General features: G+C 37.4%; 87 protein-coding genes (1 of these 87 running past the window's edge). 59 read left to right on the top strand and 28 right to left on the bottom strand.

Features of this window, described 5'->3' with window-relative positions:
* The 4 genes from ACQ93I_RS10960 to ACQ93I_RS10945 form a co-directional block, all read left to right on the top strand.
* Positions 1-747, top strand: partial view of a 1,4-dihydroxy-2-naphthoyl-CoA synthase gene (locus tag ACQ93I_RS10960; RefSeq protein ID WP_431698566.1) — the 3' portion only. Its footprint begins 93 nt before the window's first position; only the last 747 of its 840 coding nucleotides appear in the window; its start codon lies beyond the left edge, outside the window; its stop codon occupies positions 745-747.
* Positions 735-1268 carry a PH domain-containing protein gene (locus tag ACQ93I_RS10955; RefSeq protein ID WP_266070589.1) on the top strand — a complete coding sequence of 178 codons (534 nt, stop codon included), beginning with the start codon at positions 735-737 and terminating at the stop codon, positions 1266-1268. The genes ACQ93I_RS10960 and ACQ93I_RS10955 overlap by 13 nt, the downstream gene beginning before the upstream one ends.
* On the top strand, positions 1261-2772 hold the full coding sequence (locus ACQ93I_RS10950; RefSeq protein ID WP_431698565.1) for a PH domain-containing protein: 1512 nt from the start codon (positions 1261-1263) through the stop codon (positions 2770-2772). The genes ACQ93I_RS10955 and ACQ93I_RS10950 overlap by 8 nt, the downstream gene beginning before the upstream one ends.
* 164 nt (positions 2773-2936) lie before the next feature.
* Positions 2937-3482: a hypothetical protein gene (locus tag ACQ93I_RS10945; RefSeq protein ID WP_431698564.1), complete on the top strand. Its 546-nt coding sequence runs from the start codon at positions 2937-2939 to the stop codon at positions 3480-3482.
* Positions 3483-3545: 63 nt separating this feature from the next.
* Here the strand turns inward: ACQ93I_RS10945 and ACQ93I_RS10940 are convergent, their stop codons facing one another.
* The 4 genes from ACQ93I_RS10940 to uvrA form a co-directional block, all read right to left on the bottom strand.
* Positions 3546-5960 (bottom strand): alpha-ketoacid dehydrogenase subunit alpha/beta, encoded by a 2415-nt coding sequence (locus ACQ93I_RS10940; protein ID WP_431698563.1) that lies wholly within the window; start codon positions 5958-5960, stop codon positions 3546-3548.
* A gap of 162 nt (positions 5961-6122) precedes the next feature.
* Positions 6123-8933, bottom strand: coding sequence for a metalloprotease (locus tag ACQ93I_RS10935; RefSeq protein ID WP_431698562.1), 2811 nt, complete (start codon positions 8931-8933; stop codon positions 6123-6125).
* A gap of 193 nt (positions 8934-9126) precedes the next feature.
* Positions 9127-9816 (bottom strand): TIGR00730 family Rossman fold protein, encoded by a 690-nt coding sequence (locus tag ACQ93I_RS10930; protein ID WP_266070595.1) that lies wholly within the window; start codon positions 9814-9816, stop codon positions 9127-9129.
* A gap of 19 nt (positions 9817-9835) precedes the next feature.
* Positions 9836-12667 (bottom strand): excinuclease ABC subunit UvrA, encoded by a 2832-nt coding sequence (gene uvrA / locus ACQ93I_RS10925; protein ID WP_431698561.1) that lies wholly within the window; start codon positions 12665-12667, stop codon positions 9836-9838.
* A 621-nt stretch (positions 12668-13288) separates the two neighbouring features.
* Between uvrA and ACQ93I_RS10920 the strand changes: the two genes are divergently transcribed.
* The 6 genes from ACQ93I_RS10920 to ACQ93I_RS10895 all read left to right on the top strand — a co-directional run bounded on the left by ACQ93I_RS10920 (position 13289) and on the right by ACQ93I_RS10895 (position 23011).
* The gene (locus tag ACQ93I_RS10920; protein ID WP_431698560.1) at positions 13289-14287 is read left to right on the top strand and encodes a response regulator transcription factor; all 999 of its coding nucleotides are present in this window, start codon (positions 13289-13291) and stop codon (positions 14285-14287) included.
* A 187-nt stretch (positions 14288-14474) separates the two neighbouring features.
* Positions 14475-16034 carry a hypothetical protein gene (locus ACQ93I_RS10915; RefSeq protein WP_431698559.1) on the top strand — a complete coding sequence of 520 codons (1560 nt, stop codon included), beginning with the start codon at positions 14475-14477 and terminating at the stop codon, positions 16032-16034.
* A 96-nt stretch (positions 16035-16130) separates the two neighbouring features.
* Positions 16131-17522: a hypothetical protein gene (locus ACQ93I_RS10910; RefSeq protein ID WP_431698558.1), complete on the top strand. Its 1392-nt coding sequence runs from the start codon at positions 16131-16133 to the stop codon at positions 17520-17522.
* 152 nt (positions 17523-17674) lie between these two features.
* Complete coding sequence (locus ACQ93I_RS10905) at positions 17675-19066, top strand: hypothetical protein (RefSeq protein ID WP_431698557.1); 1392 nt, start codon at positions 17675-17677, stop codon at positions 19064-19066.
* Between the two features lie 856 nt (positions 19067-19922).
* Positions 19923-20984 (top strand): M12 family metallopeptidase, encoded by a 1062-nt coding sequence (locus ACQ93I_RS10900; protein WP_431698556.1) that lies wholly within the window; start codon positions 19923-19925, stop codon positions 20982-20984.
* A gap of 506 nt (positions 20985-21490) precedes the next feature.
* The gene (locus ACQ93I_RS10895; protein ID WP_431698555.1) at positions 21491-23011 is read left to right on the top strand and encodes a hypothetical protein; all 1521 of its coding nucleotides are present in this window, start codon (positions 21491-21493) and stop codon (positions 23009-23011) included.
* 161 nt (positions 23012-23172) lie between these two features.
* On the opposite strand, the gene ACQ93I_RS10890 is transcribed toward ACQ93I_RS10895, so the two are convergent.
* Positions 23173-23757, bottom strand: a complete 585-nt coding sequence (locus ACQ93I_RS10890; RefSeq protein WP_431698554.1) for an ACP phosphodiesterase — start codon at positions 23755-23757, stop codon at positions 23173-23175.
* 150 nt (positions 23758-23907) lie between these two features.
* Here ACQ93I_RS10890 and glmM point away from each other — a divergent pair, with 150 nt between their 5' ends.
* Positions 23908-25296: a phosphoglucosamine mutase gene (glmM, locus tag ACQ93I_RS10885; RefSeq protein ID WP_431698553.1), complete on the top strand. Its 1389-nt coding sequence runs from the start codon at positions 23908-23910 to the stop codon at positions 25294-25296.
* On the opposite strand, the gene ACQ93I_RS10880 is transcribed toward glmM, so the two are convergent.
* Positions 25286-26194 (bottom strand): lysophospholipid acyltransferase family protein, encoded by a 909-nt coding sequence (locus ACQ93I_RS10880; protein WP_431698552.1) that lies wholly within the window; start codon positions 26192-26194, stop codon positions 25286-25288. The genes glmM and ACQ93I_RS10880 overlap by 11 nt on opposite strands.
* Positions 26195-26248: 54 nt before the next feature.
* Here ACQ93I_RS10880 and ACQ93I_RS10875 point away from each other — a divergent pair, with 54 nt between their 5' ends.
* Together ACQ93I_RS10875 and ACQ93I_RS10870 are read left to right on the top strand one after the other, a co-directional pair.
* Positions 26249-26899 carry a rhomboid family intramembrane serine protease gene (locus ACQ93I_RS10875; protein ID WP_345598365.1) on the top strand — a complete coding sequence of 217 codons (651 nt, stop codon included), beginning with the start codon at positions 26249-26251 and terminating at the stop codon, positions 26897-26899.
* Positions 26900-26943: 44 nt separating this feature from the next.
* On the top strand, positions 26944-27618 hold the full coding sequence (locus ACQ93I_RS10870) for an SIMPL domain-containing protein (RefSeq protein WP_431698551.1): 675 nt from the start codon (positions 26944-26946) through the stop codon (positions 27616-27618).
* Between the two features lie 69 nt (positions 27619-27687).
* On the opposite strand, the gene ACQ93I_RS10865 is transcribed toward ACQ93I_RS10870, so the two are convergent.
* Positions 27688-28824: a redoxin domain-containing protein gene (locus tag ACQ93I_RS10865; protein WP_431698550.1), complete on the bottom strand. Its 1137-nt coding sequence runs from the start codon at positions 28822-28824 to the stop codon at positions 27688-27690.
* Positions 28825-28946: 122 nt separating this feature from the next.
* Between ACQ93I_RS10865 and ACQ93I_RS10860 the strand changes: the two genes are divergently transcribed.
* The gene (locus ACQ93I_RS10860) at positions 28947-31397 is read left to right on the top strand and encodes a GAF domain-containing protein (protein ID WP_431698549.1); all 2451 of its coding nucleotides are present in this window, start codon (positions 28947-28949) and stop codon (positions 31395-31397) included.
* Here ACQ93I_RS10860 and ACQ93I_RS10855 read toward each other — a convergent pair.
* Positions 31314-32504, bottom strand: coding sequence for a Pycsar system effector family protein (locus ACQ93I_RS10855; RefSeq protein ID WP_431698548.1), 1191 nt, complete (start codon positions 32502-32504; stop codon positions 31314-31316). The two genes, ACQ93I_RS10860 and ACQ93I_RS10855, sit on opposite strands and share 84 nt — an antisense overlap.
* Positions 32505-32559: 55 nt before the next feature.
* Here ACQ93I_RS10855 and ACQ93I_RS10850 point away from each other — a divergent pair, with 55 nt between their 5' ends.
* Entirely contained in the window at positions 32560-36282 is a 3723-nt protein-coding gene (locus ACQ93I_RS10850; RefSeq protein WP_431698547.1) for a metallophosphoesterase, read from the top strand.
* A 382-nt stretch (positions 36283-36664) separates the two neighbouring features.
* Here the strand turns inward: ACQ93I_RS10850 and ACQ93I_RS10845 are convergent, their stop codons facing one another.
* From ACQ93I_RS10845 to ACQ93I_RS10830, 4 genes are all read right to left on the bottom strand, one after another.
* Entirely contained in the window at positions 36665-37564 is a 900-nt protein-coding gene (locus ACQ93I_RS10845; protein ID WP_431698546.1) for a mechanosensitive ion channel family protein, read from the bottom strand.
* Between the two features lie 6 nt (positions 37565-37570).
* A complete protein-coding gene (locus ACQ93I_RS10840) occupies positions 37571-38062 on the bottom strand; it encodes a Dps family protein (protein WP_266069187.1) in 492 nt (163 codons plus the stop codon).
* Between the two features lie 65 nt (positions 38063-38127).
* Positions 38128-38451 carry a phosphoribosylpyrophosphate synthetase gene (locus tag ACQ93I_RS10835; RefSeq protein ID WP_431698545.1) on the bottom strand — a complete coding sequence of 108 codons (324 nt, stop codon included), beginning with the start codon at positions 38449-38451 and terminating at the stop codon, positions 38128-38130.
* Positions 38452-38539: 88 nt separating this feature from the next.
* Positions 38540-38683 (bottom strand): hypothetical protein, encoded by a 144-nt coding sequence (locus ACQ93I_RS10830; RefSeq protein WP_431698544.1) that lies wholly within the window; start codon positions 38681-38683, stop codon positions 38540-38542.
* A 111-nt stretch (positions 38684-38794) separates the two neighbouring features.
* On the opposite strand from ACQ93I_RS10830, the gene ACQ93I_RS10825 reads away from it, so the two are divergent.
* From ACQ93I_RS10825 to ACQ93I_RS10780, 10 genes are all read left to right on the top strand, one after another.
* A complete protein-coding gene (locus ACQ93I_RS10825) occupies positions 38795-39799 on the top strand; it encodes a LacI family DNA-binding transcriptional regulator (protein ID WP_431698543.1) in 1005 nt (334 codons plus the stop codon).
* Between the two features lie 95 nt (positions 39800-39894).
* Entirely contained in the window at positions 39895-40890 is a 996-nt protein-coding gene (locus tag ACQ93I_RS10820) for an SDR family oxidoreductase (protein WP_431698542.1), read from the top strand.
* A gap of 8 nt (positions 40891-40898) precedes the next feature.
* A complete protein-coding gene (locus tag ACQ93I_RS10815) occupies positions 40899-42179 on the top strand; it encodes a nucleotide sugar dehydrogenase (RefSeq protein WP_431698541.1) in 1281 nt (426 codons plus the stop codon).
* A 173-nt stretch (positions 42180-42352) separates the two neighbouring features.
* The gene (locus ACQ93I_RS10810; protein WP_431698540.1) at positions 42353-42604 is read left to right on the top strand and encodes a four helix bundle protein; all 252 of its coding nucleotides are present in this window, start codon (positions 42353-42355) and stop codon (positions 42602-42604) included.
* A 189-nt stretch (positions 42605-42793) separates the two neighbouring features.
* On the top strand, positions 42794-44188 hold the full coding sequence (locus ACQ93I_RS10805) for a UDP-glucose 6-dehydrogenase (RefSeq protein WP_431698539.1): 1395 nt from the start codon (positions 42794-42796) through the stop codon (positions 44186-44188).
* Between the two features lie 102 nt (positions 44189-44290).
* Positions 44291-45091 carry a 3'(2'),5'-bisphosphate nucleotidase CysQ gene (gene cysQ, locus ACQ93I_RS10800; RefSeq protein WP_431698538.1) on the top strand — a complete coding sequence of 267 codons (801 nt, stop codon included), beginning with the start codon at positions 44291-44293 and terminating at the stop codon, positions 45089-45091.
* Complete coding sequence (locus ACQ93I_RS10795; protein WP_431698537.1) at positions 45081-45545, top strand: DUF2061 domain-containing protein; 465 nt, start codon at positions 45081-45083, stop codon at positions 45543-45545. Before cysQ ends, ACQ93I_RS10795 begins: the two co-directional genes overlap by 11 nt.
* A 14-nt stretch (positions 45546-45559) precedes the next feature.
* Complete coding sequence (gene cysC, locus ACQ93I_RS10790; protein WP_431698536.1) at positions 45560-46159, top strand: adenylyl-sulfate kinase; 600 nt, start codon at positions 45560-45562, stop codon at positions 46157-46159.
* On the top strand, positions 46152-47057 hold the full coding sequence (gene cysD, locus ACQ93I_RS10785) for a sulfate adenylyltransferase subunit CysD (RefSeq protein WP_431698535.1): 906 nt from the start codon (positions 46152-46154) through the stop codon (positions 47055-47057). The genes cysC and cysD overlap by 8 nt, the downstream gene beginning before the upstream one ends.
* Before the next feature lie 124 nt (positions 47058-47181).
* Positions 47182-48438, top strand: a complete 1257-nt coding sequence (locus ACQ93I_RS10780; protein WP_431698534.1) for a sulfate adenylyltransferase subunit 1 — start codon at positions 47182-47184, stop codon at positions 48436-48438.
* Between the two features lie 3 nt (positions 48439-48441).
* Here the strand turns inward: ACQ93I_RS10780 and ACQ93I_RS10775 are convergent, their stop codons facing one another.
* Together ACQ93I_RS10775 and ACQ93I_RS10770 are read right to left on the bottom strand one after the other, a co-directional pair.
* Positions 48442-49491: a glycosyltransferase family 10 domain-containing protein gene (locus ACQ93I_RS10775; protein ID WP_431698533.1), complete on the bottom strand. Its 1050-nt coding sequence runs from the start codon at positions 49489-49491 to the stop codon at positions 48442-48444.
* The gene (locus tag ACQ93I_RS10770) at positions 49491-50435 is read right to left on the bottom strand and encodes a hypothetical protein (protein WP_431698532.1); all 945 of its coding nucleotides are present in this window, start codon (positions 50433-50435) and stop codon (positions 49491-49493) included. The genes ACQ93I_RS10775 and ACQ93I_RS10770 overlap by 1 nt, the downstream gene beginning before the upstream one ends.
* A gap of 126 nt (positions 50436-50561) precedes the next feature.
* Between ACQ93I_RS10770 and ACQ93I_RS10765 the strand changes: the two genes are divergently transcribed.
* From ACQ93I_RS10765 to ACQ93I_RS10655, 23 genes are all read left to right on the top strand, one after another.
* Complete coding sequence (locus ACQ93I_RS10765) at positions 50562-52010, top strand: lipopolysaccharide biosynthesis protein (RefSeq protein WP_431698531.1); 1449 nt, start codon at positions 50562-50564, stop codon at positions 52008-52010.
* A 59-nt stretch (positions 52011-52069) separates the two neighbouring features.
* Positions 52070-53149 carry a DegT/DnrJ/EryC1/StrS family aminotransferase gene (locus tag ACQ93I_RS10760; RefSeq protein WP_431698530.1) on the top strand — a complete coding sequence of 360 codons (1080 nt, stop codon included), beginning with the start codon at positions 52070-52072 and terminating at the stop codon, positions 53147-53149.
* Positions 53150-53235: 86 nt separating this feature from the next.
* The gene (locus ACQ93I_RS10755) at positions 53236-54678 is read left to right on the top strand and encodes an MBOAT family O-acyltransferase (RefSeq protein ID WP_431698529.1); all 1443 of its coding nucleotides are present in this window, start codon (positions 53236-53238) and stop codon (positions 54676-54678) included.
* Between the two features lie 3 nt (positions 54679-54681).
* A complete protein-coding gene (locus ACQ93I_RS10750) occupies positions 54682-55629 on the top strand; it encodes a hypothetical protein (RefSeq protein WP_431698528.1) in 948 nt (315 codons plus the stop codon).
* 238 nt (positions 55630-55867) lie between these two features.
* On the top strand, positions 55868-56728 hold the full coding sequence (gene rfbA / locus ACQ93I_RS10745; protein WP_431698527.1) for a glucose-1-phosphate thymidylyltransferase RfbA: 861 nt from the start codon (positions 55868-55870) through the stop codon (positions 56726-56728).
* Between the two features lie 25 nt (positions 56729-56753).
* Positions 56754-58640, top strand: a complete 1887-nt coding sequence (locus ACQ93I_RS10740) for a DCC1-like thiol-disulfide oxidoreductase family protein (protein ID WP_431698526.1) — start codon at positions 56754-56756, stop codon at positions 58638-58640.
* Complete coding sequence (locus ACQ93I_RS10735; RefSeq protein WP_431698525.1) at positions 58640-59758, top strand: ATP-grasp domain-containing protein; 1119 nt, start codon at positions 58640-58642, stop codon at positions 59756-59758. The genes ACQ93I_RS10740 and ACQ93I_RS10735 overlap by 1 nt, the downstream gene beginning before the upstream one ends.
* Complete coding sequence (locus tag ACQ93I_RS10730; RefSeq protein ID WP_431698524.1) at positions 59755-60384, top strand: acetyltransferase; 630 nt, start codon at positions 59755-59757, stop codon at positions 60382-60384. Before ACQ93I_RS10735 ends, ACQ93I_RS10730 begins: the two co-directional genes overlap by 4 nt.
* A gap of 4 nt (positions 60385-60388) precedes the next feature.
* Positions 60389-61528: a dTDP-4-amino-4,6-dideoxygalactose transaminase gene (gene rffA, locus ACQ93I_RS10725; RefSeq protein WP_431698523.1), complete on the top strand. Its 1140-nt coding sequence runs from the start codon at positions 60389-60391 to the stop codon at positions 61526-61528.
* A gap of 7 nt (positions 61529-61535) precedes the next feature.
* A complete protein-coding gene (locus ACQ93I_RS10720; RefSeq protein WP_431698522.1) occupies positions 61536-62981 on the top strand; it encodes an MOP flippase family protein in 1446 nt (481 codons plus the stop codon).
* A complete protein-coding gene (locus tag ACQ93I_RS10715; RefSeq protein WP_431698521.1) occupies positions 62978-64066 on the top strand; it encodes a TDP-N-acetylfucosamine:lipid II N-acetylfucosaminyltransferase in 1089 nt (362 codons plus the stop codon). The genes ACQ93I_RS10720 and ACQ93I_RS10715 overlap by 4 nt, the downstream gene beginning before the upstream one ends.
* A 9-nt stretch (positions 64067-64075) precedes the next feature.
* Entirely contained in the window at positions 64076-64960 is an 885-nt protein-coding gene (locus tag ACQ93I_RS10710) for a glycosyltransferase family 2 protein (RefSeq protein WP_431698520.1), read from the top strand.
* On the top strand, positions 64957-66087 hold the full coding sequence (locus ACQ93I_RS10705) for a glycosyltransferase family 4 protein (RefSeq protein WP_431698519.1): 1131 nt from the start codon (positions 64957-64959) through the stop codon (positions 66085-66087). The genes ACQ93I_RS10710 and ACQ93I_RS10705 overlap by 4 nt, the downstream gene beginning before the upstream one ends.
* The gene (locus tag ACQ93I_RS10700) at positions 66077-66997 is read left to right on the top strand and encodes a glycosyltransferase family 2 protein (protein ID WP_431698518.1); all 921 of its coding nucleotides are present in this window, start codon (positions 66077-66079) and stop codon (positions 66995-66997) included. The genes ACQ93I_RS10705 and ACQ93I_RS10700 overlap by 11 nt, the downstream gene beginning before the upstream one ends.
* 20 nt (positions 66998-67017) lie before the next feature.
* Positions 67018-67860, top strand: a complete 843-nt coding sequence (locus ACQ93I_RS10695; protein WP_431698517.1) for a polysaccharide deacetylase family protein — start codon at positions 67018-67020, stop codon at positions 67858-67860.
* Entirely contained in the window at positions 67857-68963 is a 1107-nt protein-coding gene (locus ACQ93I_RS10690) for a glycosyltransferase family 4 protein (RefSeq protein WP_431698516.1), read from the top strand. Before ACQ93I_RS10695 ends, ACQ93I_RS10690 begins: the two co-directional genes overlap by 4 nt.
* Complete coding sequence (locus ACQ93I_RS10685; protein WP_431698515.1) at positions 68957-69814, top strand: GNAT family N-acetyltransferase; 858 nt, start codon at positions 68957-68959, stop codon at positions 69812-69814. The genes ACQ93I_RS10690 and ACQ93I_RS10685 overlap by 7 nt, the downstream gene beginning before the upstream one ends.
* A gap of 4 nt (positions 69815-69818) precedes the next feature.
* Positions 69819-72053 carry a glycosyltransferase gene (locus ACQ93I_RS10680; protein WP_431698514.1) on the top strand — a complete coding sequence of 745 codons (2235 nt, stop codon included), beginning with the start codon at positions 69819-69821 and terminating at the stop codon, positions 72051-72053.
* Positions 72054-72158: 105 nt separating this feature from the next.
* The gene (locus ACQ93I_RS10675; protein ID WP_431698513.1) at positions 72159-73283 is read left to right on the top strand and encodes a glycosyltransferase; all 1125 of its coding nucleotides are present in this window, start codon (positions 72159-72161) and stop codon (positions 73281-73283) included.
* Positions 73284-73552: 269 nt separating this feature from the next.
* Positions 73553-74476 (top strand): GNAT family N-acetyltransferase, encoded by a 924-nt coding sequence (locus ACQ93I_RS10670; RefSeq protein ID WP_431698512.1) that lies wholly within the window; start codon positions 73553-73555, stop codon positions 74474-74476.
* Between the two features lie 98 nt (positions 74477-74574).
* Positions 74575-75675, top strand: coding sequence for a hypothetical protein (locus ACQ93I_RS10665; protein WP_431698511.1), 1101 nt, complete (start codon positions 74575-74577; stop codon positions 75673-75675).
* Between the two features lie 197 nt (positions 75676-75872).
* The gene (locus tag ACQ93I_RS10660) at positions 75873-76832 is read left to right on the top strand and encodes a polysaccharide deacetylase family protein (protein ID WP_431698510.1); all 960 of its coding nucleotides are present in this window, start codon (positions 75873-75875) and stop codon (positions 76830-76832) included.
* 8 nt (positions 76833-76840) lie between these two features.
* Positions 76841-77695, top strand: a complete 855-nt coding sequence (locus tag ACQ93I_RS10655; RefSeq protein WP_431698509.1) for a glycosyltransferase — start codon at positions 76841-76843, stop codon at positions 77693-77695.
* Here the strand turns inward: ACQ93I_RS10655 and ACQ93I_RS10650 are convergent, their stop codons facing one another.
* Positions 77696-78643 (bottom strand): glycosyltransferase, encoded by a 948-nt coding sequence (locus tag ACQ93I_RS10650; protein WP_431698508.1) that lies wholly within the window; start codon positions 78641-78643, stop codon positions 77696-77698.
* Positions 78643-79305 (bottom strand): acetyltransferase, encoded by a 663-nt coding sequence (locus ACQ93I_RS10645; RefSeq protein WP_431698507.1) that lies wholly within the window; start codon positions 79303-79305, stop codon positions 78643-78645. Before ACQ93I_RS10645 ends, ACQ93I_RS10650 begins: the two co-directional genes overlap by 1 nt.
* Before the next feature lie 304 nt (positions 79306-79609).
* Between ACQ93I_RS10645 and ACQ93I_RS10640 the strand changes: the two genes are divergently transcribed.
* The 8 genes from ACQ93I_RS10640 (at position 79610) to ACQ93I_RS10605 (ending at position 90560) form a co-directional block, all read left to right on the top strand.
* On the top strand, positions 79610-80836 hold the full coding sequence (locus tag ACQ93I_RS10640; protein ID WP_431698506.1) for a hypothetical protein: 1227 nt from the start codon (positions 79610-79612) through the stop codon (positions 80834-80836).
* A gap of 267 nt (positions 80837-81103) precedes the next feature.
* Positions 81104-82324, top strand: a complete 1221-nt coding sequence (locus ACQ93I_RS10635; RefSeq protein ID WP_431698505.1) for a glycosyltransferase family 4 protein — start codon at positions 81104-81106, stop codon at positions 82322-82324.
* A 688-nt stretch (positions 82325-83012) separates the two neighbouring features.
* Positions 83013-83618, top strand: a complete 606-nt coding sequence (locus ACQ93I_RS10630; protein WP_431698504.1) for a sugar transferase — start codon at positions 83013-83015, stop codon at positions 83616-83618.
* Between the two features lies 1 nt (position 83619).
* Positions 83620-84231 (top strand): acetyltransferase, encoded by a 612-nt coding sequence (locus ACQ93I_RS10625; RefSeq protein ID WP_431698503.1) that lies wholly within the window; start codon positions 83620-83622, stop codon positions 84229-84231.
* On the top strand, positions 84224-85357 hold the full coding sequence (locus ACQ93I_RS10620; protein WP_431698502.1) for a DegT/DnrJ/EryC1/StrS family aminotransferase: 1134 nt from the start codon (positions 84224-84226) through the stop codon (positions 85355-85357). The genes ACQ93I_RS10625 and ACQ93I_RS10620 overlap by 8 nt, the downstream gene beginning before the upstream one ends.
* A gap of 23 nt (positions 85358-85380) precedes the next feature.
* Entirely contained in the window at positions 85381-87363 is a 1983-nt protein-coding gene (locus tag ACQ93I_RS10615; protein ID WP_431698501.1) for a nucleoside-diphosphate sugar epimerase/dehydratase, read from the top strand.
* A 5-nt stretch (positions 87364-87368) separates the two neighbouring features.
* Positions 87369-88175 carry a polysaccharide biosynthesis/export family protein gene (locus ACQ93I_RS10610; RefSeq protein WP_431698500.1) on the top strand — a complete coding sequence of 269 codons (807 nt, stop codon included), beginning with the start codon at positions 87369-87371 and terminating at the stop codon, positions 88173-88175.
* Between the two features lie 3 nt (positions 88176-88178).
* Entirely contained in the window at positions 88179-90560 is a 2382-nt protein-coding gene (locus ACQ93I_RS10605; RefSeq protein WP_431698499.1) for a GumC family protein, read from the top strand.
* 121 nt (positions 90561-90681) lie between these two features.
* Here ACQ93I_RS10605 and ACQ93I_RS10600 read toward each other — a convergent pair whose 3' ends face one another.
* The gene (locus ACQ93I_RS10600; RefSeq protein ID WP_431698498.1) at positions 90682-91443 is read right to left on the bottom strand and encodes a tyrosine-protein phosphatase; all 762 of its coding nucleotides are present in this window, start codon (positions 91441-91443) and stop codon (positions 90682-90684) included.
* 93 nt (positions 91444-91536) lie between these two features.
* Between ACQ93I_RS10600 and ACQ93I_RS10595 the strand changes: the two genes are divergently transcribed.
* Positions 91537-92883 carry a capsule assembly Wzi family protein gene (locus tag ACQ93I_RS10595; RefSeq protein WP_431698497.1) on the top strand — a complete coding sequence of 449 codons (1347 nt, stop codon included), beginning with the start codon at positions 91537-91539 and terminating at the stop codon, positions 92881-92883.
* Positions 92884-93542: 659 nt separating this feature from the next.
* Here ACQ93I_RS10595 and ACQ93I_RS10590 read toward each other — a convergent pair.
* The 11 genes from ACQ93I_RS10590 to ACQ93I_RS10540 form a co-directional block, all read right to left on the bottom strand.
* Entirely contained in the window at positions 93543-94358 is an 816-nt protein-coding gene (locus tag ACQ93I_RS10590) for a hypothetical protein (RefSeq protein WP_431698496.1), read from the bottom strand.
* Positions 94351-95871, bottom strand: coding sequence for an ATP-dependent nuclease (locus ACQ93I_RS10585; protein WP_431698495.1), 1521 nt, complete (start codon positions 95869-95871; stop codon positions 94351-94353). The genes ACQ93I_RS10590 and ACQ93I_RS10585 overlap by 8 nt, the downstream gene beginning before the upstream one ends.
* Before the next feature lie 132 nt (positions 95872-96003).
* Positions 96004-96747 (bottom strand): phospholipase D family protein, encoded by a 744-nt coding sequence (locus ACQ93I_RS10580; RefSeq protein ID WP_431698494.1) that lies wholly within the window; start codon positions 96745-96747, stop codon positions 96004-96006.
* A gap of 31 nt (positions 96748-96778) precedes the next feature.
* Positions 96779-99883: a type I restriction endonuclease subunit R gene (locus tag ACQ93I_RS10575; RefSeq protein ID WP_431698493.1), complete on the bottom strand. Its 3105-nt coding sequence runs from the start codon at positions 99881-99883 to the stop codon at positions 96779-96781.
* A 5-nt stretch (positions 99884-99888) separates the two neighbouring features.
* Complete coding sequence (locus ACQ93I_RS10570; RefSeq protein ID WP_431698492.1) at positions 99889-104376, bottom strand: sacsin N-terminal ATP-binding-like domain-containing protein; 4488 nt, start codon at positions 104374-104376, stop codon at positions 99889-99891.
* A gap of 47 nt (positions 104377-104423) precedes the next feature.
* Positions 104424-105380, bottom strand: a complete 957-nt coding sequence (locus tag ACQ93I_RS10565; RefSeq protein ID WP_431698491.1) for a hypothetical protein — start codon at positions 105378-105380, stop codon at positions 104424-104426.
* 74 nt (positions 105381-105454) lie between these two features.
* Positions 105455-106534 (bottom strand): DUF4917 family protein, encoded by a 1080-nt coding sequence (locus ACQ93I_RS10560; RefSeq protein ID WP_431698490.1) that lies wholly within the window; start codon positions 106532-106534, stop codon positions 105455-105457.
* A 5-nt stretch (positions 106535-106539) separates the two neighbouring features.
* Entirely contained in the window at positions 106540-107817 is a 1278-nt protein-coding gene (locus ACQ93I_RS10555; protein WP_431698489.1) for a restriction endonuclease subunit S, read from the bottom strand.
* Positions 107818-107820: 3 nt separating this feature from the next.
* A complete protein-coding gene (locus tag ACQ93I_RS10550; protein ID WP_431698488.1) occupies positions 107821-109611 on the bottom strand; it encodes a GmrSD restriction endonuclease domain-containing protein in 1791 nt (596 codons plus the stop codon).
* 16 nt (positions 109612-109627) lie between these two features.
* Entirely contained in the window at positions 109628-111997 is a 2370-nt protein-coding gene (locus ACQ93I_RS10545) for a type I restriction-modification system subunit M (RefSeq protein WP_431698487.1), read from the bottom strand.
* Between the two features lie 736 nt (positions 111998-112733).
* The gene (locus tag ACQ93I_RS10540) at positions 112734-113132 is read right to left on the bottom strand and encodes a helix-turn-helix domain-containing protein (protein WP_431698486.1); all 399 of its coding nucleotides are present in this window, start codon (positions 113130-113132) and stop codon (positions 112734-112736) included.
* 351 nt (positions 113133-113483) lie between these two features.
* Between ACQ93I_RS10540 and ACQ93I_RS10535 the strand changes: the two genes are divergently transcribed.
* Together ACQ93I_RS10535 and ACQ93I_RS10530 are read left to right on the top strand one after the other, a co-directional pair.
* On the top strand, positions 113484-114269 hold the full coding sequence (locus ACQ93I_RS10535) for an RNA polymerase sigma factor (RefSeq protein ID WP_431698485.1): 786 nt from the start codon (positions 113484-113486) through the stop codon (positions 114267-114269).
* 1 nt (position 114270) lies between these two features.
* Positions 114271-115343 (top strand): hypothetical protein (locus tag ACQ93I_RS10530; protein ID WP_431698484.1); only part of this gene is annotated, 1073 nt, incomplete at its 3' end.

The raw sequence follows: 115343 nt of genomic DNA, 5'->3' as shown, positions 1-115343 counted from the left end.
GAGGTTCGCAATGCCTTTCGTCCAAAAACTACCAGTGAACTCTATGATGCTTTTTATGATGCCCAGGAAGATACTTCAATAGGAGTGGTGCTGCTTTCTGCGGAAGGGCCTTCCCCTAAAGATGGCGTTTACAGCTTTTGCAGCGGGGGAGATCAAAAAGCCCGTGGTCACCAGGGCTACGTGGGAGAAGATGGAATGCACCGGCTTAATATACTGGAAGTACAAAGGTTAATTCGGTTTATGCCAAAGGCTGTGATTGCAGTTGTGCCGGGTTGGGCCGTTGGAGGAGGACATAGCCTGCACGTAGTTTGTGATCTTACCCTTGCAAGTAAGGAGCACGCGATCTTTAAGCAAACCGATGCAGATGTTACAAGTTTTGATGGCGGATATGGATCGGCTTACCTTGCCAAAATGGTTGGACAAAAGAAGGCACGCGAAATCTTCTTTTTAGGAAGGAATTATTCGGCACAGGAGGCTTTTGAAATGGGAATGGTGAATGCAGTAATTCCGCATGCAGAGCTGGAAGATACAGCTTATGAGTGGGCACAGGAGATACTTGCAAAATCACCTACTTCAATTAAAATGCTGAAGTTTGCCATGAACCTAACAGATGATGGAATGGTAGGGCAGCAGGTGTTTGCCGGAGAAGCTACCCGCCTTGCTTATATGACCGATGAGGCCAAGGAAGGTAGAAACGCTTTTCTGGAAAAAAGAAAACCTAATTTTGATAAGAAATGGATCCCGTAGCCTCTTCAGAATTTTCAAATTTTGAGTTGGAAGTAGCTTCCCTTCCCAGAGTTGAGGAAGTGAAGCTGCATCCCATTTCAAAAAAATATCTTGTGAAGTTGCAGGTGGGTACCAGCATATCCTTTATGTTCTTTGCTGTGGGATTGTTCCTGGGGTATACTTTTTTATCTGCTCAATTTCACACTTATCTTTTCTGGGCCGCAATCCTGCTGGTTCTGCTTTTTGGATGGTCTATTTTTAACAACGTGATGTATGTTAAGAAGAGCGGTTATGCCTTGCGGGAACAGGATATAATTTTTAAACGCGGCTTTTTGTTTGAAAAAACCACAGTTGTTCCTTTTAATAGAATTCAGCATGTGACTGTAGAGCGGTCTTTTCTTGATAAGATTCTGAATATTTCTTCTTTAAAAGTATTCACCGCCGGAGGATCGGGTAGCGATGTGAGTGTTCCCGGAATAAAACCTGAAACAGCTACCTCTCTAAAAGAGGAAATTTCAGGAAGAATTTATAACCATGCCTGATTATAATTTTTCGGAGCCACAACGGCAATCTGGCGTGGGGCTGGTATTGATCTTTGCGACCTCTCTTTATCATATAGGGAGAAACTTATGGGTGGTGGTTTTTTACTTTGCTTTTAAAGAAGTAGATCAGCGAATGCTGTTTTTTGCCGGCGCGGCACTTATGCTGGTATTATTGCTAAGTCTTGGCTACAGCATCCTTTATTTCCTGAATTTTAAGTTTCATCTTGACGAGAAGAATCAGGAGTTTGTGCTTCAAAAAGGGGTTTTTTCATCTGACGTTATTAATATTCCCTTTGAGAAGATTCAGCAGGTAAATTTCCGAAGGAATATTCTGCAACGCATCATTGGCGTGTACAGTGTGGTTGTAGAAACAGCAGGGAGCCAGGACAAGGAGGTCGAGATTAAAGCACTATCTGAAGAGAAGGCTAATCTCCTGGCCGAAAAACTCATGGCACGTGCCGAAGAGGAACGTACTGAAACTTCCGCAGAAGTTGAAGAAGATCCTGAAAAAATACCTGCAACTACAGCAAAGGCTGTACCTCAATGGGAACATAAGGTTCAATTATGGACGCTTGTAAAATTAGGGCTTACCTCCAACTATCTTCGTGGAGTTGGTATTATTGTGGCTTTTTATTTTACCCTAAGGGAGCAATTCATGTTTAACGATGAACTTGCGGCACAGCTTCAGGAACCGCAGGTGTATTTTTCTCAGGGTAAATACCTCTTCATTATTTTTCTATTGCTGGTGGGGATGCTGTTAACGGTGGGGGAGACAGTTGTAAAATATTTTGGACTTCATTTGCAGAAGTATAAGGACACCCTACAGGTTGAAATGGGGCTGCGTAACAATACAAAGGTTAATTTAAAGGCCAGCAGAATCCAATTGCTGCAAGTGCTCACAAATCCTATTCAGAAGAAAATGGATCTGTTTCAGGTAAAAATCTCTCTTGCCAGTAGTGAGAATGATCTTGAAAAGAATCAGGTGAAAATCGCCGGTTTACCGCCTAAAGTGGTGCAGCAGGTCAAAGATTATTTTTACCAGTTTGAAATACGGGAAAATTTTAGAGTTAAACCGAGTAAATATTTATTGATTAGAAGGATCTCCCGGGGATTAATTCCTTTAGTCATTCTATCAGTTTTTTTATTTTTTTATGCCCAACTTGTTATGCTTAGCTGGGTTGTGGGTATAGCTTCAGCATATGTTGTGCTCCTTTGTATTTATAACTTCTACTACTTTAGAAGGCTACAGCTGGGAATTTCAGAAGAGTTTTTAATAAGATATTCGGGAGTATGGGTGCAGAAGGAAGAATACCTTGAAGTTTTTAGGTTGCAGGCAGTTTCAGTTTCACAACCTTTATGGTATAAAAAAAGAGGTTTGGTAAACCTTACCTTCCATTCTGCAGGTGGAGATGTTGATTTTCCCATGGTGAAAATGGAGGAGGTGCAGCCTATTCTTAACTGTTTGATTTACAAGATCGAGGTGACCGAAAAAGCCTGGATGTAAAATTTTCTGAATTTCTTTTTTAAGTATTCAATTTCCAAAGTGCTGGATATCAAAAAATTATCATTTTCTCAGTTATTTGTCGTTGTAATGAGTTGAAAATTAATTGTTTAAATATTTGTATTTTCTGGTTGGTATGATTTAACTTTCAGGTAAAACTTTTGCCTATGAAAAAGCTATACTTGATTTTTGTACTATCGGTCACCTTTGTACTGGATTCCTGCAGCGTAAATACTATGCAGAGTAGACTTGATGTAGAGGGCGAACATGGATATGACTTCCGGGAAAGTAGAGCAGCCTGGAAAGATTTAAAACGGGAGCAGGGAAATTCCTATACTTATACTATCCTCGTACAATCCTGGACAGGGTATGGGAGTGAAACTACCATTGAAGTAGAGGGAGGAAAGGTTAAAAAACGGTATTATGTGGCTTTTATAATTTCAGAAGAAGATGGTTCGAGAACTGTTACCGAAACTTATGAGGAAAACACCAAAAAAGAACTTGGAAGTCACGCTGTAGGGGCACCTGCATATACTATTGATCATCTTTACACAACCTGCCTTTCCAAATATCTAACGGTTGATCACGAGACCAATAAAGTCTTTTTTGACACCAATGATGACGGGGTCATGATGCTTTGCGGATATATGCCTGCAGGTTGCCAGGATGATTGTTTTAGAGGAATAAAAATTTCAGAATTTAACTGGAAGTAATCAATGTAAAAAAGCCACGAGAGCATTGCAGTCGTGGCTTCTTATATTAAGTATGATTATGTTTTACTTTAACTGTGGAAACTGCGCAGGATCTACTTCATTCATGATCTCATATACCTTCTCAAAAATGTCTTCTACAGAAGGCTTTGAAAAATAATCACCGTCAGTTCCATATGCAGGGCGATGATCTTTTGCAGTGAGCGTTTGCGGCTTGCTGTCGAGATGTCTCCAGGCGTTTTGTTCTTCCATAACTTTTTGAACGATAAACGCTGAAGCTCCTCCTGGTACGTCTTCGTCTATAACCAGTAAACGGTTCGTTTTGGCCACACTTTTCACTATATCCTGATTTAGGTCAAAAGGGAGCAAAGACTGCACGTCAATAACTTCGGCATCAATACCCACTTGCTGTAGCTCTTTTGCTGCCTGTTCTACCAGTCTTAACGTAGAACCATAAGAAACAAGGGTAATGTCTGTTCCTTCCCTCATGGTTTCAACTACGCCCAGTGGTGTTTTGAACTCACCTAAATTAACGGGCATTTTTTCCTTTAAACGATAGCCATTAAGTGATTCCACAATGAGTGCAGGCTCATCACTCTCGAGTAAGGTGTTGTAGAAACCAGCTGCTTTGGTCATATTGCGGGGCACCAGGACGTGTATACCACGAATTAGATTTAAGATTCCGCCCATAGGGGAACCACTGTGCCAGATACCTTCCAGACGATGTCCCCGTGTCCTGATAATTAACGGTGCTTTTTGCTTACCACGCGTTCTGTATTGAAGGGTAGCGAGGTCATCACTCATTATTTGGAGTGCGTAGAGCAGGTAATCGAGGTACTGGATCTCGGCAATAGGGCGTAAGCCTCGCATGGCCATTCCAATTCCCTGTCCCAGGATTGTTGCTTCACGAATACCCGTATCGGCAACACGCAGTTTCCCATACTTTTCCTGAAGACCTTCCAGTCCCTGGTTAACATCTCCAATTTCTCCCGTGTCTTCTCCAAAGATGAGGGCTTCAGGATACTTATTGAAAATGCTGTCAAAATTTTCTCTTAAGACCAACCTTCCGTCTACTTCTTTAGAATCTTCTCCATAAGAAGGTGCGACGGGTTGTACATTAAGAGCATTATATTTTGAAGAGCTGTGTAAGTGGCTGCTGTATTGCGGCCGTACCTCCTCTGTGTACTTGTCTATAAACTGGATTAATTCCTGTTTTGCGGGAGAACTCTCTCCTCTCATATACCTTAAGGCCTTACGGGACGCAACAAGAATATCTTTTTTCAAGGCTTCTTTGTTCTCCTGAAGTTCCTTCTTTAACTGAAGAATAAAACTTTTATTCTGGCTGCTTTCGGCTGCTCTTTGGAGTACAGGGAGTACATCTTTAACCTTATTTTTTACAGGAGCCATATGCGCTTCCCAGGCGGCTTTCTTTCCATCACGGACCTGCTTCTTTATGTCTTTTTCTATTTCTTGAAGTTCCTGATCTGTTGCTATGTTTGTAGCAATCATCCATTCCCTCATCTTCACGTTACAGTCATGCTCCCGTTCCCACTGAAGCCTTGCTTCACTCTTGTAGCGTTCATGAGACCCTGAAGTAGAGTGCCCCTGAGGCTGGGTGAGCTGCTGAACGTGGATTAGTACAGGTGTGTGTTCTTCGCGTGCAATTCGACTGGCATTCTCGTATGTTTCTATGAGCGCCGGATAGTCCCAGCCATTTACTGCGAAGATCTCGTACCCATTGTTTTCTCCTTTGTCTCGTTGAAAACCTTTAAGTACTTCCGAAATATTCTGCTTGGTAGTTTGATGTCTCGCATGTACCGAAATTCCGTATTCATCATCCCATACATTCATTACCATAGGTACCTGAAGTACTCCTGCCGCATTGATGGTCTCCCAAAACAAGCCTTCGCTGGTACTTGCATTACCAATAGTTCCCCAGGCAATTTCATTTCCGTTTCTGGAAAATTTATTGGCATCAATACCTGCCACATTTCTGTAAATTTTAGACGCCTGCGCAAGACCTAAAAGCCTTGGCATTTGGCCTGCAGTAGGAGAGATGTCTGCACTTGAATTCTTCTGTTGGGTAAGATTCTTCCAGGTTCCGTCTTCTTCAAGACTATGGGTGGCAAAGTGCCCTCCCATTTGTCTACCTGCGGAATTGGGTTCGTGTTCAATATTTGTAGTGGCGTAAAGGCTTGCAAAGAACTGCTGAATATTAAGAGCCCCAATAGCCATCATAAAGGTTTGGTCACGATAGTAACCTGATCTAAAATCGCCATTTTGGAATACCTTAGCCCAAGCTAGTTGTGGTACTTCCTTTCCATCACCAAAAATTCCAAATTTAGCTTTACCCGTAAGCACTTCTCGTCTTCCGAGGAGACTGCATTCCCGGCTGGTTACAGCCAATTTGTAATCACTTACCACCTGCGCCCTAAAATCTTCAAAAGAAATTTCACTTTTTGAGGAAGTTTCACTCTGCATAACACGTTTTTAAAATTACCACAAATGTAACGAAAACAATGATTAATTACAATTCAAAAAAAATCAGTAAAAATTGTTTTTTAATAAAATAAGCGGCTTCTGATTATCATATTTTTAGGCAAACGTTAAAATAAAGAGATTCACTAAGAAAATCCTAATCATTTAGAACCATTTTCTCGTGATAAGCCTTCCCAGAGTTTTAATATCGAGAGTTGCAATAAACCTAATTTTCTGGTCATAATTACTCTCATTGAATTCCCAGCCTTCACTGGAATGTACAGGTAAGAAGATTTCAAAATAATTTTGCACCAGGCTAAGTCTTATTCCTGAATCGTATAAGAGTTTTGCCGATTGATTTTTGTTTTTTATCACCCCAACATCACTATAGGCGTAAATCCACTTCCAAATGGTGGTACTTCCGTTTACTGTAGTTATCCATTGGTTTGCAAACTGCGGCTCGAGGGTAGATTTAAATCCTCCTTCGGCCATGATTATTTGCTGACTAAAAATACCTGATGTTTCACTTCTTCCGTAGTAACTGTAATCAAAGAGGTAATCTGTAGGACGATCTAGTGCAAAACTAAAATAATCGCTGTTTGGCATATCGTTATAAAGGAAGGCTCCTCCAAAGAAGCGAAGATTTACCTGTCGGTCATTTTTCAGAAGTTTTCGGTATTCTACAGTTAAAGAAGATTTACTAAACTGCTGTGCGACCTGGAAATCTACTGAACCTGAAAAATGAGTAACCAAGCCCGGGTTGCTGTACAGGTAGTTTATATTGAATACACTATAATCGGGCACTTCAAGATCTGTAAGATCATTTTCGTCCCGATAAACGTTTACATTACGTATAAGAATTCTCTCCTTAGGGCTTTGCCTCATATAGGAGTCTCTAAAATACAGGGACAGGTATGGGTTGAGCCTTTGGTACATGAGATCATATCCATATGAGAACCTACTCCCCGATATCCCGTAGTTAATCATATACAAATCCTCATCAAAGAAAATTTTGTGGGAAAGACCCGCATTACCTACAAATGTTTTACTTCTTGAGGCATATAGAGGAGATAGGTAATACTCAAAATTTCGATCTAAAATGGTTTTATTGTATAGCTTTGCACCTACAGCGAGCCCGTCATACAGGTTATACTGGAACTGTGGCATAAAAAATACCTGTTGGTATCTTGGATCTTCAACATCTTTTAAAAGCCGGAATTGGAGAGGACGGTTCATTATGCCTCCCACTGTTCGGTAATTATTTCTCCGGTTTATTTCGGGCACAATACCTTCATGATTAACAGCGACCTGTTGTACTCTTGATGACGGAATGTATACAGTGCGAACTCCGGGAGAATGTTCTACCCATGTTTTGTAGACAATCTCGTTATTGTTAAGTCCATAAACCTGAATAGGAACGTCTGTTTCTGTTTTGTTACGTAAAGTGATTCGCAGTGAGTCACCCTCTTTGGAAAGGCTTCGTATTTTAAAATCAATCTTATCTTTGGTAGAGACGTAGTCATCAAAGAACCATTTTATGTCTTTGCCTGCATTTGCCGTGAGAATGCGCTGAAAATCTTCATCACCAACTGTTTTAAGTTTATATTCGTTAAACAGCTCTTTAATGGAATATGGCACGGTATTATCTTCAAGAAATTCATCTAGAAAGCTAAAGCCCACTCCCGCTTTAAAAGGATTTGCAATGTTTTTATTGAACTTTGTTAAAGAATCTTGTGGAGCGTTTAGGGGCTGGTCCATGTGCTTTCTCGCAGCGAACAGGTACATGAGAATATATTGATCATTGAAATCAAGAGTTGAGGCATGAAACCAGCGAATACCAATAACATCGCTTAAACTTCCCAACAACTTGAGGTCTGGATAATATTGATCCATATATTCCATCATGAGGTATATTTGAATACCATCAAAGATCCATTTGTCTTCCCTCGGGTTTAATAGTAAGGAATTTTCGAGATAGTTCTCGGTAAGGGTTTTTAATTGTTTGAGTTCATAACCAAATCCGTCGGGAAATGGTCGTAAAAATTTAGGTAATTGATTAAGACCATACACCGGGTTTGAAGCATAATCCTGCTGCGTAGAAAGTATAATAGGATGAGGATAAGAGCCGAGATTTGTCTGGAGAAAATCTATTATCCGGTTTACATACAAGGATTTCATCCCTGGATTGGCACCACTAGCTGTAATATTCGTTAGCACGTGAAGGCTATCTACTTTAATATCGTCAAAAATGACCTCTGTAGTGAGATGTAACTCAGTGTCAAATCTTTCCTGACCTGATAAAAAAACTGTTTTCTTTTCTTCCTGCGGAACAATTTTTTCTCTTTTTAGAGCAGAGATTGCAGCCAGGTTAGAAGGAAGGGTAAGTTCAACATCAAGATCGAGCTTTGGAAGGTACAGGTCGTTCATGTTTTTATGACTGTACACCTTCCAGTTATCCTTGTACATTGCCGGAGCAATAAACCAATATTTTAATTGATAATTCCCTTTATTTCCGTAGCCGTAACGCGTAAATTCATTGTGGGGAATTTTAATAACGTAGTCTAGATTTATAACGTATTTCTCGTGTGGAGCTATGGGTTTTTCAGGAATAATTTTAATGATGTCTGGATGTTCTTCAGGACGCTCCCATGTTAGGATATTAGAAGTATTTCCTGTGATGGAATTTATAGTTGTTCCTCCTCTTCTATCTTCACGGGCAAAATGGAAGTTACGATCGTAATCTTCAAAGAATCTGCGAGCCAGGGGAGTGCGAGTATCTGAAAACGCATTCATCCAGTCACTCATATAAATCTCTCGAAGGGTGTCATTGCTGGTATTCCTGTACTCCAGGGTTTGCTGGATATTCAGAGACTTCAGAGAATCATTGAGTTCTGCTTTAATGATTACATTATGTTGCCCAAAAAGACCTAGTGAAAGGAGGGCAAACAGAAAAAAGAGTGGAAATTTTTTATTCAAATTTTTTTGTAAACTGTAAGGTTAAAAATCATTAACGAGATGAGCTGCAATATATTATTTAAGGAAGTAAAACCTATATCTCGGGGAAGATTTCCTGAGTTAAAAAAAACCAAATTATTAGAGCAGCTGACAGGAGAATCTAAAAACAGCCTTGTCAAAAAGGCTGTTTTTAGATCAAATTTATTTTAAAGTCCTAGAAATTAGGACTTAGGTTATATTCTTCATAGAATTTATCTAAAATTTCTATGACTTCATCGGCAGTATCTACTACCTGGATGATATCGATATCACCGCTGCTTATGTTTTGAAAATTATCTAAAAGAGTGCTTCTAACCCAGTCGATTAAGCCACCCCAAAAATCTCTTCCTACCAATATGATGGGGAATTTGTCAATTTTGTTTGTCTGAATAAGGGTAATTGCTTCAAATAGTTCATCTAAAGTTCCAAACCCTCCAGGCATTACTACAAAGCCCTGAGAATACTTTACAAACATCACTTTTCTTACAAAGAAGTAATCAAAGTTAATATTCTTATCATTATCAATATAAGGATTGTCGTGTTGTTCAAATGGCAGATGGATGTTGAGCCCTACAGAAGTTCCTCCGGCAAGATGAGCACCTTTGTTCCCGGCTTCCATTACTCCCGGACCACCTCCTGTTATTATCCCGTAACCATGTTCCACGATTTTTTTAGCCACCTCTTCGGTCAGTTTATAAAACTTGTGCTCTGGCTTTGTACGTGCCGATCCAAAAATCGAAACACAGGGGCCTATTTGGCTTAGTTTTTCGTATCCGTTGACAAATTCTCCCATGATCTTAAAAATGGCCCAGGAGTCATTTGTTTTTATTTCATTCCAGCTTTTATTTCTTGTCTCTGTTCTCATAAAAAATTCAAATTGCGGACTAATTTAGTTCTTTTTGAAGAAAGCCGGCGGTGTAGCTTTTTTTGTTTTTGGCAACTTCTTCAGGTGTTCCTTTTGCTACTACTCTTCCTCCGTTTCTTCCACCTTCATAGCCAATGTCGATGATGTAGTCGGCCATTTTTATTACATCGAGGTTGTGCTCAATAATGAGTACGGTATTTCCTTTGTTTACCAGCCTGTTCAACACTTCCATCAAGACCCTGATATCTTCAAAATGTAAGCCTGTGGTGGGTTCGTCCAATATGTAAAAGGTGTTTCCGGTGTCTCTTTTAGAAAGTTCAGTAGCCAGTTTTATGCGCTGTGCCTCTCCTCCCGATAAAGTAGTGCTTTGTTGCCCCAAAGTAATATAACCAAGCCCAACATCTTTTATCGTTTTTACTTTTCGATAGATCTTCGGAATATTTTCAAAGAAAACCACAGCTTCATTAATGGTCATTTCGAGCACATCTGCAATCGATTTCCCCTTGTATCTTATTTCCAGAGTCTCACGATTAAAGCGCTTGCCCTGGCATGTTTCGCACTCTACGTAAACATCGGGTAAGAAATTCATTTCAATGACCCGCAGGCCTCCACCTTTACAGGTCTCACATCTACCTCCTTTAACATTGAAGCTAAAACGTCCCGGTTTATATCCCCTAATGAGGGCTTCGGGAGTTTTAGCAAAGATGTTCCTGATTTCAGAAAATACACCTGTGTACGTTGCCGGATTAGATCGTGGGGTGCGACCAATGGGCGTTTGGTTAATGTCTATCACTTTATCAATATGCTCCAGCCCTTTAATGCTTTTGTACGGCTTGGGTTTTTTTACTCCATTGAAATAGTGAGCATTCATGATGGGGTAAAGGGTTTCGTTGATCAAAGTTGATTTTCCACTTCCAGAAACCCCTGTTACAGCAATCATTTTTCCTAAAGGAAAACTAACCGAGACGTTTTGGAGATTATTTCCGGTTGCACCTTTAAGATCGATCTTTTTGCCATTACCTTCTCTTCTCACCTTTGGGACCTCGATTTTCATGCTCCCGTTTAGATAGTTTGCCGTGATCGTATTATGCTTCCTAATTTCGTCGGGTGTGCCCTGGCTTATAATTTCGCCGCCATGCCTACCGGCCTGGGGGCCAATATCTATAACATAATCGGCGCGTTCAATCATATCCTTATCATGTTCAACCACAATAACCGAGTTTCCAAGATCGCGAAGGGAGGTAAGAGAATTTATTAGTTTTTCATTGTCCCGTTGATGTAAACCTATACTCGGTTCGTCCAGGATATATAGTACGCCTACCAGTTGGGAGCCAATTTGAGTGGCCAGCCTTATTCTTTGAGCTTCTCCTCCCGAAAGGGTTTTGGAACCGCGGTTCAGGGAAAGGTAATTAAGACCAACATCAATTAGAAATTGGAGACGAACACTAATTTCCTTAATAACTTCAGCAGCGATCTTTTGTTGTTTTTCTGAAAGGTGTGCATTAAGATCATTAAACCAGTCGGCAAGATCTACAATATCTTTTTGAGCCAGTTCTGCAATACTTTTTCCGTTGACCCTGAAGTAGAGAGATTCCTTTTTTAGACGTGTGCCTTCACATTCGGGGCATGTTATTTTGTCCATATAATCCTTTGCCCAACGGCGGAGGGAAGAAGACTCGTTTTTTTCGTAAGTCTCTTCAATAAAAGTGGCAACGCCTTCAAAATCTATCTTATACTCACGTGTTATTCCAAGGGTCTTAGATTCTTTAGTAAACTTTTCCTTTCCTCCATGCAGGATCATGTTTAATGCATCTTTGGGAATTTTGTCTACGGGGTCCGAAAGGCTGAAGTCAAATCTTTCAGCTATTAACTGAAGTTGGTTGAAGATCCAGTTCTTTTTCTGAGGGCCATGAGGGGCAAGGGCTCCGTTTTTTATGCTTTTTGAAGGATCTGGAATGATCTTTTTTTCATTTACTTTATGAAGTGTACCTATGCCATTACAAACAGGACAGGCTCCTTTAGGAGAGTTAAATGAGAAATTATTAGGTTCAGGATTTGGGTACGAAATTCCGGAAGAAGGACACATTAAATTTCGACTGAAGTATTTTATGTCGCCATTGTCCTGATCCATCACCATTAAGACATCATCTCCATGATACATAGCGGTTTTAATGCTGTCAAACAACCTTTTGTTTAAATCGTCATTTGAAGAGATTTTTAAGCGATCAACTACTATTTCAATATCGTGAATCTTGTAGCGATCCAGCTTCATTCCCTTTATAATATCCCTAACTTCTCCATCTACCCTCACTTTAACAAAACCCTGTTTTGCTATTTGCTCAAAGAGTTCTCTGTAATGCCCTTTTCGGGACCTAATAACAGGAGCTAGTATATTCACTCTTTTTCCTTCAAAATTTTGAAGAATTAAGTTTGCGATTTGCTCGTCATTATAACTCACCATCTTTTCGCCGGTTTGATAACTGTAGGCATCACTGGCTCTGGCAAATAACAACCTTAAGAAGTCATAAATTTCGGTAATTGTTCCTACTGTACTTCTTGGACTTTTGCTGGTTGTTTTTTGCTCAATGGCTATAACGGGTGAAAGGCCTTCAATTTTATCTACATCTGGTCTTTCAAGGCCGCCGAGAAATTGCCGGGCGTAGGCAGAGAACGTCTCGATATACCTACGTTGCCCTTCAGCATAAATGGTGTCAAATGCGAGAGAAGATTTTCCCGAACCAGAAAGTCCGGTAATTACAACCAGTTTTTCCCTTGGAATCTTGAGATCGACGTTTTTTAAGTTGTGTACCCGTGCGCCAAGTATATCTATATATTCTTCTGTAACTGCCATGTGAGTTTTTTGCAAGGCTGCAAAGGTACTGAAACTGTAGCTATTGAGAAAAGAGTAAAGAAGTGCCGGATAAAGTCAGACCTGTCTATTATGTTAAAGTTATTCCTACAAATTACCTATTCAGCTGAGCCTTACTTATATCATATTCTTAATTAAATGCTAAGAGCTGTTGCAATTTGTTTAGGTATTTGTGGTATAAATATTAAAGTCTGCATTAAAGTCCTACTTCTTTTTTATATAGGAGTCAGATTTTTGGGGTATGGTAGATGTAATGAGTCAAATCAGGGTATAATGGAAAGCTGATTACTGATTGAGACAAAACAAAGATTGGGCATTCCCAGAATGCTAAAAGTGAGGTTTTTACATTAATCACTTTTTTCTTACGGGGGATTTAAACTATAAAATTATTCCGATTAAAAGTATCATAAAAAGAGCTTTTTACCGTAAAAAATTAAGTTAAATTGGTTAGTTTGTCTGTCAGCGAGGTTATTTTAATGTATTGATCGTCAGTTATTTACTACACAAGTTTAGGATTTATTTTAAAGTAGCTTATATATCTTTACTTCTGAAGATGATAGAGAATTTGATCTTAAAAATATCATTCAATTAAAAAGTAGGGGGATGGAAAAGAAAATATTACTACTCATTACAAAAAACCGGGATTTAGCTAATAATATTGAAAAAGAAGTAAGTCACAATTTTAACACTACCGAAGTTAGCAGTGTTCATTGCGGTTACTCCATGGCACTTAATTTATTGCCCGATGTTATTCTAATAGATTATTCTTCTCTTGGTCTTGAAAGCCTAAAGAATTTATCCAATTTTAAATCTACTCATTTCCTTAATAAAAGTTTACTTTTTCTCTTTGGTGATCTTGAGAACAAGAAGATTCTCGATAACAATTTTAAAGATGCCGTAGACGGAATCATTTACGATAGGGGATGCTACCGTTCTATTGTAGAGGAGATTGAAGAGTTGATAGCAACACAGGGTTGTCTTACGCAATACTGGAAGGATTCTTTTATGGGGCTGTTTAACTTATTGGAGTATCCGGTAATCCTTCTACAGGATGAAAAGATAATAGCAATGAACGATGCTTTTAAGAATGACTTCTTTATTACTGGAAGGCAACAAATCAAACTGACAGATCTGGTAGTTGGCAGGAACAAGCTTAAGGTGAGTGAAACCCTTAAAAAGTTTGTTAGGGGCAAGCACATGAAAGCTGTAACCAAAACTTCACTTATTATGAATGAAAAGATTAGGGAAGCGAGAATTACATTTTCGAAACTTGACAAGCAACTTTCAGGTCAAATGATTATGATGATCAATTTCACAGGGAATGATTTTCCTCTTAAGGAAGAAGTTGGCAGCAATTCTGTAGAAATTGAAAAGTATTTTTCCGACTACTGCAAGGAGGAAGAGCAGTATTTTACAAAGAGAGAAAAGGAGATCATTTCACTATTGTGTAAAGGATATAAAACCAGAGAGATCTCAGAAACCTTATGCATTTCAGCTAAGACAATTGAGAAACATAGAGCTAATATTATACGGCGTACTCATTCAGGTACCATCCTGGAGAGTATAGTATATGCTCTTAACCATAATATGATTAAAGTTTGAGGAAAAGGAGGGTTTTCCCCCATTGTTAGAGGTTAAGATAAATCCTACATTTAACAAACAATTTCCTTAGTTCCCCCCACCATTTTACTCCCCCCGTTTGATGTTTCGCCTGTGCGACTTGAAACCGTATTTATTGTTTAAATATTTATAACCATTCTAAACTTTATTAATCTAAAACCATTTAATTATGAAACACTTCAAATTATCCATGGCCTGTTTTGCGCTATTTGCATTGGTATTCACTTCGTGTAGTAAGGAGGAAGCTGATGTTATTGACGGCAAAGATACAGTGCAATTAACTTTTGGTGCCATGCTAGGGGCTTTTAACAGTCAGAATAAACAGGCAACGCCAGTAGAATGTAGAGAAAATGCTATACCTGCTTATGTAATGGTTGGAATATCTACAGATGAGGAGGGAACGGCCTACATTGATGGAGGAAATGCAGAAAACCTTATTGAAATTGGTCTAACCAATAATAATGGTTCTTGGGAAACAACTTATTCAGCAGATCTTGAACTTCCTGAAGATACTTATTATCTACAGCATTTTGCTGTCTATGATACGAATGATCAGGTACTGTGGGTTGCCCCCAGAGAAGGTGGGACTTTTGCCAGTGAAGTTAGTGATGCTTTGCCCCAGGCCATAGAATTAACTGGAGGTACTAAACCCTATATTGCTGTTGAAGTTCTATGCTTTATTCCCAGAGAAGAGGAAGCTTACGGTTATCCATTCTTTGATTTTGATGTTATTGAGGTAGAGAATAGCTATTGCATCTTTGTTAATTACTGTGATGATGCAACAGGCCGGGAGTATCCTGCACATTTCTCTGTAGAAGTATGGTCAGATGCATTTGACGGAACAGAGGTGATGTTAAGCAATAATATGAATACAGTAACTATGCAAGGAAATAATCCAGCTGCTTCTGTATTATGTCTTGCTTTACCCGATCTTGGAGATGATACTTATTATGCACGTGTAACAGTACTGAATCATAATCTTCTTCCATATGTTTCAGATCCAGATGCTGATTACTTTGAATTTACTTTCACTCAGGCTGATATTGAAGCCCAGGAACTTGCGGTACCTGCATATGAGCACGTAAGGTTCAATTGTGCACCGCCATATGGGGAGCCAACTTGTGAACCGGGAACAGTACTTGGAGATACCAACGGTGACTGTATCGTTGACTGTAGAGATACAGATTCCTGTGAGCCAGATGAATGCGTGGTGCCAGGAGATACAAATGGTGACTGTATTGTAGATTGTAGAGATACAAATACCTGTGATTCAAGTGGATGTGGAGATACTGCTTACATGTATGGAGACTATATTCTATCAGATCATTATAACAGCAACAACTGGGGATGGGGGCTTCTCATTGATGGTGTTGGTGTAGATGCAGATGAAGAATTTTATGATGAAGAAAATGAGCGTTGGATACTACCTTTCTGGGCAGGTGCAGGTCAAAATGATACCAGCAAGGCCTGGAGAGCAGGAGATGTCATTATTGAACTTGATGATGATGGAGAGCAAATTCATGTGACTATTGATTTGTATTACGGTGTTACTGTGGGAGATACTCACTTCTGGTTTAACGATGATAACGAGTGGCCAGAGAAGCGCTCTCCAGGGCAATTCGATCTCGATAAGGGTTCCGAACTTTTAAGCTATAGTTTCCCCGTAGATGGCGAAGGTCCATATACTTTAATCGTACATGCCGGGGAGGTGTGCCACCAAGACTTCTAGAAAGAATAAGATCCCTCCGGATCAACCGGTCCGGAGGAATTTCTTTATAAATTTTTATTAACCATTCTAATTTTTATTAATCAAACACAATTTATTATGAAAAATTTTAAAACTTCAATTGCCTGGTTGGCAATGTTGGCATTAGTTTTTACTTCCTGTAGTAAGGAAGAAGCAGGTGTTGTTTCAGATGATCCCGAAACGGTACAATTGACCTTTGGGGCCTTATTAAATTCCTTCAATCAACAAAACAGACAGGCTGATGTTGAATGTAGAGACGGGGTTGAGCCTGCATACGTAGTATTGGGAGGTACTACATCGGAGGCTGCCGAAATGGGCGACTATGAACTTTTCGAAGTAGGGATAGTGAACAACAACGGATCCTGGGAAACTACTTATTCTGAAGACTTAGCGCTTCCTGCCGGTACTTATTACCTGCAACATTTTGCAGTATATGACTCAAATGATCAGGTACTTTGGGTAGCACCACGTGAAGGAGGAGCCTTTGCTGATGAAGTAGGTGATGCGCTACCAATGCAGATTGACCTGGTAGCTGGAACAAAACCCTATATTGATGTAGATGTTCTATGTTACTACTCAAGAGAAGAAGCGGCTTACGGATATCCTTTCTTTGATTTTGATGTGATAGAAGTAGAAAACAGTTATTGTGTTTTCGTAAACTATTGTGATGATGAAACTGGAAGAGAATACCCAGCTTACTTTAGCATTGACGTATTTACCGATGCTGCAATGACAGATGAAGTTACGCTTAGTGCAGACACTAACACAATTACCATGGAAGGTGCTTGGCCAGCTGCTTCTGTTCTATGTTTTGCATTGCCAGATCTGGGAGATGATACATATTACGCCAGAGTAACTGTTATGAATCATGATGATCTTGATTACACAGCAGATGCAACTGACTACTATGACTTTGAAATTACCCAGGGAAGTATAAATGCATTGGCAGAACAAGTTCCTGCATACCACCACATAAGACTTAATTGTGATGAAGATCCAAATGGTGGAGGTGAAGACGAAGTATGTGATATCGATGCAGCTTGCGAACTTGAAATTGACGGTGAGTTAGATTCATTCTGTTATTTCACTGTACTTGAAGATAGTGATGATAACTGGTTACGGATAGACGATGCTCAGGATCTGGAAGATTTGAACCTTTGGGTTGATTTTCCAATAGATGGTCTAATTGAAGTTGTTGATGTTTCTATAGTAATGGATAATGGAAATCTTTCAGTTAGTCTTGATACACCTTTTTCAGATCAAGATAGAATCACAGGTTACGCCATTGAAGTTAGACCTTCTGTTGAAGGGGGAGCTATGAACTCAACCTGTTGGGAATCTGAATGTGCTAATGTGGTAGGTGAAGATCAGTATGGGGAAGTGTCAGAGTCTTTTGATGGTTTCGATTACTCTTATCCTTTCTACATTAAAATAGATGCTATTTTCTGTTCTATACCAGTTGAGAACTAATATATATATATGAGATTAACCACCTGTTTAACAATAGGTGGTTAATTTTTTTACTCTTAAAGTGAAATCCTCTATATGAACAGGGGAGAATCACTCTAAAAGGTCTTTTCTGAGACCAATTTTATCCTATCCTGCTTCTAAAAAATACTACTATGAAAACTAAATTACATAAAATCACCCTTTTATTACTTCTTCTGGTTGTAGGTGCTTCCTGTACTACAGAAGATCCAAACCCAGTGAATGAAGATGAACAAAAGGTACAGTTAACTTTTAAGACTGTTCTTGCAGAAATGGATCAGCAACAAAAAGATCCGGTAGTCTGCAGCGATAATGATCCAGGCTACGTGATGATTGGAGTCACAGATGCCATGGGCAATTACATTGGCGAAGATGGGGGAAGTAGTGAAATGAATCTTATAAGGGTTGAACTAAAATATAATACCAGCCTTGATACATGGGAAACTTTATATTCTGAAGAATTGGCATTACCTCCTGGAGATTACGATCTGCAACATTTTATTGTTTATGATACTAATGACAATGTTCTATGGGTAGCACCAAGATTAGAAGGAACTTTTTCTGAATATGTAGACAATCCTCTGCCACAGGAGATTGAACTTATTTCTGGTACCAAGCCTTATATTGATATAGATGTTTTGTGTTTCTATGCTCGAAATGAGGAAGCTTACGGCTATCCATTCTTTGATTTTGATCTTGTTGAGGTAGAAAATAGCTACTGCATATTTATAAATTATTGTGACGATGCAACTGGAAGAGAGTATCCAGCTTATTTCTCTTTGGAAGTATGGACCGATTCCTACGATGGAACTCCTTACCCATTAAGCAATAATACAAATACCATTACTATGGAAGGGGAATGGCCATCTGCTTCGGTGCTGTGTGTTGCTCTTCCCGATCTTGGAGACCAAACTTTCTATGCTCGTGTAACAGTTTTAAATCATGATGACCTTGATTACACTGCAGATGCATCTGATACTTTTCAATTTGAAATTACCCAGGCCAGTATTGAGGCTCAGGAAATCTTCATACCTGCGTACCATCATGTAAGGATAAACTGTGACAATAATAATAATCCGGGAGATCCAACTTGTGATACAGACGTGCGTTGTAGATTAAATTTGAGAAATGAACTCTCTCCTAACTGTGAGTTTACTCTACTTGAAGACGCTAACCCTGAAGGTTGGGTTCAAATCAACAGTGATGAAGATTTGCAACTTTTAGCCGATTTAGGATTGGAAGATTTGACAGCATTGGGTACAGCCAATATTTCTTTGATAAATAATGAAGTACAAATAATACTTGATACACCCTTTGACGACAGCGACCTTATTGCTGCTTATGCAATTGAGGTGCGGCCGACAAGCGGTGGAGCGATGAGTACCACTTGCTGGGAAAATTATTGTGCTAATATAGAGGGAGAAGATGGTGCTATTGCCAACACTTTTAATGGCTTTACCTATAATTATCCATTTTACGTGAGAATAGAAACCATTAACTGTTTTAATGTGAACCTTTTGGATTAATATATATCTGAAAGTAACAAGGGGCTGTTTTAGGCGATTAACCGTTTATTCTGATTTAATTCAGAATTCAAGAACCAGGAGAAAGGTTTATCGGAACGGAAATTAGTCATTAAAACAGCCTTTTTGTGTTTACTCAACAAACTTATTATCTATATCCTAATTCAAAAGCTTATACGAGAATCATTTTTGAAAGCTACTCCCAAAAACCATTTAATTTTGCAATAAAGAGGGTCAAAAATGGCATTTTGACCCTCTTTTATCTTTAAGATCACTCTAGAAGCTAAGGAATTTGGTTTTTAGCATCGGCCAAAAATAGGAGTGGAGTATCTTGAATTATATCTTCTAACCAGTAATTCAAATTATATCTCGATAATAGCAACATTTAATTTGCTGCAATTCCCTACAAAACTTTTGTTTTCTTCGCAGTTTTCTTCATAATCCTTACAAAACATCTGTAGCCTTTTAGCATTTTATTCACTGAATTTCACTATTAGAAATAATAAAGTTGTTGATTCACAGTGTGTTAAAATTTATTAAACAGTTCTTAATGAAATTATAATTTATAATTTTGCCCATGTTAATTTTTTTTATATGTGCAACCTTTTAAAATCGAATGTCATACGAAACAGATAACCCAATTCAACCTCCGACCTCGACGTATTTTATTGTTAAAAAGTATTAAATTTTTCTTGGCACAGTTATTACAAGTATTGATTCAAGTGAAGAATATTAAGATTCTTTTTTGTTTTTAAATGCTTTTAATTAACTAAAAATGAACGTCATTAAAAAATCAGTTAAAACAATTGGTCCTGTAAATCCCAAATCTACAGCACCCAAAAATCACAATTACCTACTTATGAAAAATTTGAAATTCGCTGTATTACTACCAGCATTAGCCTCCCTAATTTCCTGTAGTAAAGATAGTCCTGAAGAATTGGAAAATATTGGAAGTACTGATCTCTCTGAAAATCAGGAGATCATGACGGAATTTGCTAACCCTAATCCCGGCGCTTCAACAAATGTTTATTATGCAGGGCAACAATTTGCCGTTGAACAGTTTAATGGTGATTATATCTATGAAGGAGATATTCTTTTGCCCCCGTCTTTAGTGAGCCACCAGGAAGTGAAGGTGGTTTTTGAAGAAGGTGAAGTTGTTCCAGAAACTAAAAGTGTGGGGCGAACATCAGGCCGATGGCCAAACAATACTGTTTACTATGCTATAGAGAGTTCACTCGATAACAAAAACCGTGTTTATGATGCTATAAAGCACTGGGAAGCCAATACTAATATTGACTTTGTTGAGAGAACTACCCAATCTAATTATATTAATTTTGTAACCGGTTCTGGTTGTTCATCTTACGTGGGTATGATAGGAGGTAGACAAAATATTACTTTGTCTACAGCTTGCTCAACCGGAAATACAATTCACGAGATTGGCCATGCCATAGGGCTTTGGCACGAACAGAGTCGTGTAGATAGGAATAACTATATTACAGTACATTACGACAATATTCAAAGTGGAAGAGAATACAATTTCCAGACTTACGCTGAACAAGGTATGGATGGAGATGAGTTCACCAGTGCTCTTGATTTTGGATCTATTATGATGTATGGTCCATATTCTTTTTCAAGTAATGGAAAACCTACTATTACAACCAAAAGTGGTAACACATATAATGTACAAAGATCTGCTTTGTCTTCAGGTGATAAGACAGGTATAAATAATATGTATCCTTATACATCTGGTAAAGAAGAAACTACCAGCGGTACTAAAGAAGAGACTTATGTTAATGGTGAATATTACACAGTTTACGGAGTCTATCTTCTTAGAAAAAATGACTCCTGGTTTTACTATTCCAGAATCTATGGATGGAAAGAAGTATTTTCAAGAGGAGGATACTGGTACTATAAAGCATAAACTCCAATATATAGAATTTAAAACCCGGCTATTCAGCCGGGTTTTTTTATGGAATTCGTTTCCAAAGAAGTTAATTAAGAGCGGCTTCAACCTATAGAGATGGTTGTAGATTTTTTCCACAGATTTCTTTAATAAGTGTAGAAAATTTCTACTTACCAGGGCTGCCTTTTTCTCTTCTCTTTAAAGAACCAAGATTAAGATTTAAAATTACAAGAAGTAGGGTTTACCCTTATTCTTTTGACTGTCATATATTTATATATTTACATTGTTAGTTACCACTCCCTCAGGCAACTATATTTCCTCCACATTCCTCCATAGTTGAATTGTTAATTGAACACTAACCTTCAGTTGATATGGATTGTAGTATATACATCAGAATTAAAAATAATTTTTTCTTCTCAATAGATCGGGTACGTCCCTACCTTTCTTTTCGTACCGGAGTCCCTCCCTGAAGGCATAACCAGTTGAAATACATTTATTTATTAACCAAAAACCAATATATTATTATGAAAAATTTTAAACTTTCGGTTGTCTGTGTGGCAATTTTCGCAATGCTTTTCACCTCCTGTTCTAAAGATGAAGCAGAGATGTCTTCTACAGATCCAGAAACAGTTCAATTAACATTCAGGTCCTTACTTAATTCGTTTAATCAACAGAATAAACAATCTGAAATGCAGTGTAGAGAAGTTGAACCTGCTTACGTGATGCTCGGCTGGTCAACTGCTGAAGATGCAGAAGAAGGTGATTATGATTTAGTTGAAGTAGGTCTCGTGAATAACGGAGGCTCATGGGAGACTACCTACTCTGAAGAGTTGGCTGTACCTGCAGGTACTTATTATTTACAGCATTTTGCGGTATATGATGCCGGTGACCAGGTGCTTTGGGTGGCCCCCAGGGAAGGTGGAGCTTTTGAACCTGAAGTGGGTGATGCTCTTCCAATGACCATTGAATTGGCAGCAGGAACAAAACCTTACATTGATGTAGATGTTCTCTGCTATTATGCCAGGGAAGAAGCAGCTTATGGATATCCCTTCTTTGATTTTGACGTTATTGAAGTTGAAAACAGCTACTGCGTATTCATTAACTATTGTGATGATGAAACAGGAAGAGAGTATCCTGCTTACTTCAATATTGATGTCTATTCTGATGAAGCAATGACTGAAGAAGTGATACTAAATAACGATACAAATTCAATTACTATGGCAGGGGAATGGCCTTCGGCTTCTGTGTTATGTTTTGCACTACCAGATCTTGGAGATGATACATATTATGCAAGGGTAACGGTTATGGATCATGAAGATCTTGATTATTCTGCAGATGCAACCGACTATTATGATTTTGAGATAACTCAGGAAAGTATCATTGCCTTAGAAGGACAAGAACCCGGTTACCATCACATAAGAATAGGATGTGATTCTACTCCTGTAATTAATGCCGATACCAATATCTATATTTATTTTGATTCTTCCGGATCTATGGATAACACTTTACTTCCGCTGCAAGAAATGAGAAATACGCTTCTTAGAGCTGCATTAATTGGATTATACAATAATGATGATGCACTTTACGATGAAAAAGTTCAGGTAATTGCTGATGCTAGTGAAAGAACAATGCATTTCCTCAACTTGAGAGGGGAATCTCCCAGCGGGAATTCAATTGCTTTGATTTTCCAGGATGAAGCTGTTTTCAGTTATACAGACTGGGTAGGTACCTGGGATGAAAACACAGCCCGAACAACTACTTATTCCTCAGACATTGAGACGTTAAGAACGAGATTAGCCATTTGGCCATCAAATTCGTATAATGGAATTATATTCCAGGTAGCAACACCAAATTCGCCTGATGCAGAGAATTTTGCAAAATTCGTTTCTTATGTAGAGAATGGAACCGGAAATTATGCAGGAGCCTATGGCCTTTCTGATAGATCTGAATTTGGGTATGTGTATGATGTAAACCCCGGAGATTCTCCAGCATATTATGAAGGTCTAATTGTTTCAGCACTTCAAAACCTTGGATATACTCTCTAGAACAAGTTGATTTATAAATATTTAAATTAAAGCCGCTTTAATAGCGGCTTTTCTCATTTACGGGAATGAAGTTCTAAATTTCTTAAAGTAGTTTGCTTTTTTTGATGGAGCTTGTGTGCTTAGACGCTGAAGAAAGCATCTATAATACTATTTTTCAGCCTCTATAGATTGGCTATTTTAGCTTGAGAAAATTTTTGAAGCTCAGGAAAAAATTCTTGAAAATCGTTAGAAAAATCATTGTAATGTTCCTTTAGATCATTTACTGCTTTATCCATTTGAACGATATTTTTTGTTCTAATGTTCATTTGGTAAAGGATTCTTGCTATCCCTTCAACACTTGCATAGCTTAAAAGCCAGTTTTCTGAAACCATGTAAGGAAGAAAGTTTTGAATTGGAGCCGGTAGTAAATCAAATCTCTGTTGCAGGAGCTTATAAAAATTAGACACAAAATTTTCCAGAGGAACCGAAGAATAATCTTCCCAGCGGGATGCGAGAAAGTGATCATAAAATATATCTACGATTACTCCGCTATAATGACTGTAATTCTTGTGTAGTTTTGCAGTACTTCTTTTTACGAGGGGATGAGAATCGGTATACGAATCAATTTCCCGGTGAAGGAGGATGCCCTTTTGAACTCCAGGCGGGTACCGAAGGTACTTTCTTCCTTTAATAGAATCGGCTATAAAGTTTCCCAGGATGAGATCTTCATTATCTCCCGAGAGATATATATGGGCAAGAAAATTCATTCGGGCTAAGGTAATTAATCTTGATGTTTAAATTATGTTAAGGTTTGGGAAGGCTTCAGAAGGAGAGTATCTTTGTACGGCATTTTATAACTTCCGCAGAAAAAGAGGTTAAGAAAATGACATTTTTGACAACTATTTGAAAATATATTTATGACTTTAATAAAATCGATATCGGGAATTCGTGGAACTATTGGGGGTAAACCTTCAGAAAATTTAACGCCTATTGATGCGGTGAAGTTTGCTGCTGCTTATGGGAGCTGGCTTAAACAAAGGCATCAGGGCAAAAATACTACTGTGGTAGTGGGACGTGACGCGAGAATTTCGGGCCCTATGATTCAGCAACTTGTAATGAATACCCTCACAGGGCTTGGTATTGATGTTATTGATCTTGATCTTTCTACCACTCCTACTGTAGAGATTGCAGTTCCTTTAGAAAAGGCAAATGGAGGAATTATACTTACTGCCAGCCATAATCCCAAACAGTGGAACGCCTTAAAACTGCTTAATGAGAAAGGAGAATTCTTAAGTGGAGACGACGGCGCTGAAATTCTTGAAATGGCTGAAAAAGCTGACTTCTCTTTTGCTGAAGTCGATGAGCTCGGCAAAATAACCAGGGTAGACCATTACATTGATACTCATATTGAAGAGGTGGTAATGCTTCCATTGGTTGATGCTAAAAAAATTGCTGAAGCAGGATTTACTGTTGCCGTTGATGCAGTGAATTCTACAGGAGGAATTGCCATTCCCAAGCTTTTGAAGAGGTTGGGAGTAGAGGTGGTTGAACTTTACTGTGAGCCCACAGGAGATTTTCCGCATAACCCCGAACCTTTAAAAGAACATCTTTCAGAAATATGTGATCTTGTAAAAAAGAGCAAGGCAGACCTGGGAATTGTAGTTGATCCCGATGTTGACAGGCTGGCATTTATTACAGAGGAAGGTGAAATGTTTGGTGAAGAGTATACCCTGGTGGCTTGCGCCGATTACGTTTTGAGTAAAACCCCGGGCAATACGGTTAGTAACCTTTCTTCATCCCGTGCCCTGCGCGATGTTACCCAGAAACATGGAGGGAATTATGAAGCCAGTGCAGTGGGTGAAGTAAATGTGGTGGAGTTAATGAAGCAGAATGATGCTGTTATTGGAGGTGAAGGTAACGGAGGAATTATTTACCCTGAATTGCACTACGGAAGGGACAGCCTTGTAGGTGTGGGTCTCTTTCTAACTTTCCTGGCCGAAAAGAAAATGAAGGTTTCAGAAATTCGTAAATCGTATCCTTCGTATTTTATGAGCAAAAATAAAATAGCGCTCACGCCTCAACTTGATGTAGATAACATTCTTAAGCTGGTGGCTCAAAAATACTCTGCTGAACAGGTAAGTACTGTAGATGGTGTGAAAATAGATTTCTCTGAACATTGGGTGCATTTGAGAAAATCAAATACAGAGCCCATTATAAGGATCTATACTGAAGCTAAAACACAGGGAAAAGCCGATGAAGTGGCTGAAGAAATGATTGCAGAGATAAAGAAAATTGCTAATCTTTAATGATCACAGCATCATTAGGTATTGAAGCATTCCTGTGTTTCCATCTTTTGTGGGTCCAAAGGTAGTACTGGGGTTTTTCTCTTATCTGTTCTTCAAGAAGCTCAATATACTTACGTGTTATAAAATAATCGGGCTCTTTAGTCGGTTCGTATGAAATAGTTTTAAAAGAGGCTACATAATGGCCTCTTTTTACTTTTTCCACGTGCAGGTAAACTACCGCCATGTCTAAAGTGTGTGATAGTTTTTCCAATCCCATGAAAACGGGCGACTTTATACCCATAAAACTGATCCATGCCCGGGTGCGGGAAAGTTTGGGAGATTGATCTGCAATTAAAGCATAGATGCCGCAAATACCATTGTGCTGATTATCAGTAATAGTTTTTGTGGCTTTACTTGAAGGAATGAGTTCCGTATTATAACGACCCCTTATATCTTTAACAAGTTGATCAAAATAGCGATTCTTTATTTTCTTATATATCCCGAAGCTCTCATGTTTTAGGTCGTAGAGTTCGAGGGCGTTCATCCATTCATAGCTGGCATAATGGCCGCAGGCGAGCAGTATGCTCTTATCCATAGCCCTTATTTTGTCAATTTCTTCAGGATTTGTAAAGCAAAATCGCTTTTTCAATTCTTCATTTGAAATAGAAAGGCTTTTGATCATCTCTAAAAACATATCTACCATGTGGTGGTAAAATTGTTTTCTGATCTTCTTTATTTCTTTGTCAGATTTTTCAGGAAATACCAGCCTCAGGTTTTCATTTACTGTCTTTCTTCTATATCTGGCTATGTAGTATACAATTAAGTAGACAAGATCAGAAAAGAGATAAAAAAGGCTGAAAGGTAAAATTGAAATTAGCCATAAAAATGGATAAACCAACCAGAAAACTAAACGCTGCATGCAAAAGTCATTTAGGCAAATATATGGTATATTTGGAACTAAATTTTTGCATTAATGGGAGATTTCGACTTGATTACAATTGTAGTCATAGCAGCAAATATTATTTTTTCTTTTAAAGGTTTTAATGATCATGCTTTTTTTGAAAAGTACAAGTTCAATTCGGCAGCAGTAAAAAGAGGTGAGAAGATAAGGGTGCTCACATCAGGGTTTTTGCATGTAGATACTGCACATCTTTTTCTAAATATGCTTACACTCTACTTCTTTGCCGATGTAGTCATTGGCTCCCTGGGTAGTTTCAGCTTCTTATTGATCTATGTTGCCAGTCTCTTGCTGGGTAACCTTTTATCTTACTATTTTCATAAAGATGAATATCAGTATAATGCGGTGGGAGCAAGCGGTGCTGTCTCGGGTATAATCTACGCCGCTATTTTATTATATCCCGATATGAGCCTGTACATGTTTTTTATTCCAATACCCATTCCTGCATATGTCTTCGGGATTGGCTATATGCTGTATTCAATCTACGGAATGAAAAACAGGATAGGGAATATAGGGCATGATGCCCATTTTGGTGGTGCTGTGGGAGGTTATATCCTCACTCTGGTTCTTGTTCCGCAATTGTTTGCCACAAGTTTGTTTATGGTGATTCTACTGGCTATTCCTATTGTTCTGTTATTTTTCCTACAAAAGACCGGTAAATTCTGACATTGGCACTGAATTTGAAAACATCTTGTAAAACCATAAAGATTATGAAAAAGTTTCTTCTTCTAATTGCCATTTTTGGCTACTCTGTAGGCTTTGCGCAAGATAAGCCATTTCCCTCTGTTTCCGTTTTAGGTACCGGAACTGTAAATGTAGTACCCGATAAAGTCCTTATTAACTCCAGGATTGAACATACCGGGAAAACTGCTGCCGAGGTGAAGCGTGAAAATGATAAAGTAGTCGATCAGGTTATTAAGTACTTAAAGTCTCAGGGGGTAGCCTCAAAATATATTCAGACGGAATATATGAGATTAAATAAAGAGGTTAATTACAATACAAAAGACACCATGTATTCGGCTAACCAGGCCATCTCTATTGAATTGGTAAACCTGAAGGATTATGAAAAAATTATGTCTGGTTTATTAGAATCGGGGCTTAACAGAATTGACGGGATCGAATTTATGACCTCTAAAAAGGATCAATTACAATCTGAAGCGCGAGAAAAGGCAGTTTTGAATGCGAAAATGAAAGCTGAAGAATATGCCTCTGCTTTAGGTCAGCGTGCCGGAAAAGCAGTTCATATCAACGAAGTACAAACAGATCATTACCAGCCGGTTTATCGTGTGATGGAAATGAAATCTGACAGTTCTGGACAGCAAACTATTGCTCCGGGTGAAATGGAAGTAACCGTAAAGGTTAATGTTGAATTTCAGCTCGATTAAACTGAAGATGATTAAAAGAAAAAGAGGCGGCCTTTTCAGACAGCCTCTTTTTCTTTTTTATGCACCTTGTTAATTAGAGGAAGAGCTGTTGTTAAGAACTTCTCCAACCTTTTGACCCAGGGCATCACCTCTTAGATCTTTGGCAATGATCTTCCCGTTTTCATCCAGTAAAAATGCAGCAGGGATGGCACGAATACCGTAATCAACTGCAACAGGATCCTGCCAGAACATCAGGTTAGAAACATGATTCCATGCTCCAAGATTATCATCTTCAATAGCCTGGATCCACTTGTCTTTTTGTCCGGGACGATCCAGAGAGACCTGGATAATATTAAATCCCTGGTCGTGATATTTTTTATAGACTTCTACAATATTGGGATTTTCAACTCTACAGGGTTTGCACCATGAGGCCCAGAAATCTACCAGGGTAACTTTTCCAAGAGCATCATTAAGTGCAAGTTCATTTCCTTCAGGGGTAGGGGCACTAAATTCTGGCGCCTTGCTTCCTACTGCGGTCTTGCTCATTTTGTCAAGCCTTGTCTTTACGATTTTTGCCAGAGGAAGTTCCTTTACTTCAGGGCTTAACTGCTCGTAAAATCCTTTTAATTCGGCTGAAGAATAGGCCGAAGTGTTTAGCATGTCCTGGAGGATCATTACCGATACAATAGAATTGGGATTTGACTCAACTAAACTTGCTTTTGTTTGCTTGTCTTCCTCAAATAATTGTTCCTGGAATGCCTGAAGGTTTTGTAGGGCAACAGAATCCTTGTTCATCATGGCTTCCTGCGCGGCTTTGCGTTGTTCTCCCATTTTCTTGCTTACTCCTTTTACACTTTCAAGATAAGTAGAAAGCACTTCGTTATCTGCTCCGCCCGATATTTCAGAAGAATAAATACTATCTGGATAGACTTTGAATTCAATAGGAGTATTGTCTGCTATGTAAACCACATTTCCACGAGTTCCTTCCACAGTAAGGAAGCTAATGGTGGGTTGCTCTTTTTCAGGTAAATCAAGTTCAAACTTCCCCTCCTTTATTTCTATAGTATCAATATGTACTACCTGGGTGTTGCTGTCATTCAATTCAGAAATGATGAGCTTTTGCCCGTCTGGGGCATTTTGGACTGTTCCGCTAATCTGGTATCCTTCATTTTCACTTTCGCAAGCAGCCATGAGAATCACTAGTCCGGCTAATAATATTTTACGCATAATTTGTTACATTTTGGACAAAAATAAGGAAGATAGGGGAGAGAAAGGATCGAAAGCGATAAATTAATGTTAATATGAAGAAGTCCTTCAGGGCAGGGGGGAAAATCCTTTAATTTTAAAACATGAAGCATCAAAAGGAATTTCCACTGGAAATAAAGATAAGTTTCCACAAGATCATACAGGAATATCGTCATCAGCTCCAAAATGAGTCGAGTAAGATATCTAAAGATTATCTCGAAAATATGCTGGAGTACATTTCCACTTTTCCTGCTTTGGAAGAAGGAATATTAAATTCTGAAGATCTCAACAGGTACAAAGATCCTATAAGGATTCTAATGAAAGATCTTTTTCCTGAAATTCTGTCTGATACACAGATCAAAGCCATTTCGGTTCCATTTCATAACCTGATTTTTAACTCTACGCAAAATTTCCGAAATATTTTGGCAGGTGCAGGTAAAGACTTCACCTTAAATATGAGGAATCTCAATCATGATCTTGACTATATCTATGCCTGTATTCTTATTCTAAACAAATATTATGGGTACGATATAGATTTTTCAAGGCCTTTTTATTACGATATACCCGATGAAAATGGCATTTTAAGGCACTATAGAATTGAGCTCGATTCTAATTTTATGGAGCTTGAACCTGGTAAAAACGCCAGGGAAATTACTAAGGAAGATGTTGATGAGTTAATTCAGAATATTGAAAACGTTGCCTTGTGGAAAGAAAAATTTCCACCCAACAGCTGGACTTTTAAAGGCTTTACAATTATCTCCCTTACCGATGTGACTGTAGATGATGCAATTTCTGACCTTAAGACTACGCTGTTGCATAGGAATACCTCCGGTAAGGAAGAGATGGAAAAGTTTGAAGAGATCTTTAAGTCTATCTACAAGATTCCGAATCTTCGGATAGGGTTTACCATGTACAACGAACAGGATTCTGTTTTTGAACGAATGATAGGGAATCGTTCTCCCAGTTTTTTGCTTCAGGAGAAAAAAATATTGAGCTGCAAAAAGGTGCTCGGGGAGGAAGCTTATACTAGCCTGGTGGACGAACATAGGTGCTTTAGCATTCCTAATGTTGAAAAATATTCAGGTAAAGCATCAGAAAACCTTCTTATAAGCTCTCTTGTTGATGCAGGTGTCAAAAGTGCCATTATAGCACCCATTGCCAAAAACAATGTTTTGCTGGGGCTGCTGGAATTGGTGTCTTTTGAAAAGAACGAACTCAACAGTATAAATGCGACAAAGCTGGAAGATATTTTGCCATATATCGTAACAGCGGTAGAACGAAGTAAATCTGAATTTGAAAACCGGGTGAAAGCCGTTATACAAAGTGAATGTACGTCAATTCACCCCAGTGTACTTTGGATCTTTGAAATGGAAGCTCGAAAATTCATAAGAGATCTTGATGAAGATGGACTTGCATCTTTTAAAGATATCACTTTTGAAGATGTTTACCCTTTATATGGAGAGATAGATATCGTGGCTTCTTCGGAAGCCAGGAATGAAGCTATTCAGAAAGACCTGCTCGATCAACTTGAATCTATCGAAAAGATTGTATGTGAAGCCGAAAAAACTGAAAAGCTGGATATCTACGAGCAGGTAAAATTCCGAATTAAAGAATTTAAAGATGATTTGGCCGGTAGCCTTAGTACTTCCAGTGAACAGAAGGTATTCAATTTATTACAAAGGGAGATCAATCCTGTAATGGATCATATAGAAAAGCAGACGCCAAATTTAGAAGAACAGGTGAAAATATACCGGAAAAATATCAACTCCGAAACCGGTATAATCTATAATCATCGTAAGAATTATGACGAGGCGGTGCAGCAAATAAACCGAACAATGTCCCGATATATTGACCGGCGGCAAATAGACGCGCAGGAGATTTACCCGCACTACTTTGAGAGATATAAAACTGATGGGGTTGAACATAATATTTACATAGGGGCATCTCTTTCTAATAAGAAAATTAAACCTTTTGACGAGGTTTATCTTTTTAATCTGCGGTTATGGCAGTTAACCACCATGTGTGAAATGGAAAACAGGTTCTACCAGATCCAGGAAAGAATGCCGCTAAAGCTGCAGGCTGCTTCTCTAATCCTTGTGTATAATACTACTCTTTCTATACGGTATAGGATGGATGAAAAGCAATTTGATGTTGATGGTACTTACAATGCGAGGTATGAAATTATTAAAAAAAGGATTGATAAGGCCAATGTTAAAGGAACCGAGGAAAGGGTGACGCAAAAAGGTAAAATAGCCATTGTTTATTCTAACCGAAAGGATGAAAGAGAGTACTTGCGCTACATTAAATATGTCCAGTCCAAGAAATACCTGGGAGACAAAGTAGAGAAACTGGAACTCGAAGATGTTCAGGGCGTCATAGGGCTCAAGGCACTAAGAGTGGAAGTGTTATACCACCTGGAAAGTGAACAACACGAAGAGCAGGTTTTTACATATGAAGATCTTGAAAAAGTTCTAGGCAAGGTAGTAAGTGGCGATAAAGCTGAGCACCGAAAGAATAATTCCTACCATGAAAATGGTATAAGTAATTCGCAATAAATAATACTTTCGGTTGAGTACCACTCCCAGCATATAAAGATCTTTCATGAGAGATTCGTAAACATCGCTTTGGTTTTCAAGTATTTCGTGCATCGCCCATTCAAACTGCTCGTAAGGCATACGATGAAAGTTCCCAAAGAACAGCACGTTTACCTCCCCGTTTTTAATTTGCTCCCGGGTAAATTCACCCGATGTCACATTGGGTCTGGTAGACATTATAGCTCCTATTATTGATGCTACACTAAAGATCATGAGAATAAAGATAGGGATCATGATTGCCGGGCTAGCAGTCGCGGGGCTGGCAAGATCTGGAATGAAGTTGGCAATGGCCAGGGAAATAATAATGGCATTGACCGAGAGCAGAATGTTTGCTTTAGCATCAGCTATATCGCTTAACTTTAGGTGGTTGCGCATGGTTACTCTAAAAAGGGTTTGAATCCCTCTGTCTGCGCTCTTATCTTTATATTTAACTTTAAGGCGGGCTTTGGCTTCTTCTTTGGCTAGTTTCTTTTTTGCTTTTCTTTCTTTATTGAGCAGGTCGTAAAGGTTCTTATCTTTTTGCTCTTTCCAGTTTTCTCTTGCGTAGGTAGTGTAAAATTCATGTCTCTCTGTAAAGAGCTCTATGTTTTTCTCAATCCATTCCTGGTGTGAGTAGTTTTTTATTTTTTGGAGTTTGAGCTCCTGTCGAAGAAATTCACTGGTCTCTTCGAAGTAATCTTTCGCTAAATGCGAAGTGTCGGCATCTTTAATGATCTTTTCAGCAAGGTCTTTAGGTTCGGCTTGCATTCTTGTTGCCATAATGAGCTTAGAGACAGTATCAATAAGTTCCTGGTCTGCATTCTGCTCTTGCAGCCAGCTTTTGGCTATTTCAACACTTTCTTCTTCATGCCCGGCATACTTCTCAGTGTAACCCGTGTCATGTAGCCATGCAGCGAGGAGTAGTGGCTCTTCCTGTTTAACATGAATTTGAGATTTTTCAATTAATTCTTTAGTACTTTTAACTACCCTCTGAGTGTGTTTAAAGTTATGATAAATGAATGTATTGGGTAGTTTTTTACTGAATAGATCCTGTACGAATTTTTCAGCTTTACCAGTAAGAGTTGTCATTCAGTTGTGGTTAGATTTTCACCAAATTACAAAAAAATCCCCCCAATAATTTTGTATGAGAAAAAATAACATATTTCTAACACTGGCCCTGTTTATTGCAATTACAGGCTGTTCACCACAAATTAATCAGCTTTACTTTGCCGAAGATGAACCTTCAGAAGATTTTGGTTATCCCCAGGAAAAGGAGATCGAAAAATCTTTTTATTTATTGGGAGATGGAGGTTACTCACCTCCGGGAGGTTCTTCAGAAGCTTTACTGGCTTTTAAAACCTATATAGATTCTGTAAAACAGAAGGGCAACTACACTATTTTTCTTGGCGATAACGTATATCCCGCAGGTCTGGTTTCTGAGGATCATCCCGAGAGAGAGCTCATGGAATACCGTATTGATGCTCAAATAGATGCTGTAGAAAACTATGAAGGCAACCTCTTCTTTGTGCCCGGCAACCATGACTGGTATGCTCAGGGATTAGTTGGGCTGGAACGCCAGGCCGATTATCTGCGGGAGAAGCTGGAGAGAGAGGATGTTTTCTTTCCTGAAGCCGGTTGTGGCTTGACTTCTATTGAGGTGACAGAGAATATTCAGGTATTAGTGGCCGATTCCCAGTGGTTCCTCGAAGATTGGGATAAACATCCTAAGATCAACGATGATTGTGACGAAATAAAGACCCGGGAAGCCTTTTTTCAGGAGATTGATAGTGAGTTAAAGAAAAATCAGACAAAGACGGTGGTTTTTGTAATTCACCATCCTTTATACACTAATGGACTACACGGCGGAAACTTCAGTTTAACCAACCATTTATATCCTACCCAACGAAAACTGCCGCTGCCCATACTTGGTACTCTGGCAAATTTTATTAGAACTACGGGAGGTGTTACCAGCACCGATCTTCAAAATGAGAGATATAAAGGAATGAGAAAACGCATTGAAACTATTGCATCCCGGTGGGGTAATGTAGTATTTGTTTCGGGGCATGATCATTCATTACAATATATTGAACACGACAAGGTAAAGCAGATTGTTTCGGGCTCAGCATCCAAGGCTTCTTATGTGGGGCTGGGGAGCGATGGTTTATTCGCCTATTCAGGCCAGGGCTTTGCCTCTCTCGATATTTTTGAAGATGGTTCTTCGTGGGTAAGCGTCTATGGCAGTGAAGAAAAGAAACCTAAGCTTTTATACCAAAAAGAAGTCATCGCTGCGCCGCAACCTTTCAGTACAGACACATTATCAACTTCTTTTCCACAAACAATACACGCCTCGGTATATAAACCTGCAGATACTGCTGTGTCAGTGGCTTACGAAAGTATTTGGGGAGACAGGTACAGAGATCTTTATGGAATCCAGGTAGAAGTTCCTGTTGCCATTCTCGATACTTTGTATGGCGGACTCACAGTAGAACGTGCCGGGGGAGGGCATCAAACCCGATCTCTTAGATTAAAAGATGCCCAGGGCAGAGATTATAACCTGAGAGCTCTTGAGAAAAGTGCCGTGCAATTTATCCAGACGGTGGCTTACAAGGACACGCCTGTAGAGACAAAGTTTGAAAACACCCTTGCAGAAGATGTGATCAAAGACTTTTATACTTCTGCGCACCCTTATGCTTTCCTGGCTATTCCGAAATTATCAGATGCAGCCGGGATTTATCATACCAATCCACAAATATTTTACGTCCCCAGGCAAAAAGCTTTGGGAGATTTCAACAGCGAATATGGAGATGAGCTTTATATGATCGTGGAGCGCCCCGAAGAGGGCTGGGTTGGATATGAATCATTTGGCAGCCCCAACCACGACATAGAAAGTACATCGGGCGTGTTTGAGCGGTTGCGGCGTGATGAAAAATATACTTTGGACGAAACTGCATATATAAGAGCAAGAATTTTTGATATGCTGGTGGGCGATTGGGACAGGCACGAAGATCAATGGCGATGGGCCGAAATTGAAGACGAAGAAGGGAATCATCTCTTCAAGCCAATTCCCCGCGATAGAGATCAGGTTTTTTCAAATTTTGACGGAGCCTTCTTTAACACCTTAAGAGGTTTGACCGGTTTTGCAAATCAATTTGCTGTTTATGATGAAGACATCAGCAATATTGAGTGGTTCAATTCGGCTGCGGTTGGTTTGGACAGGAGCCTAATCCAGAATTCTCCAAAGGAAGAGTGGCTGCAACAGGCAAAATACCTTCAGGAGCATATTACAGATAAAGTAATTGAAGAAGCTTTTGAAGAACTTCCGAAGGAAACACAGGGAGAAGCCACTCAGCGGATTATCAAAAACCTGAAGGCAAGAAGAAACAATATTGTTGACATTGCTGAAAGGTACTATAACTATTTTGCAAAGTTTGCTATGATCACTGCAACAGATAAAGATGATCATATAGAAATTGAACGTCTTCCTGAAGGAGAAACCCGGGTAACAATTTACAGGATCAAAGACGGTAAAAAGGACGATGTTGTGAGCAATAGGATTTATGATCCCAATGTAACGCATGAACTCTGGGTTTATGGTCTTGATGATGATGATATTTTTGAAGTTTCTGGTGATGCATCTGCAAAAATTCTGGTGAGGATCATCGGTGGTCAAAACAATGATATTTACAGGATCAAAAATGGCAAAAAAGTCAAGGTCTATGATCACGAGTCCCTTCCTAATACAGTAGAGATCAACGATGGTGCAGATATTACCTTTACCGATGACTATGAAGTGAATGTCTTCGATAAAGATCGAAAAGTTTATTCTTCAAGTTCTGTGCTTCCTGCCGTGGGATACAATCCAGATGATGGTTTCCAGGTAGGTCTAAGCGCTACTTTCAGTAAATATGGCTTCCGCAGGAATCCTTTTACCGCTCAACATAAGTTTAGGGCCGGGTATTATTTTGCCACTCAAAGTTTTGATTTAAGGTACCGGGGTGAATTTGCTAATGTTTTTGGCGGATATAACTTCCTGTTAAAAGCACATTTTACGAACCCCAGCTACACCCGTAACTTCTTCGGAATGGGAAATGAGACAGAAAATTTTGAAGAGGAATTGGGGAAAGAATTCAACCGCGTGCGCATTAGCAGGATAGGTGGAGAAGCCGGTATTGTGAAAAATACCCCTTTTGGTCGTTACTACCAGTTAACTGCATCTTTTGAAGGCGTACAGATCGAGGAAAGTACAAATCGTTTTCTTTCTGAATCATACATGAAGGACACCAACTTTTTTGACCGCCAGTATTTTGCTGGTCTTGAAGGGGTTTTTCGATACGAAAGTTATGATTACATCCTTAACCCTACTAATGGTATGAAATTCGAATTTATAGGCGGCGGAAAAATTAATACAGGTGAAACTGACAATATTTATGGATACGTCGCACCATATCTCGAATTCTACAAAGCCGTGAGCCGTAATGATAAGTGGGTAATCAATTCTCGGGTGAATGCCGAAGTGCTTTGGGGAGACGACTTTGAATTCTACCAGGCTGCTACAATAGGTGGAGCCGAAAGCTTGAGAGGGTTCAGAGAAGAAAGATTTTCTGGTGAAAGTGCTTTTGTTTGGGGTAACGATTTGAGATACAGTTTTGACGAGTTCAAGACTTCGTTTGTGCCTTTTCAAATAGGTGTTTTTGCAGGTTACGATCTTGGTAGGGTATGGCTTGATGGCGAAGATAGCAACCTGTGGCATGATAGCTATGGCGGCGGATTGTGGGTGACAGGGGCAGAGGCTGTTTCGGCTAAATTTAACCTCTTTTCGGGAGGTGAAAAACTGCGTTTCAGTTTTAGTGTGGGTATGAGCTTTTAATTTCTACGGAAGTAAAATAGATTCTGAAAAATATGAAGTTTGCTCCTGATTATGCAGGATAGCTTCAGCTATCAAAATAAAAATTGAAGGGTGTAAATAATTGACTGGACTGCTAAAAATAGCTTTTCAACCTGCATTTTTAAAGAATAAAATGCGGGTTGAAAAGTATATTAAAATACTCCTGAAAGGCTCCCAGTTTTTGTCATTTTTGAAAGGTGAGGCTCGTGATTATTTTCAGTGTTTATGGTCATTAAACTCAAAAATGTGCTCACACTTGAAGAGTTTCAGCATAGAAATAACTTCTCCTTAGCAACTTTCAAAAATGCCTTGTGTTTTTGCCCTTTTTGAAGGGTGAGATGGGTAAATCATTTGAAATGCTAAATTATGCATCTCCTTCCGCAGAAGGTTTTTGAATATTCAATCTGTTGTTGAATTCGAGTGTGCGAATTGGGAAAGGAATATTAATATCGTGTTGATCATACACCTTCTTAATGGCAATAATTGCACTACTCCTGGCAAAAAGAATGTCCCGGTTGTTGGTTGCAGCACTCCAGAATCTCACTATAAAATTGATGGAGCTGTCGCCAAATTCATTATACATGAATTCTACTTCTTCCCCCTTTTTTTGAGGAAAAAGTTCTGAGATTGTATTTAGTGTAATGGTTTTTACAAGTTCAAGATCAGAATTGTAAGCTACGCCGCAACTCACAGTGATCCTGGAACGTGAGGTACGGGAAAAATTCTTAAAAGGTGCGTCTATGACCTGGGAATTTGGAATAACAACATAATTATTATCGGCTTCCCTAATGACAATACTCCTAAGATTGATTTCTACAACCCTTCCGGCATAACCGTTATTTTCGATCCAGTCGCCAATCTGTAACTCCGGAAGGAAACTCAGCAGGATTCCTGAAAAGGTGTTATTTAACGTGCCTTGTAGTGCAAGACCTACGGCTAAACCCACGACCCCGGCACCGGCCAGTACAGAAGTGAGAATAGTATTTAAATTGAGTAGCCCAAGGGCAACAAAGAAACCTATGGCAATGACAACTACTTTGAGGATCTTAATGGTGATCTCCCGTATAGAGGCCTGTCTTACTTTATACCTGAGTAATTTATCGAGAAGCTTACCCAGGTATTTAGCAGCTAATACAAAAATGATAAAGACCAGTACGGCCAAAATGAAATTAGGCAAACCCAGGATTATAGAATCCAGCCATTCGCCTAATTTCTTCCAAATTCCTTCTACGGAATTTTGTATGTCAAATTCTTCTTGCGACATTCAGCTTTATACCGGCTTATGTTGTTCTGCTGTTTTCATCTTCCAGGCATCCAACATCCAGCTGGTCTTCTCAAGCTCCCGAATGTAAGCACCAATAAGGTCTATAGTACCTTCATCTCCTCCCTTTTCGGCCACCTGTACTACCTGTCGCATCTGTTTTAAGATTGTGCCATGGTCTTTAAGCAGGTTTTCGATCATCTTAGAATCTGAAAGATCTGATTCTGATTCTTTCAGGTTAGATTTCTTTAGATATTCACTTAAATTGCTGGTGGGTTGATATCTTAAGGTAAGTATGCGCTCTGCAATCTCATCAATTTTTATTTTCGCGTCATCGTACAGCTCTTCAAATTTTTCATGAAGGTCAAAGAAATTCTTACCAATTACATTCCAGTGGTAATTACGAAGTTTTTGATAATATAAATGATAATCGGCTAAAAGAACATTAAGTTCCTGAACTGTATTTGACGTCTCTTTGGCGTCTAAACCTAAGTAACTCATAGTTTTTATTTATGGTTTTAAAATTTACTATTCAAATATACAATAATTATACTGTAAATACAAGCTTATTCTGAAGTAGGACGGTTGCTCTTGAGGTCCAGTTTTTTAAGTAATTCTTCTGAAATTTGTCCTGAAGAATAGTTGTACCCATCAAGTAGAACTCCTTTTCTTCCCGAAGAGGTTGTGATGGCATACAAAGTAGCTTCATCACCGGGATTTGAAGGACCTTCAAACCGGTAGACCTCATCTACAACAAAATCCTGAGACAGAAATTTTTCTCTTTCTTCAGGAGATTTTAGTTTCTCATCGAGGAGGTTGAAATCTTCTTCATATCCTTCTTCGGTGCGAAGCATGTTGAGAGTCTGTGATAGGGTTCCTTTTTGTTTCATTATGCGCTTATTTTGGTTCAGGATTAAATTACGCTCCTAATTTGGTGTTTGCAAGCATACGTGCTGGATTAGTAATAATTTAACGCAGCTACTTCCTGCGATCTTTTTTCCTGAAATCCCATAACCCAAGAGGTATGGCTAGAAAGAAAAAGAAATACCAGCCGGTAAGGATGCCAAAGATGGTGATGAGTGCAGCAATAATATAGAACCAATCACTTCTGAAAAACTTCATTTTTACACAACTTTACTATAATTTATAAAAAAGGCTGCAAGTTTCAAACAAAAAATGCAGAATTTCACCCGGCTTTATTAAATTTGTAACTAACCCCTATATGCTTTTTAAATGAAAACCAGAATTACCCTAAAGGAATTGGCCAAATTACTGAACGTTTCTGTTTCGACAGTTTCGAAAGCTTTGAACGATAGCCCCGAGATTAGTCCGAAAACAATTGAAAGGGTTAAAGAACTTGCTGCTCTTCATAAATACCGTCCAAATCCAACTGCGGTCAATTTAAAAAGCAGTAAGAGTGGGACGATTGGGGTGCTGATTCCAAATATAGCAAATTCTTTCTTTGCTAAAGTGCTTTCAGGAATGGAGGCACGTGCACAACGGGAGGGTTTACAGGTGATCACTTATATTTCGAATGAATCACATGATCGGGAAAAGCAAATTTCTGAAATGCTTACTGCGGGTTTTGTAGATGGTGTTCTAATAGCTATAGCCGAAGAAACACAGCGAAAAAAAGATTTTGAGCATATTAGGAATATTATTCAGTATGATATTCCGGTTGTGCTTTACGACCGCATCGATTTTGATATGCCTGTAGATAAGGTAGGAATAGATGATATAAAAGTATTTTATGATGCCACAAGGGATCTTCAGAATAAAGGATTGAAAAAGATAGGCCTGGCTACCTCTGTTCATCACATGGGGGTGGGAAAGGCTCGAATAGAAGGTTATAAGAATGCTTTAAGGGAAGATGATACCTTTTATCTGGCGAATTCGGCCAACTTGGAAAGTTTAAAAGAAAAGACTCTTAAGATGCTATTGGAAGATAAGGTGGAGGCAGTCTTATGTAGTGATTTTGACAGTACTATGCTTACTTATAGACTGGCGTATGAAAATGGTCTTCGAATACCGGAAGACCTTAAAATAATTGGATTCATTCGTGGGGGGCTTGCAAAATATCTTACTCCTTCAGTGAGCTTTGTAGATCAATCTCCCGACAAGATTGGAGCAAAGGCTATGGATATTCTTATTAGCCGAATCAATAAAAAAAATACCGGGCCAAAAGAAAAGATACTCATTGCGACAGAAGTGGTGCATTATGAGTCGACTCAATTTTAAAAATAATGAGGTTCTTTAAGAGGAAATTAATAAATACCTTTTATGAAAATTTTACCTTTGGCAGGTAAAATTTAAACCAACCCAAATTTCATTTAATGAACAGCAAACAATTTGAATTGCTCAGTTCTTCAAAAGTATTAGTTACAGGTGGCGCAGGATTTATTGGCTCTAACTTATGTGAAGCTCTCCTGGATTTAAATGCCAATGTAGTATGTCTCGATAATTTCGCAACTGGAAAAAGAGAGAATCTTTCAGCAATTAAAGATCATGAAAATTTTACTTTAATAGAAGGGGATATTCGTAACCTTGAGGATTGCAAAAAAGCCGTTTCCGGAGTAGATTTTGTATTGCATGAAGCAGCACTGGGTTCTGTTCCCAGGTCTATAAACGATCCTATTACAAGCAATGAAGTGAATATTTCAGGTTTTCTGAATATGTTAGTAGCTTCGCAAGATGCTGGTGTGAAAAGGTTTGTTTATGCAGCCAGTTCTTCTACTTATGGCGATTCTGAAGCACTTCCGAAGGTTGAAGATCACATTGGTAAACCTTTATCTCCTTATGCTATTACTAAATACGTAAATGAGCTATATGCCGATATCTTCCATACAACTTATGGACTTGATACCATAGGCCTTAGGTACTTTAATGTTTTTGGAAGGAAGCAGGATCCACATGGTGCTTATGCTGCTGTGATCCCTAAGTTCGTAATTCAGTTTATGAATCACGAGAGTCCGGTCATCAATGGAGATGGTACCTATTCCAGGGATTTCACTTATATAGACAATGTGATTCAAATGAACTTGCTAGCTTTGACTACAGACAATAAAGAAGCACTAAATCAGGTTTATAATACTGCAGTAGGGGATAGGACGAATCTAAAAGAATTGACCCAGCTACTTAAAAAATACCTTTCGAAATATGATTCCGAAATTTCCAATGTAGAAGTTGAGCATGGCCCAAATCGCGCCGGGGATATACCTCATTCCCTGGCTTCTATAGATAAAGCAAAAACTTTGTTAGGATATGATCCACAATATAAAATAGAAGCGGGACTGAAAGAAGCTGTGGAGTGGTATTATAAGAATTTATAGAAGAAAATATGAAAAATAAAAAAATAGCTGTAGTTGGACTTGGTTATGTCGGGCTGCCGTTGGCAAGATTATTCGCAACAAAGTATTCTGTTGTAGGATTTGATATTAATAAAAAAAGAGTTGAAGAGCTACGTCAGGGAAAAGATACCACCTTAGAGGTGGAGAACGATGTTCTTCAATCTGTACTTAAAGAGACTCCTTCCGAAGAAAATGGGCTTTTTTGTAGTGCAGATCTGGAAGATATTAGAGATTGTAGCTATTATGTGATCACCGTACCTACTCCCGTTGACAAAAACAACCGCCCCGATCTTACGCCTTTGTACAAGAGCAGCGAATCTGTGGGTAAGGTGTTAGAAAAAGGTGATATAGTGATATATGAATCGACAGTATTTCCTGGGGCTACTGAAGATGAGTGTGTGCCGGTACTTGAAAGTAGCAGCGGATTAAAATATAATGAAGATTTCTTCGTAGGATATTCCCCTGAAAGAATAAATCCGGGAGATAAAGAACACACTGTTGAAAAAATATTAAAGGTCACAGCAGGATCAACACCGGAAATTGGAAAAAAGGTAAATGAACTTTACGCCTCTGTTATTACAGCCGGAACTCACCTCGCACCTACTATTAAGGTGGCGGAAGCAGCAAAGGTTATTGAAAATTCTCAAAGAGATATTAATATCGCCTTTGTTAATGAATTAGCAAAGATCTTTAATATGATGAAGATTGATACGCAGGCGGTACTTGAAGCTGCCGGTACCAAGTGGAATTTTCTTCCTTTCAAACCAGGGCTTGTAGGCGGACATTGTATAGGTGTAGATCCATATTACCTGGCACAAAAAGCACAGGAGATAGGTTATCATCCCGAGATCATTCTGGCCGGTAGGCGCATGAATGATTCTATGGGGCAGTACGTAGCTTCAGAAGTAGTTAAGTTGATGCTGCAGAATGACCAAAAGGTGAAGGGCGCGAATATTCTGGTTATGGGAATAACATTTAAAGAGAATTGCCCTGATGTGCGCAATACGAAAGTTGTTGATGTCATAAAAAATCTAAAGGAATACGGAACAAATGTGATAATATATGACCCTCTTGCAGACCCTGAAGAAGTGCAGCATGAGTACGGTCTTGTTACAACAAAGGATCTTCCGGAGGGAAAATTCGAAGCTATTGTGCTGACTGTTGCGCATAAAGAATTCCTTGATCTGGATCTGAATAAGCTAAAGAACGGGCAGACGGTGGTTTATGATGTAAAGGGAGTCCTGGGAGATAAATGTGATAAGAAGCTGTGATTAGGGATTAGTTAATTAGGGAATGGTTAATTGGGGATTGGTGATTTGGGATGAGCTAATTAGTTGTGGGGACATCCGGACTAGAGAATGATCTTATAGATTAGTAAAGATAATGTTGTTAGAAAAATAAAACCAATTAACTAATTTACTCGTTAACCAATTAACCCGAACCAATGGCTGGTAATTTCGAGAAACTGGAGTGCTGGAAAAAGTGTTTTGAGCTTAAGCCTTTTATAAAAGAAAAAGTTCTTACAGCTTTACCGGATTCTGAAAAATTCTATTTGCGGTCGCAATTATTGAGAGTATCCCGATCAGCAACTGCAAATATTGCTGAAGGATGGGGGCGTTTTCATTACAAAGAAAACATCAAATTTCTTCTGAATGCCCGGGGATCCGTGGCTGAAATTTTTAGATCATGCTATTGAAGCACGTTCCTGGAACTATATCACAGAAGAAGTTTTAGAAGGAATAAGAAATTTAACAGACTCCTGTATAAGGTTGTTAAATGGTTATATAAAATATCTAAGAAAACAGAATGAATTAAATGGCTGATTAGGATAGAAGGAGGTAATCTAATTAACCTATTAACCAATCACCAATTAACTATAATTAAAATGAAAATAAAAAATATTTGCTGCATCGGTGCCGGTTATGTAGGTGGTCCCACTATGGCAGTAATAGCGCAGAAATGTCCGGGTGTTAAAGTAACTGTGGTTGATATCAATGAGAAAAGGATCAACCAATGGAATGATCGCGATGTAGAGAAGATACCTATTTATGAGCCGGGGCTTTCAGAAATTGTAAGGGAAACAAAGGATAAAAATCTTTTCTTTTCAACAGATGTAGATAAAGCTATTGATGAAGCCGATATGATCTTTATTTCGGTGAATACCCCCACCAAGACCTACGGAATTGGAAAAGGAATGGCGGCCGATTTAAAATACATTGAGCTTTGTGCCAGGCAAATTGCAGCAGTGGCAAAGGACGACAAAATTGTGATTGAAAAATCAACATTGCCAGTTAGAACTGCAGCTGCTCTGAAGAATATTTTAGACAATACAGGGAATGGTGTAAAATACCAAATCCTTTCAAACCCGGAATTTCTGGCTGAAGGAACTGCTGTCGAAGATCTTATGAGCCCCGATAGGGTTTTGATTGGAGGTGATATAGATAGTGAGGAGGGTAGGGAAGCTATGCAAGCCCTTGTAAATATTTATGCATCCTGGGTACCTAAAGAAAAGATACTCACTACAAATGTTTGGTCTTCAGAACTTTCAAAATTGACAGCTAATGCTTTCCTTGCTCAGAGAGTTTCTTCTATAAATGCCATGTCAGAACTTTGTGAAAAAACTGGAGCTGATATAAATGAAGTTTCTAAAGCTATAGGAATGGATAGTAGGATAGGTTCCAAGTTTTTAAAGGCTTCTGTTGGTTTTGGAGGTTCTTGTTTTCAAAAGGACATTCTCAACCTGGTATACATAGCCCGTACCTTTAATTTAACTGAGGTAGCAGATTACTGGGAGCAGGTTATTACCATGAACGATCATCAGAAAAGGCGTTTTGCAGCCAATATGGTCCAGACGATGTTCAATACCGTGGCCGGTAAGAAAATCGCAATTTTAGGGTGGGCTTTTAAAAAGGATACCAATGACACGCGAGAATCTGCCGCGATTTATGTCGCTGATTACCTTTTGAATGAACAAGCCGAAATAGTGGTATACGATCCAAAAGTAACCGAAGAACAAATCTATTCTGATCTTAATTACCTTGGAAGTCGCAGTGGGGACGCCAACAGGCAAGCCGTAACTGTGGTAAATTCTGCAATGGAAGCTTGTGAAGATGCTCACGCTATTGCTGTACTCACAGAATGGGATGAATTCAAAAAACTTGACTGGAAAAAGATTTATGATCAAATGCTTAAACCTGCATTTTTGTTCGATGGGAGAAGACTTTTAGAGCCTAAAACCAAGAAAGAGATTGGGTTTGAATTCTATGCAATAGGAAATTAATAAAGTGGAAAGAGGATCATAAAGCCTATTAAAGAGATAGATATATCTTTTTTATGTTTCTCTTTCTCTGTTTCTACAGGTTTCGGTATATTTAGCCCCTCTATGAAAAATCAATTAAGAACAGCTATAGAGGCTTCCATCGCAGCCGGTAGGGAGATCATGAAAATTTATGAGCAGAAGGATCTTCAGGTTGAATTGAAGGAAGACGATTCTCCTCTAACCATTGCCGATCGAAGAGCGAATGATATTATTAATGAGTTTCTAATTCCTTCAGGGATACCTGTAATAAGTGAAGAGAACATCCAGCTTTCTTTTGAAGAGAGAAAAAGCTGGCAAAGATGTTGGATTGTAGATCCGTTAGATGGAACCAAGGAATTTATCAAAAGGAATGGTGAGTTTACCGTTAATATTGCTCTGGTACTTGAAGGAAATCCTGTGTTGGGGGTAATTTATGCTCCTGCTCTAAAGTCGCTATATTTTGCTGATGTGTCTGAATCTAAGGCTTTTCAGGTTACCCTAGGAAATGAAGATGTAGACGTAGATCAGATTCTTCTTAATGCAAGCCAAATCTTTCCTCAACAAGCAGGATCTGAAATTAAAGTTGTGGGTAGTAGGTCGCATATGAACCAGGCTACTCTTGATTTCATTGAAAAGCTCAAAGAAGAAGGGAAAGAAGTGAAAGTGTTATCTAAAGGAAGTTCGCTTAAGTTTTGTTTACTTGCCGAGGGTGCAGCTCATGTTTATCCTAGATTTGGCCCAACAATGGAATGGGATACCGCCGCCGGGCAGGCTATTTGTGAAGCTGTTGGCTTTACCTGTAGATGGGCAGCTTCAGGAGAGCGTATCACTTACAACAGGGAAAACCTTAAAAACGACCATTTTTCTGTTGTTTATGAAGGATAGATCTTATAAAAGGCATTTAGCTAAAACAATTACGTGGAGAATCGTCGGAACCATGGATACTTTTTTCCTGGCCTGGATGATTTCCGGAGATCCCTTTGCAAGTCTTAAAATTGGTTTGGCCGAGGTAATAACTAAAATGACTCTATATTATTTTCATGAAAGATTATGGTTTAAAGGGGAATTCTTGGCATCCTCAGGGAAATGGAGTAGTAGAAAAAGACATTTTGCAAAGACCATTTCCTGGAGAATAGTAGGAACAGTCGATACTATGCTGCTTGCCTGGATAATCACAGGGAATCCTGTTACGGGATTAAAAATAGGATTGGCTGAAGTGGTGACAAAAATGTTGCTTTACTATTTTCACGAAAGAGCATGGTACAGGATTGATTATGGAGTAGCCAACAAAAGGAAATCAAAAAAGTCTAAGATGAATATTCTTACCTCTAATAAATAGAAAGCTGTCATAGCATGAAAAAAAATATTGTTGAACATAACTATAGTGTTTCGAGGGAAGATCGAACCAAAAAGCATAAGCACCAATCTATGGTTGTTTGGTTTACAGGGCTTTCAGGTTCAGGAAAATCAACTATTGCAAACAGTCTCGAAAAACGCCTTTTTAGAGAGGGAATATCTACTTATTCTCTTGACGGGGATAACATCCGCAGCGGACTGAGTAAAGGTTTAAGTTTTAGCAGGGAAGACCGTCATGAAAATAACCGCAGAATAGCAGAAGTCGCTAAACTGTTCGTTGACGCAGGAATAGTAACTATAGGTGCTTTTATATCTCCTCTAAAGAAGGACAGGACCCAGGCAAAGGATATTATTGGGAGAGATAATTTTGTTGAAGTATTTGTAAATACTCCGCTTGAGGTTTGCGAAGAGAGGGATGTAAAAGGCTTTTATAAAAAAGCCAGACAGGGAGAAATAAAGAATTTTACGGGCATAAGTGCTCCTTATGAAGCCCCTGAAAATCCAGATATTAAAATTAATACCGAGGAGGAATCTGTAGAAGAAGCTGTCGAGAGACTTTATGAATTTCTGCAAAAAAAATTGAAATTTGATGAGTAAATATTATTTAAACTATCTTGATGAGTTAGAATCTGAAGCTATCTTTATTCTAAGAGAGGTTTGGGCTCAATTTGAAAATCCGGTGATTTTGTTTTCCGGTGGTAAGGATTCTATTCTTGTTACTCATCTGGCAAAAAAGGCATTTTTCCCCGCTAAAATTCCTTTTGCTTTACTGCATGTAGATACAGGGCATAACTTTCCTGAAACAATACAATTCAGAGATGATCTCGTGAAGGAATTGGGAGTAAATTTACTTGTAGGATCGGTCCAGGAATCTATAGATAAAGGAAGAGTTGCAGAAGAAAAAGGTAAGAATGCTACCAGAAATGCGCTTCAAATTACCACTTTATTAGATGCTATTGAAGAGCATAAAGTTGATTGTGCTATAGGGGGAGGAAGAAGGGATGAAGAAAAAGCCAGAGCAAAAGAGCGATTCTTTTCTCACCGCAATGATTTTGGGGAGTGGGATCCCAAAAACCAACGCCCGGAACTATGGACCCTTTTGAATGGAAAACACTTCGAAGGAGAACACTTTAGGGCTTTTCCTATAAGTAACTGGACTGAAATGGATGTGTGGAATTACATAAAAAGAGAAAATATAAGTATTCCATCTCTTTATATTGCTCACGATAGGGAAGTGGTGTGGAGGAATAATTCCTGGATTCCTGTTTCTGAATTTCTAAAGTTGGGGCCAGATGAAAAAATTGAAACTAAAAAGATTCGGTTTAGAACACTTGGTGATATTACTATTACTGGAGGAATAGAATCTGAAGCCGACACGCTGGAGAAAATTGTACAGGAGGTCTCTGCAATGCGCAAGACAGAAAGAGGAGATAGGAGTGATGATAAAAGGAGTGAGACTGCAATGGAAGATAGAAAGAAGCAGGGATATTTTTAGAAAATTAATTCCTTTATCCCCTGCCCTAAAGGGAGGGAATTAATTTTACAATTATTCAATTTAAAGATTTTCCGGTTCCCTTTAGGGTTAGGGTAAAACGGAAAATCAGGGAAAATATTAAATAATGCAAATTAATAATAATCAGTTACTACGCTTTACCACTGCAGGCTCTGTCGATGACGGGAAATCTACCCTTATTGGCCGACTTTTGTACGACTCAAAATCAATCTTTGAAGATCAACTGGAGTCGGTAAGTGCTACCAGTGCCAAAAAGGGGCATAAGGGTGTAGATCTTGCTCTGTTTACAGACGGACTAAGGGATGAAAGGGAGCAGGGAATAACCATAGACGTTGCTTACAGGTATTTTACAACACCCAGGAGAAAATTTATAATCGCGGATACCCCGGGGCATATCCAGTATACCCGGAATATGGTGACCGGAGCATCTACGGCAAATGCTGCTGTTATACTCATTGATGCACGTCATGGGGTTATAGAGCAGACCAAGAGACATGCTTTTATTGCTTCTTTGTTGAATATTCCACATCTTATAGTATGTGTTAACAAGATGGACCTTGTCGACTTCAGCGAGCAAAGGTTCAATGAAATTATTTCGCAATTTGAAGAGTTTTCTTCAAAGCTGCTTATGAAGGATGTGAGGTTTATACCTATCAGTGCCCTTGACGGAGATAATGTGGTTAATCAATCCCAGAATATGTCCTGGTATCAGGGAGGAACACTCCTCCATATATTAGAGACACTTCACATTAGCAGTGATGTTAATAAGATTGACGCCCGCTTTCCCGTACAAACTGTTCTGAGGCCTCAGAATGAGAAGTATCGGGATTATAGAGGTTACGCCGGAAGAGTTGCCAGCGGAATATATAGAGTTGGAGATGACGTGGCAGTCCTGCCCTCTGGATTCACTTCTAAAATAAAGTCCATAAATACTGGTGACATTGAGGTACAGGAGGCATTTGCACCAATGTCTGTAGCAATGACCCTGGAGGATGATATCGATGTGAGCAGAGGGGATATGATCGTAAAAGTAAATAACCAACCGGAGCTTATCCAGGAATTTGATGTTATGTTATGCTGGCTTCATGATGATGCAGCAAGGCCCAGAGCCAAATATACTATCATGCATACGACTAATGAGCAGAGGGCGATAATCAAGGAGGTTGTATATAAGGTTGATATTAATACCTATGATAGAATAGCTGATGACAATAATTTATTAAGAAATGATATTGCCAGGGTTAAATTAAGATGTACAAGACCTGTAATGTCTGACTCTTATCGAGAGAACCGTAATACAGGTAGTGTTATTCTTATCGATGAGAGCACTAATGAAACAGTGGCAGCCGGGATGGTAGTTTAAAGTCTATTTCGTCTTTGTTTGTGGTGTGTTAACAATAAACTTCAATAAACGTTTTAAAGCAGAATAGCCCGTCTCTTCTGCTTTAAAATATCTTGAATAAGATTCCTTTTCGTAGTTTTGGGTAGTACCAAACTGTGGTCTTCTAAATGCCATTTTTGGATCCTGATCAAAAATAGAGAGCAAGAATTTTTCCAGGGTTTCCTCCCTTAAGTTAAAAGGAGTAATGTTATTTCGGAAGGGAGGTTCGTTTAATATTTTTAGTGCCAGTTCATCATTTTCATCAATTTCTTGAACTTTTTTCACGACCTCTTCAAAACTTCCGAAGTCATGACAGTTTATAAAAGATTGAGGATTAAAATCTTTAGTGGCTTCGGGGTTTCCCCAGTAAATTGGAATGCTATTGCTTATATAAGCATGCATTAATTTTTCTGTGGTATAACCGGGGGAAGAAGAATTTTCGAATGCTATGGTAAATTTGCATTTGGACTGAAAGGAAAGTTTTGTGTACATCCAGTCATTTTCAAATCTTTCGCCAACATCCATCGTAGAATTATTGCGATGCTTTCCGGGGGAAGAGATGCTTTTATAGGTGCCTAAAATGTCAAAAAAATCATCCCTTGCCGGGTCGGCCTGAGAATTTGCATAAATAAAATTGCAGAAATACTCCTTATTTTTAAGATTAGTTAGCGTATGATTCTTCGGAAGAGTTAGTTTTTCCACTTGATCGCGAAGCATAGCAAAGTTTGGGAATCTCAAATATCTATGTTCAAAATCCACGTAATGGAATCCTATTGCATAATCACACAGGTTAAAATCAGGAACAAGATTTTCTCCGGTATAATATATCCTGAGGCTATTCTGGTATTTAAGAAAGTTTCGGCTGTAACAGGAATAAATTAGATAGTCAGGATTCTCTGGATCAAGGACCAGTTCATAATGACGCTTTAATAAATGGTATAAATAATTATCTAAAGGGTCAAAACCTTTATAGAAGTCGGTGAACCAAATTTTTTTCTGTTGTTTATTAGAGATACCTGTTTTACTTTTACTCATCACCATAACAACCACTTTTTATAATCTATACCTGTGCATTTTTCTTCTCCCATTCTCATTCCCAGGTAATTCCCTGGTCCTGAACTGTAGGTGCCTATAAAGTGCTCAGAGGTAGCGCAAATATCAATACTGGCTAACAATTTTAATAATCTCAAATACTTTTCCTTCTTACTAAGGAGGAGAAAATCGGAATGGACATAACCTTCTTCTGAGTCGGAACACAAAGTCATAAAATTCCAGTGGGGATAATTTTCATTAAGTTGCCGGATCAGGCGGTAATCATCTGTTATAACAAATACGTTTTTAGAAATATTGAGTTTTATGGCTTCTTCCATATAATTCTTAATAGAAAATATTTCCTTTTCTTTTGTTTTATCTCCTGCACGAATGTGCATGCTAATATATTTCTCAGGTAAACCTATAGTAGCTATTTGTTCATCAATATAAGTTTTAGCAGGCTCGTTATAGCGCCATACCATATTTATTATAGTTTGAGCAGCTTGAGGAAGGGAGGCATTTAGTATATTTAATTCAGGAATGGTGAAAATTTCAGATTCAAATTCCCTGCTTCGAAAACTGTTCCAGATATCCTGTGTCAAATATTGATTACCTGATATGATTTTTAGAAAAGAAGGAGGAAAAACTTTTGCCTGCTCCATTTGGTATGCTCTCCTGTTATATCTACTGTGCAGAAAGAAGCCTGTTTCTTCGCAAAAGGGTAAAAAGAAGTCTTTCCATCCTTCTTTATAAGATAAGTTTCCTCTTCTGGAATATAGTGTGAATTTTATCTTGTGTTGTAGACAGTACAAGACGGCAAAAATCAAGTTATTAAATTCTGAAAAAAAACCTCCATTTGCTCCCAGATGAAAGGTGAGTTTCTGGTCAAAAGAATTATTTAGATCTTTATACTTCTGAAGGATTTCAGTTTTCTTAGTTGACTCCAAGGCGCTATTACTTACATCCAAAATTAAGGATTAAAATTCACATTATGCTTTTTTGACTCAGTTCGGTCTTTTTTAGGGAATATGTTTTACTTTCGTTCCATCTTTTCAAGGTAACTCACAAAATCAATGGCATTAAGAAAAGTTGTTACGTCTGGCCTGGTATGGACTTTTGCTCAACAGTTCGGAAATCAACTCATCGGTTTTTTTGTTTCTTTGGTTTTGGCAAGAATTCTACTTCCGGAAGAATTTGGATTAATAGCCATGATAGCTGTTTTTGTAGCTGTAGGGAATGGAATATTAGACAGCGGGTTGAGCTTGTCTATTATTCGTGATACTGAAGCGAGCGACCGGGATTTTTCTACTGTTTTCATTTTTAATGTTTTTGCCGGTACGATCATTTATATGGTGGTTTTTGCAGTAGCCCCTTTTATTGCACAATTTTATGATCAGGAAATATTGACTGATGTGATAAGAGTTTATTGTATAACCTTTATCTTTTCTGCTGCAACTTCGGTACATCTAGCTTTGTTTACCCGCAACATGAATTTTAAAATTCAAACCCTTACGGCTATTCCTGCGGCAATAGTAGGTGGTGTTTTGGGAATTTATATGGCTGTGCAGGGATTTGGGGTTTGGAGTCTTGTTTATAGCAATTTATTGAACTCTGTAGTTAGTTTTGTACTTATTTGGAAGTATTCTCCGTGGTTTCCATCAGGAGTTTTTGATAAGATACTTTTTATAAAACACTGGAAATATGGCTATAAGCTTGGTCTCGCAAATTTACTGAACAGGATTTTTAATAATTTATATCTGGTAGTAATAGGAAAATATTTTTCTCCGGTCTTGCTCGGTTTTTATAGTCGTGCAGAAAGTACTAAACAACTTCCATTGAGCAATATTGAGAGGGCCCTTAACAAGGTTAGTTTTCCCATGTTTGTAGGTATTAAAAATGATAGGAAACGTTTAAAGGATGTATTTAGAAGACTTTTGAAAATGGTTATTTTTGTAGTAAGCCCCGTTTTATTGATCAGCGCTGCATTGGGGAACCCATTATTCAGATTTCTCTTTACTGAAAAGTGGGTGCCTGCGGTGCCTTATTTTCAAATTCTCTGTTTGGGTGGATTACTGTTGCCTTTACATAGTTATAATTTGAGTTTATTAAATATATACGGAAGAAGTGATCTTTTTCTTAAGTTGGAGTTCATAAAGAAGATTTTAATTGTGGGATCTATATTTTTAATTATTCCTTTTGGCATATATGGGTTGTTGTGGGGGCAGGTAGTATTGTCTATTATAGCCTATTTTGTAAATGCTTATTATACGCAAAAATTTATTTCTTATCCCTTAAGTACTCAACTACTGGATGTTCTTCCAATTTATTTGATCACAGTTTTAAGTGCCTCATTAGTCTGGTTTGGAGATCAGTTTTTTTTCTTTGAATTATCCGATATTATCAGATTGTTAATAGGAGTCTGTATAGGTTTGGGAGGGTATTTTCTTCTTTCAATTGTGGGAAGATTTCAGCAATTATCACAGTTGAAAGATTTAATAACCAATAAGATTGAAAATAAATAATCTTAACGAAAGACAAATTTTAGTATGATTTCACACGATAATTTATAGATGTACAGTCAATGATAAATGTGACAAAAACTTTTCTTCCTCCTCTTGAGGAGTATCAAAAATATTTGCAACAGATATGGGAATCCAATCAGATTGCCAATGGGGGGAAACTGTGGTTTGAATTAAAAGAAAAACTTGAGAAATATCTCGGTTCTCCCAATCTTATTCTTACCGCTAATGGTACTTTACCTTTACAAATTGCTTTAAAGGTCCTTGCGGGTAATGGTGAAGTGATAACTACTCCCTTTAGCTACGTGGCTACCACCGCCGCCATTGTTTGGGAGAACTGTACACCTGTTTTTGTAGATATTCACCCTGAATTCTTAACTATTGACGAAACTAAGATCGAAGCTGCAATCACTGAGAAAACGACGGCCATCCTTGCAACTCATGTCTTCGGAAATCCCTGTAACGTGGAGGAGACCGATAGAATAGCCAAAAAGCACGGACTAAAGGTGATCTATGATGCAGCGCATTGTTTTGGAGTAAAATACAAAGACCAGTCGATCTTTAATTATGGAGATGTAAGCACCTGTAGTTTTCATGCTACAAAAATATTTCATACAGGAGAGGGAGGCGCTATGTTCTGTAAAGATCCCCAACTATACGAGGAGCTATTTTACAGGCACAATTTTGGACACAAAAACGCAACGGAGTTTTCAGGATTGGGAATCAATGCAAAAATGAACGAACTACAGGCCGCCATGGGATTAGCCGTTTTACCCTATGTTGATTCCGATATAACACAAAGAAAAGTGATCTATGACTTTTACAAAGAAGCTTTTATAGATACTCAGCTTAATATGATCAAACTTCGTGATGGTGTAAAATGGAACTACAGCTATTTTCCGGTAATTTTTTCTCATGAAAATGAACTTTTAAAAGTACAGAAGGCTCTGAATAAAAAAGAGATTTTTCCAAGGCGATATTTTTATCCTTCCTTAAATTCTCTGGAATATGTTCAAAAAAAAATATGTTTAAATTCAGAAGATATTAGTAGCAGGATCTTATGTTTGCCACTATACGGCAGCTTAAACATTCATCAATTGGAAATTATCACCAGGAGTATAGAAGAGATATTAAAACAGTAATCTTAGTAAGATTAATTTGTTTACCAAAACCTAAATAACTGGATTCCACTAATCATGTCCTACTTGTGATATTAAATTGAATTGAATTGACCTTTACTTCAATCAACTTTGCCGTTTTTTTACCTGTTGTCTTTCTACTCTACTGGTTCGTTTGCCGTAAAACTCCTCGATCTCAAAATGTTTTGTTATTGGCAGCTAGTTATCTCTTCTACGGGTGGTGGGATTGGAGATTTCTTTCTCTAATCATCTTCAGCAGTTTAGTGGACTTTTTAATTGGTCTAGCCTTAGAGAAAGAAAAAAGCCCCTGTAGTGGAAAAATTCTTCTTGGGATGAGTTTGGTGGTAAATCTAGGATTGTTGGGGTTTTTTAAATACTTTAATTTCTTTTTAGACTCGTTGTACGACGTTATTCCGGGACTGCAGGCCATATTGGGGTTTAATACCCTGAACATAATTCTTCCTGTTGGTATCAGTTTCTATACTTTTCAAACCCTTAGTTATACAATAGACGTTTATAAGAAGAGAATAAATGCTACAAACGATTATATCTCTTTTGCTACATTTGTTGGCTTTTTCCCACAATTAGTTGCCGGTCCCATTGAAAGAGCTACTAATTTACTCCCTCAGTTTCAGAGACTCCGGATTTTTAGTTACAAAGAGGCTGTTGAGGGACTGAGGCAGATTCTCTGGGGTTTGTTCAAAAAGATGGTCATAGCAGATAACTGTGCTGTTTTTGCTAACCTTATCTTTGACAATCCTGGGAGTTTTTCCGGAAGCACATTACTTTTAGGTGCTGTTTTCTTCTCCTTTCAGATCTATGGAGATTTTTCAGGCTACTCAGATATAGCAATTGGCACCTCGAAACTTTTTGGAATTAACCTGATGCAGAACTTTTCCTATCCCTATTTCTCGAGAGATTTTGCTGAATTCTGGAGGAGATGGCACATCTCACTCTCAACCTGGTTCAGAGATTATTTATATATCCCTTTAGGTGGAAGCAGGGGTTCTAAGTTGGAGACAGTCAGGAATATTCTCTTAATCTTCTTAATTAGTGGATTGTGGCATGGCGCTAACTGGACGTTCCTGGCCTGGGGAGGATTAAACGCATTTTTCTTTTTTCCTTTACTTCTGAAAAATTTGAATAGAAAAAATCTAAAGATCGTTGCCCATAATAGATCATTACCAACACTCCAGGAATTTTTCTCTATGGTAGCCACCTTCTTCATGATAACTTTAACCTGGTGTTTTTTCAGGGCAGAAGATCTTCCACATGGAATTCAATTTATCTCAAAAATTTTTTCAGCTTCCTTTTTCACTTTCCCTGATTTTCCGGGTAAGAAGGATGCTTTAATAACAGCTTTTTTAATTGTTCTGTTAGTCATTATAGAGTGGGTGGGAAGGAAAAAGAAATTTCCCCTTGAAGATTTAAATATTGCACGACCGGTAAGACATCTTGTTTATTACAGTCTTATTTTGGCTATTATTGTATTTTCTGCTCCCAAACAGGAATTTATTTACTTTCAATTTTAATATATGGAATTAAAGATATTCCTTAGAAGGCTCACTATATACGCTTGTCTCTTTATTGGTTTTTTTGTCCTTGTTTTTCTTCTGGAGAAGAATCTTGGTTATTGGGACATAGGGAGCGACAAAAGAATCCTTGTTGTGGGTCATTCTCATCCCGAAACTGCAATTAATGATTCTCTTATTGATGGACTGGTAAATCTGGCATCATCTGGAGAGGCGTATAATTATAATTTTTATAAAATGCGGTATGTTTTGGAAAACAATCCTCAAATTGAAATAGTGCTAGTTGAATTCACGAATAACAATATTGAACCGGGACAGGATCTTTGGATCACTGGGGATGAGAAAATGGGATATTATTTACCGCAGCGAATTCAATTTATGAGTTTTAAGGAGGTGAGTTTCCTTTACAATGAAAATCGGGAAACCTTTAAAAATTCACTGCTGCCAATCATCCGGAAAAGACTCACATATTTAACAAGAGGCTTCAGTTATAATGGGGAATTGGGAGGCTATAGACATCTAAATGCTAAATTTCCTGATTCGCTTCTAAGGCAGCAGAGGGTTAGGAGTTCCAGCACTAAAGTTGCTGAGTTGAACATTAGTTTCCTTAAAAGTTTGATAGATTTCTGCGAAAAGAGAAATATAGAGGTGTTACTTATTAGAAGTCCCTTGCATAGCAGTTATTCTCGAAATAATGAAGAAATTCTCCGGGAAATCTTATCTTCCAATTTTAGCAATATAGAGTTTCTGGATTTCTCAAATTTTCCACTTAAGAATGAACATTTTGCAGATATGGAGCACCTCAACTCTGGTGGAGCAAATATCTTTTCCAACTGGTTAAATGATCAGATCAAATCCGGACTACTGGAAAGCCCTCAAAAGGAAATGTATATTAATCAAGCGATAAAGAGCAGGTCTGTTGGAATGCAAAAAAACGAAGATGATATATAGAAGATATGGCTTCCTTTTTAGTGCTATACTCTTTTGCCTTTCCTTTCACATTTCTTTATGATAAAAACCTTTAGCTAAAGGAATCTGAACCTGTATATTTGCAATCATTTTAAAAAACTCTTTTATAATACGAAGATTATGCTTGCAGGTGTTCAAGTCTAGAAGTCGTAAATCACCAGGAATCGTTGAGCTAATTAAAATAAAATAATTTTATCTACTCTATTAAACATAATCAATAATGAAAGGAATTATCCTCGCTGGTGGATCGGGAACCCGCCTTTATCCCATAACTATAGCCGTTAGTAAACAACTATTACCGGTGTATGATAAACCAATGATCTATTATCCGTTATCGGTACTCATGCTTGCCGGAATTAAGGAAATTCTGTTTATTACCACCCCACACGACCAGGAATCATTTAAAAAACTATTGGGAGATGGATCGCAGGTAGGTTGTAAGTTCGAGTATGCAGTACAAGAAGAACCTAATGGGTTGGCAGAAGCTTTTCTTATAGGGGAAGAATTTATTGGAGATGAGAAGGTTGCCCTGGCACTTGGAGATAATATTTTTCATGGAAATGGGCTTGGCAGTCTTTTGCGAAGTAAGGTAGATATAGACGGTGCTTCAATTTTTGCTTACCATGTAAAGGATCCCCAGCGTTATGGAGTGGTAGAGTTTGATGAAAATTATAAGGCTATTAGTATAGAAGAAAAACCAGAAACGCCAAAATCTAAGTATGCTGTTCCTGGTCTTTATTTTTATGATAATCGGGTTGTTGAATATGCCAAAAACGTAGAGCCATCAGCTCGGGGTGAAAAGGAAATTTCTACCATAAACCAAATGTACCTGGATGAAGGTGCTTTAGAGGTAGGAGTGATGACGCGAGGGATGAGTTGGTTTGACACCGGTACGGTAGAGTCTCTAGATGATGCTACAGAGTTTATACGAGTATTGCAAAACAGACAAAGTACTATGATTGGATGTATAGAGGAAGTAGCCCTGATTCATAAATTTATTACCCAAGAAAAGTTTGAAAAGGCCATTAAAAAATATGGGAAAAGTAAGTACGGCGTTTATTTAGAAGAAATAATCAAGTGATTATAAATTAATTATTACACTTCAAATGGGCAAATTTTTCAACCTTTTCAAGAAAGCTTATAATAAGAAAATAGATGCTTCTGGTCTTGCTATTTTTAGGGTTCTTTATGGTGTGGTTTTGTTATGTGATATTGTCCAGTTATATTATTATAGGCATTTGATTTTTGATAAAATACCTTATTTAGAGCCGGCTGAAATAAGTTATGGAATTCCTTTAATTTTATGGATGCTATCTGTAGTTTTTCTTGTTTTTGGACTTTTTACGAAACAATCTGCAATTATTAATTATATATTCTCGTTAGTTTTTATTGCCACTATAGATACTTACGAATATCATATGTATTATATATATATGGCGATAAATTTTCTTTTAATATTCCTGAATACTCATAAAGTATTTTCTTTAGATAATTTAATTAAAAAGTTAAAGTATTCTAATACTAGATTTGATTATACTCCCAGTCGTAAGACTTCAGTTTTAAATTATTACATTTTTATACTATTAGGAATAGGATTTACTTATTTCGATTCAGTTTTTTATAAGTTTTCCTCTCCACTTTGGCTACAGGGACTTGGTGTCTGGCTACCATCTTCAGTACCGCAAATTACTCACGTTAACTTAACTTGGATTCTGAATCAGAAATGGTTAATGCTATTCTTGGGTTATGTAACACTAATTTTTGAAACTATTTTCATTCTTACTTTTTATAGAAAGTATTGGAGAATACCTTTACTTATAATTGGCATTGGCTTGCATTTGGGAATAGTATTATTTTTTCCTATCCCGAGGTTTGGCTTAGGAATGATAGCTTTATACTTATTAATGGTACCCGTTAGTTTTTGGGTATGGTGCAGGTCTAAAATAACTTTTAAGAGCCCGAAACTAGTTTTTTATTATGATGAGGAATGTCCCTTATGTAATAGAACTAAAATCGTACTGGGACATTTTGATTATTTAAAAGCAATAGAGTTTAAAGGTGTACAAACTTATGGATTTGAAGATGAGCGCTTAAAGGATCGTTCTAAAGAAGATCTTTTAAATAACATATATTCGATCACTAGATCACATAAAATTCTATACGGAATAGATACCTATAGGGCTTCTTTTAAATATATAGTTTTTCTTTTTCCTTTATATATTATATTACGTATTCCAGGAATTTATCATCTTGGCAAATGGGTTTATAGAAAGGTAGCTGAAAATAGGTATGTAGAACGCTGTACAGAAGAGAATTGTGGTTTTACTCCTCCGGCGTTTCCTGCCTCCAATGATGAGATGAAACTTACAAAAGGATTGAAATTGATTGATCTTAAAGTTTCTATGATTTTTATTGGATGTGTTTTCTTGGCATTACTGCAGATTAATGTCACACTTCACTCTGATACTATGGTTAGATTATATTCTTCCATTAATTCCAATGTCGGACAGACTGAAAAACTGCTAAATCATAGTTCTATCCTTATTAGGTCTTTTAGTAAAAGGTTATTTGGTATAACCACACACGCCGTTTTCGTAAATGACCATTTTGATGGCTACAATCATACCTTAGCAATAGTTTATAAAAGTAGAAATGACATTTGGCTTCCCATTACAAACCCAGATGGAACTTTAGGACCATGGCAGGTAGGTCCTATATGGGCAAAATGGGGTTTTAGAATAAATTCAGCAAATATCAATGAAGAGGATTTAGCTGAAGGTATAAGAGATATTACTGCCTTTTGGGCGTTCAAGAATGAAATAGATTTGGAATCAGCGCGATTTGAGATAAAAGTAAAGAAAAATAGTACTCCAACTGGATGGGAAAAAGATTTTTTACAAAACCAACTTGATAATCCGTGGCTTTCAGGTGGTTATGTCACCTGGAAGGATAAAGAGTTTTATGAAAATATAAAATATATTGAAAGTCTATAATGCTCAAGCCTAAGTTAGCTATAATAGGAGCAAGTTATCTGCAATTACCTCTGGTGAAAAAAGCCAAGGATATGGGTATCGAAACCCATTGTTTTGCCTGGGAAGAAGGAGCGGTATGCAAGAAATATTGTGATCATTTTTATCCGGTTTCTGTACTAGATAAGGAAATAATATTGCAGTATTGTAGAGATATAAAAATAAATGGTATAACAACTATCGCTACCGATATAGCAGTACCTACAATTTCTTACGTGGCCGAAAAGTTAAATTTAATTTCCAATTCTTATCAAACCGCTTTATGGGCTACAAATAAAGGGCTTATGCGAGGTTGTTTCCATAATGAAGACGTGAGTAGTCCAAAATTTTTGATTGTAGAAAAGCATGAAGAAAAGTTTCTTGAAGAGCTGGATTTTCCGGTAATTGTTAAACCTGTAGACAGGTCTGGAAGCCGAGGTATTAATAAAGTTTATAATCCGGAGATGCTGGAAAGTGCTGTAAATATGGCCTTAGAGGAATCGCTGTCGAGTACTGCAATTATTGAGGAATATATAGTTGGTGACGAAGTAAGCGTAGAGAGTATCTCCTGGCAGGGGGAGCATTATATCTTGGCAGTAACAGATAAAGTAACTACCGGTCCGCCGCATTTTGTTGAACTGGAACACCATCAACCTTCCGGGAAAAACAAGGAAATTCTTGAAGATATAGTAGCACTAACCAATCAGGCTCTCAACAGTCTTAAAGTTGAATATGGAGCAGGGCATACAGAAATAAAAATAGGAAAAAATAATAAGGCTTATGTTGTTGAGGTTGGAGCAAGAATGGGCGGAGACTTTATTGGTTCTCACTTAGTTGAGCTTTCTACCGGCTATGATTTTTTGGAAGCAGTTATATTTGTAGCCTTAAATAAATTTACGGTGCCCCATTTTAATAAGCGTACATTCTCTGGAGTTTATTTCCTGTGTAAAGAATCAGAAAAAATTAAACCTTATTTTATCCTTAAAAATAATTTTGATGTACAAAAGGAAATTCAAAATGAAGAGTTGAAATATGTAACAAACAGCAATGATAGATCTGGTTATTTAATTTATTGTGCTGAAAATAAACCGAAGTTGTTATGAGCACTCTAGCAATTATTGGTTCTGGACAATTGGGGCAACAAATTGCCCATCTGGCAAAGCAAGAACAAAAATTCAGTAATATTATTTTTTTTGATGATTTTACTTCAAAGAAGAAAATAAATGGGTATGAAGTTTTAGGTAAAACCTCCGAGATTCTTTCGTTATATAATCAAAATTTTTTTGATGAACTTATAATAGGTATAGGCTACAAACATATGAATGCCCGAGGGGAGTTTTTCAATAAATATAATGGAACTATTCCTTTCGCTAACATCATTCATTCTTCTTGTATAATTGATTCAACAGTCAAGATGGGTAGCGGGCTTATAATTTACCCCGGTTGTATAATTGATAAAAATGTAGTGTTACACAATAATATTCTTGTAAACATTGGGGTTGTAATTTCTCACGATTCAGTCATAAAATCTCATTCATTTATATCTCCGAGGGTTGGAATGGCTGGTTTTGTGAAAATTGGTAAACAATGTGTTTTAGGAATTAATTCAACAATTATTGACAATATTACCATATGTGATAATGTACAGCTAGGAGGAGCAACGGTAGTAATAAAAAATTTAAAAGTGTCCGGGTTGTATGTTGGTAATCCAGCTAGATTTATAAATTAAAACTATGATTTCATTTAATAAGCCTTATTTAACAGGAAACGAAATTGAATATATAAAGGATGCTGTTTCAAGAGGAAAAATTTCGGGGAACGGCTATTATACCAACTTATGTCAAAACTTTTTTCAAGATAAATATAATTTCAGGAAATGCTTACTTACCACATCTTGTACAGATGCCCTTGAAATGGCAGCAATATTGGCTGACATTAAAGTAGGAGATGAGGTAATAATGCCCTCATATACTTTTGTTTCCACTGCCAACGCCTTTATCTTAAGAGGAGCTAAAATAATCTTTATTGATAGCAGGCCCGATCATCCTGGGATGGATGAAAGCCAAATAGAATCTGTTATTAGCATAAGAACCAAGGTAATTGTGCCGGTTCATTATGCAGGAGTAGCCTGTGATATGGATACCATCATGGAATTAGCAACTAAATACAATCTCGTTGTAATCGAAGATGCTGCCCAGGCCATTGATAGTTTTTATACCGGCAAAGATGGAGTGAAAAGGGCTTTAGGTTCTATTGGTCACTTTGCTGCTTTTTCTTTTCACGAAACAAAAAATATTATTTCGGGAGAAGGCGGAATGCTTGTTATAAATGACGGTAGATTTACAGATCGAGCTGAAATAATTTGGGAGAAAGGCACCAATAGATCTGCTTTTTTTAGAGGAGAAGTTGATAAATATGGCTGGGTAGATGTTGGATCTTCTTTTTTGCCTTCAGAGTTAAACGCTGCTTTTTTATGGGCACAACTTGAAAAACTAGAAAACATTCAAAATAGAAGAAAAGAAATTTGGAATTTTTATTTTGACGAATTATCGCATTGGTGTAAAACGCATGATTTAAGGCTATCAAGTATTCCAGAATATGCCACGAATAATGCTCATATGTTCTATATAGTCTGTAAAAATACAAAACAAAGAAAAAAAATTTTAAATCATTTAAAAAGTAGTGATATTTTAGCAGTTTTTCATTACTTAAGCTTGCATAAAAGCAAATTCTATAAAGCGAAATATACAGGTAAGGAATTACCTTTTTCAGATTATTATTCAGATTGTTTAATTAGGATACCTTTCTATTATGAATTAGAAAAAAACGAACTACAATTTATTATCTCTTGCCTCAAATCTTCGGTAAACTAGTTATTAAATGCCTGATAATTTTAAAAAAAATACTTTAAGCGGTATTTCGTGGTCACTTTCATCACAAATACTGAAATTAATCTTAAAGATAGCCATAGGTGCTGTACTAGCTAGACTATTATTACCGGAGGATTACGGACTAATAGGAATGATTACCGTAGCCACAGGTTTTTTATTCATTCTTAAAGATTTTGGGTTTGGTGCTGCTTTGGTACAAAAAAAAAATGTAGAAGAAATAGAATATGATTCTGTTTTTTGGTTAAATGTTATTATAGGAATTGTCTTAGCATTACTGGTTTTTTTTTGCGGTCCATTAATATCTTATTTTTATGAGGAACCTAAGCTGATTCAAATCGCAAGAGTAATATCTGTAAGTTTTATCCTGAACAGTATTTTGATTGTTCCGAACAATATTCTATATAAAAAAATGAGATTTAAAAATATTTTTATTATAGAATTTTTAGCGGTTGTTGTAAGTGGAAGTATAGCTATAGTTTTAGCCTATTTCAGCTTTTCTTATTGGAGTTTAGTGGCTCAGAACCTTTCTATGCAGGTTATGAGTCTTATTTTAGTGTTTTATTTTACTGGGTGGAAGCCTAGATTTCGTTTTTCTAGATATGCATTAGCAGGGATGAAATCTTTTAGCATGCCTCTAATTGCTGATGCCAGTATTAATTATTGGGTAAGAAATGTCGATTATTTATTGATTGGTAAAGTGTTGGGTAAGGCAGATTTAGGTTATTACAGTAAGGCTTACACCCTAATGTTACTTCCTGTTAGACAATTATCGGGAACTATTACAAAAGTCATGTTTCCTTCTTTTTCACTTATTCAAGATGAAGTTGACCGGATAGGGGTAATTTACTTGAAAATTTCTGGAGTAATAGGAATGATTTCATTCCCTTTAATGGGAATTCTTTTTTTTGCTTCAAATGATTTAATCTTGTTTTTATATGGTAATAAATGGATTGCAAGTGTTCCTATCTTTAAAGTTCTTTGTGTGCTAGGAGCATTCCAATCGATTTCGACCTTGAGTGGAAATATCTATTTGTCACAGGGCAAAACTAAATTAATGCTGCAAGTAGGAATTTTTACAAAAACATTCATGATTCTAGGCATTACAATAGGGCTTTTCTCATATGGATTAATGGGTTTGGTTTATGGATATACTATTACTAGTATTGTAGCTTGTTTTATTGAATGGAGATATATTTCTAGATTACTAAATTTAAAACCTCTAAGAATATACTTGAATATCCTACCTTATTTTGTCTATACCTTAATAAGTATTATTAGTCTAAAAGTTGTATCTCAATTTGTTCAATTTGAAAATCATTTTTTAAATCTGACTTTACTAGTGTTAATCGGTAGTATAAGCTATGTTTTACTTTTAGTAGTTTTTAAACCGAAGGCTTATCAAGAAGCAATAGTGCTTATAAAAGAAAAATTATGAATCTTCATTTATTACAGGACTCTCCCTTTTATGCAGATTATTTTATGGACAGAGTTAAAAAATTGAATATAAAAGGGCAAAAATTTGTTTACTTAAATAAGGATAAACCTTTACAATATATAAAATCAGAAGGGGTTTTGCGAATGGGATTAGATGATGATATTCAGGATTTCTTACAAAGAAATAAAATTGATCGAGTATATATTCACAATCTTACAAATACATCAATGAAATTTCTTGATTTATTGCCAAATAATATAGAAATATATTGGTTTTTTTGGGGCTGGGATGGATACAGACATCCGAAAATGAAAAAACAGTTGTACTTACCTTCAACAGTTGATTTTTTAAAAAAAAGAAATACGAGGAGTTCTCTACTTTTGAAATGGTATGAATTTAGAAATTTCTTGTTCGAAATAAAACTAAATAAGGCATTACGAAAAATAGATTATTGCTGTAACCAAGTTCAGGGCGATTTTGATTTAATTAAAAATTTGTCCCATAAATTTAAAATGAAACATGTTTTTTTTGCTTACTCAGGTATAAATCAGAATTTCCAGAAAATTAGTGTAGAAAAATATTCTAATAACGCATTAAAAATTTTATTGGGTAATTCTGCTAATCCCACAAATAACCACATAGATATTCTTATAAAATTAAAACCATATTCAAATCATATTTCAGAAATAATTTGTCCATTATCTTATTCTGGGAAACAAGACTATATTGAGGAAGTAATACGGGTAGGAACAACTTTATTTGGTTCGAAATTTATACCTTTAAGGAAGTTTCTCCCCTTGGATGATTATAAAGAAATTTTAAGAACAGTTGATGTAGGAATTTTTTACCATATTCGGCAGCAAGCTTATTCGAACACAATTGGTTTATTAGAATATCGAAAAAGAGTACTACTTCATCCAAAATCTACATTGTATAAAATGTACTCCGACTTTAAAGTCCAAAATGTCTTTTGCAATTTGGATAGGTTGTTAAAAACGGACGAAATGATTCATGATAATTCCTTGTTATACGATAGGTTGAGTGAAGAGGCTATAGATTATTATTATTACTCCGTATTAACGTAAAAATAGAAAATGAAATATCCTTTAATTTCTATAATTATTCCTAGTTATAATAGAGCGAATTTAATAGCCGATACCCTGTCCTCCGTAGTTAACCAAACTCACAAAAATTGGGAGATTATTATTGTGGATGATGGTTCTACTGATAATACTGCGGAGATGATTGAGCCCTTTCTATCAGATCCTAGGATAAAATACCTTAAAAGACCGGAAGATAAGCTACCAGGTGGTAATGCAGCCAGGAATTATGGTTATGAAATGTCTTCAGGAGAATATATTAAATGGTTGGATTCCGACGACCTATTACAGCCACATTGTTTAGAATTACAATTAGAAAACCTTGAGCAAAATAAAAGTGAGGTGAGTTTCTGCCGGTCACGTTTTTTTTCAAGTAATACTGAAAGGAATAAGGTTATTAAAGGTGATTACTGGCATGATAATTTTAAACTTTCCGATACGCTACTACAAGATTTTATCTTCGGTAAAATAAGGTTTTCCAATAATGATGGGTTGTGGAAATCTAATGTTATAGGCACTCAACCTTTTGCCGAAAACTTGCGGAATTCCCAAGAATTTTTGATGATCATAAAAATGCTTTCTAAGAATTTAAAGGTTTCGGTAGTAAATGAAGTAGGAGTCCTAGTCAGAGATCATCAGGCAAGAATGGGTAGCAAGAGAACCTATGCTGAATTCGCACATAATCAGATATATGCTCGCTATCTGGCCTTAACCTATTTAAAGAATTCTCAGAGCCATAACAGAAAAATAGAACTTTACTTATTAAAATCTATGTTGTTCTATACGGTAAAAAGTTTAAAAAAAGGTGAATTTAAACATATCTACAGTAATTTTAAGCTCATTCTTGATTCTATTTATTTTACTAAAAAAATAATATGAAAATACTTTTAATTTGTCATTCACTACGCATAAAATCAGAGTGGTTATTTCGATTGCTTGAAAATTACCAGGAAGAAATTGCCTGTATTGTTACCAATGAGCCCGATTCCAACAGAATTTCCTGGAAACAGGAACTCCTAAATCCATATCATGCCAAAATAATTAGACGGCTGGATGAAAATCTTAATAGAAAGTATCTTTATCCTTATTTGATTAGTAAAGTTGAAGGGGAATATTGGACTACAGTAAATTATATTCATTTTATAGGAGTTGCCTTAAAAGTAAAGGAGTTCATAAAAGAATCACAAAACCCTTCAATTATTCATTGCCATGGGAAAGATGTTATGTGGGATTTGTTAGATAGTAAAGGGAACGCTTTTCATTCCCAAAACTATTTTGATGAATTAAAAGAAATATCACATACAGCATTTTTTATTGCTAATTCCACTTTTACTAAAAATCAATTGTTATTGCAAGACATACCTGAAGAGCGAATTTTTATTAATCATTTCGGGAAAAATGTTGAACCTATATATAAAAAAGAAGAAGGAGGGAAATTTAAAATATTGTATTTAGGTAGATTGGTAGATTTTAAAGGTCCAATTGAAGTAATTGAAGCCTTTGAACAAGCTTGTGAAATGGGAGTGGATGCGGAATTAATTATGGCAGGAGGCGGTGAATTGGAAGAAGAATGTTATAGCAGGGTAAAATCTTCAAAGTATTCTGAAAGAATTGATTTGTTAGGGTGGGTGAATAAAGAAGAAGCAGAAAATTTGTACCGTTCTTCAGATATATTTACAGCCCATAATAAAAAAGACCAATACACAAATCAAGTTGAAGCATTTGGAGTTACTATTATAGAGGCAATGTCATACGGTTTACCGGTCATAACCGGATGCAGTGCCGGGGTTAAAGATAGCGTAGTTCATAATGAAACGGGTTTTCTAATTGAACCGGGAGACATTAATACCCATGCACAAAAATTCTACGACCTGTTTATGGATGATGATCTTCGTAAAAAAATGGGGGAAAATGCTAGAAATCGGATTCAGGAGTACTTCTCACCTGCAAAAGAGAAAGAAGGTTTTAAGAACATTGTGAGAAAAATAACAGAATATGCAAACTAGTTATTTTCCTCTGTTTAGTATTATTATACCTAATTTTAATAGGGAAGAAGTTATACGTACGGCAATTTCAAGTGTACTGGAACAAACCTATACCAATTTTGAAATTATTGTTGTGGATGATTGTTCTACCGATAATTCACGGCAGGTCATTGCCGGGGTGAAAGATGCCCGCCTTAAATTGTTGCAAATGCCAAAGAATTCCGGGGCCGCGGCTGCCAGGAATTACGGAATCAAACATAGCAAAGGGGATTATATTTCTTTGCTTGATAGTGATGATTTTTATGCTCCGGAATTTTTGGAGGAAACCTTTAAAGGATTGAGCACGGCAGAATCTTCTGTAGGTTTTTCCTGGACCGGTGTTCGGTATTTCGAAGCAGGAAAGTCCAGCGAAAATATTTGGCAACCCCTAAGGAAGGAAAACGCCTATATTACTTTCTTGCATTCGCTGCATATTGGCACTAATTCCGGAATTACATTTAAAAAAGAAATTTTTGAAAGAGTCGGATATTTCAATGAGGCTCTTCCAGCTGCAGAAGACACCGATTTTTTTTTAAGACTTACCCAACAGTTTGAATATGAAATAATACCCAAAATACTTATAAATATAGAAAAGGATAATGAAGATCGGCTCTCTAAAAATTTCAAAAAAGTAGCCATGGCCTATAATATTTTTCTTGATCAACATTTTCCAGTAATTGAAAAGAACATTAAACTTAAACAAAGATTTTATTATAAATTAATGTGGCTAAACTATCATTTGGCTCACAAGGATGTGGCAAGGAACTATTTTAAAAAAATTCCTAAAAGCAACTTTAAAATTTTATTCAAAGTATTTATAACATTTGGCCTTTATGAAATATTTAGTCTGGAAAAAGCTAAAGATTTTCATCGTAAGTTTTCGAGGTATTAATAATTCAAAAGATAAGTTTGTTGGCTGGTAGTAATAAATTAAGGGTATTGGCGTACCATAGTATTCAAGATAGTGTTCAATTCGAACAGCAAATGCTTATGCTCAAAAGCTTATATACGATTTTAGACGTACATACTTTACGCGACTCAATCTCCCTAGGTGCATTACCAAAGAACCCTATTTTAATCACTTTTGATGACGGCGATAGCAGTTTGTATCACAAGGCTTTCCCAATATTAAAAAAACTTGGGATCCCGGCCACTATTTTTGTAATTACTGGACTTATTAATTCTCAAAGGCCATTCTGGTGGGATGAAATAGAATATTATTTAGGCAAGGAAGCAGGAAACAAAAAAGTTTGGGAGGTAAAGTCCTGGCCGAACATTGAACGGGAATCTTTTTTGAAGAAATTACGAAATACATCTATTAAATCACCCTTGAAATACAAGCAGCTTACTTCGGCTCAACTTAAAGAAATGCAGGATGCAGGTATTATAATTGCAAATCACTCACATACCCATCCCATGTTTGACCAATGCACTCAAGAGGAACTGGTAAAGGAATTAACACTATCTACAAATAAATTAAAATTTTTTGGTTTTACTCCCAATATATTTGCCTATCCGAACGGAAACTTTTCTGCCAGGGATGAAATTATTCTTAAAAATCACGGAATAAACCAAGCCTTTCTGTTTGATCATAGGATTAATAAAAATATAGAAAAATCATTAAGAATTTCTCGATTAATAGTGAATGACACTACTCCTATTTGGAAATTCAAACTTATCTTAAGCGGCTGGCATACGCGCATATTACCGTTAACACGATTAGCAGCAAAATTAACCGGAAGATTCAAGAAATGAAAATCCTAATTGTTATTGATAGTTTAGGGTCAGGGGGGGCAGAACGCTCCACCGCTGTTATGTCTGATTATTTAACAGAAAAAAAAATAGCTTTTACCATTTTTTGTCTGGATAAAAAAGAAGTCGGTGTACAGCAACAGTTGCAAGAAAAATCTTACGATGTACAATTCGTAAAAAGTTCAGGATTCTATAACCAAACCAGAGAAATTGCAGCTACTATAAAGAGAGGGAAGTATTGTGTAGTGCACAGCATATTATTCCGAAGTAATTTAAGAACACGTTTTGCTAAATTATTTACCAAGTTCACTCATTTGGAAAGTCTGGTAAATACAACCTATTCACCTGCCCGGTTTAAGGACAAAAGAGTAAATGCTAAAGTATTAAGTATTTATAAAATAATTGACCGGATAAGCGGAAAGAGATTTGTAGATCATTTTCATAGTATTACTCAAACGGTTAAAGATCATTATATTAATGAATTAGGTTTGAGTGAATTTAAATTCACTGTAATTTACCGGGGGCGAGAAGATTTAATCGAGGAACATATGCATAATGAAAAGAATGATATTCCTAGATTAATTAATGTTGGAAGGCATGAATTTCAAAAAGGGCAATTGTATTTATTAAGGGCGGTAAAGCTTTTAAAAGAAAGAGGCTATCAATTTTCCCTGGATATTTATGGCAGAGTTGGTAAGGTGACCCCCGAATTAGAGTCCTATATTGAAGAACATCAACTTGAGGATGTAGTAAATTTACGAGGATTTAGTCACGAAGTTCCATATGAACTTTTAAAGTCTGATATTTTTGTTTTTCCTTCTTTATATGAAGGCCTGGGAGGTGCCCTAATTGAAGCTCAGTCTGCTGCTTTACCTATTGCTTGTAATGATATTCCCGTTTTAAGGGAAGTAGTCAATGAAAATCAGAATGCACGTTTTTTTGAGGTTGAAAATGTAGAAAGTATTGCTGAAGCCATTAAATATTTTCTTGACAATCCAGAAGAGCGAATAATTTATGGGAAGGAAAGTCTGAAAAATTTTCAGAAAAAATTTATGGAGTCTGAAAATAACGCACGTATGTTAGAATTATATCAGAAGTTATGTTAGATTTTCGCGGGATAGATTATCAACGAGATATAGGAGATGCCGTAAAACTCATTCAAAATGGACTTGATAGTTCTTACACAGAAGCTTTCTTCCGTTGGAAGCATTTAGAAAATCCTTTTGGTGAGTCCTATGGTTTAGTAGCCACAGATCAGGGAAAAATTATAGGCCTAAGGATGTTTATGTTTTGGAAATTCATCAATAAAAAAGAAAATAAAATTCTTACAGCAATTAGACCTGTAGATACCATAATAGATCGTGAATATAGAGGAAAAGGTCTTTTTAAAATACTTACTCAAAGGGGACTCGAAGAATGTAAGGGAAACTATGATTTGATTTTTAATACACCTAATCAAAATAGTTTATCAGGCTATTTGAAAATGGGATGGGAACAAAAGAGTCCTAAATATTTTAAAGTTGGAATTATATTCCCTGCTTTCTCAGTGGGAAATTTAAATTTTGGAAGCTTTCCTGAAAATATTAATTCACCTAATAATACCTGGGAAACACTGAAAAACAAAGATTACCTTAAATGGAGGTTTCAAGATGAAAATTATAAAATCGCACATTATAAAAATTCCTTTATTATTTACAGCATAGCAACAACAAGTAGACAGAATCAAATGGTGATTCAGGAAGTTTTTGGTGAAAAAAAAGAACTAAAAGAATTACTCAGATATTTGGCGAATATCGAAAGTACCTTTTTAAGCTATTATTATCCAAATGATACTCTGGATGGACTTTTTATTTTTGAATTCAATCGAAAAAAATCGGTGGTGGTGGTTAGGAATGATTCTTTCAGTATCGGTAGTAGAATTATTTTCTCTTTAGGAGACCTGGAAGGAAAATTATAAAAATTTGAAACTAAAAGTCTTATATATTATTGATACTCTTGAAGGCTATGGAGCCGAAAAAAGTCTTGTAGAAATAACTACCCATTTCAATCAAATCATTCCGGTATTTGTGCATATTTATCAGGGAGATATGCTTAAACCCAGGTTAGAAGAGGCCGGTGTTAGAGTTTACTCTCTGGATCTAACAAAGAAATATTCCTTTAATCTTGCGGTTATAAAACTTAAAGATATTTATCTTCAGGAGCAACCAGATATAGTTCATGCTACTCTGTTTCGATCAGAAATCATTGCCAGGAAATTAAAAAAAGCATTTCCAGAAATCTTTTTGGTGGGCAGCTTTGTAAGCAATGCCTATTCCCAGGAAAGGTTTAGGGATAAGGGTACTCTGGCTAAAATTAAACTTTACTATTTTCAGAATCTTGATAGAGGCACAGTCTCCCTGGTAGATCACTTCATTTCAAACTCCCATACTATAAGAGAGCACACTTGCCGAGCATTGAGTATTTCAATAAGTAAGGTTAGTGTAATATATAGGGGTAGGAAGAGTGAAGATTTTCATTCCCAAAAAGTTCGTGGAGATCTTCCATATTTACACAACCAGAATAAAATATTACTAAATGTTAGTAGGTTAATACCTTTAAAAGGGCAGATGGACCTTTTGAAAGCTATGCCTCAAATAATTTCAAATTATCCTCAAATACAATTGGTTTTTGCAGGCCATGGTAGTTTCCGTGAGGAGTTAGAACGTTATGCCCGGAAAGTGGGAATCACAAAGAATGTCCAGTTTTTAGGAAGGATAGATAATATCCAAAAGTTATTGGTTACAGCTGATATTTTCTTGTATCCATCATATTCTGAAGGTCTTCCGGGAGCTTTAATAGAAGCTATGATGGCCGAAAGGATAATTATCGCCTCGAATATTGCAGAAAACCTCGAATGCGTGGATGAGAATTGTGCATTAATTTATGAAAAAGGGAATGTGTCTGAACTGGCTTCTAATATTATCAAAGTTCTAAAAAATCCGAAAACATATAATTTTTTGGCTAAAAATGCCAGACGAAAGGCAATCGAAAAATTCGAACTTGACAAAGTGGTGACGGAATATGAGAATTTTTATTTAGATGTACTTCCAGAAGGAATTTTGGAGAAGAGTGGTGGGCAAAATGAGTCAACAAAAATTCTTCACATTATACAAAAACCACAAAATAGAGGAGCAGAGACCTTTGCAAGTCAGTTAGCCAACCATCAAAGTCAGAATGGACACAAAGTTAAAATAGTCTCTGTTTTTAAAGGTGATGCTGAGCTACCCTGGAAGGAGGAGATTGAAAGTTTGGGTGCCTCTAAAAATCTTAGATTTTTAGATTTTAAGGCCTGGAAAAGGTTGAATGAAGTAATCCAAGAATTCAAACCCGATATTATTCAGGCAAATGCGGGGGACACTCTAAAATATGCAGTTCTTTCAAAAAAAATATTTGGATGGAAAACTCCTGTGATTTTTAGAAATGCCAGTGAGGTAGGAAGATATTTAAATGGAACTTATAAAAAAAAAATTAATTCTTTTTTATACAGAAATATATCTGCTGTAGCTTCTGTTTCTCAAGCATCAAAACATGATATATTGCATCACTTCCCTTTTTTAAAAAATAAAACCGATGTAGTTCCAATCGGATTAGAAAAAGTAGCCATTCAGGCTTCATCTGTCTTTCCAAAAGATAAAAAAAATATTATACATGTTGGGGGATTTAGTTTTGAAAAGAATCATCAAGGCCTTATCAGGATTTGTGAAAAGTTGCTAAGTCAGGATGAAAATGTGGTTCTACATTTGGTAGGAGACGGACCATTGAGAAGTACCATTGAAAAAATTGTTTTAGCTCAAAATTTACATAATAAAGTAATATTTCATGGTTTTGTGGATAATGCGTTGCCCATGATCGCAGAAGCCGATGTTCTTATTCTTCCAAGTATTATTGAAGGATTACCGGGGGTATTACTTGAAGCTATGTATTGCAAAACACCCGTAATAGCCTATAATGTTGGCGGGATTAGTGAAATTTTGAATGCTGATACCGGTATTTTAATCACTAAAGATAAAGAAGACGAATTTTCTGAAGCTATCCTTAAAGTTTTGAATGAAGATAATTCCGTAATGGTAGACAGAGCACATAAATTAGTTCTGGAAAATTATCTGAATGAAAGAATAAGTCATGATTTTTATCAGTTGTACAAAAAGTTAATTTGATATCTATTGAACCTGCAATTTATCCATTAATTAAAGATCAAGGTTTTCTTAATTAAATTCAAAAATCTTGCTATGACATAGGATTGGATTAACTTTGCTGCAACTATGGCAAAAACTAAAGTACTACATATTATCAAATCCCTCGGGCGAGGGGGAGCGGAGATGTTACTACCCGAAACTCTTAAGCTTCACGACAAGGAAATACATGAATTTCATTATATATACTTTCTTCCCTGGAAAGATCAAATGGTAAGAGCCATTAAAGGTGCCGGGGGAATAGTTACCTGCTTGGACGCAAAAGATAATATCCGCCTCCTTTTACAATACAGGAGAATTATTTCCTATTGTAAAGAGCATAAAATAGATCTGATCCATTGCCACCTGCCTTGGGCAGGTTTTGTGGGAAGGGTGGTTCACAAAAAAACGAGAATCCCCATGCTTTACACAGAGCATAATATGCAGGAACGTTATCATATAACTACCAGGAATATCAACAAGCTTAGCTTTAATTCCCAAAGCCTGGCACTGGGAGTTTCACAAGATGTTACTAATTCCATCAAAAAGAATATCAATCCAAAAATACCGGTACATACCTTATTGAACGGGGTGAATACTATCTCATTTCAAAGATCAGAGCATTCAAAGATCCGATCTGAACTGGGAATCCCTCAGAATGCCGTGGTAATTGGAAACGTAGCCGTTTTTAGATTTCAGAAACGACTTGTAGAATGGTTGCAGGTAATTAATAACCTTAGGGAGAAAAATTCGAATGTTTTTGGTATAGTCGTAGGAGCAGGTCCTTTGGAAGAGGAGATCAAAAGGGAATGGAAAGATCTTGAACTGGAAAATATCGTGTTTTTCCCGGGACTCAAAACAGATGTGAAACCGTATTTTGAGATCATGGATATATTTATGATGACTTCGTCATTCGAAGGATTGCCTATTGCTTTACTTGAAGCAATGAGTATGGAATGCGCAGTGGTGGCTACGGACGCCGGAGGGATCAAGGAAGTGATCAGGAATGAGAAAGACGGATTGACCCGTAAGGTTGATGAATGGCAAAAACTTTCAGACCTTTGTCAAATCCTTATTGATGATCCTGCACAATTAGAAGTTTATAAAAAAGCAGCCCGGGATCGGGTAGTAAAGAATTTCAGTTTAAAAAGGATGGTGGATGAATTGGAAGTGATCTATAGTGACCTTGTGACTAAGAGGGGACTGGGTGACTAGGAGACCAGGGGACTCAGGGCCGAGGAGACATGGGAATGAGGAGGCCAGGTGATTGCGGTTCTTATTGGGAAAAAGAAGAACTATTCGCTTTTTTCGGCTCCCTTTAGGGACGGGGAAATATGAAAAAAAGATGAGGGGACTGGGAGAAAAAGTGATCAGTGTTCAGTGGTCGGTGATCAGGAAGTTGTAAGAAATTTATAAATTATATTTTAGTGCAGCTTCACAAAATCCGTGTAATCCGGCAAAATCCGTGAAATCGAAATTAAGAAATGAATATTAGAGAGGCTACTCATAACGACATTCCACAAATCCTAAAGGTGTTAAAAGCCAGTTTGGGAGAGAAATCTTCTAAAAAAACTGAAGAGGTTTGGCGGTATAAGCATATTGATAATCCGTTTGGAGGATCCTTGGTGCTGGTGGCGGAAGAAGCCCGTGAAATTGTTGGAGTTAGAGCTTTTATGAGATGGAAATGGCAAAAAGGGGAAGAGATTTATTCTGCATTTCGCGCGGTAGATACAGCGACACATCCAGCTCACCAAGGGAAAGGGATCTTTAAAAAACTTACTTTAAAAGCCCTTGAAATAGGGAAGGAGCGGGGAGATCATTTTGTTTTTAATACTCCCAATGCACAAAGTATGCCCGGCTATCTTAAAATGGGTTGGAAAGAGGTGGATAAGCTCAATATTCAATTACGTCCCTTGAATTTACTTCGGACTAAAACTGACAATTTAGAAAATATTACCTCAGGTAAAGAAGGCTCTATTGCAGCGCTTCTGAGCATTTATTTGAAGAAATTAGAAGCAAGTAATCGGCTTTTCACCCCAAAAGATCTGGTTTATATTAAATGGCGTTATCTCGAAAATCCGTTGCAAAATTATGTTGTAATTTTCGAGAAGGATTATTTTATTGCTGGATACCTTAAAAAGAGAAAAAAGCTCAATGAGTTCAGAGTGTCAGAAGCCATTTTTTCTGAGATCGGTAGGAAAGAAGTCAAGTCGGCTATTTTAAAAATTGCAAACTCCTCCGGAGCTTCCGTTTTAAGTATTTCCCCGAATGCCTGCTTAAATTTCAAAACTAGTATAAAAGGAAAATTTGGCCCGGTTCTTACCTACAAACCGGTAAATACAAATAAATCTGAATTTTTAAACCTAAAAACCTGGGCATATAGTCTTGGAGACCTGGAATTATTTTAATGATTGGAGCCTTAATCTTAATATTATTTCTTTTCCTGATTAATCAGGGCCTGTTCAGCTCTTTTTCGAAAAGGCATAAATGGTTCTCGAAGAAGTTGATGAATATCCTCTATTTGTACCACTTGTTCTTTTTTGCGGTCTATTATACCTACGCTTTATTTAATAATTCTGATAGTAGAGCCTATTTTCAAAGACCACAGCTTTTTGATAACTGGTTTTCATACTTTGGAACCAGTACCACCTTTATCGATTTTTTGTCTTACCCGTTCATTAATTTTTTAGGGTTTAACTATGAGATGATGATGGTGCTCTTTGCCTGGTTTGGGTATATTGGTTTTGTATATGCTTATCTTTTTTTTCGAGAAAATATTCCCATCAAGATCAAAGTTTTTAATATTGATTTTCTCGTTTTAGTGCTCTTTCTTCCAAATATGCACTTCTGGACCGCTTCTTTAGGAAAAGGAGCTCCCATCTTTATGAGTTTAATGATGTTTGCCTATGCGATAAAAGATACAAAAAGGCGGTGGGGGATCTTAATTATTGCCTCCTTAATTACGTATTATATAAGACCCCATGTTTTTTTATTTGTTGCAGCCGGTACCGTATTGGGTTATATGACCGGAAAAGAAAAGATCGCTTTTTGGAAAAAAATGTTGATCTACATTGGTATGATAGGCAGTTTAATTATAGTTCAGGATACTATTTTGGGAATGGCGGGACTTGATGAATCGGAAAACCTGGTAGAAGGTTTTGATCAGTTTTCTACCGAGAGGGGAGCAGAGCTGGCAAAATCCGGTTCCGGAGTAGATATGGCTGATTATCCTTTACCAATAAAATTATTCACCTTTTGGTTTAGGCCTTTATTCTTTGATGCTCCCGGGGTGTTGGGGCTCGTAGTATCGGTAGAAAACCTGGTTTATCTTTTATTATTTTTTAAAATATTAAAAAGTGATTTTGTCAGGTTTCTGAAAAAATCTCCTATCAGTGTAAAGATGAGTTTAACTACATTTTTTCTAGCGTCACTTGCGATGGCTTTTGTAATGTCTAATCTGGGAATCATTATGCGTCAAAAATCGATGGTGATGTATTTCCTGTTTTTTGTGATCTATTATTATTTGGCGCAGCAGAAATATGATCGAATAATGAGGTTGAGACGATTAAGGAAGCTGGAAGCGAAGGGTGTAGAGGTTGTAACTTAGAACTGGGAGAGTGGGAAACGTGGAGACTTGGAGACTTGGAGAATGAGGGGAAGAGGAGAGATTAGATCTTTTGGACTTTGGAACATTGAAACGCAGGGACTGTGGGACTGAACGAATAGAGATAGGAATGAGAGGAGTAGCTTTGGAGTGATATACCTGGTTCGTCAATTCGCTAATTAACCAAATAACCAATTAACATGAACAATAACGGCTCTTTTGTAATATCTCTGGATTTTGAATTGCTGTGGGGGGTGTTTGATAAAGTAGACTGGAGAGAGAAGAAAGAATATTTTCAGAATACTAGAAAAGTAATTCCGGAGATCTTAAAGCTATTTGAAAAATATGAGATCTCATGTACCTGGGCGATAGTTGGGATGTTATTTAATGAGAGTTGGGATGAATGGAACCAGAACATTCCGGCGACTCTGCCTGAATATGAGAACAATAAGCTTTCTGCTTATAGCTATGGAAGTTCAATTCAGAGTAAGGAAACTGAAGAACTTTGTTTTGCACCGGATTTGATCAGGCAAATAAAAGAAACACCCGGACAGGAAATAGGAACTCACTCGTATTCTCATTATTATTGCCTGGAGCCGGGACAAACATTAGAAAGCTTTAGAGCTGATCTATTGCAGTCGAAAGAAATGGCAGAAAAAATGGGTGTTAACCTTAGATCCTTGGTTTTTCCCCGGAATCAATTTAATAAAAACTATTTAAATGCATGTGAAGATTTTGGGCTGCAGACTGTCAGGACGAATCCTGATATTTGGTACTGGAGGAATACCCAGAAGGAGAGTCTGCAGCAAAAGATCTTCAGGACCGGAGATGCCTATTTAGGGAAAAACAATAAATCCTATAATGATATTCCCGAATTAATTCCCGGTATTACCGGTCAAAAAGCCAGCCGGCTGTTAAGACCCAGTGGTGGAAAAATCTTTCTCGACAAAAAACGTTTACAAAGGATTCGATCTGAAATGAGCAAAGCGGCAAAGAATAAGGAAATTTATCATCTTTGGTGGCATCCTCATAACTTCGGAGGAAATCCTGCAAAGAACCTGAAAGATCTTGAATTGATTCTCAGGCATTTTAAAACCTGTAAAAATAAATTTGGTTTTGAATCTTTGAATATGGAGAATATTTCAAAAAAAAGGGGGTAGAAATATTTATGGATAACCTCATTTCCGTTATTATTCCTACCTATAATCGGGCGCAATCTCTTCCGGAGTCGATTGATAGTATTTTGGATCAGTCAGCCGATAATTGGGAATTAATTATTATAGATGACGGCTCCAATGATGACACCGGGAATATTGTCCAAGATTATCTTATCGACGAAAGAGTCAATTATTATTTCCAAAAGAATGTGGGAGTTTCAGCTGCCCGAAATAAAGGGGTGGAAGTAAGCCGGGGAGATTACATCATCTTCCTGGATTCTGATGACAGATTTTTACCCGGGCTTTTTTTCAAATTGAATGAAATCAATTACCAGGAATATGATATGATCTGTTGGGAGGTGTCGAAACAAATTGATGGAAAATTATCAGTTTGGAAACCGCACAAGCTTGAAAAGATTTACAATCATCTTACCGCAACTTTCCTGGCGGGAAGTATTTGTTATAAAAAAGAAATTTTTTTAAAGGCGGGTGGTTTTGACCCCAAAATGACCTTTGGAGAAAATTATGAACTTGGGATAAGGATATCAAATTTATCGGGACTCAAAATTAAAATTTTAGATCAACAGTATCTTTCATATTCAATTGATAGTAAAAACAGAGCTAGTAGTAAAGTTTCTGAAAGGTTAGCTTCTAATAGGAGACTTCTAAAAAAACATAAAGAATTGTATCGTAAAGATAGACTGTCACTTTCGCGACTGGAGTATCAACTAGGATTTTTATATGAAAAGCAGGGGAATAATCAACGGGCTCTTCAGTATTACACTAAAGCATTTAAAACCAGACCAGTTTATTTAAAGACAATTTTAAGGATAGTATATTTAAAAATTATCGGGTTAAGTGAATAATTAAAAAAGAGTTTTTAATAGGCGAAATGCTTTCTGTGGTTGATACTCCCTTAGATAGCTTAATAAAAGAATTCTGCTGGTTTCTTTTATTAAAGAATTAAAATGATTTTCCATTCTATGTTCTCGTTGTTTCCTGTAATAACTGCTCAATTGTTGAAAGGTTAGAATTTTGGATCTTAGTTTCAATTCTTTAATTCGTCCTGACCAAATCCCTCCTTCATGTCTTCTATAGTAAGATGGGGTTATGTTCTTCATATATTCTGCGGTACCATAATTTCCCAGGAGACTAATTAAAAAACTATCCACGTTTATGACTTCTGGAAATTCCTCTGGTATTCCTTCTATAAAATAATTTCGGAAACAAACAGTAGAAAGAAGCGGATGGTATGTCAGTGTCTTGAGTTCATTCCTATCAATGGGAAAAACAGGCTGATCCAGGATCTTGTCTATCGGAAGAGGTTCTTCATTTTCATTTACTTCAATAAAAGAATGATAGTTAAAGGCAATATTAGGATTAACTAATAAAAGATCTACCTGTTTTTGAAGTTTTAAAGGATCTTGCCATATATCGTCTCCTTCACAAAATGCAATGAATCTGCCTTTAGCTTGAAAAAGATTATATATAGCATTAAAATTTCCGGTAGGTACTCCAAGAATATGGATTTTATTATTGGGGTGGTGTAGAAATAACCTGATTTTTTCCGGAAATCGATGTGCATACTTTTGGCAAATAATTCTTGTGGTATCTTTAGAGGTATCTTCACCTAACAGGATTTCGAAAGGGAAATTGGTTTTTTGTTTTAGTATGCTATTTAAGCATTGAGAAATAAATCTTTCATGGTTGTAGGTTTGAACTATTACTGATAGCAAAGGTTTTTCCTGAACTTTACTTGGATAATGTTTTATCTCACATTTTTGATAGCGAGCTCTAAATTCTTTAAAGTTCATTATTTAAGGAATAATCTGGCAACCTGATCTGGTTCAATTTTTCTTTTTGTTGTTCCTTTATGGGTGTAAACTGAAGATACAGGAATATCTTTTTCAATTACACATCCCATTCCTATTATTGTGTTATCAGCAATTTTTAAATTCTGTTTAATAGAAGCGTTTAAACCAACATAACAACTATCTCCTATTTTCACATTACCACCTGTCTTAGATCCACTCACCAGGCTGTGCTTTCCTATAAGAGTATGATGACCAATTTGGGAAGTGAACAAGATAGTATTATCTCCTATCCTTGTGAAAGGTTGAAGCACACATCCTTCATCTACAAAAACATTTTCTCCAAATTGGAGATTTTTCCAGTGGCTAGACTTGCTGGAAATATACGAGGCTAAAGTGTAACCCATATTCTTAGCTTTAGCAAAAATTCTTTGTCTAACTACATTATTGCCTACAGCAATGAACATACAAATATTTTTGGGCGGATAGTCCACTGTGACATTTTCAAAACTGGTTAAAGATTTATTGTCGAATTGATCTGAAGCTAAGAAGTTTTTTTCTATACAAAAGGCTATCACTTCAAATTCACTGTCATGATCAAAAACGTAACGAACGTATTCTGCAAATCTCCCTACTCCGTAAATTATTAGCTTCTTTTTCTCCATTTTAAAAGTTCTTGTTGTTCAAATATACTTAAAGGCAGCCTGCTTTTTCCAACTTTTTGGCCGAAACTGGCAGCAGCTGGAGGTTAGCAATTTTTCTTTAACATTTCTTTCAATAAAATTATCAAAATTGCTCACAATATTAGACATCCATTTCCTATAAGGATCATGTAAATACTTGTTAAAGTATCTAAAAATTTAACCTCCTCTCGGTGAAAAAATCCTTTTATCGAAATTAGATTTTTCTTTAAACGACCAGTATAACTAAGGTGTAAATTTATCATAATAGAAACCAAATCAAATTGTTATGAGAAAAATTTACTTATTGTTAATGGTCGCTTTAGTTTACTCTTGTTCTGTTGAAGATGATAGCTATCTTGAATATGGCGACACACAGGCTTTAACTGCCTCTGCAGAATTAAATGAGGAATGCAGCACAGTTAATGCGGGGGCCGATAATTCCACTACTATCACTGTTGCTCAGGCAGAAGCCATTCCAAGTTGGGACGAAGTGAGAAAATTATATCTCAGTATGCTGGAGGAAGGTGTGAGCAGGGACGGCGACTTTGATCCATCCATCTGGGATCTTATTGATGCTTTTAATGAAAACCCTTTGGGAGAATTTACTACTACCTATACAGTGACCGAAGGAGATTGTTCAGATTCGGTAGTGCTAACCATTTATGTAGTGGAGAGCCTGCCTTTAGATCCTACCTGCGAATTAAATGCCGGTGCGGATGCTTCAAAAACTATCACTCAATCTGAAGCTGACGCCATTCCAAGCTGGGACGAGGTGAGAAAACTTTATCTAAGTCTCTTAGAGGAAGGAGTAAAAAGAGATGGGGAATTTGACCCCTCTATCTGGGATCTGATCAACTCTTATATCGGCCCCGGAGATTATACGACCACTTATAACATCACTGAAGGAGATTGTTCAGATTCCGTGGAATTAACAATCAGAGTGGTTGCCGATGGTTCTTCAGACCCGACCTGTAATTTAAGTGCCGGTGCCGATGCTGCAAAAACCATTACCCAGTCTGAAGCCGATGCTATTCCAAGTTGGGATGAGGTGAGGAAATTGTATCTAAGTCTTTTAGAGCAGGGAGTTTCCCGTGACGGAGAATTCGATCCTTCCATTTGGGATATTATAAATTCCTACACCGGCCCGGGAACATATTCTACAACATATACCATCACAGAAGGAGATTGTTCAGACTCGGTTGAGTTAACTATAAATGTGGTTGCCAATACATCTCAGGATCCTTCCTGTGATCTGTATGCAGGACCGGATAGTTCCCAAACCATGACTCATTCAGAAGCTGCAGCAATTCCCAGTTGGGATGAGGTGAGAAAGCTTTACCTGAGCCTGCTTCCACAGGGAGTAAGTAGAAACGGATCTTTTGACCCCTCTATCTGGGACCTTATCAATGACTTTAATCAGAGAGGTACAGGAACTTATACTACTATCTATACCATTATTGAAGGAGATTGTTCCGACTCAGTTGAACTGAGTATTGTAGTGGTTCCGGATTAAAAATCACAAAATAGGAGTAATTATATAATCAGGCTACCCAAAGGATAGCCTGATTATTATTTTGTGAGGGTTAATACCCGTGGTTTGCCTCCTTCAACAAACCTTTTAAGTCACACACTTTATTATACTTTTGCAGGATTAAAGAAAAAAATCTTGGTTCTAGGTTCTAGAAGCAGCCTGCCGGTCGCGCAGGCGTAGCGATCCAGGTTCTTTTCCAGGACTACCAAAAGTAAACTTCAAGTAATTGTATATTTGCCAAAAAAATCGATGCCTCCCAAGCTTATCCGCATTACTACCATTCCACTTTCTTTAGAAAAACTTCTTGAAGAGCAGCTTACATTCATGAATAATTATTTTGAGGTGACTGCAGTTGCTGCAGAAAAAGAACGTCTCGAGCAGTATGGCAGGAACAATGGGGTGGGAACATTTCACCTGGAAATGACCAGGGAGATCACTCCCGGCAAAGATTTGAAGGCCTTATTTAAACTCTACCAATACTTAAGGAAAAATAAACCTGAAATCGTCCATACCCACACTCCTAAGGCGGGAATAGTAGGGATGATGGCTGCGAAACTAGCAGGAGTACCTGTTCGGTTGCACACAGTGGCGGGCATGCCTTTAATGGAAACTTCAGGAACTAAAAGAAAAATTCTGGAACAGGTGGAGCGGCTTACTTATAATCTTGCAACAAAGGTATATCCGAATTCTGAAGGTCTCAAAAAGGTCATTCTGAAGCACAATTTTACGAAACCCGATAGACTTCTAGTTTTAGGAGAGGGCAGCTCTAATGGTATAGATACAGCGTATTTCAACCCGGCAGATTTCAGTACGGAACAAAAGAGGGAAACACGTCGGTCTTTAAACATTCCTTCAGATGATCTTGTTTTTATATTTGTCGGCAGGCTGGTAAAGGATAAAGGAATTAATGAACTGGTGCAGGCTTTTAATCGATTAGTTTCAGAAATTGAGAATATAAGCCTGCTCCTGGTAGGGCCCTTTGAACAGGAACTGGATCCCATAACAGATAAGAATTTTGAGGCAATAAAAACACATCCCAAGATTTTTACTACCGGCTACCAGGTTGATGTCCGACCCTATTTTGCGATTGCACATGTGCTGGTTTTTCCCAGTTACAGGGAGGGCTTCCCTAATGTGGTGATGCAGGCCGGAGCAATGGGGCTACCATCTGTTGTAACCGACATTAATGGCTGTAATGAAATTATTCGGGAAGAAGAAAACGGACTAATAATACCGGTAAAAGATGAGGAAGCTCTACTGTTTGCCTTAAAGAAATTGGCAACCGATGCCGAGCTACGCAAAAAGCTGGCTGCAAATTCCCGGTCTCTAATTACCCAGAAATATGAAAGGAAGATTTTCTGGGATTTACTTTTGGAGGAATACCGGTTACAGATGAAGGAAGCAGGACTTGAGATTAGGTGGCGAGTAGATCGAGGGACTAAGGGAGATATCGATGGCGCGGATTTGTAATCCGTGACGAGCCATCGTATACTCAAGCACCAAATTCCAAATTCCCGGTCTGACTAAGTGATGAGAAGAGAAAGAGAGGGAAGAAGACTGGGAGAGGGGATTAAGGGAAGAGGAGACCGGGAGACTAGGGATCAGGAGATTTTTTGACAACATTTTTTTCGACGCCCTTTAGGGTGAGGGGTAAAACTAAAAAAGTGGAACTAGGAGAACAGGTGACGAGGAGATTAAGGGAGTGGGAGACCAGGAGACTTATAACTAACGAGATATCGATGGCGCGGATTTGTAATCCGTGACGATACCTCTAAAAATTCAAGCATCAAGTACCAAGTACAAATTTCAAATATTGACTGGGGGACTGGGAGAATGGGGGACGAGGAGACCAGGGGAAGAGGAGACTTGGGGAACTAATTACCAGGTATAGATTGAGAGGAGTGAGTACGTCCGAGTGAATCGAAGAAATTCGTGTATCCGTGGCAAAAAAGAGGAGATTATATGAGCGTTTCCCGATTCTTTACCCTCCGTAGCCTTTGGCGAAGGAGGGCCGATTCTCGATTCCCCAATTAACCAGTCTCCAATTACTAATCACTTTCAATTATGTTTTCCCGTAACTCAGTTCACTCAATTTAACATATCTTTGCAGCACTTTATCGAGAGAAATCCTTTAGTTTGCCCGTGAAAAATCAGCTTTGTGTACAGAAGATATTTGAAACCTATTATTGATTTTTTGATTGCGCTGCCGGCCTGTTTATTTCTTTTCCCGGTATTTCTGCTAATAGCTTTTTTATTATTTATGGCGAATACTGATAATCCTTTTTTTCTCCAGCTGCGCCCGGGTAAGAACGGAAAACTATTCAGGATCATTAAGTTTAAGACTATGAATGACAGGAGGGACAGTAGTGGAAAATTGCTCTCCGATGCCGAACGCCTTACTTCAATAGGAAGGATTGTGAGAAAAACCTCCCTTGACGAAATTCCACAGTTGATTAATGTTTTAAAGGGAGACATGAGTCTGGTAGGACCAAGACCCTTACTTCCCGAGTATTTACAGCTCTATACTCCCCAACAACAAAAAAGACATCTTGTAAGACCCGGGATCACAGGTTGGGCCCAAATTAATGGGAGGAATGCTATTTCCTGGAGTAAAAAACTTGAATTGGATGTATGGTATGTAAACAATTTATCTTTGAGTCTAGACCTTAAGATTATGTGGAGGACCCTTCTGAAAGTTGTACGATCTGAGGGAGTCAATACAGCAAACATGGCCACAACAGAACCTTTTAACGGAAAGAATTAATATGAATATTTACGGAGCCAGCGGCCATGGGAAGGTAATCATTGATTTGGTGCATTCCCGAATGTTAGAGATACATAATATTATAGATGATAATACTTCCATTACAGGAATTTACAAATATGCTGTAGTTCACGAACTAACACCAGAAATAATAAAGAAGAAAACAATTATTGCAGTTGGAGATAACCGAACCCGGAAAAAAATTTCCTCTGTTTTTAATGGAAATTTCTTTCCTGGGATAAGTCATGCAACTGCGGTTGTAGATGAAACAGTTGAAGTAGGAAAAGGTACTGTAGTAATGGCCAAGGCAGCCATCAATGCAGATACTATAATTGGAGAACATTGTATACTAAATACAGGATGTATTATTGAGCATGACTGTCTTCTGGAGGACTTTGTACACATTTCTCCCGGGGCGGTCCTGGCAGGTGGTGTAAAGATAGGGGAAGGCTCCCACATTGGAATTGGGGCACTGATAATTCCGGGGAAAAAAATTGGGAAATGGTGCACCATCGGTGCTGGAACTGTAATCATTGAAGATGTACCCGACTATGCTACTGTGGTAGGAAACCCCGGAAAAGTAATAAGAATAGCTGAAGAGGAAAATGAATAAAAGTAAAATATATCTGTCTTCCCCTCATATGGGAGGCAATGAACTAGAATTTATTAATGAGGCCTTCGAGCAGAATTGGATTGCTCCTTTGGGTCCTAACGTTAATGGATTTGAACAGGATCTTAAGGAATATCTTCAGGAGGATGTTCATATTGCTGCTTTAAGCTCAGGAACGGCAGCTCTCCATCTGGCTCTTATTTTGGCGAGGGTTGAGAGAGGAGATGAAGTGCTGTGTCAAAGCTTAACATTTGCAGCTTCTGCTAACCCTATCGTGTACCTGGGAGCAACTCCGGTGTTCATAGACAGCGAAGAGGAAACTTTAAATATGTCCCCCAGGTTTTTAGAAGAGGCGATAGTTGAAAGGATCAAAAAGGGTAAAAAACCCAGGGCTATTATTGCGGTTCACTTATATGGAATGCCATATAAAGTGGAGGAAATTCATACCATTGCCAGAAATTTTGAGATTCCGGTAATTGAAGATAGTGCTGAGGCTTTAGGGAGTACTTACAAGGGTCAAAAATGTGGGACTTTTGGTGAGTTCGGCATTTTGTCCTTCAATGGGAACAAGATAATTACTACCTCCGGAGGGGGGGCATTGGTCAGCAGGGATCAGAAATTGAAAGAAAAAGCAATATTTCTGGCAACCCAGGCGCGCGATTCCGCTCCGCATTACCAGCACAGCGAGATTGGGTACAATTACAGACTTAGCAATATAGCTGCAGGAATTGGAAGGGGGCAAATGCAGGTATTGGATCAGCATGTCTCTAAGAGAAGAGAAATGAATCAATTTTATAGGGATCTGTTTAGTAAGGTTAAAGAGGTAAAAGTCTTTGATGAACCTGAAAATACTTACTTTTGTAATCACTGGCTAACCGTGATTAAAGCGGAAGATGAAGGAAGCTTTGATACAGATGCTCTTCGCATGCATCTTGAAGAAGAGAATATTGAAAGTAGACCACTTTGGAAGCCCATGCATCTACAGCCGGTTTTTAAAGATGCGCCTTTTTATGGGAATGGGATAGCAGAGGTAGCTTTTAAAAACGGGCTGTGTCTTCCTTCAGGTTCAAATTTAGGAGAGCAGGAAAAAAACAGGATCAGTTCTGCAATTGAAAACTTTCTGAAGTAGAAGAGGGTCCGAAAAGAAATTATATGGGTAAGAAGTTAAATTACGCCCTTGAGCAAATACTGGCTTCCGAGAATCGGCTGGATATTAGGAATATAAAATATCTCCCACGATGGGCCATTCTCGGAATTGACATTGCTATTATTTTACTTGCAGATGTTCTCACTGTCATGGCTTTAAGAGATCTAACATCTCATTTCTATGAGCTTTTATCACTTTCTCAGCGCATGCTTCTAGTGGTTGGTGTGAATATTTTTTTCTTTTTTGTCTTTAGAACTTATGCCGGCCTAATTAGACATTCCTCTTACCTGGATGCATTAAAGATTATGCTTGCATGTTTCAGTACCTTTATCACCTTACTTTTTATAAATTACCTGACGTTCTTCCTTATTGGAGAGAAAATTTATCTGGTTGCAGGACTTATTTTTTATTTCCTGGTTTCTTTTTCGCTACTGTTTCTCTTTAGACTTTCGGTTAAGCAGGTGTATGAATATTTCAAAAGAACTCAGAGAAATCAAAATTTACAAAAAGCTATAGTATTCGGAGCCGATGAAAATGCAATTTCCATTGCAGGTGCTCTGGAAATTGAACATCCCAAACGTTTTGATATCCGGGGTTTTATTACAAATGATAATACCAGGAGAAACATTAGAATTCTTGGAAAACCGGTAGTTTATAACGGGCTGAAGATAAGTGAAGAAGCAAAAGCACTGGGAGCAACGGCACTGATCCTTTCTGAAAACACTTTAACGGCAGAAGAAAAGTTTGCTGTTGTTGAAGATTGTCTCGAGAATGACATAAAAGTTTTTAACGCTCCAATCGTCTCTAATTATGAAGATGAACAATCGGTTTCTCATAAGGTAAAATCCCTTCAAATTGAGGATCTTTTGGATAGAGAACCCATTTTGTTGAATAAAGAGAATAAACGGCAGCAACTTACGGGAAAGACAATTCTGGTTACTGGTGGTGCCGGTTCAATAGGGAGTGAGATAGTTCGGCAGGTAGCTGAATATGGCCCTAAGTTACTGCTTATACTGGACCAGGCGGAAACTCCTCTTCATAATTTACAACTTGAAATTCAGGCTAAATTTCCCGATCTTAATTTCAAGTGTATAATATGTGACGTAGGGAATCGTAAAAGACTGGATCTCCTGCTAAAAAGAAGATCCATAGATGTGATTTATCATGCGGCAGCATATAAGCATGTCCCTTTAATGGAAGAAAATCCACATGAAGCAGTTTTTGTAAACATCCAGGGGACAAAAAATCTTGCAGATCTTGCTGTGGAACATAATGTAGGTCATTTTGTGATGGTGTCTACAGATAAAGCTGTTAATCCCACCAATGTGATGGGTGCTTCCAAACGGGCTGCTGAAATGTATGTACAGGCTCTTTATCATTCAGCTTGTACAGAACCCGGCCAAACTAAATTTATAACAACCCGATTTGGAAATGTTTTAGGATCAAATGGCTCTGTTGTACCATTATTTCGGAAGCAAATCGAAAGGGGAGGTCCGGTGACAATAACCCATCCGGACATTATTCGTTATTTTATGACCATCCCTGAAGCCTGTCAATTAGTCCTGGAAGCCGGAGCTATGGGAAATGGGGGGGAGATTTTTATCTTTGATATGGGAGAGCCTGTAAAGATCATGGATCTGGCTGTAAAAATGATCAAACTGGCAGGATATATTCCTGATAAACAGATAGGAATTAAGATCACAGGCCTGCGGCCGGGTGAAAAATTATTTGAAGAACTTCTTAGCAATAAGAGTAAAACTTTACCCACTCATCACAAAAAAATCATGATCGCGGTCGATCAACCGGGAAATTACGAAGAAATTAATGAATCAATCGAAACCATTATTAAGTCTGCAACCAAACTAAAAAGTCATAAAGTAGTTGCAAAACTAAAGGTCCTTGTTCCTGAGTTTAAAAGCAATAATTCTACTTTTGAAAAGTTAGATAAGGAACCTGTACAACATCCTTCTAAAAAAAAGATTAGTTAAAAAATATGGGAAAATCAAATTCTGTTAAGTTCTTTTCATTAAGCGGTTATTTTTTCAAGGTCCTTATAGTAACGTTTGGAATCTTAATTATTTCTTCCTGTTCTACAAGAAAGGAGATAGTTTATTTTCAGGACTATGAAAGACTACCGAATATGGCCGCGCCTAAAGATTTTGTAGCCAAAATTGAGGTTAATGACATTATCCGAATAGATGTTTCTTCTATGGATGAAGAACTGGCAGCTCCTTTTCAACTTAATCTAAATTCTCAGGGTACAGGTGGTGGAGGAAATCAAAATGCTTCAATGACCGGCTATCTGGTAAACTCTGAGGGGAACGTAAATTTTCCGGTATTGGGTGAGATCCATGTAGAAGGAAAGACCAGGGAGGAATTGGAGGAGGAACTTACCGAAATCCTCCGGGAGCAGTATTTAAAAGATGCAGTAGTGAGGGTGCGTATTGTTAATTTCGAGGTGACGGTAATGGGGGAAACAGGAAGCCAGGTGATTAAAGTCATCGATGAGCGAATTACCGTTCCCCAGGCTATCGCCATGTCAGGTGATATCACCTATGATGGAAAGAGAGATAAGATCCTGGTGATAAGACAGGTGGATGAAGAACTGAAATATGAAATACTGGATCTTACCAGTGTGGACATATTTCAAAACCCCTTCTACTACTTAAAACAAAATGATATTGTATATGTAGAGCCGACCTATAGGAAAGTGAAGTCGGCAGGATTTATTACCAGCTGGCAGGGTCTTGTTTCTATTGCAACTACAGCGTTTAGTTTATTTATACTTTTTAGCAAATAATAAATGGAAGAACTCGAAGAGTTTTCAGAAAAGGAAGAATCGAATTTTGATCTCAAGGCAGAGATCTTCAAATATTTAAAGTACTGGAAATGGCTCGTATTCGGTTGTTTCCTGGGACTCTTCATTGCCTATTTATATAACCGCTACACTCTTCCTGTCTACGCTACAGAGGCATCAATGATGATCCTTAATGATGAAAAGGGTATTACCGGAGCTCTTCCTTCGGGAGGAATTCTGGCTTTGAATGATAATACCCTTGAAAATCAAATTGTTACGCTTCGGTCAAAAAATCTTGTTGAGGGAGTGATAGACGAATTAAACCTTAATGTCACATATTTCCTTGAAGGAAAAGTCATTGCTGTAGAAGCTTATAAAAACAGCCCTGTTACAATAGAATTCCTGACGGAAAAAAGTGAAGTTCATGATTCTTTTTTGAACATCAGTATTACTCCGCGTTCTGCCACACAATTTAGCTTAGAGGAGGAGGACGGTACCTCCCGTACCTATGAATTTGGAGAGCCAATCAGCATAGGGAGTCTTCATTTTCTTATCGCGCCGAATAAAACCCCACTTACCACGAACCACACCTTAAATATCGTTGTGCGTCCCTTACGTACTGTTGCCAACGAATATATTTCCAAAATGACAGTAGCACCTCAGGGTAGAGCCAAGGATATATTATCTCTTGCCGTAACAGGAGAAGTGCCTGAGAAATCAAGGGATTTTCTTAACATGCTTATGGTGCATTTTAATGCAGACGGAGTAGCAGATAAACGACAGGTGGCGGAAAATACTACTGAGTTTATAAGGCAACGTCTGGAATTAATCACTCAGGAACTCGACTCTGTAGAAGGAGGGATTGCAGAGTTTAAAAGTGAGAACCGCTTTATGAATGTGGGTAGTAGTGCTGGAATATTTTTGGGAAGGTCCACCAAGGCCGAGCAGGAGATGTTTAACCTGGAAACTCAGCTTATGGTGCTGGAAGGAATTGAGAGCACATTACTTTCTTCCAAACCTTACCAGCTCTTGCCGGAAGGTATGGGCCTTGAGCAGGGGGGGATGGGTAGTGCTCTTGGTCAATACAATGAACTTGTGCTGCAGAGAAATACTTACCTGAAGACAGGAACTGCCCAAAACCCCGTGGTGGAAACCCTGACAGAGCAATTGGATGCTCTTAGAGAGAACATCCTAAACAATATTGAACAAACCCGCAGCTCCACTCGTATTCAATTACGGGAATTAAATCAACTGGATCAAAGAGCCGAAGGACAATTCAGCACCTTCCCGGGGCTGGAGAAGGGGATCAGGAGCATTGAACGCCAACAGGCGATAAAAGAACAACTTTATTTATTTCTCTTACAGAGAAGAGAGGAATCGGCTATATCTTTCGCGTCTACCTCTCCTGTGGCGAAAGTCATTGATCCTGCCTTTACCTACAGCGAACCGGTGGATCCAAAACCCTGGCTCATTCTCACTGGGGGTGGCATAATTGGTCTCGCCATTCCGCTTCTGGTCATATTTGTCATCAATTTTCTTGATACCAAGGTGCATCATAAAGGTGATCTTCAGTCACTAACAAAACATGTGCCTTTCCTGGGAGAAGTTCCCCGTGTAAGCAAGGAGGAGACTGAACTGATACAGTTGAACGACAGATCTCCTCTTGCAGAGTCATTCCGAATACTGAGGACAAACCTCGCTTACTTGGTGCAGTCCAGAAATAAAAATAAAGCAGAAGTATTATTCGTCACGTCAACAATTAAAGGGGAGGGAAAAACTTTTGTTTCTTTTAATCTCGCCCGAACACTTTCCAGTACAGGAAAAAAAATTCTGCTGATTGGTGCAGATGTACGGAACCCCCGACTTCATAAATTTGCAGGGAATCCTCTTGATACCAAAGGCTTATCAGATTATCTTTACAATCGGGATATTCTACCACAGGATGTCATTCAGCCAATGAACCAAGATAATATTCCTGTAGATGTTGTTTTTTCAGGAGCCATTCCACCTAACCCGGCAGAGTTACTTATGAATGATCGGATGGAGGAATTTATTAATAGTCAGAAAACCAATTATGATTTCATCATTGTAGATACTGCTCCTACGATGATTGTTACAGATACGCTTTTGATCAGTCAGCTGGCCGATACAACCCTTTACGTGGTTAGGGCAGGATTTACCGAAAAGAAGTTATTGGATTTTCCTAAAGATCTTAAGCAACAAGGAAAATTGAAAGGTCTTGCCATTGTACTTAATGATGTAGATTACTCCAAGTTCTCTTACGGTGCAAAATATGGTTATTCTTATGGTTACGGTTATGGATATGCGGCAGATGAGGACAAGAAGGGGTTGTGGAATGTACTCAAGAAGCCTTTTACTAAAAATTAAGTTTTATCAAAATTAAATCAGGGACTAATCCATATCACTACACACATTAGGTGGCGAAGCAAATTGATTATCTAAATGAACCAAACTCCATAAAGGAAATAATGTCTGAAGATTAATTCCCTTATGGAGTTTTACTGTCAAAATGAAATACTTCTTTGGTTCGTTGGACTACAGGAAGAACAAGTTCTAATTGTTTTTTTGATAATTTAGTCACTGAAAGCTTCTCTAGATGTCTTAGTTGATGAGTGTCTGTTCCTAAAAAATCAACCATCTCCGCTTCAAGAAGTCGAAATGCAGTATCTTGCATGTTTTTTCCGTAATGACCAACAAGACTAAGTGCATTTAATTGAAATAAGCATCCCCTGTCTTTGAGGTCTGAATACTTATTCAAGGATTTGGAATGTAAGAAGGCGTAACGTTCTGGGTGGGCGAGTATAGGTTTGTACTGCTGAGTCTGGAGTTTAAATAGAATTTCATTAAGATTGATTGGAGCCTGAAAGTAAGACATTTCTACCAACACCATATTTTCTTTGAGACAAAGGAGGTCTCTTTGCTCTACCAATTCTAAAAACGTCTGGTCCATCATATATTCCGCTGCAAATTTGATCTCAACATGTAGGCATTCTATGGAGTAAAGTTTCTCCATCAGGAGAGCATGTGCTTTTTTAATACTTTCAGAAGTATTTGCGTAGTAATCGTTCATGACGTGAGGGGTAGCAATAATCTTTTTGATCCCCAGCCTCTCATAAGCACGTAAAAGTAAAATGGAAGCTTCAGGATCTGATGCGCCGTCGTCAATTCCTGGCAAGACGTGGTTGTGGATATCAATAAAACCATCAAGATAATCTTTGAGGAAGATTTTCTTCTGAAAGAAACTAAACATTTAATTATTTTATAGTTTAAAATTAATGTTTTTATTTCATAGTCTATTGGGCTTTAGCGGAAGAATATTACATTTACGACACAAAATTAAAATGTGATAAAAAAGCTCACCTTTTTGATACTGCTGTCCACTTCGGCAGCTTTTTCACAGGAAATAAATTACTCAGTTTCAGCCACGGTTCAGGGACTTATGTATTCGGGTGAAGAGAGTCCTTTCTGGCTACATTCCAATCAACGTGGAAGGATCGATGAAAAAACAAATTTTGGTTCATGGATAACTGGTAATGGAACCTATAGCTTTCGAGATGGCGGAGTTCTTTCTGCAGGTATTGGTCTTCTTTACAGTGATGGTTATTCGAACGAAGTTAAGCTGGATGAGTTTTTTGTAAACTACGAAAATAAATGGATAGAAGCATATGCGGGAAGAAAACAAAGAGATGAGTTCTTTAGAGGAATCAGTGCTACTAATAAAAGTGTGTTATGGTCTTTAAATTCACGACCAGTTCCAGGTTTCAGTGTTAAGGTGAAACCTTTAATGCTTTTTAAACGTGCCGGAATTGGAATAAAAGCTTCCTGGGAAGAATTTTTTTCGGATGAACGTGACAGATTCATCCAGATGCCCCGAATTCATCACAAAAGCTTTCATTTTATTTATACTGGGATTGATTATATAGAATTATTGGCAGGTGGTCATCATTATGTTCAGTGGGGTGGAAAGTCTCCAGAGTACGGTGATTTACCTTCAGGACTGGAGGACTATGTAAAGGTTATTACAGGAGGGAGCATTATAGGTGGTGATGGCTTCGTGGGAGAGCAGGAGATTAACGGTTTGGGAAATCACCTAGGGGGATACGATGTGCAACTCAATACTTCTATTTCTCACTATGATATTTCCTTAATTTACAACACTATTTTTGAAGATTTTTCTGGTATAAAATTGCGTAATACACCAGATGGCCGCTACGGTATTTATATTTCCGATCGGGAACCAGAAAAATGGGTGCAGGCTTTTATGTACGAGTATTATTTTACTCGAAATCAAAGTAAAAATTATCCCACTGTAGATGGGAAAGATAATTATTTCAATAACCATTTGTACCGTTCTGGATGGACTTATGAAAATAGGATAATAGGACTACCTTTTATGATCCTGGATAAAGAAAGATTTAGAGTGGCTCACAACAACATAGTTGCACATCATATAGGGTTAACAGGAACAGCATTCTACCAGTACCCTTATAAATTTTTAGCAAGTTACCGTGGAAATTACGGAGTTAAAAGTGGTACGTCTAAGCCTGTGGAACGAATTATCTCCATGTACCTTGATGCCAATGTCTGGCAGAAATATATAAATGTAAACCTACAGATTGGAGCCGATCTCCAGTCCTCTCAATCTTCTAACGCAGGAGTAGGAGTAACAGTCACAAAAACATTTTTTTAAAATTTCTTTTCTATTTGTAGTTTGCTTCTGCTTTTTATAAACAAAAGCAGCATAGAGAAGCATAAAAGCAGTTAAGTAACCGCGAAATATAGGTACAGCCACCTTTTAATTATATAAATTTTAGACATCCGGTAGTGCATCCGGCAGGGGCAGATTAACACAATTTTAACAAGCGAAATATAGACATAAATAGCGGATGTTGCTGCTTAAGACAAAAGAAATTTCAATCTACCAAAACGAGGTTTCTGCAAAGCAGCCTGCTTGAACCTTCCGGGAATATTCAAATAGAAATTATATTGACAATTTCCGCGAATGTCAGTGGGTTCAACAGTACTCTTTCTAAAGATCAAAAGTGAGGGAGGGAAAATATTTTGTGATGTATGTAAACAATTAATAATTGATCTTTAATTACTTCCCAATACAGAAGTTGTCTTTCAGCCAGGACGGGACTTTCCCAGATTTTGAGGTGTAATCTAGGTACACGGCCATTCTAACATGTTGAAAAAAAGTAATAAAATATTACCAAATATTTAGTCCACACAGTGGCTTTTGAGTTTTTTGTATTGATAATATATTTTTTCACGTTTGAACCACCCACGAAATCAAAAATTCGGGAATATTTAAATATCAAAAAGCAACAGTACAAAGATACCGAAGATTTAGAATGGAAACCTATTGGCTATTCCCCTTCTGGCAACAACTTTATAATTGTTGATGCCCAATACTTCAGAGTCAGATTCATAGAGCCTTGTCAGAGATTGCTTTATTTGCATATCAGTTTGAGACGATTTAAAAGAATCAATAATTCTTTGATCACTTTCATATAATCCGGGAAGAAGATCATTATAGCGCTCAATTAAGTCAAGTTGCTTATAATGGTTACAGATTTGACGATACTGACTTTGAGGAATGTTATTGGAATTTTCTAAATAATAATTTCCTATAAAAATACCCCCGCTGAATTTAATGTTAACAAACAAATACTGTACTCGTACTAATTCGTCTCGATATAAATTAATTATTCCTTTTTCATTTGTGAATTTATCTATCCAGTATTGGCCTTTATTTTGATTGCATCTGGCACAGCAAGGTATCATATTTAAACTATGGACATTAAAATCCAGAAATTCTTCCTTTGGTAAATAATGGTCAATTTGGTCATCTGTGTTGATTCCACAGTATTGACAAATTTTATGAGAAATCTCTAACTGATTTTTCTTAATGGAAATTTTTAAATTATCTAATGCATCTGTTGTAGAGTTATAGCAACTTTTTATAGAAGCCGAAAACTTAAATTTTTCTGGTAGAATTTTTTCGAAAGTATTATTTTCAAAATTTTCAGAATATAAATCGTATCTCTTATGAATATCATTAGCCAAATAATTTAAATTACATTTATGCGGATTATTTTTTGCAGCCCGAATTTTATCAAATTCTCGTTTACTACAATTTGTTATTGGTGCTAGATTAATCATTTAACTGATCAGAGGGGTTTTCATATAGGTTCAATAAATAAGCTTTAGCAAACCGACCTAAGTTATTATCAAATAAGGCTAATACTTCCTGATAAGAGAGCTCTTTACTCAGCTTTTTAAAGAAAGACTTGTAATTATCGTCGACATCTTTTGTTTGAAATATTTCTTGGGTTATATTTTCAATGCTTTCCCCAAAACTTTCGAAGTGGAGTTTATGGATAAAAGGAGTATTGCCTTCTCTTTCAAATACTCTGACATTTTTGGATGGAATTTCTTGTAGAATAATGGGAGAATGGGTCGCGATTACTGCATAAGAATTAAATTCTTTCATCAGGTTTTCAAATGAACGGATAAATTTAGCAATAGCATTGGGATGTAAATGCATTTCAGGTTCGTCCAAAAGTACTATTGAATCCTCTTTTATATTTGCAATTATTTCAGTGATTACATAGATTAAAAAACTTTGACCTGAACTAAGCCTTTCTGTCTGAAGGTAGGTTGGAAGGTCTTTCTTTTTCCTAAATAAATTAGTCAATAAACTGTCTGCTTCTTCTTTTCCGAAAAGATTAAACAGAAAAAGATACCAAGAGACGGTACGGGTTTGATCTTCAATCTTTTTAATTGCATCTTCAATTTGCCGTGAGACTTCAAAATCATTTAAGAGTTTACCTTCTTCGTCTTTTAAGCCACAATATTTATAGCTATAGGTATCATTAGGTCTGGGTCGGGGAAATTTGTCAAAAATACTATAGGAAACCGATATGACTCGACTGAATGAAGGTCTTCTTGGTTGAAAACTGTTTTTTATATTAACTTTTTCAGTAGTTCCTTCTCCTCCACTAAGGTCTATGGCAAGATTAGCTAAAAATTGAGTTTTACCAGTACCATTTTTGCCAATTATAGTCGTTATCCGCTTTGGAAGCTCATTAAAGGTCTCAAAATTAAATGCGACTTCATGAGGAGCAGTACAATTTATAAGGCTAGTCCTATAATTGAAATTAAAAATTTTATCAATCGGTTCATTTAAAAGAAAAGACCTGGCTTCGGTCATTGCTTTTTGTGCCTCACTGAATCGAACCAGGGAGTGCTGATAAATTTCAAGAGTTTCAAATTCGTCTCTTATCGCAGGATAAAAAGCACAGTCCCGCAACGGACGTAAAACCTCTTCGAAATTATTTGGAAAATATGTTTTTATATTCCTGTAAAAATCCATATCAAAACCTAATGAACAATAATCTTTTTCAAGGAATTTAAAATTAGGGGGAAGTTCCTCTAAAGTATCATAGTTATCTTTTAATGATGCACGGATGATTTTAAGTTTCCCGATGTGATGATATCCATTCCTTATTAAAGTTAAACTGAAGCTCGTTTTGTTTCCGTAATCATCCCAAAATAAAGGCGTTAAAAAAAATGCTTCAGTCAGATATCGTTCTTCTAAATGAGATACCAGTTCATTTAAGTTAATCTCGAACTTATCATCATCCTCAATTATGTAAAAATTGTAATCCTGCATAATTTGTTTTCCTCATTTTGAGCACAGTTTAAAAAATTCTTCATTTAATATTTTTCTATGCTTACTTAGTACTTTTTCACCGCGTTTTTGACATTATTTAATTCCTAATTTGCTTTAGCTTATGCAGCTCTATTAATTTTTCATCGCTTTTTTCCAATTCTTCCTCAGAATCGGTCGTGCAAAATTTGTTTCACCATTTGATGGTTCACCCGAATAATGACAGAACTGCTCTGGAAATTCTACATTTTGATACTGGTTCCAGAGTTTGAAAGCCTCCTTAGACAATGGTCGTTCAGGATTAAAATCAATTTCTTCTCCTGTTCTAATGCAATATCCGACCTGCCTGTTTGCATTCTTAATCTTTTTTGTACCGGAAGATTTTACTTTCGGTTCTTTTGCCTCAATTTCTTGAATTGGCTCTTTCTTTGGAGCCTTAACATAAGAAAAGTCTTCGCTATTGTGTAAGATGGAATCTACATCTCTTAGAGCATCTTCATATACTCTTTTGTCATGGTCCACTCTGGTATCAATAAGAATTCCCATCTCTCTGTTATGTTGTTGAGAAAACTCATAAAGATTCATTGAAGCAATAATCATTTTAGATTCGTTCAGGTAGCATTTTGCATGAAGGTTCTTGAAGAAATATAGTCGCACATAACTAAGAGATTCCAGATATTCCATCTCAGTGGGTGCAAGTTCCTGTTTCCCAAAAATTATTCTGACTTCTACTTTCTCTCTCTCTTTATCATTCAGGAGTTGTCGGATGTTATCAGATAATTTTAAATATGGGCTAATGATGTAAACTTTTTCCCTGGCATCACGGATTAGGTTTTCAAGTTCAGCGGTAATACTGGATGTTCTTAAATATTCTGCCATCAATATTTTATTAAAGGTTGCTTAATAGATTTTATAATTGATTCCTATTCTCTCCCATACTCACCATCCTCTTCATTGTATCGAAGAATGCCTGATTGAAGGCATCATCTTTGGCGAAGAGGCGGTATAGGTCAAGTTCATTTTTACGTTGGTTTCTCATTACTTCATCCAGAATCTTTCGGAGGGCGAGGTCGCTGTTTTGTTTGTCGCGGTTATCTGCAACTTTGGTTTGGAAGTCGGGGTGGGCCTGGATGTGTTGACTTAGCTGAACAAATTTTACTCTTTGTTCATCCGGCGTGGCTTCCCAGCCCTGGAACCATCTTTCGTTAAAGCTTTTGATGATCAATTCCAGCGGATCTTCTTCCTTCTCTGGTCCGTGGGCGCCTCGTGGATTCGGATTTTGAGGATCTACCTCTGTTTCTGAATCGTCCAGCCCTAGCTTCTCATTTAGCTTTACCCGCTCCAGACCATAAGTGGAAAGATCGACCGATTCCAGTAAGGCGTCAAACTTATCTGCTTCGGGATCCTTTACTACCAGTTTCGGAATAAGGAATTTCAGGAACCAGAACAAAACTTCCCAGTCCAGAACTTCATAAGGCATAATAGAAGCCACCTGACCGTAGATCTTGACGAATTGTTTTGCCTTGATCTTGAAGTCAGCTTTTTCGTCGTCTTCCAGGCCTAAATCTTCATTGAAGCGTTCTGCCGGAACATCGATGATGTAACTCAGTTCCTGTGCATCTACTTTGTAGAGATATTTTGTGGTGAAATCCAATGCTTCACTCCATTCATAGACTCCAGTTTCTGCCAGGGCAGATTTTAGGTCGTGCAGCACATTGATGTCTGTTGCCTTGCTAAGCGAGGTGGCAGTATAAAATGGATCAAAGGAATTTTTTATGTCGTCTGTGCTGTTGAAGAAATCCAGAATGAAAAGGTCTTCCGTTCTCTTGTTTAACGAATTTGCACTTCGGTTTAATCTGCTCAATGCCTGCACTGCCAAAACTCCCTGCAGCTTTTTGTCGACATACATTGCTGCCAATTTCGGCTGATCGAAACCGGTGAGGTATTTATTGGCCACCACTAGGATCTTGTATTCGGACATATCAAAATAGCGGGCGAGTTTGTCACTGATGTAACCGGGATCTGAACTTTTCGCAGTATCCAGGTGCGCCGGCAAATCATTGATGGTCTCCTCGGTGTATTCAATTCCGTCTACTGTCTTCTTTCCGGAAAAGGCTACCATTACTCCAAAAGGATCGCCTTTATCTTTAAGGATCCTTTTAATGGCTTTGTAGTAGCGAATGGCCGACTCAATGCTTTGTGTCACCACCATTCCTTTGGCCTTTCCCTTCAACTTTTTAGTGTTGTAGATATTCGGGATGAAATGATCGATCATGATCTCAGCCTTAGTATTGATCGTGCGCTGGTCTTTTTCAACATAGGCTTTTAATTTCTTTTGTGCCTTGGCTGTATCAAAAAGTGGATTTGCCTCTATGGATTTCTCCAGCTCATAATAGCTCTTATAGGTCGTATAATTCGCCAGCACATCCAGAATAAAGCTTTCTTCAATGGCCTGTTTCATTGAATAAAGGTGGAATGGCTTGTAAGAACCATCGTCCTGTTTTACCCCAAACTTCTCCAGGGTTTTATTCTTTGGAGTAGCGGTAAAAGCCATATAAGAAGCATTGCCGCGCATCTTACGGGACTGCATCGCCTTCAGGATCTTATCCTGCGCATCTTCCTCCTCTTCCTCTTCCTGTTTTTGCCCCATGGTTTGGTTCATCTTATCGTGTGCAGAACCGCTTTGGGAGCTGTGAGCCTCATCGATGATCACCGCGAAACGTTTGTCTGCGAGATCTGCTATGCCGTCAACTATAAAAGGGAATTTTTGAATGGTGGTTATGATCACCTTTTTCCCGTTTTCCAGGCTGTCTCTTAATTCCCTGGAAGAGTAGGCGGGGGCGACAATATTTTTTACTTCTGAAAATTCTTTTATGTTTTCCCTGATCTGCTTATCCAGCAGGCGGCGGTCTGTTACGACTATGACGGAATCAAATAAAGGCTGCTCTATATTTTTGCTGCCGGGGATTCCTTCTTTTTCGGGATAGGTTTCTATCAACTGAAATGCTGCCCAGGTGATGGAATTTGATTTTCCTGAGCCTGCCGAGTGCTGGATCAAATATTTGTGGCCGACTCCATTTTGTGAAGCGTGATTGATAATCTTTCGCACCACGTCCATCTGGTGATAACGAGGAAAGAACAATGTGCGCTTGTTGAGCGGATCTTTGGCTTTACCATCCAGCCTTACAAAATGCTGAATAATATTTGCCAGGCTTTGGCGGGTGAGAACTTCTTCCCATAAGTAGGCAGTTTTATGACCGAACGGATTTGGCGGGTTTCCTTTTCCGTGATTATTCCCTTTATTGAAGGGCAGGAAATAAGTACTGCCTCCACTCAACTTGGTGGTCATATACACCTCGTCAGTGTCTGCCGTGAAGTGCACCAAACAACGACCGAAATTCAACAACGGCTGCTTTGGATCTCTTTTAAACCTATACTGATTCTGACCATGGACTTTAGCACTTTGTCCGGTCCAGTGATTTTTTAGTTCCAGGGTAGCAATGGGAAGACCGTTAATGAAGAGGACCATATCGATCTCCTCCCGCGGATTTTCCAAAGAAAATTTCAGCTGTCTGGTAGCGCTGAATTCATTGCTTTCAAAAAGCTCTTTTACCCGTGGACTGCTACTGGCCAGTGGCGGCTGAAAGAACAGCGTGAAATGTGCATCATCCACATCGAGACCTTTCTTTAGCAGTCGAAGCACACCATATTTTTTGATAAGCCTGTCCAGCCGCTCCAGGATCTTTAATTTCCAGTCACCATGCCTTTGCAGCTTTTCCAGTTCCTCGTTTTGAGTTTCCTGTAAAAAGCTCCAGAACCTCCTCGCGTCAACCGCGTAACGAGCATTAAAATCCCCAGGGTCTCCAATGAAATACCCGTTGCCGGAGCGGTACTGCTCACTCTCCTCTGCGATATTAGCGGCAGGATCTTTCTCCTTGATCTCTTCCAGAGTTAAGCCGGAGAGCTTTTCCTGAATGGTGGCTTCTAATGCTTGTTCGTTAGTTTGGGTTGGCATAAAGATTAGATATTAGCGATGAAGTCCATTTCCGAGAAAGTAACATAGTAATCCTTAACAGATAAATCATTTTCTTTTAAAGCCTGATCAAAAAGAATAAGATCATCTCCTTTAACAAGCCATATTTCGTAGGAGTCTTTTTTGGCTCTTCCGAACTCTACTTCTTCTCTCGAAATAATAAAAGAATTACCTGAAAATGTTTTTACCTCTACAAATTTATAGGTTTCCCCGTTGTCTGGACTATATCTGATATCATAGTGTAAACCTTCATCATCTTTGGATTTCCAGTGAACGAAATCTTTTCCATAATCTAAACAAAGTCTATCAAATACTTTTTTCTCGGAGTTCTTTCCTTTCTGGGCATTCTTTTTGTCCTGATCTTGGTTTGGACTGAAAAGCTTTTTTCTGTTTTTATACCCCGATAACTTGTTGGTCTTATATTTTTTAATTCTTTTTATTTGACCAGCCCCAAGCTCTCCATTTTTCTCTGGTTCCTTGTTTTCTGAAGGATTCGTATGTTCTTCTTTCTGGAGCTTATCTAAATCTTTTATACGACTTCTTAGGGTTTGAATTTCAATAGGAAAATAGAGTAAACTAAGAATTTTTGAATTTGATGTAGCCAATTCCAATTCTTTGTCCTTCAAAATACCTTTATTTTTTGTGAAGAACGCATCAATATCAATTTGCAGGGATGGATTGAGGTTTATTTTTCCGAAATGCTTCCTTATGAAAATTTTAAAAACGACTTCATTTTTAAGGGTGAACCTATATCTATAACGTGAAGATATGTCTGCAATAAAATCATCCTTTAAAATTTCGAAGTCATGCAATTTTTGTAAGAATTGTTCTTTTTTTACTGATTGTTCACACCATTTATGAAGTGACTTCCGAAATAATCCGTAGTTATTCAAAAAGTAGGATGTGAGTCTATTGTGATGATATTCAACCAAATTAATTGGAACTAGAGCGAAACTATTAAAGTCTTCAATGTTAATACCTAATTGAGAAAATAATTTTTCAAGAAAATCTATATTCTTCCTAGAATTTATGGCATCATAATCAGGGAGATCTGAAATTATATCTGCTTTCAAATCTTTGGTTATATCTTCTAGGGAAACCTCATTTTCCTCCTTTAATTCATACTCCAAGCCTAATATTCTAAAAATAGTTGACCAAAAATATGTGCGAGAACTGGAATACCCTAATACTTCTAAGGTTTCATCTAATAAATCATCGGTAAAGTTGACCTTCGTCAAGTGTTTTACATCTTCCAGATCAGTAGAAAATATGGCCCTAAATTCTGATTTATGGCTAGAGACATCAAAGAGATGAGAGAGAATCTCAGATAAGGAATCCTTAAACTGCGAATCTCTTTTTATTTTTGAGAAAAGATCCTCACCCGATATTTTCATATAATACCCATCGTCTTTCAAATAAATGAACTCAAATTGGTCAAGCTCATAAAACTTTGAATTAATTTTCGCACTCAGACTATTACAAATCGTAATCTTTAATTTTTTAAGAGCTGCTGCTTCGTTCCTTTTTGAGGTTTCATTGTCCAGAGCATTAATTCTATGAATAAACACGTAAGGCATTAGCTCTGTGATGTAATCAGTAAGATGCCTTGTAATTTCAAAGTTGGGTACATAATCCCCTAGATCAATATCTATTTGAGAAAGATCATTGATTCCAAAAAAGTCTATAGCTTTTTTTCCTCCAGATCTTCTGGGATAATTAAAAATTGGAAAATCTTCCCTTAACTTATTTGGTAATTTTACTTTATCACTAAAATAAATTTTCTGCGGTTCAAAGAGTTTTAAACCTTCATTATCCTTTGCAAATAATTTCACAGTAGATTGAAAATCTTCCTCGTTTTCCTCATAATGTAAATATGCTCTTCTGTAATAAGAAGCAGAGTTTCTTCCGTTTGGATACAATTCATGAACTTTATTTATAATTTGACCAACACGATCTATGGAAAGATCATTAAAATCAGAAGCTCCACCAACTAAATGAATCAGACGGTCAATTTCGCGTCTTTTTAAGGAGTGGTCTTTGAATAAAGGATGTGAATAATCAATTATTTTCTCATTCACGTGTTTATAATTAGATTCGATCAAATGATCCTTGAAATTATAGTATTCTTTCTGAACTAATTTGGATAAGTAGCTTTCATCTGCAGTTTTCCAGTCGGTAGTACGGTAAAAAAAATTAATTCTTTCTCCATGGAGTTTTTCCCTCAAATTCAAATTTTTCTTTAATCTCTTATCCTGACTGAGCCATAAAATGAATTGTTCGATACTCAGGTTTTTAAATAATCTTTCTCGATCGTTGAAATATATTACTTGGACTGAGGCAGATGTTGGAGAGTAACCTAATACCTCAATGACATAAGGGTCATGTGAATTATTAATAGTTTTTGTTTCATATTTCACAAACGAATTAACACCCAACCAACTTAATAAATCAGTTAATTTTGAGTTCTCGACATCATTAAAGCCCAGATCCTTCGGCGAAGCTATATGAGTCTGGGTTATGTACCAATCACCGAAAATTTGCTCCGAAAGAATTCCCTGATCATAACCGGTAGAAAAAAACATTTCTGATGCCCATCCAACCTTTCCAGTATTGTCCAACAAAGGAACCTCAGATAAGTTGATGGACTGTGTGGTAATAGAGGATATTGAATAGTTATAATATAGGGATGACAGCATTTGCTGTATAATTTCTTTTTCCTCCTGCTTATTATTTTTAATAGCTTCCCGGGCATTATCAATAAGTTTCCTCGATAACGGAAGAAAATCATAATCATATAGCTTACTGATGCTTTTTACTTTATTCTGTAATGCCCTAGACCTATCTTGTTTTGTTTTTTCGGTAATTTCAAAAACTTCAATTAACTCATCGAATAGTTTAATATTCAGGATACTTATGGAACTAAAAGGAGGAATACGAAGTTCCTTACTCACATAGGTAAAAACATCATTGCCACTAGAAATAATACCACCCTCAAGATCGATTAAAACATTATACTGGTCATTTAAATTATTTAAAATATTCCGGTTGACTAGATATTTTATAAGTTTTGCCCTTAGCTTTATATCTCGGATCTGATTGGACCATTGATTAACCATTTCTATAAAATCATCATAGTCCACATAGTGGGTTTTTAAAGACTCTATCGTTTCGGGTAAAGGTTGAATGTGATCCTGAAAAAACTCTCCACCTCCTCCTTCATGAATTAAGATGGCAAATTCTTTATCAACGCAAACAGCTTCTTCTAAAGCAGAATATAAATTATTTGTACAAGGAATAATCTTCTCTTTATTTAAAACGTTGTCAAGTTCCTCGTAGAAATCCAACTCTTCTAAATTCTCATTTTCTCCTTTGTATCTCAATAGGAAATATGGCTGCCAATCTACTTTGGTCTCAGCTTTTATTAAGGCAACTGTCTTCATTAGGTCTACCAACTGGCGGACTACATATTTGTTTTTATCGCTGTATTCTAATTGTTTCCTATTTTGATCCAAATCGAATGTTGCGTGGATTATGTATGGAAAATCAAGCGAGATATTAGTGGGGAAAAATGAGAACAATTTGTACTTATGTTCCGCCTTTCCTCGCGGCACTGCTATTTTAACCTGGTAATTCTCTTCTACTCCATCTTGGTCCTGATACTCTTCCGGCAGAACATCAGTTTTTTCATACAAATCCCAAATTTCTGATTTGCTCGTAATTTTTTGAAAACTACCGGTTAGACATGAGTGTTTATTTCTTAAAATTTTTATACCCTCTTTTTCTGAAATGCCTTTAAAGCTGATCTCTGTAATATGCTTTAAGAATAGGATGGTCTCAGCATTTATTGATCGTATCTGCTGAAGAATATCATCTAGAAATTCATCTTTATACTTAATGGTAATAACTGCGCTGAATTGAGAATGGCTGCTATCGTTAACAACTTCAGGGACAGTAAGAACTGGGATAGGACAAATCTTATTGGGTATTTTAAATTGTTCACGAATTTCTGTTTTTTCCCGTTCATCAAAAAGTTCGTTGAATGCACTGTTCCGGATTTGGTCGGAATAGGTAACCTTTAAGGAATTACTATAAATATTTACCTCATCAGCCCAATTTAAAATAGAGCGAAAGCCTAAGCCTTTATTTCCGATGTACAATGTCTTATCAACTTTGGAGGAAAGATCGCTTGTGAAAAGTGACCTATAACCTTCTAGTGAAAAAGGAACTCCTAGGTTAGCAATAGATAAAAGATTTTTCTCTTCGTTTAATTCTATAAATACTTGATCTGAGGACTGATCATCACAATTTTGCAGTAACTCTAATAATTGGCGACCATTGTAACCCTTCGTCGTAGATAGCTCCCGATTGTAAGCGGAAATCATTTCATCATAATCGTTTTTGAAAAGGGAAAGCTTTGAGTCTTTCCTGTCTCCGATAAATTTTTCAAGCTCAGTATTTATTGTATCTACAATCATAAAATATTAGTTAACTTAAATTTTCACCTTTACTTACAAAGTGAATTCTATTGAGGTGCTCCTATTCGTTTTTTGTATCCATGGATACCACTAGGTTTTCTACTCATCTCAAACTTCTTCAAAGCCATTTTTAAGGAAATTTTCTCCAGTTCCTCTATAGAGGACCATTCATCTGAATAAATGGTATTAAGATATGCATTACTATAGCAGTCAATAAAAGTTTTCTGCTCCTTAATATTATTTTCTGTCGCATATTCCCAGCCATTTATGTAAGCCCTGGCTTTATCTCTTGCGAACTCAAGGCTTTCTTCGTGATCATGAATACCTGCTCTTCTTTTTACATGTACAAGTTCACTTGCATACTTTTCAGCATATCTCTCGGCATATTCTTCAATTTTACCTAATGCGAGGGACTGATCATATTTGAAGGCGTACTCTTCACAGTAAATTTTATGGAATTCATCTCCTGCCATTAAACTGGCATATTTGTTCGCATAGATTTCGGATTTCCCTTTTTTTAATTGCTTCTTATAAATTTTAGAAAAGTCGGCGGCGAGTTCTTCAATAGGTCTTTCGGAATAACCATAATTGATCACATAATCAATTAAAAAATCCGTGTATAGTTCATCTCCATTTTTGAGTTTGCAAAAAACTTTTAAATCACTTAAAGCCTTATTTTCATCTACCTCAGCGACCTCCTCATAACATCTGTAGACCGCGTTACGAGTATCAAACATAATCTCTAATCTGGCTCTAGTTGTACTCCAGATTTTGCTATATCCGTTTTGTCTACATTCTATATAGCAATCTATATAATCATTGGGCACGTCGAGTAAGGTAGCAGGAGTATCATCTTTTTCAATTACACTGTCTTGCTCCAGCTCTGTAAGAAAGTTGGTTAAAAAAGAGGTGAAAACATTTTCAAATTCCGTATTGCCTGAAAATTTCTCAAGCTTTTCTTCAAAAGGCTTTTTTCCTATGTGTTTTTCAATCATTTTAGTCATGTTTTTTTCTAACCTTTTGTAACCTTTATTTTCCCCGTTACCGTATTATTATTTTGTGATTTTACTAAAAACATCTAATTCCAAATGGGAGCCGTTCGAGCGTTATATACGTTCACTTTACATTTAAATTTTTCCTGAATTTCTTTAATGTGATCCAAATCTTGTTTTGAATAAACTCCTATGTAAACGCTCCAAAGTCTACGACCATCTTTTGGAGTTCCTCCTTGTTTGGCTGCCTTGTTAATTGCGTCAATTATATGTTCATCATAGCTTCCAAAATTAAATCCGAAGCTTATTAATGAACCTTCTATTTTGGTGAGTTCTTCGTAACAAAATGACAAGTATCGATTGTGCATTATATGTTTTAGCTTTTCTTCCCCATTTCCTGCAGTTACGAATATTGGATATTCTTTTTTATCCAATCGCTCTTTTACATTTTGCAGTAGATAATGTTCTGAATCATATACCTCTTTTATTATTTCAATACCGGTATCAAAAATTGGTAGCGTACCGTGGACAAAAAAGACAGTTTGATCATCTTTATTTTTTCCCCAATAAAGGTCTGAAAGCTCAGGCTCTGCACCTCTCTTAACTCCTTGGGGATTTAGAACCTCTTTGCCGAAACCGTCAATGCCCTTTGTGGCATTATTTCTCATCAAAACCCAATACATCAAGAGGTCATAATTCGTGGTAAAAACTTTACCATCTTTTTCTAAAAATTCATTTAAAAAAGCAGCACATTTTTCGCTTTTCTCTTCCGCTATTTCAAATACGTGTTCAGGATGTAAATCAGTAATAGCATCAATTAAACTGCTTCTAAGTTTAGAATTTGCACCTTTTAATTTTTGAGTTAATTTTTTATCCGTATCAAAAGCTTCTGCTATTACAATAAAATAATCAAGCTGCTGCATAACCAATTCAAAATTCTTAGTATTGATTACTTTAAATAGCTTTGATAATATTGGGTCCTCTAATTTTTCGATAAAATCATATAGAGCATTGTAGGAAAAAATTTTATGATCATAGGCCATACTGAATCCATTCCCCATTATTAAATGCTTTGGATCCTTCCTTTTATTTAATTTTTCCAGCACAGCATTGTAATTTGGAAGATTTTCAAAATCAAAATCTGCGGGTATATTTCCTTTTGCCATTTTTTTTATTTAATTTTTATCTTCCCCGTCACCGCCGCGTCTATTAAACTGCTTTTATATTCCTTTAATTTTTCGATTTGCTGTTGCTGCAGGATAATGGATTCATCAATTTTTTCTGATCCTAACCTTATAAAATTAACCATCCTATTTTGCTCATCCTTCGGAGGGAGATGGACTTCAATATCATAAAAATCATCCGTATAAAGCCGGATAAATCCTTCCATCACTCCAGTAACACGGCGCTTGAATTCTCCCAAGTATTCAGGTTGTTTGATGAGATAATCCAAAAATAGAATTGAAAGAAGGTCTGGATCTTTAGCTCTATAAACAGAGTAATCAGGGCTAGTAATTCCATTCAAAAATGAAACTGCGATTAAACCATTTACTGCCTGCATTTTATTAATAACCAAGTCCTGCTCCCGTACCACTTTATAACCGATGTTCGACTCAGCACCTCCAGCCCTTTCTTCTAATGAACTTTTAGGAACTATTCCCGAATATTTACTTAAAGAAAGGAGTTCCTCCTCTCCAGTTGTAGATCTAATATTTATTTCATCTAAAAGAAATTTTAGTCTCTTCACCTCCCAATGCTCCGGGATCTCTCCAATCCATTCCACACCGGAATCTTTCATTTTGACATCAGGATCTAAACCTTTGGTGACTGCATTTTGGATAATGATCTGCTTGCGCTCTTTTAGCAGCTCGATGAGCTGTTGTTTTTGAGCAATGGCGGTGTCGATCTTACCGCATTTTTTATCCAGGAAATTGGCGATGGTATTTTGTTCTTGTTTGGGAGGTATTAATACAGTAGAATTATTTAAAATTTTACTGTTAACGTGTGGAATTCCCATTCCAACAGTATTTTTTCTTAGGTTGCGTTCAATGATATGACAATAGAATTTAGCGAAATCTTGATCAATATCTGAAAAGGAAATATGCGCAACCGTTGAAGAAATAACACCTTTCCGACTTTTTAAGAATTCACCGGCATTTGAGCCATCCCATAAAAGAAGAAGCTCATTGTCTTCAACTACGATAGCGCCTTTATCTTTAACCCAAACCTCCGCAGCAGCACCTCTTAAATAATCCATACTTAAATAAGGAGGTAAATTTTCTTCGGGTTCAGAAGTCAATAGTTTTGGGAGAATACCCTTTTTAACTTCAGCTATATATTTAAGTTTGACTTCATTCCAGTGTTCTGGAATCTCCCCCAACCATTCCACTCCTGAATCTTTATAAGCAGGGTATTTTTGTAATTGTGGATTTTCTTTTACTGCTTCCATCAATTATAGGCTTTCGTAATAGGTTTTTATCTTCTTGGCCATCAAATTTCTGCGCCTTCTGAGGAATTCATTATAGGAAGTGTGGTCGCAATCATTTATTAGAAGAGGAATGTCATTCTCCTTTAAGTTCTCCCAAAGCACAGTTTCGCTGTCAAGAGTTGTCAAAGTCCTTGAACCATTATTCACCTCATCAATGACTTTTAACATATAATCTGTAGGCGCTGCCATTCCAATTTTTATGTTTGTGGCCTGTTCGGTATGAACATAATTGGCAACCTGATTATAGGCTTTCTGCGGATAATTATTATTCATTAAATATTTCTTTGGGAATAGGTGATGAACATCTCCCCGTTGCTCAATGAGACTTCTTATCTTCATTGTTTTAGCTAAAAATGCAGGTGCATTAAAATGACATTGAGCAGCCAAATAAACATTGTAGGCATTGTTATTTACACTTGAAGTTTCAAGGCTATCGACTAATCCAAAATCCCAGAAACCGGCTCCAAGATTACTTTGTTCCATTTGATGAAGATAAGCTGCAACTCCTTTTTCATTAATTTGTTTGATATCCTCATCTATCATTGACTCTGCAGAACCGGAATAACGTCCAATTAGGAGAGACATTACCAGCCAACGTTTAACGAAATGTTGAATTCTCGCCTCAGGCATTCCTTCGCTTCTCAATTTTAAATAAAGGCTATAGGAGAAATTTAAACTGGTTTTAGATGAAATTAATTTTTGATCAATGAAGCCAGCGGACTGAACTATCATCAAGAACCGTTGATAATTGGTCTGATTGACGAAATTGGTCAAACCTTCAGCAAGCATTTTATAGCTATTTTCGGCAATTTCGTCTTCATAGGATCTAGTCTCGAAGTTTCTACCCGATAATAATGCGACAAGATCACTAAACTTTCCACGACTAAATTTGTAAGTAAATGCGGTTCTTAAAACATCAATATAATCCGGAACATACAATGAGTCCGTCCCACCGGCCATCCATTTTATTGCTCTGTAAAATTCGTGATTGGCAAACTCCGAATCATTATCCTGTATATGTTTATTAAAGTCTTTATCAACAATCAACCTACAGAAATAATCTATTAGCTTCCGCATTTTATTTCCCTCGTGTTGTTCATCTGATGCTATTTTCGACATTACAAAATCAGCATTACTCAGAACAACTCCTTTTTGATTGATCCGTATAAAAATTTCGGTTACAGTATCAATATCTAGAGAATGATCGAGTTCAATTATCCCTACTTGCTTGTTTTTGATTTTTTTTAAATTTTCAATTCTTTCCTCGATTAGGTCTTCATCAACTTCAGGATTTTCATTTTTATATTTTCTTATAGCTTTTGAAATAGAGATTTCATCATTGATAATAGGATTTATGTTATTAATCCATTGAGGACTCCTTTCGTGAGCCTTATTCAAAACATCAAATTTTTCTGCTACAGGATTGAAAGCAATTCGTATAGAAATTTCTTTATAGTTTTTGTTTAATACTCTTTGGCCAACAATAGCAGCTGTTAAAGCAGTAATACGTTGCTGACCATCAATCAAAACCTTTTTTCCTGCAGACAACTCTCCATTTTTCAATTTTACATCAGGATTTCTCCAGGTGATGATATATCCCACAGGATAACCTTTGTATAAAGAATCAATTAGATCCCGAACCTTCGTAGCCTTCCATACAAATGGTCTTTGAATTTCAGGAATAGCAATTTCTCCAGATTTGATCCAACTAAGGAGGGTGTCAACAGGTTGTTGGTGTACAGAATATTTAGCCATAGTTTATTTTTTACAATCAGGATAAGTTTAAAATATCCATTATTAAACCTTCGTTTTTTTCTTCCAGCTCCAGAATCTCTTGCGCGACAGTATCCAGTGAACGGAGCGGAGTGTGGCGGTAGAAGTATTTATTAAAGCTTATTTCATAGCCAACTTTGGTGGCATCTAGATTGATCCAGGCCTCGGGTACATGAGATTTTACTTCTTCCAAGAAGTAGCTGTGAATTTGCTCTTTTAGAGGCACGTTCTCGTAATCGCGCAGGTCACTTTCGGTTTCAAAAATGACAAATTCGCCTGCTTTTCCGGTTGGGAAATAGCCAAAGTGGGGCAACTGTTCTTCGGTGCAACTGAGGTGAGCGAGGAGAGTACTGAGTTTTTCCCCGCTCAGTTTTTCCTTCTTTTTGATCACCTTTTCGGCTTCGGCATCATACCAGCTTACGGCATTATAGATGGCATTCTTTTCGGAAGCGCCGGGTTTGAGTTTCCATTCCTTCAGCTTTGCTTCGACATCCTTCTTGAAAATGTTGAAATCGGAGTATTCTTTTTCGCCTATGGAGGTATGAAGTTTTTCAGCAAGCTCTAAAATTTCCTTCTGTTTTTTCCAGGTTTTGGAACTCAGCAGTTTCTTTCGGTTTTTGCTGCTCAGGTTCAGGTCGTTTCCTTCAGCCCAGGCTAAGATCTCCTTTTCGTGATCCTTCAGCTTGGTATATACTTCCTCTCCAAAGGTTTCCCAGGCCCATTGCATTGGTTCTTTCAGTTGTTTGTCATAACGTAAGTCCGCAATTCTTTCCGCAGTAAACTGAGCTTTTAACCGCTTCGGGCGTTCTATGGTAACCTTGTAATATCCGAAGTCTTCATTATCAAAGACCTGTGCGGCTATTCCGGGGACTTCGGCATTGGTCTCTTCATCCATCTTTCGGCTTACCGCCTGCATTTCAGCAAAAATATTTACGATCTCATCAATATGCCCGGGAGCGAATTCGCAGTTTTTGTTTCCGAGGTTCTTCCGCAGCTTTCGGAATAATTGTCCGCCATCGATAAGCTGCACCTTTCCTTTACGGTTTTCAGCTTTATTATTGCTGAGCAACCAGATATAGGTGGTGATGCCGGTGTTGTAGAACAGGTTGTTGGGCATCTGGATAATAGCCTCCAAAAGGTCATTTTCAATGATGTAGCGCCTGATGTTGCTTTCGCCGCCGCCGGCATCGCCCGTAAACAAACTTGAGCCGTTGTGCACCGAAGCGATCCTGGAACCGGAAGGGCTTTGGTGTTTGGGCTTCATCTTATTCACCATCTCCATAAGGAACAGCAGCTGCCCATCTGAAGAGCGCGGAATGGCATCGGCATCTTCCTCCACGCCCCAATAATTCTTCAGTGTGATCTTAAACCGGGGATCAATCACATCTTTCCCGTCCTTGATATATTTTTGTTCGCTGCTCCAGGATTTCCCGTAAGGCGGATTCGAGAGCATAAAGTCAAAAGTTGTACCCGCAAATTCATCTGTAGACAAGGTAGAACCCACCCTGATGTTCTCAGGATTGTTGCCCTTGATCATCATATCACTCTTACAGATGGCGTAGGTCTCGTCGTTGATCTCTTTCCCGTAGAGGTAGACGTCGCCGGTCGCCCTGATAAGGCCTTCCTCGTCTTTGATGAAATTCTGAGCTTCGGTAAGCATCCCGCCACTACCGCAGGCAGGATCGTAAATGGTCATCACCGGAGGCAATTGATCTTTTATGGGATCAAAGACCAGGTGCGTCATCAAATCTATCACCTCACGCGGAGTAAAATGTTCCCCGGCCTCTTCGTTGTTCTCTTCGTTGAATTTCCTGATGAGTTCCTCAAAAACATAGCCCATTCCCAGGTTGGAAAGCGCAGGCATTTTTCGGCCTTCGGGATCTTCTTTTTCGAAAGGGGTGAGGTTTATATAGGGAGAAGTAAATTTTTCCAGTACGTCCAGTAGCACATCTTTGCTTGCCATGTGCCGTACCTGACTCTTTAGCTTGAACTTTTCAATGATCTCCTTTACGTTAGGACTGAAACCATTCAGGTAATCTTCAAAGTTCGCCTGCAGCAGTTGCTGGGAATTGGTGGCGGTGTCGTGTAACTTCTGAAGGGTAAAATCACTGATGTTATAGAAAACATATCCGGAAGCATCGCGGAGTCCGCTTTCGTCCCATTCGGTAAATCCGGCTTCATCACGCTGGAAAGCCAGCTCTTCCATAACGGCATCTTTGGTGGGTTCCAGTAAGGCATCTAGCCTGCGAAGCACCACCATTGGCAAGATTACATCGCGGTATTTTCCGCGTACGTAAACGTCGCGCAGGCAATCATCTGCAATAGACCAGATAAAGGAAACCAGTTTATTGTGGGTTTGTTGAGTCATTTGTTTTGAATAGTTAGCGTTACAATTGGGTGCTGTATTTAGCATTGAAATTCCCGAAGAGTAGGGGAGACGGAATTTCCATTACCAACGGAGTAAATCTAAATATTTTCTTAAAGAAATGGAAAGGTTTTTAGTAAAAGTGAATATAATAGAGATGATAGATTAGAAAACTCTCTGAAATAATATTCACCACACTCATCATCGCCCTAATTTCTCCAACTCCTCCTCCGTTATTTCATTAATTTTTGCTAATTAGTTCATGACCTCCTCAGCTCATCAAGTAATTTGAAATGTTGGTTAAGATTACTGGATAGTTAGGGAAGAAAAGTCAGATTATTTTAAAATTGGCTTCAAGTGCAAAACCATTCGAACTATAAAACTTTAACCCAGGATTCGAGTTTAGGTTTTTAAAAAAGACTTGACAATTTTAACTGAGGATAGAGATTGATTTTTACTATAATTCGTTCTTTGTTAGCCCCTTTTCAATTGCTCACTTTGGCATTTTAGATGGAACCCCGTGAGGATAACCTTCTACTTTATTGTGGCAGTCAATAAACTTACTCTTGATACTGTGGTAACTAGAAATTAACCTTGGTAGTTCGTATTTGTATTTTGACTGCCTTTATTAAGTTTACCGTCAAATTGGAAGATTCTTTTAAAGGCTGACCTATAGAGGTTCATTAAAATTAATAATTCTTAAGGGTGAATATCCAGCTTACTCTTAGTACTTCAAAAATTATTTTTTTGAGGTGCCTTCTAGCTCTGCAATACGTTTCTGAAGTATTGATTTTGTTTCTTTGAGAGAGTCATTGGCATCTTTTAAGGCGTTATTAGCTTTTTCCAATGCATCTAACTGACTTTGAAGATTAACTAATTTTTCACGCAGAACTTCTGGATCAGTTTCTTTACTAATAGATTCAGCGGAATCCTTCTGTAGCATAGGGCCGTCCCCAGTAAGTAACCAAGCAGGATTTAGGTCACGACATTTCGAATAGATTAATTCAGCATCAAAAGAATTTCTCGATTTCCAATTGGAAAAAGTCTGCCGTGTTATTTCTAAAAAATCAGCTAACTCTGCATCTTTTTTAAATTCATAGTGACTCTTTATCTGATCAAGCATTTTGGATTTATCCATAGATAGTAAACGAAATGTTTATAAAAAGCTCTTAAACAATTGTTTTGTAAACAAAATGTTTATACATTTGACTTTGTTCCGGGAAAAGGAACAAATAAATGAACAGGCAAACTTACGTAATTTATGAAGAAAACTTATAACACGGAGGTAGTAAAAGCCCTTGCTTGTATATATAAGGTGACTCCTCGTTACATAAGATATTGTCTCAGTGGAGATAGAACTCCCCTATACGCAGATGAATTAATTGCAGAATATAAAAAGAAAGTGGAGCAGGTAGAAAAGGCTTTAAAGTCTGACCTATAAATTAATAATATAACCCGACCTGAGAGGTCAGGTTCAAATATATCTCCTATGTCATATGATAATTTTGAATTATTAAAACAAGGACATCCTGATGCTTTAGAATTTATCTATTCCAAATACCAACGCAGGATCTTTTGGGTGGGAAAGCAACTGATTCATGATGAATTTGTCATTGAGACCCTTCTTCAGGATTCATTTTTAAAACTGTGGGAGAAAAGAGATGTCATAGAACGACCGGAACATATTTATTTTTTCCTTCGCTATGTGATGAGACGGGAATGTACCTACTACTATTGTCGGCCCAAAAATGACTTTTACAGGAACATCAACAGGTTGGAAAATTATGAAGACTATCAGAAATATATGCATGGTTATGACCCACAGAAAGAAGATGAGCACCTATCAGACCAGCAAGCAGATCAAAAGGCCCTTAACAGAATCAATAGCGTATTGCCACTATTGAGTGATAAGAGAAAACACCTGATAGAACTCTGCCTTAAATACGGGTTTCAATATAAAGCTATTGCCGATGCTATGGGAATCAGCATTACGGAAGTTAGTATAGAAGTAAAGAAGGCTATTCAAGAGATTAAAAATTTTATTTATCAGGGAACTGATCTTGAAGCTAAAAAGCAACCTGCTGCAACAAAAAAGGTTGAGGGTTCCATGACTGAGGAACAGGAAAAAGTGTTGCAGTTGCGTAGTGAGAAGAATTATTCATTTGCTGCTATTGCTACTGAGTTGAGCCTCTCCCAGAAGGAAGTCCATAAAATTTTTATAGCTGCGTACAAATTTCTGGAGGAAAAGCACCAAGAACAGTTACAATCTGCTTAACATGGAAAACTCCACTCTTAAACTTACTCGGAAAATACAGCTACTGGTGGACCTTCCAACTCAGGCAGAAAGGAAGGAGGCACTGGATAAACTTTACCAATGGCAGAACAGGGCTTTTAGAGCAGCCAACATGATGGTTTCCCATTTGTATGTTCAGGAAATGATTAAAGATTTTCTCTATTTAACCGAAAGAGTTCAATACAAACTGGCAGACGAAAAAAAAGATCAATTAGGAATTTTGCAGTGCTCACGGATCCATACGACCTATCGAGCAGTGTCCAGCCGGTTCAAAGGTGAAATTCCCACTAACATTTTGTCTAATCTGAAGCAGTCATTGTACAGCTCTTTCAATAAAGACAAAATGAAATACTGGAGTGGAGAAAATTCGTTGAAGAACTTTAGAAGAGATATGGCCTTCCCATTCGATATGGAAGGAATAAGCGGTTTTTCATACGACGAAGAAAAAAAAGCCTTTTGTTTTCGGTTATTTAGCCTTCCTCTAAAAACCTATCTCGGGAAAGATTACACAGACAAACGCCAACTTTTAATGCAAGCTGTAAAAGGGGAAACAAAGCTTTGTACATCACACATAAAATTAAAGGATGGAAAGATCTTTTGGCTTCCTGTATTTGAGATAAAAAAAGAGCAACATGCTCTTAAGCCACAAGTGATTGCAGAAGCTTCTCTGTCTCTTGAATATCCCATTGTAGTTAAAACCCGAACCGGAAGAATTACCATTGGTAGCAGAGAAGAATTTTTGTACAGAAGATTAGCTATTCAAGCATCCCGTAAGAGAGCACAAAAAGGAGCAACATTTTCTAAATCAGGAAAGGGAATAAGGAGAAAACTTAAGGCGGTGAATAAATTCCACAATACTGAAAGTAATTATGTATCCAATCGCGTACATGTTTACAGCAGGCGGTTAATTGATTTCTGCATTAAGCACCAGGCGGGAACTTTAATTTTAATGAATCAGGAGGACAAAGCTGGCATTGCTAGGGAAGAAGAATTCGTACTACGAAACTGGAGTTATTACGACCTTATAACCAAGATTAAATATAAGGCTGAAAAGGC

This window comes from Salinimicrobium sp. WS361 (assembly GCF_050750585.1).
Taxonomy (GTDB): domain Bacteria; phylum Bacteroidota; class Bacteroidia; order Flavobacteriales; family Flavobacteriaceae; genus Salinimicrobium.
This window is presented reverse-complemented; position numbering and strand designations above follow the sequence as displayed.

Bases quoted from the DNA above. Each gene is read 5' to 3' on its own strand.
- ACQ93I_RS10675 (WP_431698513.1), top strand. From the start codon at position 72,159: ATGGCAAAAACTAAAGTACTACATATTATCAAATCCCTCGGGCGAGGG.
- rfbA (WP_431698527.1), top strand. From the start codon at position 55,868: ATGAAAGGAATTATCCTCGCTGGTGGATCGGGAACCCGCCTTTATCCC.
- ACQ93I_RS10535 (WP_431698485.1), top strand. From the start codon at position 113,484: ATGTCATATGATAATTTTGAATTATTAAAACAAGGACATCCTGATGCT.
- ACQ93I_RS10575 (WP_431698493.1), bottom strand. From the start codon at position 99,883: ATGCCAACCCAAACTAACGAACAAGCATTAGAAGCCACCATTCAGGAA.
- ACQ93I_RS10700 (WP_431698518.1), top strand. From the start codon at position 66,077: ATGCAAACTAGTTATTTTCCTCTGTTTAGTATTATTATACCTAATTTT.
- ACQ93I_RS10890 (WP_431698554.1), bottom strand. From the start codon at position 23,757: ATGAATTTTCTTGCCCATATATATCTCTCGGGAGATAATGAAGATCTC.
- cysD (WP_431698535.1), top strand. From the start codon at position 46,152: ATGAGTAAATATTATTTAAACTATCTTGATGAGTTAGAATCTGAAGCT.
- ACQ93I_RS10855 (WP_431698548.1), bottom strand. From the start codon at position 32,504: ATGACAACTCTTACTGGTAAAGCTGAAAAATTCGTACAGGATCTATTC.
- ACQ93I_RS10920 (WP_431698560.1), top strand. From the start codon at position 13,289: ATGGAAAAGAAAATATTACTACTCATTACAAAAAACCGGGATTTAGCT.
- ACQ93I_RS10665 (WP_431698511.1), top strand. From the start codon at position 74,575: ATGAATATCCTCTATTTGTACCACTTGTTCTTTTTTGCGGTCTATTAT.
- cysC (WP_431698536.1), top strand. From the start codon at position 45,560: ATGAAAAAAAATATTGTTGAACATAACTATAGTGTTTCGAGGGAAGAT.
- ACQ93I_RS10625 (WP_431698503.1), top strand. From the start codon at position 83,620: ATGAATATTTACGGAGCCAGCGGCCATGGGAAGGTAATCATTGATTTG.
- ACQ93I_RS10740 (WP_431698526.1), top strand. From the start codon at position 56,754: ATGGGCAAATTTTTCAACCTTTTCAAGAAAGCTTATAATAAGAAAATA.
- ACQ93I_RS10915 (WP_431698559.1), top strand. From the start codon at position 14,475: ATGAAACACTTCAAATTATCCATGGCCTGTTTTGCGCTATTTGCATTG.
- ACQ93I_RS10825 (WP_431698543.1), top strand. From the start codon at position 38,795: ATGAAAACCAGAATTACCCTAAAGGAATTGGCCAAATTACTGAACGTT.
- ACQ93I_RS10720 (WP_431698522.1), top strand. From the start codon at position 61,536: ATGCCTGATAATTTTAAAAAAAATACTTTAAGCGGTATTTCGTGGTCA.
- ACQ93I_RS10670 (WP_431698512.1), top strand. From the start codon at position 73,553: ATGAATATTAGAGAGGCTACTCATAACGACATTCCACAAATCCTAAAG.
- ACQ93I_RS10765 (WP_431698531.1), top strand. From the start codon at position 50,562: ATGGCATTAAGAAAAGTTGTTACGTCTGGCCTGGTATGGACTTTTGCT.
- ACQ93I_RS10875 (WP_345598365.1), top strand. From the start codon at position 26,249: ATGGGAGATTTCGACTTGATTACAATTGTAGTCATAGCAGCAAATATT.
- ACQ93I_RS10645 (WP_431698507.1), bottom strand. From the start codon at position 79,305: ATGGAGAAAAAGAAGCTAATAATTTACGGAGTAGGGAGATTTGCAGAA.
- ACQ93I_RS10545 (WP_431698487.1), bottom strand. From the start codon at position 111,997: ATGACTCAACAAACCCACAATAAACTGGTTTCCTTTATCTGGTCTATT.
- ACQ93I_RS10940 (WP_431698563.1), bottom strand. From the start codon at position 5,960: ATGCAGAGTGAAACTTCCTCAAAAAGTGAAATTTCTTTTGAAGATTTT.
- ACQ93I_RS10610 (WP_431698500.1), top strand. From the start codon at position 87,369: ATGGGAAAATCAAATTCTGTTAAGTTCTTTTCATTAAGCGGTTATTTT.
- ACQ93I_RS10795 (WP_431698537.1), top strand. From the start codon at position 45,081: ATGAAGGATAGATCTTATAAAAGGCATTTAGCTAAAACAATTACGTGG.
- ACQ93I_RS10840 (WP_266069187.1), bottom strand. From the start codon at position 38,062: ATGAGTTACTTAGGTTTAGACGCCAAAGAGACGTCAAATACAGTTCAG.
- ACQ93I_RS10820 (WP_431698542.1), top strand. From the start codon at position 39,895: ATGAACAGCAAACAATTTGAATTGCTCAGTTCTTCAAAAGTATTAGTT.
- ACQ93I_RS10865 (WP_431698550.1), bottom strand. From the start codon at position 28,824: ATGCGTAAAATATTATTAGCCGGACTAGTGATTCTCATGGCTGCTTGC.
- ACQ93I_RS10650 (WP_431698508.1), bottom strand. From the start codon at position 78,643: ATGAACTTTAAAGAATTTAGAGCTCGCTATCAAAAATGTGAGATAAAA.
- uvrA (WP_431698561.1), bottom strand. From the start codon at position 12,667: ATGGCAGTTACAGAAGAATATATAGATATACTTGGCGCACGGGTACAC.
- ACQ93I_RS10540 (WP_431698486.1), bottom strand. From the start codon at position 113,132: ATGGATAAATCCAAAATGCTTGATCAGATAAAGAGTCACTATGAATTT.
- ACQ93I_RS10930 (WP_266070595.1), bottom strand. From the start codon at position 9,816: ATGAGAACAGAGACAAGAAATAAAAGCTGGAATGAAATAAAAACAAAT.
- ACQ93I_RS10905 (WP_431698557.1), top strand. From the start codon at position 17,675: ATGAAAACTAAATTACATAAAATCACCCTTTTATTACTTCTTCTGGTT.
- ACQ93I_RS10955 (WP_266070589.1), top strand. From the start codon at position 735: ATGGATCCCGTAGCCTCTTCAGAATTTTCAAATTTTGAGTTGGAAGTA.
- ACQ93I_RS10900 (WP_431698556.1), top strand. From the start codon at position 19,923: ATGAAAAATTTGAAATTCGCTGTATTACTACCAGCATTAGCCTCCCTA.
- ACQ93I_RS10560 (WP_431698490.1), bottom strand. From the start codon at position 106,534: ATGGCAAAAGGAAATATACCCGCAGATTTTGATTTTGAAAATCTTCCA.
- ACQ93I_RS10690 (WP_431698516.1), top strand. From the start codon at position 67,857: ATGAAAATCCTAATTGTTATTGATAGTTTAGGGTCAGGGGGGGCAGAA.
- ACQ93I_RS10565 (WP_431698491.1), bottom strand. From the start codon at position 105,380: ATGACTAAAATGATTGAAAAACACATAGGAAAAAAGCCTTTTGAAGAA.
- ACQ93I_RS10860 (WP_431698549.1), top strand. From the start codon at position 28,947: ATGAAGCATCAAAAGGAATTTCCACTGGAAATAAAGATAAGTTTCCAC.
- ACQ93I_RS10835 (WP_431698545.1), bottom strand. From the start codon at position 38,451: ATGAAACAAAAAGGAACCCTATCACAGACTCTCAACATGCTTCGCACC.
- ACQ93I_RS10750 (WP_431698528.1), top strand. From the start codon at position 54,682: ATGGAATTAAAGATATTCCTTAGAAGGCTCACTATATACGCTTGTCTC.
- ACQ93I_RS10660 (WP_431698510.1), top strand. From the start codon at position 75,873: ATGAACAATAACGGCTCTTTTGTAATATCTCTGGATTTTGAATTGCTG.
- ACQ93I_RS10710 (WP_431698520.1), top strand. From the start codon at position 64,076: ATGAAATATCCTTTAATTTCTATAATTATTCCTAGTTATAATAGAGCG.
- ACQ93I_RS10845 (WP_431698546.1), bottom strand. From the start codon at position 37,564: ATGTCGCAAGAAGAATTTGACATACAAAATTCCGTAGAAGGAATTTGG.
- ACQ93I_RS10805 (WP_431698539.1), top strand. From the start codon at position 42,794: ATGAAAATAAAAAATATTTGCTGCATCGGTGCCGGTTATGTAGGTGGT.
- ACQ93I_RS10685 (WP_431698515.1), top strand. From the start codon at position 68,957: ATGTTAGATTTTCGCGGGATAGATTATCAACGAGATATAGGAGATGCC.
- ACQ93I_RS10615 (WP_431698501.1), top strand. From the start codon at position 85,381: ATGGGTAAGAAGTTAAATTACGCCCTTGAGCAAATACTGGCTTCCGAG.
- ACQ93I_RS10600 (WP_431698498.1), bottom strand. From the start codon at position 91,443: ATGTTTAGTTTCTTTCAGAAGAAAATCTTCCTCAAAGATTATCTTGAT.
- ACQ93I_RS10605 (WP_431698499.1), top strand. From the start codon at position 88,179: ATGGAAGAACTCGAAGAGTTTTCAGAAAAGGAAGAATCGAATTTTGAT.
- ACQ93I_RS10895 (WP_431698555.1), top strand. From the start codon at position 21,491: ATGAAAAATTTTAAACTTTCGGTTGTCTGTGTGGCAATTTTCGCAATG.
- ACQ93I_RS10655 (WP_431698509.1), top strand. From the start codon at position 76,841: ATGGATAACCTCATTTCCGTTATTATTCCTACCTATAATCGGGCGCAA.
- ACQ93I_RS10910 (WP_431698558.1), top strand. From the start codon at position 16,131: ATGAAAAATTTTAAAACTTCAATTGCCTGGTTGGCAATGTTGGCATTA.
- ACQ93I_RS10830 (WP_431698544.1), bottom strand. From the start codon at position 38,683: ATGAAGTTTTTCAGAAGTGATTGGTTCTATATTATTGCTGCACTCATC.
- ACQ93I_RS10815 (WP_431698541.1), top strand. From the start codon at position 40,899: ATGAAAAATAAAAAAATAGCTGTAGTTGGACTTGGTTATGTCGGGCTG.
- ACQ93I_RS10580 (WP_431698494.1), bottom strand. From the start codon at position 96,747: ATGGCAGAATATTTAAGAACATCCAGTATTACCGCTGAACTTGAAAAC.
- glmM (WP_431698553.1), top strand. From the start codon at position 23,908: ATGACTTTAATAAAATCGATATCGGGAATTCGTGGAACTATTGGGGGT.
- ACQ93I_RS10555 (WP_431698489.1), bottom strand. From the start codon at position 107,817: ATGGAAGCAGTAAAAGAAAATCCACAATTACAAAAATACCCTGCTTAT.
- ACQ93I_RS10590 (WP_431698496.1), bottom strand. From the start codon at position 94,358: ATGATTAATCTAGCACCAATAACAAATTGTAGTAAACGAGAATTTGAT.
- ACQ93I_RS10850 (WP_431698547.1), top strand. From the start codon at position 32,560: ATGAGAAAAAATAACATATTTCTAACACTGGCCCTGTTTATTGCAATT.
- ACQ93I_RS10950 (WP_431698565.1), top strand. From the start codon at position 1,261: ATGCCTGATTATAATTTTTCGGAGCCACAACGGCAATCTGGCGTGGGG.
- ACQ93I_RS10775 (WP_431698533.1), bottom strand. From the start codon at position 49,491: ATGAGTAAAAGTAAAACAGGTATCTCTAATAAACAACAGAAAAAAATT.
- ACQ93I_RS10585 (WP_431698495.1), bottom strand. From the start codon at position 95,871: ATGCAGGATTACAATTTTTACATAATTGAGGATGATGATAAGTTCGAG.
- ACQ93I_RS10730 (WP_431698524.1), top strand. From the start codon at position 59,755: ATGAGCACTCTAGCAATTATTGGTTCTGGACAATTGGGGCAACAAATT.
- ACQ93I_RS10780 (WP_431698534.1), top strand. From the start codon at position 47,182: ATGCAAATTAATAATAATCAGTTACTACGCTTTACCACTGCAGGCTCT.
- ACQ93I_RS10705 (WP_431698519.1), top strand. From the start codon at position 64,957: ATGAAAATACTTTTAATTTGTCATTCACTACGCATAAAATCAGAGTGG.
- ACQ93I_RS10945 (WP_431698564.1), top strand. From the start codon at position 2,937: ATGAAAAAGCTATACTTGATTTTTGTACTATCGGTCACCTTTGTACTG.
- cysQ (WP_431698538.1), top strand. From the start codon at position 44,291: ATGAAAAATCAATTAAGAACAGCTATAGAGGCTTCCATCGCAGCCGGT.
- ACQ93I_RS10870 (WP_431698551.1), top strand. From the start codon at position 26,944: ATGAAAAAGTTTCTTCTTCTAATTGCCATTTTTGGCTACTCTGTAGGC.
- ACQ93I_RS10880 (WP_431698552.1), bottom strand. From the start codon at position 26,194: ATGCAGCGTTTAGTTTTCTGGTTGGTTTATCCATTTTTATGGCTAATT.
- ACQ93I_RS10715 (WP_431698521.1), top strand. From the start codon at position 62,978: ATGAATCTTCATTTATTACAGGACTCTCCCTTTTATGCAGATTATTTT.
- rffA (WP_431698523.1), top strand. From the start codon at position 60,389: ATGATTTCATTTAATAAGCCTTATTTAACAGGAAACGAAATTGAATAT.
- ACQ93I_RS10550 (WP_431698488.1), bottom strand. From the start codon at position 109,611: ATGGCTAAATATTCTGTACACCAACAACCTGTTGACACCCTCCTTAGT.
- ACQ93I_RS10810 (WP_431698540.1), top strand. From the start codon at position 42,353: ATGGCTGGTAATTTCGAGAAACTGGAGTGCTGGAAAAAGTGTTTTGAG.
- ACQ93I_RS10640 (WP_431698506.1), top strand. From the start codon at position 79,610: ATGAGAAAAATTTACTTATTGTTAATGGTCGCTTTAGTTTACTCTTGT.
- ACQ93I_RS10735 (WP_431698525.1), top strand. From the start codon at position 58,640: ATGCTCAAGCCTAAGTTAGCTATAATAGGAGCAAGTTATCTGCAATTA.
- ACQ93I_RS10620 (WP_431698502.1), top strand. From the start codon at position 84,224: ATGAATAAAAGTAAAATATATCTGTCTTCCCCTCATATGGGAGGCAAT.
- ACQ93I_RS10760 (WP_431698530.1), top strand. From the start codon at position 52,070: ATGATAAATGTGACAAAAACTTTTCTTCCTCCTCTTGAGGAGTATCAA.
- ACQ93I_RS10635 (WP_431698505.1), top strand. From the start codon at position 81,104: ATGCCTCCCAAGCTTATCCGCATTACTACCATTCCACTTTCTTTAGAA.
- ACQ93I_RS10570 (WP_431698492.1), bottom strand. From the start codon at position 104,376: ATGATTGTAGATACAATAAATACTGAGCTTGAAAAATTTATCGGAGAC.